This window comes from Streptomyces sp. NPDC051180 (assembly GCF_040689545.1).
Taxonomy (GTDB): domain Bacteria; phylum Actinomycetota; class Actinomycetes; order Streptomycetales; family Streptomycetaceae; genus Streptomyces.
Map to the genome: position 1 here is coordinate 1 of NZ_JBFBBC010000003.1, position 111,621 is coordinate 111,621.

Genomic DNA, 111,621 nt, shown 5'->3' on the forward strand with positions numbered 1-111,621 from the left:
TACGAGCACTTCCACCCGGCACACCGAGAGCACGCACCAGACGCCGCAGGGCCGCCCTTCGGGCAACGAGGGGATTGTGACGACAGGCCCTAGGGGACTTCTCCGGGGCGGGCAGCTGATTGGGCACGGCCGCCAGTGGTTAGGCTCGACAGCGTGAGCAGGCTCCAGGTCGTCAGCGGCAAGGGCGGTACCGGTAAGACGACGGTGGCCGCCGCCCTCGCGCTCGCCCTCGCGACGGAGGGGAAGCGGACCCTCCTCGTCGAGGTCGAAGGCAGGCAGGGCATCGCACAGCTCTTCGAGACGGAGGCCCTTCCGTACGAGGAGCGCAAGATCGCCGTCGCGCCGGGCGGCGGCGAGGTGTACGCGCTGGCGATCGACGCCGAGCGCGCGCTCCTCGACTACCTCCAGATGTTCTACAAACTGGGCAGCGCGGGGCGGGCGCTGAAGAAACTCGGCGCGATCGACTTCGCGACGACAATAGCCCCGGGCGTCCGGGACGTCCTGCTGACCGGCAAGGCGTGCGAGGCGGTCCGGCGGCGCGAGAAGCACGGCGGCCACACCTATGACCACGTGGTCATGGACGCCCCGCCCACCGGCCGCATCACCCGCTTCCTCAACGTCAACGACGAGGTAGCCGGGCTGGCGAGGATCGGCCCGATACACAACCAGGCGCAGGCCGTCATGCGGGTCCTCAAGTCGCCCGAGACGGCGGTCCACCTGGTGACGCTCCTGGAGGAGATGCCGGTCCAGGAGACCGCGGACGGCGTGGCGGAGCTGCGCGCCGCCGAACTCCCGGTGGGCCGGGTCGTGGTGAACATGATCCGTCCGCACGTCCTGGACGGCGCGGCGGTACGGGCAGCCTCCGGCGACCACCGGGAGGCGATCGCGCGCACCCTGGCCTCCGTCGGCGTGGCCGGCGGCACGCGGCTGGTCGACCCGCTGCTCGACGAGGCGGTCGAGCACGCCCGCCGGGTGGAGCTGGAGCGGGAGCAGCGCGCCGTCCTCGACGGCATCGGCGTCCCCGCGTACGAGCTCCCCTTCCTCGGCGACGGGGCGGACATCGCGGGGCTGTACCGGCTGGCGAAGGAACTGCGGAAGCAAGGAGTGGGCGCGTGACGGAGCAGGCTGCCGGCGGTCTCGACACCGCGTCCGCCGCGACGGGGCCCGACCCGGCCACCGCCGCCCAGGGGCTCGACTCCGTCCCCGTCCTGGAGCTCGACCCGCTGATCGACGACCCGGGCACCCGCATCATCGTCTGCTGCGGCGCGGGCGGTGTCGGCAAGACGACCACGGCGGCGGCCCTGGGCGTCCGGGCTGCGGAGCGGGGCCGGCGGGTCGTCGTCCTCACCATCGACCCGGCCCGGCGCCTGGCGCAGTCGATGGGCATCGACTCCCTCGACAACACGCCCCGCGAGGTCGACGGGATCAAGGGCTCCGACGGCGGCCGCCTGCACGCGATGATGCTCGACATGAAGCGGACCTTCGACGAGATCGTCGAGGCCCACGCCGACCCCGACCGGGCGCGGGCGATCCTGGAGAACCCCTTCTACCAGTCCCTGTCGGCCGGGTTCGCCGGTACGCAGGAGTACATGGCGATGGAGAAGCTGGGCCAGCTGCGGGCCCGCGACGAGTGGGACCTGATCGTCGTCGACACCCCGCCGTCCCGGTCCGCCCTGGACTTCCTGGACGCGCCGAAGCGGCTCGGGTCCTTCCTGGACGGGAAGTTCATCAAGCTGCTCATGGCCCCGGCGAAGGTGGGCGGCCGGGCCGGGATGAAGTTCCTCAACGTCGGCATGTCGATGATGACGGGCACCCTCGGGAAGCTGCTGGGGGGTCAGTTCCTCAAGGACGTGCAGACGTTCGTGGCGGCGATGGACACGATGTTCGGCGGGTTCCGGACCCGCGCGGACGCCACGTACAAGCTGCTCCAGGCGCCGGGCACGGCCTTCCTCGTGGTCGCCACGCCGGAGCGGGACGCGCTGCGCGAGGCGGCGTACTTCGTGGAGCGGCTGGCGGCCGAGGACATGCCGCTGGCGGGCCTCGTCCTCAACCGCGTCCACGGCAGCGGGGCCGCCCGGCTGTCGGCCGAGCGGGCGCGGGCCGCCGCGGAAAATCTTGACGAGCGGCGCATTGTGGATCAGGGGGGCGGGAAAGCTGAACTGCGTGGCTCCCCGGCCACCGAGCCCGAGCCGTCCGATCTCGCCACCGCCGCCGCAACGCCCGTATCCGAGGCTGCCCCCACAGCCGAACCGGCCGCACAGCACGACGACGAAGACGCACCCCTGGACGCACCGTCGGAAGCCGACACACGGTCGGCCGTGGAAGCACGGCCGGTCGTGGAGACGCGCCCGGACGGGGACGCGGAGACCGACGTACGCCGGCTCACCGCGGGACTGCTGCGCCTGCATGCCGAGCGCATGCGGGTGCTCGCGCGCGAGCAGCGCACGCGCGACCGCTTCACCGCGCTCCACCCCGAGGTGGCGGTGGCCGAAGTGGCGGCCCTGCCCGGCGATGTGCACGACCTCGCCGGGCTGCGGGCCATCGGTGACCGGCTCACGGCCGGGCGGATGCCCTCGGCCTGAGCGGTGTCCCCGCCTCCGTACCGCTGTCGCGTACGGGCCGGGGTCTAGCCGACCGCCGCGTACGCCTCGTACGTCGCGTCGTCCTCCATCGCGACGGGCAGCAGGCCCGCGCCACGCTCGTACTCCGTCCGCGCGGTCTCCAGGAGCCGGCGCCACGAGGTGACGGTCGGCCTCCTGCGCAGCAGGGCACGGCGCTCGCGCTCCGTCATGCCGCCCCACACGCCGAACTCCACGCGGTTGTCGAGGGCGTCGGCGAGGCACTCGGTCCGCACCGGGCATCCGGTGCACACCGCTTTGGCCCTGTTCTGCGCCGCTCCCTGCACGAATAGTTCATCCGGATCGGTAGTGCGGCAGGCCGCCTGCGCACTCCAGTCAGCTACCCAGCCCATACCGGCGCCGTCCTCTCCCGAATCGAGGCTCCCCCACGGCGACAGCGGCATATTCACCGCTGCCAGTTGGGACGTTACGGAAGGCGGGGACAGCGCAACACCCCCTTCGGGCCCAATCTTGGATGGCCCGAACGGACTATGCGTGCGCGTCAGATCACCCAGGGGAGTGATCGAAGGACATGCGTGTCATAGAGGACATATCGCGCAGATACGCCCTTCCTCGACGGGGCCACTTCGGGCACCGTGTGACGCATGAGCCTGAATCGGACACGAGCTTCCCGTGTTTCGGGGTCACGGGAATTCATACCGATGTCACGCAGGGGTCTTGATGCGAAACCCCACTGCTGTGACAGTTGTGAGCAGCTTAGGCCAAGGCATATACGCGTGTCCGGCGAATGAGAACGTAGGCGCCGGACACCGCCGTGCCACCGAGCCCGGGGCCCGGGACGCCCGCTCGCGGCGCGGCGGCGCCGCCTCGTCGAGCACCGTGATCGCGCGCCGATCCGCCTGTGGCCTCCGGGCCCCGCCCCGTTCGGATGTCACGGTCTGGTACTCGAACGCTCCGAGAGGCCCCCGCTCCTGCGGAACGCTCATCACGACGGATTAGGCTGCCCCCATGGCAAAGAAGCGCTCGGGCGGTGGTCTGACCGGGACCCAGCAGGCCGCCAAGTTCCTCGGTGTCAGTGTGCTCTCCGGAGCCGTGCTGGCGGGCATCGCCCTGCCCGCGGCCGGGGCACTCGGACTCGCCGCGAAGGGCACGGTCGAGGGGTTCGACGAGATCCCGTCCAACCTGAAGACCCCGCCGCTGAGTCAGCGCACCACGATCCTCGACGCCGACGGCGGAGTCATCGCCACGGTGTACTCCCGGGACCGGAAGGTCGTGCCGCTGGACAAGATCTCCCCGTACATGCAGAAGGCGATCGTCGCGATCGAGGACGGCCGCTTCTACGAGCACGGGGCGATCGACCTCAAGGGCGTGCTGCGCGCGATCAACCGCAACGCGCAGTCGGGCGGTGTCGCGCAGGGCGCGTCCACCCTCACGCAGCAGTACGTGAAGAACGTCTTCGTCGAGGAGGCCGGTGACGACCCCGAGAAGGTCGCCCAGGCCACCCAGCAGACCATCGGCCGCAAGGTCCGCGAGCTGAAGTTCGCGATCCAGGTCGAGGAGGAGCTGGGCAAGAAGAAGATCCTGGAGAACTACCTCAACATCACGTTCTTCGGGCAGCAGGCGTACGGCATCGAGGCCGCCTCCCAGCGGTACTTCTCCAAGCCGGCCGCCAAGCTGAGCCTGGGCGAGGCGGCGATGATGGCCGGACTCGTCCAGTCGCCGAGCCGCTACGACCCGATCAACGACATCCAGGAAGCCACCAAGCGCCGCAACGTGGTCCTCCAGCGGATGGCCGACGTGAAGGACATCAGCCAGGCCGAGGCGGACGAGGCGAAGGCCGCTCCGCTCAAGCTGAAGGTGAAGACGCCGAAGAACGGCTGCATCACCGCCGTCAGCGGCGCCGGCTTCTTCTGCGACTACGTCCGCAAGACGATCCTCACCGACCCGGTCTTCGGCAAGACGACCGAGGAGCGGCAGAAGCTGTGGAACCTGGGTGGTCTCACCATCAGGACCACGCTCGACCCGCGCGCCCAGGCCGCCGCCAACGAGGCCGCCATCGCGAAGATCAACAAGGACGACCCGGTCGCCGCCTCGGTGGTGCAGGTGCAGCCCAAGACCGGCCGCATCCTGTCGATGGGCCAGTCCCGCCCGTACGGCCTGGACCAGAAGCAGCACCAGACCACGCTCAACCTCGCCGTCGGCAGCAAGATGGGCGGCACGACGTACGGCTTCCAGGTCGGCTCGACCTTCAAGCCGATCACCGCAGCGGCGGCGCTGGAGAAGGGCCTGAGCCCGGCGCAGAGCTTCGACACGCCCGCGCAGATCAACCTCTCGGAGAGCGACTTCACCCGCTGCGACGGCAAGCCCGCGGGGTACGCGAACTGGGAGGTGAACAACGAGGTCGAGTCGGAGAAGGGCATGTACGACATGACCAGCGCGCTCGGCAAGTCCATCAACACCTACTTCGCCAAGCTGGAGCAGATGGCCGGCCTCTGCGAGACGCTGACCATGGCGAAGAACGTCGGCTACGAGCGCGAGCTGGGCAAGCCGGTCAAGCAGAGCCCCTCCATCACCCTCGGCAGCATCGAGAGCACCCCGCTCGACATGGCGGCCGTCTACGCGACCTTCGCCAACCGGGGCATGTACTGCACCCCGGTCGCCATCGAGTCGATCAAGGCCGCCAACGGCGACAAGCTGAACGTGCCGCAGACCAAGTGCTCGCGCGCCATGAGCGACCGGACCGCCGACACGATCAACCAGATGCTGAAGGGCGTCGTCGAGGACGGCACCGGTACGAAGGCCGGCCTCAGCGACCGCGACAACGCGGGCAAGACCGGTACGACCAACGACCGCAAGGACGCCTGGTTCGTCGGCTACACGCCGAACCTGTCCACCGCCGTCTGGGTCGGTGACGACGTCGGCGAGAAGCAGTCGATGTACCGCATCACCATCGGCGGCGAGTACTACGACAAGGTCTGCGGCGGCTGCCTCCCCGGCCCGATCTGGAAGATCGCGATGACCGGCGCCCTGAACGCCGGCGAGACGCCGGGCTTCACCCCCGTCGCCGTCCCGCGCGCCCAGGCGCCGAAGGACCCGGAGAAGGGCGACGAGGGCCCGAACAAGCCGCGCAAGCCCCGCGACGGCAAGCCGGGCGACGGCGACCCGGCCAACCCGTTCCCCGGCATCACGATCCCGCCGGAGATGCTGGGTCAGGGACGCGGCGCGGGCCGCGGAACCCACTGACACACCGACACGCGTGAGGGCGCCCCACCTGGTGGGGCGCCCTCACGCGTTCTCGGGTCGGCGGCCGGCGGACGCCGGCGCATCGCGGATCAGCCCGCGAGCAGCTTCTTCACGGAGGCGGCGACACGGCCGCCGTCGGCCTGGCCGGCCACCTTCGGGTTCACGATCTTCATGACGGCGCCCATGGCCCGCGGCCCCTCGGCACCCGCCGCACGCGCCTCCTCGACGGCCTCGGCGACGATGCCGTCGAGCTCCTCGTCGCTGAGCTGGCTGGGCAGGTACGCGTCCAGGAGGACGCCTTCCGCCCGCTCCCGCTCGGCGGACTCGGGGCGGCCGCCCTGCGCGAAGGCGTCCGCGGCCTCACGGCGCTTCTTCGCCTCCTTGGCGATCACCTTCTGCACCTCGTCGTCGGAGAGTTCGCGCTTCGTCTTGCCCGCGACCTCCTCCTTCGTGATGGCGGTGATGGTCAGCCGCAGGGTCGAGGAACGCAGTTCGTCGCGCTCCCTGATCGCGGCGTTGAGGTCGGCCTTGAGCTTCTCCTTGAGCGTGGTCATGGGGACAAGTGTGGCAGGTGCGGCGCCCCACCCGCCCGCGCATTTCCACCGCGCGGGTCTGCGACGATGGGGGGATGCGCGCACGGTACGGGATGCCCCTGAAGGTCACGGCCGGACTCGCGGCGACGGCCGCGGCCGGAATCGTCTACGCGGCCGGGATCGAGGCACGCTCGTTCCGGCTGCGCCGTGTGACGGTCCCGGTCCTCCCACCCGGCATGCGCGACCTGCGGGTCCTCCAGGTCTCCGACATCCACATGGTCCGCGGGCAGAACAAGAAGCGGGCCTGGCTCCAGTCGCTCGCGGGCCTCCGCCCCGACTTCGTCGTCAACACCGGCGACAACCTCTCCGACACCGAGGCCGTGCCGGATGTCCTCGACGCGCTCGGCCCGCTGATGGAGTTCCCCGGCGTCTACGTCTTCGGCTCCAACGACTACTACGGGCCCCGGCTGCGCAACCCCGCCCTGTACCTCATGGAGAAGGTCCAGGGCCGCCACGGGCTCAACGGCAACGCGCCCGTCGTCGGCGCCGTCCACAACCCGTGGCAGCCCATGCGCGACGCCTTCGACGACGCGGGCTGGGTCAACCTCACCAACACCCGCGGCCGGCTGAAGCTCCCCGGCGTCGAGCTCGCCTTCACCGGCCTCGACGACCCGCACATCAAGCGCGACCGCTACGAGCGGGTGGCCGGCGGCCCCGACACCTCGGCCGACTTCTCGGTGGGCGTGGTCCACGCCCCGTACCTGCGCTCGCTCGACGCCTTCACGGCCGACGGGTACGAGCTGATCCTCGCCGGACACACCCACGGCGGGCAGCTCTGCATCCCCTTCTACGGGGCGCTCGTCACCAACTGCGACCTCGACACGGACCGGGTGAAGGGGCTCTCCACCCACACGGTCGCCGACCGCACCTCCTACCTCCACGTCTCCGCCGGATGCGGCACCAACCGGTTCACTCCGGTCCGCTTCGCCTGCCCGCCCGAGGTCACCCTGCTCACCCTGACCGCGCGCGCCTGACCGCCTACGGTGGGGCCATGCTCACGCCCCGCCCCGCGGCCGTGCCGGCCTCCGCCGTCCTGCCCCCCCGCCCCGCGCCGGCCGTACGCCGCGGCCTTCCGGGGGCTGATCGCCCTCGCCGCCGCGACGGGCGTGGTCATCGAGTGCGTCGTCGGCGACGTGCTCGTCGTCCTGAGCTTCTTCACCGTCTGGACCAACATGCTGGTCGCCCTGGCCCTGAGCTGGGGCGCCGTCCGGGCCTGGACCCGCCGCCCGCCGCTGCCCGCGCTGTGGACCGGCGGGGTCCTGCTCTGCATCACGGTGGTCGGCCTCGTCTTCCACCTCGTGCTCGACAACCCGGCGAGCTCCTTCGACCAGGCCGCCGAGATCGCCCGCCTCACCGGCGCGCGGGCCGTCGCCAACCAGCTCCTCCACACCGTGACCCCGCTCGGCACGGCCCTGGACTTCCTCCTGCTCACCGCGCCCGGCGCCCTCCGGTGGCGGCACGCCGCCCAGTGGCTCGCGGTCCCCGCGCTCTACCTCGCCTTCGCCCTGGTCCGCGGCGCGCTGCTCTCCCCCGGGGCCCCCGCCCGCTACCCCTACCCCTTCGTCGACGTCGCCGTCCACGGCTACGCCGGCGTCCTCGTCAACGTCCTCGTCCTCGGCACGGCCTTCTTCCTGCTCGGCCTCGCCATCGTCGGCCTGGACCGCATCCGACCTGCGCCGCCGTCCCCCGAATACCGGATTTCGCCTGAGCGCGCGCGTGGGCTAAAGTAATCGATGTCGCCGCGACGTGAAGAACAGAGCAGCGACATCGGGGTGTAGCGCAGCTTGGCAGCGCGCTTCGTTCGGGACGAAGAGGTCGTGGGTTCAAATCCCGCCACCCCGACAGCCGTAACACCAGGTGAGGCCGGTACTGATTCCAGTACCGGCCTCACCTGTTTGCGTGGGCCTCGGGGGGCTTCACGGGAAGCCCACCCCCGAGGGGACCCGGGCTAGATGATCGGGGGGCGGCCGAGGCGGGTCATGCGGCGGACGGTGCTCCAGCGCATGGGGCGGCGGGGCCCGCAGGGGCGGCGGACTCCCTCGGCGAAGCCGCCGAACCAGGCCGCGAGGCCGGGCAGGGAGCGGGTGCGGGCCAGCGTGAGCAGGGTCCAGACGCCGAGGTAGACGGGGACGAGGAGCGCCGGGAGGTTGCGCTTGGCGAGCCAGACGCGGTTGCGGGCGGTCATCCGGTGGTAGACGGCGTGCCGGGCCGGGCTGGTCCTGGGGTGCTGGAGCAGGAGCTCGGGGGCGTAGACGACCTTCCAGCCCGCGTCGAGGGCGCGCCAGGCGAGGTCGGTCTCCTCGTGGGTGAAGAAGAAGTCCTCGGGCCAGCCGCCGATGCCGTCGAGCATCCGCATCGACAGGCCGTGGCCGCCGCCGAGGAAGGTCGTCACCTCGCCGCCGCGCATCGGGTCCTTCGCGCCGAGGCGGGGGACGTGCCGGCGCTGCGTCTCGCCGGTCTCGTCGGCGATGCGGAAGGAGACGACGCCCAGGTCGGGGTCGGCCTCGTACAGGTCGGCGAGGCGGCTGAGGACGTCGGTGTCGACGAGGAGGCCGTCGTCGTCGAGGTCGACCACCACGTCCACGTCGCCGAAGGCCCGCAGCGTCTCGATCGCCACGTTCCGGCCGCCCGACACGCCCCGGTTCTCGGGGAGTTCCACCCCGGTCACGCCCTCGGGGAGCTCCGGCAGGGAGCCGGTGCCGTTGCCGACCACGACGACGCGGGCAGCGGGCTCGTCCTGCCCGGCCACGGCGTCGAGCAGCGCCCGCAGCTCGGCGGGGCGCGTGCCCATCGTCAGTACCGCCACACCCGTACGCGGTCGCGCCACGACCCACTCCGTCCCACACAGCCGAACACTCAGGGGCGCGATGCTAGCCGCCCGGCACCACCCGCCGTTCACCCGGTGTGCACCGTGAAGCGGGCCGTTCGTCACGGGGTCCGGGCCCCGGGGAGGGGAGCGCGGCGAGAGCGGGCGGCGGGCGGCTCTACGCTGGTTCCCTTCCGTCGAATTGATCGATTGTCGAAAGGGTGGGCTCCAGGTGCTGGTCGCGGACCGATATCGGCTTCACGTGTGTATCGGCCGGGGCGGCATGGGCGAGGTGTGGCAGGCGACCGACGAGGTGCTGGGCCGGGCCGTGGCCGTGAAGCTGATGCTGGCGCAGGGGACCGACCCCTCCGCCGCCGACCGGTTCCGGCTGGAGGCGCAGACCGCCGCCCGGCTGAGCCATCCGCACGTGGTGGGCGTCTTCGACTTCGGCACGTGGGACGGAAAACTGTTCCTCGTCATGGAGTTGGTCGAGGGGGACAGCCTGGCGGGGAGCCCCTCCGACACGTCGGCGCTGCCGGCCGAGCGGGTCGCGGTGGTCGCCGCGCACGCCGCCGCCGGCCTCGCGGCCGCGCACCGGCAGGGCGTGGTGCACCGGGACATCAAGCCGGGGAACCTGCTGGTCGACGCCGAGGGCACGGTGAAGCTGGCCGACTTCGGCATCGCGCGCTTCGTCGACGACCCGTCGGCGGCGCTCACGACGACGGGTCAGATCGTGGGCACGGGGCTCTACCTGGCGCCCGAGCGGGCGCTGGGACAGCCCGCGTCGCCCGCGTCCGACGTGTACTCGCTGGGCTGCGTGCTCTACCAACTGCTCACCGGCCGGACGCCGTTCCGGGCGGACACGGCAACGGCCCTGCTGTACCAGCACATCGACACCCCGCCGGTGCCGCCGACCCGTCTGGGGGTGGCGCTGCCCCCCGAGTTCGAGTCGTACCTGCTGAGCCTGCTGGCCAAGCAGCCGGAGCAGCGGCCGTCGGCGCAGGCGATCGCCGACTGGTTCTCCTCGGGTGCCTGGCGCTCGTCCCCGCGGCCCGCCCGGGTCCAGGCCCGCCCGCCGCACTCCCGGCACCACGGCGGTGGCCCCGCGGTCGCCGCGGGGCCCGCGCCGACGCACGGGTCGGCGCCCCTGCCGAGTGCCGCGCCGATGCCGGTGCCGGGCACCGGCCCGATGGCGGGCACCGGGTCCCGGCGCGCGGGGTCGTCCCGGCCCTCGACCGGTCCCGTCGCCGCGCGCGTCCCCGCGCCCGCGTCGCGGCGGCGCGAGCGGTCCGGCACGGGGAGCGGGCTCGCGGAGCTGTCCAGACGCAGACCGCGCAAGACGGCGGCGGTCGCCGGGGCCATCGCCTTCGTGGTCTTCCTGATCATCGGCATGGCCTGGCTCTCCTGAGCCGGGCCGGTCACGGGGGGGGGCCGGGGCGTCCCGCGGTGCGGCCGTCGCCCGCGGTGCGGGCGGCGCGCTCGGTGCGGTCGGCGCGCTCGGTGCGGCAGGCGCCCTCAGTACAGCCGGGGCGCCATCACCTGTCCTTCGCCGTCCGTCCCGACGAGCAGCAGGCAGCGGGGGACGCCGGGGCCCGGTGTCGCGCGGATCGACACGGCGGTCGGCGGGTCGGTGGGCAGCTCGACCGGGATGGTGACGGGCCGGTCGTGGTCGGCCTGGGCGTGGCCGGTCTCCTTGCCGTCGACGAGGACCTCGACGACGGGGCTGTGACCGGTCTGGACGGTCGCGGAGACCGAGTGCCCGAGATAGTCGATGTGGAAGTGGTGGCGTGCCCTCATGGGCCACCTCCGTGCCGCCGGAGTGGGACGCGTACCTCCAGAGTAAGCAGACCGCGTGCGGTCCGCCGCCCGCCGCCGGGCCCCGCCGCGCTCCCCGGGCTCCGCGTGCGGCCGAGGGGCGCCGGTGGTCAGATGGACCGGTACGCCGACCGGCGCCCGCGCGGAACGGAGCTCCCGCAGATGAGCGAATCCCTGCCCTCCTTCGAGGACGAGACCGACTTCGAGAACGCGGACCGGGGCTTCCTCGGCGCCCTCGTCCCCGGTGTGGTGACGGCCGGCGACGGCAGCGTGGTCTGGGACAACGACGGCTACGCCTTCCTCGACGCGGAGTGCCCCGACACCGCGCACCCGAGCCTGTGGCGCCAGGGCCGGCTGAACGCCCGCCAGGGGCTGTACGAGGTCACCGAGGGCATCTACCAGGTCCGGGGGCTCGACCTCTCGAACATGACGCTCGTCGAGGGCGAGCGGGGGGTCGTGGTGATCGACCCGCTGATCTCCGTGGAGACGGCGGAGGCCGCCCTCGCGCTCTACCGGGAGCACCGCGGCGCCCGGCCGGTCACCGCGGTGATCTACACGCACTCGCACGGCGACCACTTCGGCGGGGTCCGGGGCGTCCTGCCGCACGGCGCCGAGGAGGGCGTGCCGATCCTGGCGCCCGCCGGGTTCCTGGAGCACGCGGTCAGCGAGAACGTGTACGCGGGCACCGCGATGACCCGGCGGGCGAGCTACATGTACGGCGTCGGACTGCCGAAGTCGCCGGCCGGCCAGATCGGCGTCGGCCTCGGCCAGGCCACCTCGACCGGCACGATCAGCCTGATCCCGCCGACGGTGGACATCACGGAGACCGGGCAGGAGGAGACGGTCGACGGCGTGCGGATCGTCTTCCAGCTGACGCCGGGCACCGAGGCGCCGGCCGAGATGAACTTCCTCTTCCCCGACCACCGCGCGCTGTGCCTGGCGGAGAACGCCACGCACACCCTGCACAACGTGCTGACCCTGCGCGGCGCGGTCGTCCGCGACGCCCGGATCTGGGCCCACTACCTGGACGAGGCGATCGAGTTCTTCCACGGGCGCTACGACGTCGCCTTCGCCTCGCACCACTGGCCCACCTGGGGCCACGACGCGGTGGTGGAGTTCCTCGCCGGGCAGCGCGACCTCTACGCGTACCTGCACGACCAGACGCTCCGCCTGCTGAACGAGGGGCACACCGGCGTCGAGATCGCCGAGCTGATCGAGCTGCCGCCGGCGCTGGCGAGGGCCTGGCACGGCCGCGGCTACTACGGCTCGCTCAGCCACAACACGAAGGCGATCTACCAGCGCTACCTCGGCTGGTACGACGGGAACCCCGCCCACCTGTGGGAGCACCCGCCGGTGGAACTCGCCCGGCGGTACGTGGAGGTGGCCGGCGGCGCCGCCGAGGCCCTGGCCAAGGCACGGAGGTACCTCGAGGACGGCGATCTGCGCTTCGCCGCGACCCTCCTCGACCACGTGGTCTTCGCCGACCCGGGCGACGAGGAGGCGAAGGCGGCGCTGGCCGGGGTGTACGAGCGCCTCGGGTACGGCGCCGAGAACGCGACCTGGCGGAACTTCTACCTGCGCGGCGCCCAGGAGCTCCGCGAGGGCGTCACGGGCGAGATGGTCGACACGACCAACCCCGAGATGGCGATGGCCCTCACCGTCCCCATGCTGCTCGACTCGGTCGCCATCTCGATCGACGGCCCGCGCGCCTGGGACGACGACCTGACGATCGACCTGGTCCTGACGGACGGCCCCACCGGCGCGGGTGAGCGGCGGCGCCTGACCCTGCACAACGGCGCCCTCACCCACCGGGTGGTCGCCGAGCCCCGGACGCCCGCGGGGCTCGCCCTGACCCTGGGCAAGGTCCAGCTGCTCGGCCTCCTGGCCGGGCGGGACCTCCAGGAGCTCGGGGTCGGCGTGGAGGGCGATCCGGCGCTGCTCGGCCGCCTCTTCTCGTACGTGACGAGGTCCGAGCCCCGCTTCCCGATCGTGACCCCGTGAGGAGACCCCGATGAACCGGACGGGCCGCTCTCAGCGCACCGCCCACGCCAGGATCCCGAACAGGACCAGCGTCAGGCAGATCCCGATGTTCACCACCTTGTACTGGAGGAAGACCGCGACGAACTCGCGGAGGGTGGCCGACGGCCAGAAGTAGGCGGCGGTCGGCGAGCCGACGACCTGGCCGTCGACACCGGCCCGGCGGGCCGACAGGGCGGCCCGGAAGGCGTGGAAGTTGTTGGTGACGATCACGCACGAGGAGCCCGGCCGGTCCCGCTCCATCAGCTCCTTGCTGAAGAGCATGTTCTCCTCGGTCGTCCGCGAGCGGTCCTCGCGCACGACCGCCCCGGCCGGGAAGCCGCGCTCGACCAGGTAGTCGGCCATCGCGTGGGACTCGGGCAGCTCCTCGTCGGGGCCCTGCCCGCCCGAGGCGATGAGGACGGGCGTGTCCCCGCCGCGGGCGGCCAGCGTCTCGTACACCTCCCTGCCCCGCTCCAGGCGGCTCGCCAGGAGCGGCGGCACGCTCCGGCCGCCGATCAGTCCGGAGCCGAGGACCACGACGTAGTCGGCGTCGGGGCGGAGCCGCATCCGGCCGTAGAGGTAGGCGTAGCCCACGAAGCAGAGGAAGAGGAACGAGACGTAGGCCAGCACGAGCAGGGTGGTGCCCACGAGGACGCCGAGGACCGGTGAGCGGGTGAGGGCCGCCGCGATCGCGAGGCCCATCACGGCGAACATGCCGAGGCCGGCGAGGAGCGTGAGCAGGTTGGCGGGGCTCCGGCCCTCCCTGCGGACCATCTTCACGCCGTTCGCGCAGAGCAGCCCGGCCAGGACCACCGGACCGATGCCGAGCGCGAGGAGCAGGACGATCATCACGGTCTCGGCGACGCCGGGCGGGGCGTCGTCGATCCCCGCCAGGAGCCCGATGCCGAAGGAGGTGACGGCGAGGCCGAGGTACACGGCGTTGCCGAAGCGGCGGCGGTCGCGCAGCACGCCGACCCCGAAGAGCAGCAGGAAGACGGCGGCCGGGACGAAGGCGAACATCCCGACATCGTAGACATGCTCGGCGACGACGCCCGGTGTCCCGCCGGCCGGGACGGGCAGGGGCGTCACGCCTCGCCCGCCAGCCCGAACAGACCGCGTCGCGCGCCCTCTTCGTACGCGCTCCTCAGCTCCGGATCGTCCAGCAGGGACCGGAGGGACGGCTCGCCCCGCCGGCGGGTCGCCGCACAGTGCTCCGCCGGCCGGTACGCGGAGTCGAAGACCGAGGCGCGCAGCAGGTCCACCGCGCCGAGGAGATGGGCTGCCGCGGTACGGCGGCCGCTCATCGCCCGCAGCTGCGCGAGGATTTCCGCCGCGCAGGCCGCGCCCACCGAGGAGCCGAGCCGCAGGTGCTCCCGCAGGGCCCGCCGGGCGTACTCCGCGCCGCGCTCCTGCTCCCCCTCCCAGGCGGCCAGTTCGGCCTGCACCTGGAACGCCCAGGCGTCGGCGAACAGATCGCGGCCCGCCCAGGCCCGCCGGCTCTCCCGGTCCAGATCGCTCTGGTCGAGCGCCTCCTGCGCGGCCTCCGGGTCGGTACGGCACAGGGCGAGCGCCAGGCCCACCCAGCAGGCCCGCCGGGTCGGCCCGAACTCCGGGTGCTCCTCCGTCAGGGCCAGCGCGTCGCGGAACTCGGCCGCCGCCGCGCGCGTGCGCCCCTGGTGGAGGGCGGTCGCGCCGCGCAGATGGGCGAGGAGCGCCAGGCACCGCTCGTCCCCGTCGCGTACGGCCGCCGCCCACGCCTGGGCCAGGAGCGGATCGGCGTCCTCGGGCCGGCCCGACTCCAGCTCCAGGAAGGCGGCGAGCCACAGACCGCGGGCGGGCGCCGGGCCCGAGTGCAGGCTGAGGGCGTGCCGCAGCCGGGTGCGGCCCTCGGCGGTCCGCCCGCAGGCCACCCACAGGAACCACAGGGAGACCGCGATCTCGACGGAGGTGTCGGCCTCGGCGCTCGGCGACAGCGGCGCGGTCGTCGGGTCCATCGCGGCGGCCAGATCGGGGAGTTCCCGCAGCGCGAGGTCCCGTGCGTCGAGCTGCCTGCCCCGCTGCCACCACTCGGCGGCCCGCCGCGCGAGCTTCACGCACCACCGGCGGTGGTGCAGCACGACGGCCCAGCGGTCGCCGCGGGCGGTGAGCCGGCGGGCGCCGACCGCCCGCATCGGGTGCGGCATCCAGTAGCGCGGCAGGCCGTCCTCGCCGTCGAAGAGGTCGTCGACGGGCAGGAGCGCGAGCGGGGCCAGCCGGTCGAGGACGGCCTGGATCTCGCCGGCGGGCAGGGTGCCGGAGGCGCAGACCTCACGGACGGCGTCCCGGCCGAAGGCGCCCTCGAAGACGGACAGCCGCTCCCACAGGAGCTGTTCGGCCGGGTCGCAGCTCGCGTAGCCGCGCTCGGCGGCGGCGAGCTGGTCGAGGCCGACGGGCTCGCCCCACAGCACCTCGGTCTCCGGTGATTCTCCAGCCCACATGTGCCCAGCCCCCCGTGCCCTCCTCCGTCCCTCCTCTGCGGCCGAGGACGGATGCCCCGGAAATCGTCGACCGGGGAGGTACATGCATACCGGGGAATCCGTCCGGGGAGAAGCCGGTCCGTCACCGATCCACGCACGGCGCCCGCCGGCAGGCCGGGGCAGCCGGCGGCATCCGGGGCGGGCGTCCTGTCTCAGGCGGGGCGGGACGCCTTGACCGAGTACATGAGCGGGATGCGGGGACGGTCCGCGGGGAAGCGGTAGTAGCCGTCGTCGTGGCGCTGGAGGGCGCCGTAGCGCGGGAACAGCGACGCGTCGTGCTCGTGCAGGAACTCGATCCGCAGCCCCGCCCTCGCGAGCGCCGTGACGACCTCGCCCACCGGGTGCACCCACTCCACGCTGCGGTTGTGGACGGTCGCGGCGTCGAGCTCGGCGTAGGTCCCCGGCGTGGTGTCCACCCACGGCTCGCGGACGAAGTAGTCGTGCACGACCCGGCTGCCCGTCTCGTCGTCGAGCGAGTCGGTCAGCGGGTGGAACTCGGCCACGTAGAGGAAGCCGCCCGGAGCGACGAGCGAGGCGGCGGTCTCCGCCCAGCGGTCGATGTCCGGGAGCCAGCACAGCGCCCCGCTGCCGGTGTAGACGATGTCGTAGGCGCGGTCCGGGACGGCCTCCGCGGCGTCGTACGCGTCGGCGGCGACGAAGGCGGCCCGGTCCTGCGACAGGCCCAGGTCGGCGGCGAGCGAGCGGGCCGTCTCCACGGCGGGCTCGGAGAAGTCCAGGCCCACGACGCGGGAGGCGCCGTGGCGGGCCCAGGAGAGCGTGTCGAGGCCGATGTGGCACTGGAGGTGCAGCAGGGAGCGTCCGGTGACGTCGCCGACCTCCGCGAGCTCGAAGTCGCGCAGGGCGTCCTTGCCCGCGCGGAAGGCGTCGAGGTCGTAGAACGCGCTGGCCGCGTGGATCGGGACGCGCTCGTCCCAGCGCGCGCGGTTGGCCTCGAGCCAGTCGTCGGGGGTCGGAGAGTACATGTCGGCGAGGTTATCCACAGGCCGCGGAGGACGCGACCCGAATTGTCGCCGGCCCGGAGCATCATGGGTGCCATGACTGAGAGCAAGAACGACGGGCCCACCGACCGGACCCCCGCCTGGGAGCAGCGCTTCCGCGCCCCGCGCGTCTCCCTGCCCGAGTGGGCCGAGGAGGCGCCGGACCGCTGCCTCTTCGTCTCCAACGCGACGGGGACGTACGAGCTGTACGCCTGGGACCGGGCGACCGGCACGCAGCGCCAGGTCACCGACCGGCCGAACGGCACGACGGACGGCACGCTGTCCCCGGACGGCGCGTGGATCTGGTGGTTCGCGGACACCGACGGCGACGAGTTCGGCGTGTGGATGCGTCAGCCCTTCGCCGGCGGTCCGGACGAGCCCGCCGTGCCCGCCCTCGCCGCGTCCTACCCGGCCGGCCTGGCGATCGGCCGGGACGGCACGCTCGTGGTGGGCCGCTCCACCGACGAGGACGGCTCGACGCTCCACCTCCTGCGCCCCGGGGCCGACGCCCCGGTCGAGATCTACCGGCACCGGGAGTCCGCCGGGGTCGGCGACCTCTCGTACGACGGCTCGCTGGTCGTCGTCGAGCACACCGAGCACGGCGACGCGATGCACTCGGCGCTGCGGGTGCTGCGCGCCTCGGACGCGGGCGTGCTGGCCGAGCTCGACGACACCAAGGGCGGCACGGAGGAGCTGGGGCTCACCGTCCTGGGCTTCGCCCCGGTGGCCGGGGACACCCGGCTGCTCGTCGGCCACCAGCGCCGCGGCCGCTGGGAGCCGATGCTCTGGGACGTGGCGGCGGGCACCGAGACCGACCTCCGTCTCGACCTGCCGGGCGACGTGTCGGCCGAGTGGTACCCGGACGGCTCCGGCCTGCTGATCGTGCACAGCTACGAGGCCCGCAGCGAGCTCTGGCGGTACGAGATCGCCACCGGCGCCCTGGTCCGGGTGGAGACCCCGGCCGGCTCGGTGTCGAGCGCGACGGCCCGGCCCGACGGCAGCGTCGAGTACCTGTGGTCCTCGGCCGCCCGGCCGCCGGTGGTGCGCTCCACGGCCGGCGGCGTCGTCCTCGACCCGCCCGGCCCCGAGGCACCCGCGTCGGTCCCGGTGGAGGACGTGTGGGTGGACGGCCCCGGCGGCCGGGTCCACGCGCTCGTGCAGCGCCCGGCCGAGGGCGAGGGCCCCTTCCCGACGGTCTTCGAGGTGCACGGCGGTCCGACCTGGCACGACAGCGACGCCTTCGCGTCGGGCCCGGCCGCCTGGGTGGACCACGGATACGCGGTGGTCCGGGTCAACTACCGGGGCTCGACCGGATACGGCCGGGAGTGGACCGACGCGCTCAAGCACCGCGTCGGCCTGATCGAGCTGGAGGACATCGCGGCGGTCCGCGCGTGGGCGGTGGAGAGCGGTCTCGCCGACCCGTCGCGCCTGGTCCTCTCGGGCGGTTCGTGGGGCGGCTACCTCACCCTCCTCGGCCTGGGCACCCAGCCCGACGACTGGGCGGTCGGCCTGGCGGCGGTCCCGGTCGCGGACTACGTCACGGCGTACGAGGACGAGATGGAAGCCCTCAAGGCGCTCGACCGGACCCTGCTCGGCGGCTCGCCGGAGGAGGTGCCCGAGCGGTACGCGGCCTCGTCGCCGCTGACCTACGTCGACGCGGTCAAGGCCCCGGTGCACGTGTCGGCCGGTGTCAACGACCCGCGCTGCCCGATCCGCCAGATCGACAACTACGTGGACCGCCTCGCGGCCCGGGGCGCGGTCCACGAGGTCTACCGGTACGACGCGGGGCACGGCTCGCTGGTGGTCGAGGAGCGCATCAAGCAGGTCGCCCTGGACCTGGCCTTCGCCGCGAAGCACCTGGGGGTGCCGGGCCCGGCCTGACCGGACGGCCCGTCGGCCGGTTCCTCGGGGACCCGGCCGACGGGGGACCGGGCCCGCTTGCGTACCGTGGGGGCGTGTACCGGTTCCTGAGAACGCCCCGCTGGTGGGGGATCAACGCCTTCGTCCTGCTCGCGATCCCGTTCTGCGTCTTCATGGGCACCTGGCAGCTCGGGAAGTTCGAGGACCGCGTCGACTCCCATCAGGAGGCCGAGCAGCGGCCCGCCCCGAGCACGCGGAAGGCGGAGCCGCTGGCCGCCCTGCTCCCGGTGGACACCGAGACCTCGGGCCGCACCGCGGAGGCGCGCGGCCGGTTCGGCGAGCAGTTCCTGGTCCCCGACCGCGAGCTGGACGGCCGCTCCGGCGCGTACGTCCTGACGCTGCTGCGGACGGACGGCGGCCGGGCCCTGCCGGTGGTCCGGGGCTGGCTGCCCACGGGCGCGGAGGCCCCCGCCCCGCCGTCCGGCGAGGTCACGGTGGTGGGCGCGCTCCAGGCGTCGGAGACGGCGGGCACGAAGGGCGTCCACACGGCGGGCGGCCTGCCCGAGGGGCAGCTCGGCATGATCAGCGCGGCGTCCCTGGTGAACGTGGTGCAGGACGACGTCTACGACGCCTGGATCACCCTCGTCGACTCCCCCGCCGGCCTGACGCCGGTCCCGGCCGCCGCCGCGGCGGGCACCGGCCTGGACGCGAAGGCGTTCCAGAACCTCGGCTACACGGCGGAGTGGTTCGTCTTCGCGGGCTTCGTCGTCTTCATGTGGTTCCGCCTGGTGCGCCGCGAGGCCGAGGCGTCCCGGGACGAGGCACTGGGCCTGTAGGACCGCCCTGGGGCTGTGGGGCCGCCCTGGTCCTGTGGGGCCGCCCGTTCCGCGGTCCGGGGCCGCGCGGCCCCGGGAGGACCCGGCGGCCCGAGCGGCTTCCCGGGCCCGAAGGGTCCCACGGGGCCGCGACGGCGCTCAGGAGCCGCTCAGGATCCCGGTCCGGTAGATGGTGCCGGCGCAGGCGTTCGCGACGACCGCGGAGGCCGTGGGGCCGCCCGGCTCAGCGGTGTGGCTGACGACGACGCTGCCGTCCGCCGGCCCGTCCTCGCGGAGCAGCTGGGCCGCGACTCCGGCGCCCGCCTCCGAGCCCGCGCCCGCCTCGGCGCCGGTGCCCGGCCCCGTACCGGTGCCGCCTGCTCCCCCGCCCGAGGTGGGCGTGGGGTTGGCGGTGGTGGGGGGCGGCTCCGTCGGCGGCGGCGTGGTCGGCTGCTCGGTCGGGGTGGTCGGCGTCGGCGTCGGGGTGGTCCCGGTCGTCGGGCAGGTCTCGCTGGGCACCCAGACGAACCGCACCTCGTAGGAGCCGTTCGGCTTCAGCAGGAGCGAGGACGACTCCTGCGAGGGGTCCGGCAGGCCGCTGCCGCCGTCGCCCGAGGTGTGCCGGACCACCGAGATCCGCCCCGGGTCGGCCGCTCCCCTGGCCTCGAATCCGACGACCCCGCTGCCGTCGACGACGCAGCTCGCGGCCGAGACGTTGGCGATGCGGAAGGTGCCGTGGACCCGGCCCTCGCCATTCGGGCCGTCGGCGCCCTCGCCGGTGACGCCGAGCTGGTCGGCGGTGCAGGGCGGGGCTGAGCCGTTCGCGTCCTGGGTCTGGCGGGGCCCTCCGTCGGCGCCCGCGGCGGCGGCCCTGCCGGCGGTGCCTTCGTCGGCGCCCTGGCTCGGCGAGACGCTGCCCGCCGGGGGCTTGGATCCCTGGCCGCCCGCGCCGCCGCTCTCGGCGGCGGTGCCGCCCTGGGCGTCCTCGCCGTGGCCGGCGTTCACGGGGTTCGCGGCGGACAGCCCGCCCGAGGAGGCGACGTGCACGAAGGCGGGGACGGCGGTGCCGATGAGGACCGCGGCGGCGCAGGCGCCGACGAACGCCTGGCGCTTGCGGGCGCGGCGCGCGGGCACGGCGCGCCGCAGGTGCTCCAGGGAGCCCGCGGACGGCTCCAGGCCGGAGACCGCGCCCTGGAAGAGCCGCCGCAGCGCGAGTTCGTCGTCGCCGTCGCCCTCGCCGGGCCCGGGCTCGATGTTCACCATGCGCTGTCCACTCACGTTGTCGCGTTCGTCCGGGGCGGCGTGCTCCTCGGGAGCGTCACCGCCGTCCTCACCGGGCGTCCTGCCGGGGGTCTCGGTCATGCCGTCGCTCCCATCGCGACGCGCAGCGCGGCGATGCCCCGCGAGCCGTACGCCTTCACCGAGCCCAGGGAGATCCCCAGCGTCTCGGCGACCTGAGCCTCGGTCATGTCGGAGAAGTAGCGCAGGGCGAGCACCTCGCGCTGGCGGCGCTGGAGTCCGCGCATCGCCTTGATGAGGTCCTCGCGCTCCAGCTGCTCGTACGCCCCTTCCTCCGCGCTGGCCATGTCCGGCATGGGCTTGGACAGCAGCTTGAGGCCGAGGATGCGGCGGCGCAGCGCGGACCGGGAGAGGTTCACGACGGTCTGGCGGAGGTACGCCAGGGTCTTCTCGGGCTCGCGGACGCGCTTGCGGGCCGAGTGGACGCGGATGAACGCCTCCTGGACGACGTCCTCGCAGGATGCGGTGTCGTCGAGGAGGAGCGCGGCGAGTCCGAGCAGCGACCGGTAGTGGGCGCGGTAGGTCTCGGTGAGGTGGTCGACGGTGGTGCCGGCGGCCGCTTCGGTGCTCGTGCGGGGCGACGGGATGGCGTCGATCCCCGTGGCGCGGGGTGCTGTGGGCACGGGGGCGATCACCGGCATCCCGCCGAGCGCGCGCGGCCGCCTGAACGGGCGGGCCGCGGGGCCGCGTACGGGTCCGATGGCGCTGCCCCGGACGGGCAGCACGGCGGTGCTCCGCACGGGGAGCACGGCTGTGCCCGCGCCGCGGAGCGGAGCGATGGTCGCGATGTCGAGTACCTCTGCCACGCATGTTGGACACGCGTCCCCCCGACAGGGTTGTACGCGTACGCCACCCTTTTTGACGGCGAGTCGTTTGTCCTCATGCCTAACCGTTCTCCCCCTGTGCCCCGCTTTCACAGCGTGCTCCGCGCCACACAGCTGTGGGTGCACGCGAAGACGCCTCCACCCCGGCCGTTGGTTGCGACAGGGGGGAAAAGCATCCTCGTCCACGGCATCACCGCAGTTCAAGAGGGATCTGACGGCTATTTGCTCACAGGACGTTCACAGATCCTACAAAGCCGTGACAACCGATTCCGCGATCTGAAGGGCGTTCAGGGCGGCCCCCTTGCGCAGGTTGTCGGCGCAGACGAAGAAGTCGAGCGCGCGCTCGTCGTCCATGGAGCGCCGGACCCGTCCGACCCAGGCGGGGTCGGTGCCGACGACGTCGGCGGGGGTGGGGAAGTCGCCGGCCGCGGGGTCGTCGTACAGCACGACGCCGGGCGAGGTCGCGAGGACCTCGTGCGCCCGTCCGACCGGCACGGGGTGCTCGAAGCGGGCGTGCACGGAGACCGAGTGTCCGGTCACGACGGGCACGCGGACGCAGGTGGCGGCGACCCGCAGTCCGGGCAGGCCGAGGATCCTGCGGGTCTCGTCCCGGACGTGCTCCTCCTCCGAGGAGGCCCCGTCGGCGCCGGCCGTGCCCGACCAGGGCAGGACGTTGAGCGCGAGGGGGCCGGGGAAGGGGCCGTTGTTGTCCTCGCCGACGGCCCGGCGTACGTCGCCGGGGTGGGTGCCCAGGTCTCCGGCGTCGGCCACCAGGCCGAGCTGGGCGCGGAGCACCTCGATGCCGGCCTGTCCCGCGCCGGCGCCGGACGCGGCCTGCTGGGCGGTGACGACCAGTTCGGTGAGCCCGAACTCGGCGTGCAGGGTGCCCACGGCGACGATCAGCGCGAGGGTGGTCGAGCCGGGGCTCGCGACGATGCCCCGGGGGCGTACGCGCGCGGCGTGCGGGTTGGTCTCGGGGACCACCAGGGGGACGTCGGGATCGGCCCGGAAGGCCGCGGAGGTGTCCACGACGACGACGCCCTTGGCGGCGGCGATGGGCGCCCACTGCGCCGCGACCGCCTCGGGCGCGAGGAAGAGCGCCAGGTCGACGCCGTCGAGGGACTCCTCGTCGAGCGCGAGGATCTCGCACTCCTCCCCGCGCACGGCGGCCTTGCGGCCGGCCGAGCGCGGGGAGGCGAGGAGGCGTATCTCGCCCCAGACGTCCGCGTGGTGCGTGAGCATCTGGAGCATCACCGAGCCGACGGCTCCGGTCGCACCGACGACCGCGAGCGTCGGCTTCGGGGTCATCGGCCGGTGCCTCCGTAGACCACGGCCTCGTCCGAGTCGCTGTCCAGACCGAAGGCGGTGTGGACGGCGCGCACGGCCTCGTTGACGTCGTCGGCGCGGGTGACGACCGAGATGCGGATCTCGGAGGTCGAGATGAGCTCGATGTTCACGCCCGCGTCGGACAGCGCGCGGAAGAAGTCCGCGGTGACGCCCGGGTTGGTCTTCATGCCGGCGCCGACCAGGGAGATCTTGCCGATCTGGTCGTCGTAGCGCAGGGAGTCGAAGCCGATCGCGCTCTTCGCCTTCTCCAGGGCGTCGATGGCCTTGCGGCCCTCGGCCTTGGGGAGGGTGAAGGAGATGTCCGTGAGGCCGGTGGAGGCGGCGGACACGTTCTGCACGATCATGTCGATGTTGATCTCGGCGTCCGCGACGGCGCGGAAGATGGCCGCGGCCTCGCCCGGCTTGTCCGGCACGCCGACGACGGTGATCTTCGCCTCCGAGGTGTCGTGGGCGACACCCGAGATGATGGCCTGCTCCACCTTCTGGTCCTTTGCGTCGGAGAGCGGTTCGTTGCTGACCCACGTGCCCTGCAGCCCCGAGAAGGACGAGCGGACGTGGATCGGGATGTTGTAGCGGCGCGCGTACTCGACGCAGCGGTGCAGCAGCACCTTGGAGCCGGAGGCGGCGAGCTCCAGCATGTCCTCGAAGGAGATCCAGTCGATCTTCTTCGCCTTCTTCACCACGCGCGGGTCGGCGGTGAAGACGCCGTCGACGTCGGTGTAGATCTCGCAGACCTCGGCGTCGAGCGCGGCGGCGAGCGCCACGGCCGTGGTGTCCGAGCCGCCGCGGCCGAGGGTGGTGATGTCCTTCTTGTCCTGGGACACGCCCTGGAAGCCGGCGACGATGGCGATGTTGCCCTCGTCGAGGGCGGTGCGGATCCGGCCCGGCGTGACATCGATGATGCGCGCCTTGTTGTGGACCGAGTCGGTGATGACACCGGCCTGGCTGCCCGTGAACGACTGGGCCTCGTGGCCCAGGTTTTTGATCGCCATGGCCAGCAGGGCCATGGAGATCCGCTCCCCGGCGGTCAGCAGCATGTCGAACTCTCGCCCGGCAGGGATCGGGGATACCTGCTCGGCGAGATCGATCAGCTCGTCCGTCGTGTCGCCCATCGCGGAAACCACGACGACCACCTGGTGGCCGTTCTTCTTGGCGTCCACGATCCGCTTGGCGACGCGCTTGATGCCTTCGGCATCGGCAACGGAGGAGCCTCCGTACTTCTGCACGACAAGGCCCACGTGCGCTCCTCGCTCAGTGTGTGCCGCAGCCGGCGCTGCGATCGGCTCAGTCTAACGAGCGACCCGGAAACACCGGCTTGATATCACATCCTGAGATGTGCTGCTCGGAGAGTGATCAGCTCTTCAGCGTGCGCAGGCCGAGCGGGGTGGCGATCTCCTCCAGCATCACGCGGCCCGCCTCCTCGGCGAGGTCGTCCTCGGTGAGGTCCTCGTCGGTGTCCAGCCCGTCGAGGGCGGCCAGCGGCTGGTCGAGGCGGACGTGGGCGACGAGGGACTGGAGGGCGCGGAGGGTGGCCGAGGCCGTCGGGCCCCAGTTGGAGAAGTACGAGAACTGCCACCACCAGAGCGCCTCGCTGGTGCGGCCGGCCCGGTAGTGGGCCAGGCCGTGCCGGAGGTCGGTGACGATGTCCGCCAGGTTGTCCGAGATGCGGGCCGGGACCGGGGCCTTGCGCGGCTCGTACGGGTCGAAGACCTCCGAGAAGACGTCGACCGGGTCCAGCATCACCGCGAACCGCTCGCGCAGCTCGTCGACGTCCGGCTCGGGACCCGTGTCCGGCTCGTAGCGCTCGTCCGGGACGATGTCCTCGTGCGCGCCCAGCCGGCCGCCCGCCAGGAGCAGCTGGGAGATCTCCAGGAGCAGGAAGGGCACCGCGCTGTCCGGCTCGTCGCCCTTGGCGACCTCGGTCGTCGCGACGATGAAGCTCTCGATCGAGTCGGAGATCTGGACCGCGAAGTCGTCGGGGTCCTGCGTGACGGAGTGCAGTGTGGCGTCAGACATCGAGCTGCCTTCCTCGAAGCACAAGTCGGAGCACACGGGCCCGGGCCCGGTCGTCGTCATACATCTAGCAGCCTCCGTCCCTCGAAGGCACGGCCGAGGGTGACCTCGTCGGCGTACTCCAGGTCGCCGCCGACGGGCAGACCGCTCGCGAGCCGGGTCACCTTCAGCCCCATGGGCTTGATCATCCGCGCCAGGTACGTCGCGGTGGCCTCGCCCTCCAGGTTCGGGTCGGTCGCGAGGATCAGCTCGGTGACGGCCCCGTCCGCGAGCCGCGCCAGGAGTTCGCGGATCCGCAGGTCGTCGGGCCCGACGCCCTCGATCGGGCTGATCGCGCCGCCCAGGACGTGGTACCGGCCCCGGAACTCGCGCGTCCGCTCGATCGCCACGACGTCCTTCGGCTCCTCGACCACGCAGATGACGGTGAGGTCGCGCCGCGGGTCCCGGCAGATGTTGCACTGCTCCTGCTGCGCCACGTTGCCGCAGACCTCGCAGAACCGGACCTTCTCCTTGACCTCCAGGAGCGCGTGCGCGAGCCGGCGGACGTCCGTCGGCTCGGCCTGGAGGATGTGGAAGGCGATCCGCTGCGCGCTCTTGGGACCGACCCCGGGCAGCCTGCCCAGTTCGTCGATGAGCTCCTGAACCACGCCTTCGTACACGGAACGCCCTTCCAGGGGGAGTGCTTGTTTCTTACGGTAGTGGCTGAAAGCGAGCCTTAGAAGCCCGTCGCGGCCACCGGGAAGACGGGCCTCAGAAGCCCAGGCCCGGCATGCCGCCCATGCCCTGCGCCAGCGGGCCCAGCTTGGCCTGCTGGAGCTGCTGCGCGTTGTCGTTGGCGGCCTGCACCGCGGCGACGATCAGGTCGGCCAGCGTCTCGGTGTCCTCCGGGTCGACCGCCTTCGGGTCGATCACCAGGCCGCGCAGCTCGCCGGAGCCCGTGACGGTCGCCTTCACGAGGCCGCCGCCCGCCTGGCCGTCGACCTCGGTCGCCGCCAGCTCCTGCTGCGCCCGGGCGAGGTCCTGCTGCATCTTCTGGGCCTGCTGGAGAAGCTGCTGCATGTTGGGCTGGCCACCACCGGGGATCACGGTCACTCCTGAGGGTCGGTACGTCCGTATGTGTCGGTACGCCGAGCCTACGTGCTCGCCGCCCGCCCTGCCTCCATCACTCTTTCGGGTGAGAAACTGCGGCCTCCTCTACCTGATCAACACCCTCTTGCGGACGGAAATCCCGGGATTCCGGGCCCACCGCCCACCATTCGGCGGTAGGAAGGGCAGGCACCACGTGCACCGCACGTCACAGAAGGACATGAGCGCTGAGCTGAACAGAGGAGTCCCCCGGTGAGCCAGCAGCCGGAGATGCAGCCACCGGGACCCCCGGGCGGCGACGTCCACCGCGATCTGACCGCTACGCCCTTCCCCCTGGGCGACTGGGGTGAGCCGGCCGAACGGCTCGACGAGCTGTACCGCTGGGTGGAGTCCAACGCCCTGCGCACCGCCGAGTGGTACCTGTCGGACCGCGTGTGGAAGCGCCGCTGCGCCCGGGCGCTGCGCCTCGGGACGGCGGCCGGGGTGATCGCGGGCGCCGCGCTGCCGCTGCTCGACCTGACCGGGGTGGCCGCGGGCACCGCGGGCTGGGGCTATCTGTCGCTGCTGCTCGGCGCCGCCTGCCTGGCGTGCGACCGGTACTTCGGTCTCACCTCGGGGTGGATAAGGGACGTCGCCACCGCGCAGGCCGTGCAGCGCCGTCTCCAGGCGCTCCAGTTCGACTGGGCGTCGGAGAGCGTCCGGGAGGTCCTGGGGCCCACGGAGGGCACCGCGAGCGAGGCCGCCGAGCGGTGTCTCGGCGTCCTGCGCCGCTTCTCGGAGGACGTGACGGAGCTCGTCCGGGCGGAGACCGCGGACTGGATGGTCGAGTTCCGTTCGGGCCCGGCGCCGCTGGCCCTCCAGTCGGTGGGCGTCGTGCCCGCGCGGGCCGAGAGCCACCACCCCTCGGGCCGGTTCCCCCTCCCGCCGGGCACCCGCCCGAACATGCCGCGCCAGCGCCCCCCGGAGACCCGCTAGGGAGTGTCCGGAGGGGGCCGGGGCGGCCGGGGCCGCCAGGGGGCAGTCCCGGGGGCCCGCCGGGGCCCGGTCCCCGAGGGCTTCGGGTTCCCGAGGGCTTCCGGGCCCCGGGGCGCGGCCCCGGACTCAGCTCAGGATGATCATCGAGCCCTGGGCCAGGCTCCGCGTCGCCGCCGCGTGCAGCCCCAGCCACACGTGGCGCTCCCGGGCGAAGGGACTGCCGTCGTGCGGGACGGGGGCGGCCGGCTCCTCCAGGGCGGTGGGCCGCTCCGGCGGCACCGGGGCGGCCGGCGGGTTCGCCGGGTCGATGCCGATCGAGGGCGCCACGAACTCCAGCTCCCGCAGCAGCCCGTACGAGGAGCCGAGCGGGCCGCCGCCCTCCAGGAGCTCGTCGGTGGTGAGCGGGGCCGGGAAGTCGACCGGCACGTACGCGCCCGCGTGGTCGTAGTGCCAGACCAGGTGGGACTGCTGGGCGGTCGCCTCGAACATCTCCAGGAGCTGCTCGTAGTCCCCGCCGAGCTCGCCGACCGGCTCGACCGGCAGCCCGCACATCTGCAGCAGGTACGCGCGCCGCAGGAAGTGCAGGGCCTCGTAGTCGAAGCCCGCGACCGGGGCGACGTCCCCGGTGAGCCCCGGCATGTACGCGTAGACGGGCACGGTCGGCAGACCGGACGCGCTGAGTACGGCGTCGAAGACGGCTATCTCTTCGGCGAAGGGGTTGTCGGGGCTGTGGCACAGCACGTCGACGAGGGGGACCAGCCACAGGTCACAGGCCAAGGGAGGCTCGCTCTCCGTCAGTTGCAGGGACGGCCAGGGTAGTCGGCGCAGCCGGCCACGCCCACCCGCTGAGGAACTGCCCCCGGAGGCCCGGCCTCAACCCGCCCCGGCGCGCTTCGGTCCGGCGCGCCCCTCCGCCGGGCGCCGTCACCGCGCCCGTGATTCCAGGCGGTCCGCCCACTCCAGCGCGTGCGCGTTGTAGGCCCGGACGACCTCGACGGCCGCCGCGGCGTCGCCGCGCGTGATCGCGTCCACGAGCTCCACGTGCCCGCCCCACAGCCAGCCGAGGAGGTCCCGCTCGGAGCGCAGGTAGGGCACGGAGAAGACCCATGCCTGGACGCGCAGCCGGTGCAGGAAGTCGGCGATGTAGGCGTTGGCGGCGACGAGCCGGCCCAGCTCGCGCCAGTACCGGATGTCGTAGCCGATGAGGATGTCGAGGTCGCCGGCGCGGGCCGCGCGGGCCGCCGCCTCGCCCCGGCGCCGTACGGAGACGAGCGCGACCCCGACGCCGAGGTCCGGCTCCGTCGCGGAGGACGGCGGGAGGGGGGTGAGGACGGGTTTGTTGCGGCGGAAGATGCCGTCGACGACGAGCATCCGGGCCTCGACCATGCCCCGGTAGTCGTCGACCGAGTACTGGTGGACGCGGAAGCCGCGGTGCTGGTCGGAGTCGAGGAGCCCCTGCGCGCAGAGGTCGACGAGGGCCTCGCGGACGGGCGTCGCCGACACCCCGTACTGCTCCGCGATCTGCTTGACGGTGAATTCCTCGCCGGGCTGGAGACGGCCCGCGAGCACCTCGTCACGCAGCGCGTCCGCGATCTGCTGTCGCAAGGTGTTGCGGGTGACAGCTCCGCTCGCGGGCATCGTGGTCGGCCCCCTCCGTCAGGTTTCGGGACACCCTAGTCCAGACGGAGGAAACCTCCTCGTCCTGCGGTTACGCGGTGTGCTCGTCGGCCACCGAGAGCGCCGCGTCCAGCGCCGCCAGGCCCTCCTTGGCCTCCGCCTCGGAGACGTTGCAGGCGGGAACGGCGTGCGTGCGGTTCATGTTCACGAAGGGCCACAGGCCCTGCTTCTTCGCCGCGGCGCCGAAGGCGGCCATCGGCGCGTTGGCCTCGCCGGCGGCGTTGTACGGGACGAGCGGCTCGCGCGTCTCGCGGTTCTTGACCAGGTCGAGTGCCCAGAAGACGCCCATGCCGCGGACCTCGCCGACCGAGGGGTGGCGCTCGGCGAGCTCGCGCAGGCCGGGGCCGAGGACGGTCTCGCCGATGTGGGCGGCGTTCTCGACGACCTTCTCGTCCTCCATCACCTGGATGGTGGCGACGGCCGCGGCGCAGGCGAGCGGGTGGCCGGAGTAGGTGAGTCCGCCCGGGTACGGCCGCTTGTCGAAGGTGGCGGCGATCTCGGCGTTGATGGCGACGCCGCCGAGGGGCACGTAGCCGGAGTTCACGCCCTTGGCGAAGGTCATCAGGTCGGGCACGACGTCGAAGTGCTCGGCGGCGAACCACTTGCCGGTGCGGCCGAAGCCGGCCATGACCTCGTCGAGGACGAAGACGATGCCGTACGTGTCGCAGATCTCGCGGACGCCGGCGAGGTAGCCGGGCGGCGGGGTCATGATGCCGGCGGTGCCGGGGACGGTCTCCAGGATGATCGCGGCGATGGTCGCCGGACCCTCGAAGGCGATCGTGTCCTCGAGGTGCTGGAGGGCGCGGGCGCACTCCTCGGCCTCGGTCGTGGCGTAGAAGGGCGAGCGGTAGAGGAAGGGCGCCCAGAAGCGCACGACGCCGGCGGAGCCGTTGTCGGAGGCCCAGCGGCGCGGGTCGCCGGTCAGGTTGATCGCGGTGGAGGTGGCGCCGTGGTACGAGCGGTAGGCGGAGAGCACCTTCGTGCGGCCGGTGTGCAGCCGGGCCATGCGGACGGCGTTCTCGACGGCCTCGGCGCCGCCGTTGGTGAAGAAGATCTTGTCCAGGTCGCCCGGGGTGCGCTCGGCGATGAGGCGTGCGGCCTCGGAGCGGACGTCGACGGCGAAGGCGGGCGCGAAGGTCGCGAGCTTCCCGGCCTGCTCCTGGATGGCGGCGACCACCTTGGGGTGCTGGTAGCCGATGTTCGTGTAGACGAGGCCGCTGGTGAAGTCGAGGTAGCGGTTGCCGTCGTAGTCCCAGAAGTACGAACCCTCGGCGCCGGCGACGGCGAGCGGGTCGATCAGGCCCTGGGCGGACCAGGAGTGGAACACGTGCGCGCGGTCGGCGGCCTTGACGGCCGCGCCGGCCTGGGGATCGGGTTCGATGACATGAGGGGTCATGGGGTCGAGGGTAAGGAACCGCAGGTGGGGCGGGCCATGGCCATCTTGTCCACCGAGACCGGGGCGGACGCGACACGTTGTTTTCCCGCGGGCGTCCACCCCGACATTGTTGACAGCATGCTGTCGACATGACAGTCTTCTGTCATGGAAGCCAAGGGATCCACGACCGTCCACCTCGCCGTCTACGACACCCTCGCCGACTGGGAGACCGGCCACGCCACGGCCTGGCTCGCCCGCGCCGGATACACGATCAGGACCGTCGGCCCGGCCGCCGGAGAACCCGTCACCACGATCGCCGGCGTCCGGATCGTCCCCGACCTCGCACTCGCCGACCTCACCCCGGACGACAGCGCCCTGCTGATCCTCCCGGGCGCCGAGAAGTACGACGAGGGCGACGAGCTCACCCCCTTCACCGCCAAGGCCCGCGCCTTCCTCGACGCCGGGGTCCCGGTCGCCGCGATCTGCGGCGCCACGGCCGGTCTGGCGAAGGAGGGCCTCCTCGACGACCGCTCCCACACCGGCGCGGTCTCCTTCTACCTCGCCGCCACCGGCTACAAGGGCGGCGAGCACTACGTCGACGCGGACGCCGTGCGCGACGGCGACCTCATCACCGCGGGCCCGACGGAGCCGGTCGCCTTCGCCCGCGAGATCTTCGCCCGCCTCGGCGCGTACGAGGGCAAGCGGGACGCCTGGTACCGGCTCTTCCAGCACTCCGACCCGGCCGCCTTCGCCGAACTGAACGGCTGAGGAGCGCACATGAGCCGTGAACAGCAGGACGCCCTCTCCCGTACGGCCCTGGGCGTCTTCCGCCTCAACGGCCAGTTCCTCGCCGTGTCCGAGAAACTGGCCGAGCCGGCGGGGCTCACCGCCGCCTGGTGGCAGGTCCTCGGGGCCGTGCTCCCCGAGCCCCTCCCGGTCGCCGGGATCGCCCGGGTCATGGGCATCACCCGCCAGAGCGTCCAGCGGATCGCCGACCTGCTCGTCCGCGACGGACTCGCCGCCTACGAGCCGAACCCCGCCCACCGCCGCGCCAAGCTGCTGGCCCCCACGGAGGCCGGCCGGGCGGCCGTCCACCGCATCGACCCGGGCCACGCCGAGCTCGCCGCCCAGCTCGTCCGGGAACTGGGCGGCCAGGACGCCTTCGACGAGACGGTACGGGTCCTGGAGCGGCTGTCGGCGGCCCTGGAGGCGGTCGGGGAGGGCGACCGGGCGTCTGCCGCGCCCCAGGGGTGAAGCGGGAATCCGGGCCGCCGCCCCGGCCCTGACCCGGGTGGCCGAGAAAGCACGAACGCGCCGTCCGCCGTCGCACGGAGGCGAGGGCGGACGGCGCTTCGGGGCGATCCCTAGCAGTACAGGTTCGCGCCCGTGGGGACGCCGAGGATCTGGGTGAACTGCTGGTACTTGGTGACGCGGCTCTGGACCTGGGCCGGGTTGCGGCCGTCGCACTCCAGGGAGCCGTTGATGGAGCGGATGGTCTGGCCGAAGCCGGCGCCGTTGACCATGGCGTTGTGGCCGGTCATGGTGCCGGGGCCGCTCTGGGTGTTCCAGTACCAGAGGCCGGTCATCATGGCGACGGCCGGCTCGCGCTCGACCCGCCAGGGGTTGTTGAGCAGGTCGATGCCGAGGGAGTCGCCGGCGGCCTTGTAGTTGAAGTTCCAGGAGAGCTGGATGGGGCCGCGGCCGTAGTAGGCGGCCTGGCCGGCGGGGCAGCCGTAGGGCTGGCTCGTGTCGCAGTAGTGGGGGTAGTTGGCGGTGTTCTGCTCGACGATGTAGTAGAGGCCGCCGGTCTCGTGGGAGACGTTGGCGAGGAAGGCCGCGGCCTCCTGCTTCTTCACCGTGTCGCTGCCGGTGTTGGCGAACGCCGGGTAGGACTTGAGGGCCGCGGTGAGGCCGGCGTACGTGTAGAAGGGGTTCCGGTTCGGGAACATCTGGTTGAACTGGGCCTCGGAGACGACGAATCCGGAGGGGTTCGGGTCCGTGCCGCCACCGCCGCCGCAGCCGCCCTCGTCACGCCAGACGTCGGAGGAGCCGGGGCGCTCGTTCTGGGTCCACCACTTCGCGTACCAGTTGTGGCCGTTGTACGAGGCGGTCATGCCGCCGGTGTAGACGCTGCCCGAGTTCCAGGCGGCGACGCAGGCGGGGGCCGCGCCGGCCGGGGCGTTGGGGAGGAGTACGGCGAGTCCGACCGCCGTACAGAGGGCGGCGAACAGGGTGACGAGTCTGCGCTTCATGCGCGGGTCCTTCCGGGTGGGGGTCCGGGCGGCCCTAGCGAAGCGCGATTGGTCTGGACCTGTCAAGGTCTGGACCAGACATTGTGACAGTTGGGGTTCCACTTGCCTCAGCGGTCGAGGAGTCGCTCCAACAGCGCGGCGAGGAGGGCCCGTTCGGCGACGGTGAGCGGTCCCATCAGCTCGTCCTGGGCGTCGACGAGGACCTTGTCGAGCCGTTCGAGATGGCTGCGGCCGCGCGCGGTCAGGGTGATGACGTTGCGTCGGCGGTCGGCCGGGTCGGGAGTCCGCTCCACGTGCCCCTGGTCGACGAGTTCGTTGATGACGGAGACCAGGTCACTGCGGTGGATGCCGGTGCGGCGGCTGAGGTCGGCCTGACTGGCGGACCCGTGCTCGTCGAGCGAGACCAGGGCCGCGTAGTGCCACTTGCGGGCGTCCTCGGCGGCGAGGCCGGCGCTGACGAGGCGGTCGGCCCGGGCGGCGGTGAGGGCGAGGAGGCGGCTGGGGAGGGCGCGGAGGCGCTCCGGGGTCTCCGGGGTCTCCGGCGAGTGCTCGGTCATGCCGCGCAGATTACCCGTTGCGTTAGTGGCACGAACGATATAACTTCATTCGTGGCACGAACGTTAGTGCCGCGAACATTAGTAATGTGAACGTTAGAGGAGCGAACGCCATGCCCGTGATCGACGTCCTCGATTCGACGATGTACTACGAGTCCCGCGAAGGAACCGGCACTCCCTTCGTCCTCCTGCACGGCAACCCGACCTCCTCCCACCTCTGGCGGCACGTCCTGCCGGCCGTCGGCGGCGGGCGGCGGCTGCTCGCACCGGACCTGATCGGGATGGGGCGCTCGGGGAAGCCGGACGTCGCCTACGACTACGCCGACCAGGCGCGGTACCTGGGGGCGTGGATCGAGGCGATGGGGCTCGACGAGGTGGTGTTCGTCGGCATCGACTGGGGCGGATCGCTCGCCTTCGACTGGGCCGCCCGGCACCCGGAGCGGGTGCGGGGAGTGGCGTTCATGGAGACGATCCTGCGCCCGATGGGCTGGGAGGAGTTCCCCGAGAAGGCTCGGGGTCGCTGGGAGGCGTTCCGCACCCCGGGGGTCGGCGAGCGCATGGTCCTGGAGGAGAACCTCTTCATCGAGGACTCGTTCGCCCACACCGTGGTGACGGGGCTCGGCACGGCCGACCACGACGTCTACCGGGCGCCGTACCCGACACCGGAGTCCCGGCGGCCGATGCTGGAGTGGGCGCGCGCGATGCCGCTGGGACGGGAGCCGGCCGAGGTGGTCGCCCGCATCGAGGCGTACGGCACGTGGCTGGGGGCCTCCACCGAGGTCCCGAAGCTGCTGCTGACCTTCTCGGACTCGCCGACGCTGATGATCGACGCCCCGGCGGCGGCCTGGTGCGCCGAGAACATAGCCGCGCTCACGACGACCGCCTGCGGCCCCGCCGGGCATCAGGCCCCGGAGGACCGGCCGCGGGAGATCGCGGCCGCGCTCACCGCGTGGGCGGACGGGGAGGGGCTGGGCGGGCAGGGTCGGACCGGGGAAGGTCGGGGTGGAGAGGGGCGGGCCGGAGAGGGTCGGGGCGGACGGGCGTAGACGGCCCTGCCCGCCGGCCCGTCCGAGGACGCCCGGCGAGCAGGGTGGCGGACCGGGAAGGCGGCTTCCCGTCCGCTCGGCGGCGGCTCAGATCATCAGGATGATGCGGCCGGGCCGGTGACCCGCCTCCGCCCTGCGGTGGGCCTCGGCGGCCTCCTCCAGGGGCATGACGTCGGCCACGCGGGTGGTCAGCTCACGGTCCGCGACCTTCTGCAGGCTCTCCTTGAGCCGGACGACGTCCGGCTGGGCCCGGACGGTCTCGACGCGGATGTCCCGCTCGGGGACCGGGACCCGGTCGGGGGCGAGGGCGAGGAAGACGCCGTCGTCCCTCAGCACCGGGAGGAGCGCCTCGCCGACCAGGGCGCCGTCGAAGATCGCGTGGACCCGGTCCGGGTCGCCTTCGAGCACCTTGGCGACGACCTCCTCCGGGGTGCCGCGGGTGATGACGTGGTCGGCGCCGAGGACCCTCAGTTCGCTCTCGTCGCCCTCGTGGACGACGGCCACCACCCGCAGGCCGGCGGCCGAGGCGTACTGGACGGCCAGGCGGCCCACCACCGCGCTGGCGCCGGTCACGAGCAGGGTCGCGCCCGGCGCGAGCGTGAGGCGGTCGAGCCCCTGCTGCGCCGTGGCGGAGGCCAGGGGGAGGGAGGCGGCGACCGTGAACTCCACGTCGTCCGGGACCGGGGCCAGCCACTCCGGGGCGACCCGCACGATCTCCGCGTAGGTGCCCTCGCCCGTCAGCTCCGTGTACCAGGGCACGAAACCGGCCACTCGGGCCCCGGGCTCCAGGCCCGGCACGGGATCGAGCAGCTTGCCCGCGAAGTCCGTCCCCAGCACGAAGGGAGGAGTGAGAGCGCCGACGGCGTCGGCGTAGTGACCGGCGCGGATGCGCAGGTCGGCCTGGTTCACGCCCGCCGCTTTGAGACGGACCCGCACCCGGCCGGGGACGTCCCCGGCCTCCGGTTCGGGCCGGCGGGCCATTCTGAGGACCTCGGGTCCGCCGTAGGCGGTCACTTCGACGACACGCATGGGGTACTCCTCAGACGGAAGGCCCCCTCGTCGCCATTACACCCACGCTCCACACCCCCGGCAACTCTGGTGACCCACCCGCGCACGACGGGCCGGGGTTCCACTGACGGAAGGGAGAACTCCAGGTGGCGGGCCGCGACGTGTCCCACGCGACCGCACACACGTCCGTACCGTCGCGACGGTGGACTGGCTCACCGCTGAGAACCTCATCGCCGTGGTCACCGCGCTGCTCGGCGTCCTCGTCTCGGCCGGCGCCGTCTGGTACGAGCGCCGGGTGCCGCACCAGCGGCGGATCGGCTACCGCGTCCAGCTCGACACGGCCATCGGCGACGGCGCGGCGAACCGGGCCGTCGCCGGGGCCTCGGGGGCCGGCGCGGCGGTCCGGCGCGGGTACTTCAACGCCAGCCCGGACCTGGCGGACGCCACCCTCGTCCTGCTCCGGATCGAGAACGACGGGGCGCTCGCCCTGACCCGCGAGCACTACACGGACGGCGACGACCACGGGCTGACGGTGGAGTTCGACGGGCGGCGGGTGAAGGCGGTCGTGGTGACCGCGCCGGAGCACCCCCGGCTGCTGAGCCACTTCCCCGCCGACTGGCAGGGCCCGGCGGAGGGCTCCACCACCATCCTGCTGCCCAAGGTCCCGCTCAACCGGGGCGCCCACTACAAACTGCTCGTCCTGCTGACCGGCGGACCCATCGGCGGTCCGGTCTCCGTCGACGGGAACATCGCCGAGGGCCACGTCCACGTCAACCACAGCACCACCCCGGACGACAAGGCACCCGTCTTCAGCCGGGCCGCGCGGACCGTCACGATCATCCTCACCGCCTGCGTCGTGGCCCTCGCCGCGATCATCGTCCGGGAGCGGACGCCGCCGCCGATCGGCTGCGCCCGGGGCACCCTCACCGTCACGGGCTCGACGGCCTTCGCGCCGGCCGTGCGGGAGGCCGCGGAGAAGTACCAGCGGGACTGCGAGGGCTCGACGGTGATCGTGGACGCGCACGGTTCGACCGCCGGGATACGGGCGCTGGCCGAGGCCGGGGCCAGGTCCCCCGGGGGGGGGTCGCCCGCCGTCGTCGCCCTGTCGGACGGGCGCAAGCCGGGCGGCTACCCGGAGCTGCGGGAGAGCATGGTCGCCGTCTCCCTCTTCACCCTCGTCCTGAACGACGGGATACCCGTCGACGATCTCACCCGGGACCAGATCCGGCGGCTGTACCGGGGCGAGATCGCCGACTGGGGCGAGATCGTCCCCGGGCTCGACCGGCCGGTGCTGCTGGTGAGCCGGGACGCCGGCTCCGGGACCCGGCAGGTGTTCCAGCGCCGGGTGCTGGGCCGCAACGAGCCGGCGAACTCCTCCCAGGACTGCGTGACGCGCGACGACCCGGAGGCGAAGGTGGTCCGCTGCGAACTCGACTCCACCGAACAGGTCCTGTCCGCCGTGGCCAGGCTCCCCGGCGCCATCGGCTACGTCGAGCTCCGCGCGAGCGAGGGCCGCAAGGGCCTGCACCGGGTGGCCGTCGACGGGCGGCGGCCGGTGGTGGACGAGATCGGGACGTCCGGCTACCCGTACCGGGAGATCGAGTACGCCTACACCTGGGGGCGGCCGTCGGCCGACTCCCTGACCACCAGCTTCCTCACCTACCTCGGCCGGGGCGGCGGACAGGACGTCGTCCTGGCCCACGGCCACCTGCCCTGCGCCACCCCGAAGGGGCTGCGGATCTGCGGAGACGGCTGAGGTCCCGTCTGGCATGCTCTGACGACGTGGAGCCATTGAACGCGGAAGACCCGGTCGGCATCGGCCCGTTCCGACTGATCGGCCGCCTCGGGGTCGGGGGTATGGGCCGGGTGTTCCTGGCGCGTTCGGCGGGCGGGCGGACGGTCGCGGTGAAGGTGGTGCACGCGGAGCTGGCCGCCCAGGACGAGTTCCGGCGCCGGTTCGCCCGCGAGGTCGCCGCGCTGGAGCGGGTCGGGGGCACGGGCACCGCCCCCGTCCTGGGCTCGGACACGGCCGCCGAGTCGCCGTGGGTGGCGATCGGATACGTCCCGGGGCCGTCGCTGCGGACCGTCGTGGGCGACGAGTTCGGACCGCTCCCGCCGACGACCGTGCGGTCGCTGGCCTCGGGTCTCGCCCGCGCCCTCGTCCACATCCACGCCGCCGGGCTCGTCCACCGCGACCTCAAGCCCTCCAACGTGCTGCTGACCGTCGACGGCCCCCGGGTCATCGACTTCGGCATCGCCCGCGCCGTCGACACGGTCGCCGAAGGCGGCGGCCTGACCAGCACCGGGGCCGTCGTCGGCTCGCCCGGCTTCATGTCACCCGAGCAGGTGCGCGGCGAGCACCTCACGCCGGCGTCGGACGTCTTCTGCCTCGGCTCGGTGCTCGTCTACGCGGCGACCGGCCGGGCCCCGTTCGGGACGGCGGACAGCGGCGTGCACGCGACCATGTTCCGCATCGCCCACGACGAACCCGACCTGAAGGACCTCCCGCCCGAGCTCTCCGGACTGATCCGCGCCTGCCTCGCCAAGGATCCGGAGGCCCGTCCGTCGGCGGCGGAGATCGCCGAGACCCTCCCGATCGCCGACCCCTGGCTCCCCGCGGACGTCCTCGCCCCCATCGGCCGCCACGCGGCCCGGCTCCTGGAGGCCGAGGGCAGCGCCCCGGCGTCCGAGACTCCCCCGCCCACCGCCCCGGCCGGTGCGGGCACGTCCGCGACCACCCCCGCGGCCGCCGCGCCCCGGCGGCGGGGCCGCACCGCCCTGCTCGCCGCCGTCACGGCCCTCGCGGTCGCCGCGGCGGCGGGCGTCGCCTTCACGTACTGGCCCCGCGGCGACTCCCCCGGCGCCACGGGCACCTCGGGCGGCCAGAAGAACGGCGGCGGCACCGGAGGCACCGCGCCCGGGATCGTCCCGGCCACCTTCCTCGGCGCCTGGGAGGGCGTCCTCAAGGGCTCCGCCGACGTCCCGTACGAGACCCGCAGGATCGAGGTCACCCAGGGCCCCGCCGGGGCCAGGGCCGCCGTCTACACCCACGTCACCGGGGAACAGCTGTGCATCGGCCGGGCCACCCTGGTCTCCGCCACCGACGGCGAACTCGTCCTCGGCGAGGCGGAGATCACCGCGAGCGTCCCCGCCCAGCGCTGCACCCCGGCGGCCCGCCAGACCCTCACGCTGCGCTCGACCGACGTCGTCGAGTGGGGATCCGGCGTCGCGAAGGGCACCTTCCGCCGGGTCGAGGCCGGCACGGACGTGGTCCCCGCCGCCTATGTCGGCACCTGGAAGCAGGCCCCCGACACGCTGACCCAGCCCCAACCCGACCGCTGGTCCTACCGGCTCATCGTCACCCAGGGCCCGGTCGGCGCACCGCTCGTCCGCTTCGAGCAGTCGTACCCGCGCATGGACGACCAGGGGAACCTCCTCGCCGACGACGTCGACTGCGCCTCCACGGCCATCGTCGGCGGCGCGGGCTCCCTCCTCGTCATCGGCCCGGAGACCCGGGACCCCGACACCTGGGACTCGGACTGCGCCGAGAACGGCTCCAGCAACCTCCGCATCGTCCGGTACCAGGGCAAGGAACGGCTCCAGGTCTACGGAATGAGCGCGGACGGCGAACCGGCCGAGTTCGTCCGCGACTAGGTCGTCCCTTTCGGACCGTGCCGGCCGAGCCGGCTACGGACGACCCTCAGGGCGCAGTCGAACCCCTTTCCCACGAGGCGAGTTCAGGACGCCTGCGAGACGACGTCGGAGGCGGCGCGGGCGTACGCGCGGATCAGGGGGCGGGTGTCGTCGGCGCGCCAGGCGAGGGCGAAGCGGCTGGGCGAGACGCCGTGGACGGGGCGGGTGACGACGCCGTCGCGCGTGAGCAGGGGAGCGTTGCCGGCGGCGACCAGGCAGATGCCGAGGCCGCCGACGAGGGCTTCGTAGGTCTCGTCGGCGCTGGCGATCTCGGCGCCGACGACCGGCGGCCGCCCGCCTCGGGCGTCCACGGCCAGCCAGTGGTCGCGGAGTTCGGGGCCGCTGGCCGGCAGGGCGAGGAAGGGCTCGTCGAGGAGGTCGTCGAAGCCCAGTGCGGCGCGGGCGGCCAGCGGATGGGACTCCGGGAGGGCGACCAGCCGGGGCTCGGTGGCCACCACGACCCAGCGGAAGCGGTCGGCGCCGGCCAGCGGGAGCCAGACGAACGCCACGTCGCTGCTCCCGTCGGCGAGACCGGCCGTCGGGTCCTCCCAGCCGACCTGGCGGAGCTTCAGCCGGGCCTCCGGGTGGCTCCCGGTGAAGCGGGAGCGGATCGCGGGAAGCAGCCCGCCGCGGCCGGGGCTGGTGCTCATCCCGACGACGACGGTGCTCTCCGACGCCTCCCGGGCGCGGCGTACGGCCTCGTGGCCCTCCTGCCAGGCGGCGATCGTGGCGCGGGCGTGCGGCACCAGGGCCGTACCGACGGAGGTGAGGGTCACGCCCTGTCGGTCGCGGTCGAAGAGGGCGGCGCCCAGCTGCCGCTCCAGCGCCCGGATCTGTTTGCTGAGCGCGGGCTGCGAGACGTAGAGCCGCTCGGCCGCGCGGGTGAAGTGGAGCTCCTCGGCCACCGCGAGGAAGTAGCGCAGATCCCGCCCGTGCACATCCATAGCCATGGGTTATCACGGGAGATCTTGGACGGGCAAAGCCCTTGCGGCGCAAGCTTGTTGTGTCACCGGGCAGCATCCACGAGGGGGAGTACGCACATGAGCAAGGTCTGGCTGGTCACGGGCGCCAACAGCGGTTTCGGGCGCGCCTTCGCCGAGGTCGCGGTCGCGGCCGGCGACGTCGTGGTCGCCGCCGCCCGCCGCACCGAGACGCTGGACGACCTGGTCGCGGCCCATCCGGACCAGGTGGACGCGGTCGCCCTGGACGTGACGGACGCGGCGGCGGTCGACCGGGTCGTGGCGGCGGCGGTCGAGCGCCACGGACGCATCGACGTCCTCGTCAACAACGCGGGCCGCACCCACGTCGGTTCGGTCGAGGAGACGGACGACGCCGAGCTGCGGTCCCTCTTCGACGTCCACGTCTTCGGCCCGGCCGCCCTCACCCGGGCCGTCCTGCCGCACATGCGGGCCCGCCGTTCCGGCGCGATCGTGCAGCTCAGCAGTGTCGGTGGGCAGATGTCGATGGCCGGGTTCGGCGCCTACAGCGCCACCAAGTTCGCCCTGGAGGGCATGTCGGAGGCGCTGGCGGCCGAGGTCGGCCCGCTCGGCGTGAAGGTGCTGATCGTCGAGCCCGGCGCCTTCCGCACGGGCCTCTTCGGCAACCACAGCCTCAGCGGTGACGGCATCGCCGACTACGCCGACACCGTCGGCGCGACCCGCGCGTTCGTCGAGACCGGCGGCGGCACCCAGGCCGGCGACCCGGCGAAGGCCGTGGCGGCGGTCGTCCGGGCGCTCGAAGCGGACGAGACCCCGCTCCGGCTCGCGCTGGGCGACGACTCCATCGACACGATCCTCGCCCACCTCGACCAGGTCCGCGCCGACGTCACCGCCTGGGAGAAGGTCGGCCGCGACACCAGGCTGTCCTGACGCGGCCGGGCCCCGGGCCCGGACGCGACCGTGCCCCTCCCCCGGATCGGTCCGGGGGAGGGGCACGGTGCCGTGCGCGGTGCGTGCCGCGCGTGGGCGTCCTAGAGGAACGAGTTGATCTCGATCGTCTCGGTACGGCCGGGGCCGACGCCGATCGCGGAGATCGGGGCGCCCGACATCTCCTCCAGGGCCTTCACGTACGCCTGCGCGTTCTTCGGCAGGTCGGCGAAGGTCTTGGCCTTGGTGATGTCCTCGGACCAGCCCGGCAGCATCTCGTAGATCGGCTTCGCGTGGTGGAAGTCGGTCTGCGAGTAGGGCAGCTCCTCGACGCGCTTGCCGTCGATCTCGTACGCGACGCAGACCGGGATCTGCTCCCAGCCGGTCAGCACGTCCAGCTTGGTGAGGAAGAAGTCGGTCAGGCCGTTGACGCGGGTGGCGTAGCGGGCGATGACCGCGTCGAACCAGCCGCAGCGGCGGTCACGGCCGGTGGTGACGCCCCGCTCGCCGCCGATGCGGCGCAGCGCCTCGCCGTCCGCGTCGAACAGCTCCGTCGGGAACGGGCCGGCGCCGACACGGGTCGTGTACGCCTTGAGGATGCCGATGACCCGGCTGATCTTCGTCGGGCCCACGCCGGCGCCGGTGCAGGCGCCGCCCGCGGTCGGGTTCGAGGAGGTGACGAAGGGGTACGTGCCGTGGTCGACGTCGAGCAGGGTGCCCTGGCCGCCCTCGAAGAGCACGACCTTGTCGTCGTCGAGCGCCTTGTTGAGGATCAGCGTCGTGTCGGCGACGAAGGGCTTGATCTGCTCCGCGTACTGGAGCATCTCCTCGACGATCTGCTCGGCCTGGATCGCGCGCCGGTTGTAGAGCTTGGCCAGGAGCTGGTTCTTGCCCTCCAGCGCCGCCTCGACCTTCTGCTCGAGGATCGACTCGTCGTAGAGGTCCTGGACCCGGATGCCGACGCGGTTGATCTTGTCGGCGTAGGTCGGGCCGATGCCGCGCCCGGTGGTGCCGATCTTGCGCTTGCCGAGGAACCGTTCCGTCACCTTGTCGAGGGTGACGTTGTACGGGGTGATCAGGTGGGCGTTGCCGCTGATCAGGAGCTTCGACGTGTCGACGCCGCGCTCGTTCAGTCCGCTCAGCTCGGAGAGCAGGACCGCCGGGTCGACGACGACTCCGTTTCCGATCACCGGGGTACACCCCGGCGAGAGGATTCCGGAAGGGAGAAGATGCAGCGCGTACTTCTGGTCGCCGACGACGACGGTGTGGCCGGCGTTGTTGCCGCCCTGGTAACGCACTACATAGTCAACGGATCCACCGAGGAGGTCGGTGGCCTTTCCCTTGCCCTCGTCACCCCACTGAGCACCGAGCAGCACAAGTGCGGGCACAGGCGTACACCCCTTCCGGGTGGGGCATGTCCAAGGTCAGGGGGCATACGCCGCCTCACCGGTGTGCCCCGGAATAGACGAAGCCCCTGGCGCAATAGCGCAAGGGGCTCTTGCACAAAGATGCTACCCGAGGAAGGACCGAGGTGTCGGATCACGACCAGCTGCTGGTCATCGTCGACCCGGTCGCCCGCCGATGTGACGGCGAGTCCGTGCGGATCGCGAAAGATGTCCTGTCCGCGGGCGCGGAGGCGAAGATCTGCCTGCCGGACGGCCCGGAGGAATTCTCCCGCGCCCTGGCCAGGCGCGGTTCCCGGCGCCCCGTGGTGCTCGGCGACGACCGGGCGCTGCTGCGCACGGTGGCGCTCCTGCACCGGGAGCGGGAGCTCTCCGGGGCCGCCCTCGCCCTCGTCCCGATCGGACCGCCGGACGCCCGCGAAGTGGCCCACGCGCTCGGCGTGCCGCGCTCCACGCCGGCGGCGGCCCGGGCGGTCCTGGACGGTTCGGTCCGCCGTCTGGACCTGCTGGTCGACGACAGCGACGGCGTCGTCCTCGGCGACCTGCTGGTGCCGGCCGTCCCCGCGCTGTCCTCGGCGGCCCCGTCCGTCTGGGGCACCTGCCGCTCCCTCGTCCGCACCCTGGTCCGCCCCGCGCCCACCGCCCTCGCGGTCCGCACCCACCGGCTGCGCGTGGAGGCGGACGGGATCCTGCTCGCCGACGTGGACGACCCGGTGGAGGGCCTGACGGTCCGCTCCGCCGCCGGCACCGCCCGGGTGACCGTCCATCCCGCGGCCGCCCCGGCGCGCCACGTCTCCGCCCGCACGCTCACCGTCTCCGGCCCCGACTTCCGCTACCGCGCCGACGGCCGCCTCTCCGGCCCCGTCCGCCGCCGCACCTGGACCGTCCGCCCCGCCGCCTGGGGGCTGACCCTCCCCCGCGACCCGGCCCGCGACCCGGCCCGGGAGCAGCGCACGGCCACCTGACGCCGGCATCGGTACGGGGGCCGCGCTAGCGTCGGCAGCCGGACACCTGGTGGGGGGACGTGCGATGACGTGTGCGCTGGCCGTCGAGGCGACGGCGAGGGAGCTGGAGCGGTACCGGCGAAGAGCCGCCGGACTGGTCGTCACGGGGCTGGCGGTCCTCGGGGCGGCCGTCGGCCTCGGGGTGCTCGTGCCCGAGGCCGCGTGGGGCGACGACGCGGCCGGCCTGTCGGCCGTGGTCGGGATCCTCTGCCTGGGCGGCGGGACCGGATCGCTGGTCCTCGCGCGACGGATGCGCCGGGCGCTCGGCGCGGCCGTGTGGTCCGCGCACCCCGCGGTGACGGTCGGGCGCACCGGGCACGCGACGACCGTCGTGCTGCGCGCCGCGGACGGGTCCGAGACCTGGCCGCTGGCCGTGGTCGCGGCCCGGCACCGGTACGAGGCGGTGCGGCCGGGGCCGGACGGCGTGCTCTGGTGGTGCGGCGACCCGCGCGTGGGCGGGGTCCTCGCGCCGCCCGGCGGCGAGCCGCTGATCTGGGCGAAGCCGCTCCGGGGCACGCGGGTGCGGCGCATCGTCGTCGGTCAGGCGGAGGCCCGGGGGCTGCTGGAGCGCCCTGTCCCGCGCCGGCCGCAGGCGGCGCCGGCCGCGCCGGAGCGTGGGGGGCCGGATCGGACGGCGCCGGACCGGGTGCGGTCCGTGGCCGGGCCGACGTACGCGGTGCTCGCCGAGCACGCCCGGCGGCAGGCCCTGCCGCAGGACCGGGCGCCGCGGCCGGAGGCGGACGTGCGCGGGGTGCCGTGGTGGCGGGTGCGGAGCCTGCGGCGGGTCGCCGGGCTGCCGTCGGTGCTGGTCGCGCTGGCGTTCTGCGCGGCCGTGGGCGCCGTCGCGCTGACCGGGCCTCCGGCGGAGGACGCCCCGAAGCTGTGGGCGGCGGGCGCGGTGTCCCTGGCCGGCCTCCTGTACTCCGCCTACCGGGCGCTGGTCGGCGGCCTTCCCGCGGCGCGGCTGATGGCCCGGGCCGCGGTCTCCGCCGTGTCCGTCTCGCGGCGGTACGTCCTGCTGTACGACCCGCACGGCGGCGTCCCCGTCCTGCTGCTCTTCCCGGCGCGCGGCGGACCGGACGACCGGCCCGAGGCGGCGGTCCCGCTCCTTCTGCCCGGATCCCGGAAGCGGCCGCGCCGGGGCCTGCCGGCCGTGCCCGCCGGCATCGTCGAGCTGCACGGCCGGTGGGGCTTCGACCCGGCCGGCGAGCGGCTCGTCCCCTGGGTCGAGGGGCGCCCGCTGTGGCCGGGCGGGCCGTACCGGGAGGCGGACGCGGAGGGGTTCGCGGCGCTCGTGGACCGGCTCGCCCCGCCCGTGGAGGAGAGGCTCTCCCCCTGACCGGGCGGCCGGGGCCCGGGCGGGCGGTGGACGGTCGGGCGGTGGACGGTCGGGCGGTGCCCCGTCGGGCAGGGTTCGGTCGGCCGGGGCTCCGTCGGGCCGGGCTCCGCCCGGCGGGTCAGACCTCCACGAGCAGCTCGTCGAAACCGCGGATGACGTAGCCGGGCTTCCAGGCCGGTTCGGCGGCCAGCCGGAGGCCGGGGGCCTGCCGCAGGAGTTCGCCGAAGACGGCGGTGAGTTCGAGGCGGGCGAGCGGGGCGCCGAGGCAGTAGTGGATGCCGGCGCCGAAGGTGACGTGGGGGTTGTCGGCCCGTTCGAGGTCGAGGACGTCGGCGGTGGGGCCGAAGCGGGCCGGGTCGCGGTTGGCGGAGCCGAAGAGCAGGGCGACCTCGGAGCCGCGCGGGAGGACCTGCCCGCCGAGGTCGATGTCGTCGAGGACCCAGCGCTCGAACATCTGGAGCGGGGTGTCGTACCGCAGAAGTTCTTCCACAGCTGTGGACAACTTTTCGGGATGCGGACGGACACCCTGCTCCAGGAGCGTCCGCCAGCCGTTGACCGTGGTGTTCACGGTGGCCTCGTGACCGGCGTTCAGGAGGAGTACGCAGGTGGAGACCATCTCCTGCTCCGTCAGCCCCTCGACCGCGATCAGCGACGAGACGAGGTCCGTGCCCGGCTCCCCGCGCCGCCGTGCGATCAGCTCCCGCAGGTAGCCGGAGAACTCGATCGACGCCTCGACCGCCCGCCGGGCCGTCTCCTGCGAGGGGTTCAGCTCGAACATCCCGCAGATCGCCGCCGACCAGGGCCGCAGCCTGCCGCGCTCCTCGTCGTCCTCCGGGATGCCCAGCATCTCCGCGATCACCGCGACCGGAAGGGGTTCGGCGACGGCGGACAGGAGGTCCCCGCCGCCCGCGGCCACCAGATCGCCGACGAGTCCGGCGGCGAGCCGCCGTACCGTCGGGGCCAGGTCCTCCACCGTCCGAGGCGTGAACGCCTTCGAGACCAGCCGCCGGATCCGGCCGTGGTCGGCCCCCTCCAGATCGAGCAGCCCGTGGTCGTTGAGCGTGTGGAACGGCTCGTGCGCGGCGTCCGGGGCCTCCCGCCCGAACTCCTCGTGCGTGAAGCGGTGGGTGTACGTCCGGCCCAGCCTCCGGTCCCGCAGGAGCGCCGAGACGTCCTCGTGGTGCGGGATCAGCCACTGCCGCGTCGGCGCGTACCAGTGGGCGCGGCCGGCGGCGCGCAGCTCCGCGTAGGCGGGGTAGGGATCGGCGACGAACTCGGGCGACCAGGGGTCGAAGGCAGCGTCCATGGACGGACGCTACCCGCGCCGGCCGCCGGCACCGCTCCCGTCGGCGCCCCGCGGCGGGCCCGCGGGCCGGTCAGCCTCCGACGCGGACCAGACCCGCCTCGTACGCGAAGACCGCCGCCTGCGTGCGGTCGCGCAGGCCCAGCTTCACCAGGATCCGGCTGACGTGGGTCTTGATCGTGGACTCTGCGACGACGAGGTGCTCGGCGATCTCGGCGTTCGACAGGCCCTGGGCGATGAGGACGAGGACCTCCGTCTCCCGCTCGGTCAGCTCGCCGATCTGCGCCATCGCGGGCGGGCGGGGCGCGTTTCCGGGCGCCTTCGCGAACTCGGTGATGAGCCGCCTGGTGACGGTCGGCGCGAGGAGCGCCTCGCCGGCCGCGACGACCCGCACCCCGTCGGCGAGCTGCCGGGCCGAGGCGTCCTTGAGCAGGAAGCCGGAGGCCCCGGCGCGCAGCGCCTGGTAGACGTACTCGTCGAGGTCGAAGGTGGTCAGGACGAGCACCTTGGCGTCCGCGTCGGCGGCGACGATCTCCCGGGTGGCGTCGATGCCGTTCAGCTCGGGCATCCGGATGTCCATCAGGACCACGTCGGGGCGGAGGGCGGCGACCTGGGCGATCGCCTCCCGGCCGTTGACCGCCTCGCCGACGACCTCGATGTCCGGCATCGCGCCGAGCAGCACCGAGAAGCCCTCGCGGACCATCATCTGGTCGTCGACGATCAGGACCTTGATGCTCATTCCGCGTTCTCCCCACGGCTCACGGGGACGAAGGCCGTCACCTCGTAGCCACCGTCCCCGGTCGCCTCGGCCGTCATCTCCCCGCCGAGCATCGTCACACGCTCCCGCATGCCGGTGATGCCGTGACCCGCGCCCGGCGACGGCTTGACGATTCCGCGTGCGGGACCGTTGGCGATGCGCAGGCCGAGCCCGCCGAGGACGTAGCTGACCTCGACCTTCGCCGCCGCGCCGGGCGCGTGCCGCAGCACGTTCGACAGGGCCTCCTGGACGATCCGGTACGCGGAGAGCTCCACACCCTGCGGGAGCTCCCGCACGGCGCCGGTGACCGTCTTCTCGACGTCGAGCCCGGCATCGGCGACGTTGCGGATCAGCGCGTCCAGGTCGCCGAGGGTCGGCTGCGGGGCGTCGGGCGCCTCGTAGTCCTCGGCCCGGACGACGCCGAGGATGCGGCGCAGCTCGGTGAGGGCGGCGACGGCGTTCTCGCGGATGGTGAGGAACGCCTGCTCCAGCTCCGGCGGCGGGTTCTCGACCCGGTAGGGCGCGGCCTCGGCCTGGATGGCGACCACCGACATGTGGTGGGCGACGACGTCGTGGAGCTCGCGGGCGATGGTGGTGCGCTCCTCCAGGACGGTCCGCTTGGAGATCTCCTGGGCGGTGACGGTCTGCTGCGCGGTGACGTCGCGGTCGGCCTGGCGGCGGACCTGGAAGACGGTGACGGTGAGCAGGACCATGGCCGACACGAACACCATGGGGAGGGCGTCGCTGCCGCCGCCCGACCCGAGGAACATCTCGGCGAAGAGGGCGTAGCAGGCCGTGGCGATCCACATCCACGCGGCGGTACGGGGCCGGGTGCGGGCGGCGACCACGCCGAGGACCACCAGGTGCGCGGCGAAGGAGGCCGCCGACCAGGGGAAGCCGGTACCGAAGCCGCCGACGGCCCCGATGAACGGCGCCGACGCGAGCGAGGCCCAGAAGGCGAGGACCGGGCGGACCAGGGTGAGCAGCACGATCGCGGGCGGCGCGCAGGTCGCGACGAACGTGATCGGACCGAGGGAGCCGTAGGTGCGCTCGTAGCCGACGAAGAAGACGATCATCGCCAGGAAGCCGACGACGGCGTGCGGGAAGAGGCCGGCGGACTCCCGTATCCGCGACGGCAGGAAGCGGGCGGGGCCGCCGGTCACGTCCGCGCGGGGCAGCGGCCGGTAGGCGAAGGCGTCGTGGACGAGTTCCTGGCGCAGCCCCCCGAGCGCCACCTGCACCAGGCGGAACTCGGGGCTGCGGCTCGTCTCGGAGAGCGGTGTCTGGGTCACGGGAACAACGGTACGGGCGGAGCCGGACGGGGTCGTCCGGCTCCGTACGGATCCTCCCGGGTCCCCCTTGAGGAGGAGGAGGGCGCCGGGGCGCCCCCTCCGGTGCTCAGGCGAGGTGGTTGAACTTCGTGCCCTCGCCGGCGTAGACCGTGGTCGACTGCCGGGTCAGCGGGGTGGTGGGGTTGCCGGTGGCGGGGTAGACCGTGGCGCCGGCGGGGCCGTAGGCGACCAGGTCGGGGCGGCCGTCGGCGGTGACGTCGCCGGCGCCGACGAGGTGGGTGAACCCGCCCCAGCCGGCGCTGATGCGGACGCGGGCGGAGAAGGTGCCCGCGCCGTTGCCGGGGTAGAGCCAGAGGACGCCGGCGGTGTCACGGGCGAGGAGATCGCCCGCCGGGGTGCCGGCGACGTCGCCGACGGCGGTGATCTGGTCGAAGCCGTTCCAGCCGGCGCCGAGCCGGGTGCGGCCCGAGTAGGGGGCGGACCAGCTTCCGGTGGCCTTGTAGAGCCACATGACGCCGGCGGTGTCGGTGGCCACGAGGTCGGGGCGGCCGTCGCCGGTGAGGTCGCTGCCGGCGGCGAACTTGTTGTAGCCCTGCCAGCCCGCGCTGATCTTCGTGCGGGTGGCGAAGGTGCCGTCGCCCTTGCCGAGGTAGCTCCACAGGACGCCGGCGGTGTCGCGGGCGATGAGGTCGCCGGCGGGCGCCCCGGCGAGGTTCCCGGCGGCCTCGATCGTGTTGTAGACCTGCCAGCCGGCGCCCAGCCGGGTCCGCCGGGCGGGGACGATCTGTCCGTCGACGGGCCGGTCGCGCAGGTCGTCGCGCCACAGGACACCGGCGGCGTCGCGGGCGAGGAGGTCGGTGGCGCCGTTGTCGTCGTAGTCGTGCGGGTTGGCCGTGCGGGTGACGTTCATGAGCCAGCCCTGGTAGGCGGGCTCGCCGGCGCCGCCCGCGAGCGTCGCCTCGGCCTCCACGCCGTACCTGCCGTTCGGCGCGTCCACGCCGTCGATCACGCCGTCCCAGTCGAAGGAGAACAGGGTGCCGGACGCCGGCGCGGTCAGGCGCTTGGTGAACTCCTTGCCCGTGGCGGTGTGCGTGAGCGTGACGTCCAGGGAGGCGTCGGCGCGCGACAGCGTCCAGCCCAGCGTCACCTTGCCGCCGGTCTTGTCGAGGTCGACCGTGTCGGGGACGTGGACCTGCTCGATCGCCAGCGGCTTCTCCGCCGAGGGCGGGCCCGTCTCCGCGACCTTGGTGACCGTCGGGGTGCCGTCCGCACCGGCCACGACCCGGAACAGGCCGGCGCCGTCGGCGGCCCGGCTGCCGAGCAGCACGGCGCTGCCGTCGGACGAGGCCGTCGCGCGCGGGGCCGAGACGCCGAGGTCGACGGTCTGGCCGCCGGTCAGGGAGACGGCCTTGGCGGGGTGGTCGGCGTTGCCGTAGACCAGCCACTCGCCGACCAGCGTGCTGTGCCACTCGTCGCCGTGGGAGCCGAGGACGGTGTCCTTCCGCTCGCCCGTCTCGCGGTCGACGGAGGTGATGTAGTCGCCGACACCGGCCTTGTAGTTGAACCAGGCCACGTGGGAGGCGGAGAATTCCAGGCCGCCGTATTCGAACCCCGACTCGGGCGAGGCGTAGGTCGAGGTCGCCGTCCCGGCCGCCACGTCGATCAGGGCCCGGCCACCGGTCCGCCCGTCCTGCGGCCCCGTCTCGTACCCGACGAGGACGGAGCCGTCGTGGGCCTGCGAGCCGAAGAAGTCGGTGGCGTCCGCCGGCAGGCCGGTGATCTTGCGGCTGGTCGTCGTGGCGCCGTCCTTGGTGACGACGTGCAGTTCGGCCTGGCCGACCTCGTTCGTCACCTGCGCGAGCACGCTCGTCGGGCTCAGCACGGCCACGTAGGTGCCGTTCAGCGCGCCGAGGTCGATGGCCACGGCGGGGGCGGCGGGGGCGGCCATGTTCCGCAGGGTGATCGAGCGGAAGTTGACGGTCCAGGAGGCGTCGCCGAGGACGACCACGTCACCGGCGCCGATGGACCATCCCTTGGGCTCCTGGAGCGGGGTCGCGGTGCCGCCGTCGTACGGCGTCCACAGCAGCTTGCGGCTGCCGTCCCGGTCGAACGAGTAGGTGAGGAAGCCGGACGGGCCCACGCCCCCGAAGTCGGAGCCTTCGGGGAAGACGGGCAGCCCGGAGGCGGACTGCGCGGCCGAGGAGGAGGTGGCCGCGAACGCGGTCGGCGCGGTGGCCAGCGTGCCGGCACCGAGGGCGGTGACGGCGAGGGCGGCGGTGACGGCCAGGGCGAGCCGGGTGCCGGCGGAACGGTGCTGCAAGGTGAAAACCCCCACGAGGACGGTCGGACACGGGACTGCCGTGTCTGATGTGACACGCGACCGCCTCGAAGAGTTGTACGAGAGATGCGATTTCCCCGGTCACCAGGCCAGCTGGGCGATCTCCTCCGCGACCACCGCGCAGGCGTCGGCCGCCGGGTCGATGAGGGGGAAGTGGCCGACCTCCTCCAGGAAGGTGAGGCCGGTCTCCTCGCCCGCCTTGCCGGCCGCCTCCGCGTACGCCTCGGCCACGACGCACGGGACCACGAGGTCCTCGCGGCCGTGGACGACGGTGGTCGCGATGCCGGTCGGCAGGAGGACGGAGGGGTCGGCGAGGGCGGCGCGGGCCTCGAACTCGGCCGGTTCGCCGAGCAGTTCGCCGACGGCTCCGCCGCACACCCCGAGCTCCACGGCACGGGCGAAGTGGGCGATCGGGGCGAGGGCGACGACCCCGCGGAAGGCCGGCGGGGCGGGGAGGTGCCACGGGGCGTCGGCGGGCAGGCCGTGCCGGGCGGCGGCCCACAGCGCGAGGTGGCCGCCCGCCGAGTGGCCGGTGAGGACGACGCGGCCGACGTCGGCCTGCGGCAGGTGCGCGGCGGCCAGTTCGGGTACGGCGTCGAGCGCGGCGGCGACGTCGTCGAAGGTCTCGGGCCAGCGGCCGGCGACCGGGGCCGTGCCGCCCTGGCGGGGGATGTCGCTGCCGCGCCGGTACTCGACGTTCGCCACGGCGAACCCCCGGCGGGCCAGGAAGTCGACGAAGGGGGTCAGGTGCTGCCGGTCGTACGGGGCGCGCCAGGCGCCGCCGTGCAGGGCGACCACGAGCGGCGCCCGGGTGCTCCCGTCGCGCGGGGCGTAGAAGTCGATCACCTGGTCCGGGTGGTCGCCGTACGCGGCGGAGGCGTCCGGGGGGACGGCCGGGTGCGAGAACGCCGACGCCTCTTCGGCGGCATCACGCGCGGCGGGGTCCGGCATGCTGTTCCAACCTCTCGGATACGCGGCCGAATCGGCCTGATCTGCGGGGACGGTACCAGCACCGGAGTCCCCGCGGACCAGGCGATCCTCGGACGGTCGCGCCGCTAGGCGGGGAGGTCGGCCAGGACCTCCGCGAGGACCCGCGCGGCCCTCTCCGCGTCGGCGAAACCGACGTACAGCGGCGTGAATCCGAACCGCAGCACGTCCGGGCGGCGGAGGTCGCCGACCACCCCGCGCCGGATGAGCTCGGCCATGACGGCCGGGGCCTCGGCGCACCGCAGGGCGACCTGGCTGCCCCGCTCGCCGTGCGCCTCGGGCGTCGCGGACTCGACCCGGCCCTCGGGGGCGTACGCCCGCACGCACTCCAGGAAGAAGTCCGTCAGCGCGAGGGACTTGGCCCGCACGTCCTCGACGTCGACGCCGTCCCAGACGTCCAGCGCCGATTCCAGGGCCAGCATCGACAGGATGTCCGGGGTGCCGACCCGGCCCCGCACGGCGCCCTCGGCCGCCGTGTACCCGGGGGTCATGGCGAACGGGTCGGCATGCGAGTTCCAGCCGGGCAGCGGCGAGTCGAAGGCGGCCTGGTGGCGCTCGGCGACGTACAGGTACGCGGGCGAACCGGGTCCGCCGTTCAGGTACTTGTAGGTGCAGCCGACGGCCAGGTCGACGCCGTGGGCGTCCAGCCCGACGGGCAGGGCGCCCGCGCTGTGGCACAGGTCCCAGACGGCGAGCGCGCCCGCCGCGTGGAGCGCGGCGGTGATGCCGGGCAGGTCCTGGAGCCGGCCGCTGCGGTAGTCGACGTGGTTGACGAGTGCGGCGGCCGTGCGCGGTCCGGCCGCGCCGGGGATCGCGGCGGGGTCGACGGGCACGATCCGGTGCCCGGTCATCCGCGCCGCCGACTCCGCGATGTACCCGTCCGTGGGGAAGGTCGTCGCGTCGACGAGGATCTCGTCGCGGCCGTCCCCGGCGAGCCGGGCCGCGGCGACGACGGCCTTGAAGACGTTCACGCTGGTCGAGTCGCCGACGACGATCCGGCCCGGGGCGGCGCCGACGATCGGCGCGATCCGGTCGCCGATCCGCTCGGGCGCGGTCCACCAGCCGGACTCGTCCCAGGAGCGGATGCGCAGCTCGCCCCACTCGCGGGTGATGACGTCGGCCATGCGGGCCGGGACGTGGGCGGGCAGCGCGCCGAGCGAGTTGCCGTCGAGGTAGACGGTCCCGGCGTCGAGGGCGAACTTCTCGCGGTGCTTGCCCAGCTCGTCGGCGGCGTCGAGCTCCAGCGCCCTGTTCAGGAGGCGGTCAGACATGGCTGCGGGCCGTCCAGAGCTCGGGGAACACGTTCTTCTGGGCGCGCTTCTCCAGCCAGGCCACGCCGGCCGAGCCGCCGGTGCCGGTCTTGGCCCCCATCGCGCGCCGGGTCGCGACCAGGTGGTCGTTGCGCCAGCGCCAGACGAGTTCGGCGACGTCGCTGAGGGCCTCGCCCAGGCGGACGAGCTCGCCGCTCTGGTCGGGGTCGGCGTAGATCCCGGCCCAGACCGCCTCGATCTCGGGGGACGGCTCGTAGCGCTGCGACAGGTCGCGGCCGAGGACGCCGGCCGGCACGGGCAGGCCGCGGCGGGCCAGGAACGCGAGGACCTCGTCGTACAGGCTCGGCTCGTGCAGCGCCTTCTCCAGCTCGGCGTGGACGCGGGGCGCGCCCCGGTGCGGCACGAGCATGGAGGCGGCCTTGTCGCCGAGCAGGAACTCCATCCGCCGGTACATCGCCGACTGGAAGCCGGAGCCCTCGCCGAGCGCGGCGCGGTAGGCGTTGAACTGGGCGGGGGTGAGCTGGGCCAGCGGCCGCCAGGAGTGGTTGAGCGCCTCCAGCTCGCGCACGGAGCGCTTGAGCGCGTCCATCGCGACGGGGACGCGGTCCTCGCGCAGGGCGCGGCTCGCGGTCTCCCACTCGTGGACGATCACCGTGAACCACAGCTCCATGACCTGGGTGGTGACCAGGAAGACCATCTCGCCCGGGTCGTCCGAGCGGAGGTGCTGGAGGTGGGTGAGGACGTCCGCCTGGACGTAGTCCTCGTACGGCGTGGTACCCGCGAAGTCGAGGTTCGGGTCGTCTGCGACCGAACCGGCTCCGGCATCGGGGAAGGTGGACATTGCTGTCTCCTCGATACGTACTACCGGGTAGCGGTCTGCTCCTCCGTGCGGCACGTCGTCCGGCACGGGAGCCCCGGTCCCCTCGGGAGGCGTGCTTCGTCGCGCGCCGTCCCAAGCGCATCATGACACGATCGGACCAGTGATGTAGCTCCCGTCTTCGTCATACGGAAACGCGTTCGAGCGACATCCGTGGAGTCCCTTGATCTGCTGCATCATCGCCGGGGCGGGCCTGCCCGGCCCCGGGCAGCCCAGGTGCGCGCGGAGCCCGATCTCGTGGCCGACCTCGTGGTTGATGATCAGATGCCGGTACTCCTCCGGCGGCCCCGCGAAGGTCGGCGAGCCCAGCATCCACCGCTTGAGGTTCACCACGACACCGTCGGCGGTCTCGCAGTTCAGCTCGCCGTGGGTCCGCAGCCCCTGGCGGAGGCAGAGCGCGTCCGCCGTGTCCGGGGTGGCGATCCGGATGACGAAGTCGGCGTTCTCCGACACCAGCTGGAACCGGCCGCGGCCGTGCGCGGCCCAGCCGCGGGGATGGGCCAGGATCCGCTGGATCTCGGCGGCCGTCTCCTGCGCCGACAGGGCGATGCCGTTCTCCACCTGGACCCGGTAGCGGCGCAGGGTGCCGCCGGCACCGGTCGGCGCCCCGGTGGACCTCGCGGTGGTGAAGGTCCCGGCACCGGACCGCGGCACCACGGGCTTCTTCGAGGCGGTGCGCTGCGGCGTGCCGGTCGGCCGCGGCGTCGGTGCCGGCATCGGCGGGGGCGTGGAGCTGGGGGGCGCGGGCTTCGCCGTCGGCGCCGGCTGCTCCGAACGGGTCGCCGGCGAGGCGGTGGCACGGGGGCTTTCGGCGTCCGCCGTCCGCCCGGCCGCCGGCGGCGCCGCGGCCTTCCCGTCCGTCGTGTCGTCGAAGTCCGCGAGGGCTGCCCCCGCCCCGAGCACGACGGTCATCAGGACCATGGCGGGCAGCCCCAGGCGGGTGCCCGACCGGTGTGTCCCACTCCTGCGCCGCCGTCCGGCGGGTGCGGCTCGTCTCCCCACGACAGACTTCCCCCTCGTCCTGCGGTTCCGGGGATCGTACCGGGGACGTCGAACGCCCTTTCCCCACACGGGGAAAGGGCGTGCGAGCCGGGCGGGGGAACCGTCAGCCGAGCGTCTCGGCCGCCGTCTCGGAGGAGTCCCGCAGGAAGGTGGAGCAGCGCTCGTACTCGTCCTTCTCGCCGATGTCGCCGGCCGCGCGGGCCAGGGCGTGCAGGGCGCGCAGGAAGCCGCGGTTCGGCTCGTGCTCCCACGGCACCGGGCCGTGGCCCTTCCAGCCGTTGCGGCGCAGGGCGTCCAGGCCGCGGTGGTAGCCGGTCCGGGCGTAGGCGTACGACTCGACGACCGAGCCGCGCTCGTAGGCGTCGTCGGCGAGCCGGGCCCAGGCGAGCGAGGAGGTCGGGTACTTCGCGGCGACGTCCGCCGGCGCCGTGCCGTTCGCGAGCAGCTCGCGCGGCCCCGGGTCGTCGGGCAGGTGGGTGGGGGCCGGTCCCCCCAGGAGGTTCTCGTGGATGGCCATGGGCCCAGTCTGCCTCAGGCCGCGGGCCCCGGGCCGCCCCGCTCCCCCGTCTCCCCGGTGCGCCCCCGCTCCCCCGGGTCCAGGGGTGGCGACGTCACGCCGCAGTGCACCCGGCACTCGGGGTGGCAGCCGGCCCGCGGGGCCGGCACCCGCAGGGTCGTCCAGGCGATGACCGCGCCCGCCACCAGGAGCGCCGCGCACATCGGCATCGCCCGCCGGAAGGTCGCGCCGAACTCCTCCGCCGAGCGGTACGCCTCCGGGCCCATCCCGGCGAGCAGCGGCAGCGCGGCCACCGCGAGGAGGCCGGCCGCCCGGGCCGCCGCGTTGTTGATCCCGCTGGCGAGCCCCGCCCGGCCCACGTCCACCGAGGCGAGGACGGTCGCCGTCAGCGGCGCGACCAGGGCCGTCATGCCGAGCCCGAGCACCAGGAGGGCCGGCAGCACGTCCTGCACGTAGTCGGCGTCCTCGCCCACCCGCAGCATCAGCAGCATCCCGGCGGCGCACAGCAGCGGCCCGACCGTGAGCGGGATGCGGGGGCCGATCCGCTCGCCCAGCTCGCCGGACTTGGCCGACAGCAGCAGCATCAGCACGGTCGTCGGCAGCAGGGCCGTGCCGGCGGCGAGCGCCGAGTAGCCGGAGACGACCTGGAGCTGGAGCGCGGCGAGGAAGAAGAACCCGCCGAAGGCCGCGTAGACGCAGAGGGTGACCACGTTGACGGCCGTGAAGAGCCGCGAGCGGAAGATCGACGGCGGCGTCATCGCCGACTCGCCGCGGCGCCGCTCCACCCCCACGAACGCGGCGCCCACCAGGACGCCGGCCGCCCCGGCCCACCACGCCTCGCCGATCAGCGCGTAGGTGACGAGGGCGAGCGCCGCGGCGCCGAGCACGGCGCCGAGCACGTCGAAGCGGCCGTGCGCCGCCTCGTCCCGGGACTCGGGGACGTGCAGGAGGGCGACCGGCACGCAGACGGCGGCGAGCGGCACGTTCAGCAGGAACACCCACCGCCAGCCCGGTCCGTCCACCAGCCATCCCCCGACGAACGGCCCGATCGCCGCCCCGACCCCGCCGAAGCCCGACCACAGCCCGACCGCCCTGGCCCGGTCGTCCTCGTGGAAGCTGGCCTGGATCAGCGCGAGCGAGCCGGGGGTGAGCAGCGCGCCGCCCACCCCCTGGAGGGCGCGGGCCGCGATCAGCACGCCGGTGTTCGGGGCGAGCCCGCACAGCAGCGAGGCGATCGCGAACCACACCACGCCGATCACGAAGACCCGCCGCCGGCCGTAGCGGTCGCCGAGCGCCCCGCCGAGCAGGATCAGCCCGGCGAGGGTCAGCATGTAGGCGTTGACGGTCCACTGGAGCGCGCCGAGGTCGGCGTCCAGGTCCTCGCCGATGTGGGGCAGGGCGACGTTGACGACGGTGGAGTCGAGCAGCGCCATGCCGGACCCGAGCACGGTCGTGAACACGATCCACCGGCCCGTGCCCGAGGCCATCCTCACGTCCCGCACACCCATGTCTGCATGGTCCCGCGAACGCCGGAGCCCCGCCCATCGGACGCCGCCGGGGCAGCGCGGCCGTCGAAGGGCGCCGTCAGGCCGTGCGCAGGCGGTTCGCCGCGCGGACGAGCGCGTCCACGCCGCGCTCGGCCTTGTCGCGGGGGCAGCCCACGTTGAGCCGGACGTGCCCGGGAGTGCCGTAGACGCTTCCGGGCATGATGGCGACCTTCTCCACCGCCACCAGCTCCTCCTGGAGCCGGGCCTCCTCGATCCCCAGCGGCCGCAGGTCGATCCAGGCGAGGTAGCCGGCCTGCGGGGGCGTCCAGTCGACCTCGGGAAGGCCCTCCGCGAGCCGCTCCCGGACCGTGGACATGGTGCCCGCGACGTACGCGCGCAGGGCGTCCAGCCAGGGGGCGCCCTGCCGGTACGCGGCGATGTGGGCGGTCAGGGAGAGCACGGCGGGCGAGGCCAGCCCCTCACCCGTCTCCATCCGCCGGATGAAGGCCGTGCGCTCGTCGGGGTCGCCGATCAGCCCGTACGAGCCGGAGAGCGCGGGGAAGTTGAACGCCTTGGTGCCCGAGGTGACCAGGGCCCAGCGGTGGCCCCGGCCCGGCTCGGCGACCCGGGTCCAGGGGATGTGGCGGTGGCCGTCGGTCGTCAGGTCCGCGTGGATCTCGTCGCTGACGACGGCCGCTCCGTGGCGCTCGGCCAGCCGGGCGAACGCGGCCAGCTCCTCCTCGGTCCACACCCGTCCGGTCGGGTTGTGCGGGGAGCAGAGCAGCAGCATCCGGCTGTCCGGACGGGCCAGCTCCCGTTCGAGGGCGTCGGGGTCCCCGAGGGGGACGCCGCGCAGCTCGCGCCCGAGCCCGGTGACGGCCTTGCGGAAGCCGTCGTAGGTGGGGGTGTGCACGACGACGCCGTCGCCGGGCTCCGTCCACATCTGCAGCAGCTGGGAGAGCTGGCTGAGCACCGACGGCGCGTAGACCAGGGTCTCGGTGTCGATGTCGGTGGCGAACCGGCTCGCGTACCAGTGGCGGATCGCCTCGCGGAAGCCGCCGAGACGCCAGTCGGTGTAGCCGAAGACGCCGTGGTCGACCCGCTCGCGGAGAGCGTCGAGCACCTCCGGCGGGGAGGCGAAGTCCATGTCGGAGATGGTGAAGGGAAGCAGGTCGGAGACGCCGAAGCGGTCCGCGATGCCGTCCCACTGGACCGACGAGGTACCGCGCCGGTCTATCTCTCGGTCGAAGTCGTACATCAGGCCCTTCCCGTCGGTCGACGCACGAGAGCCCGGCACCTGAGGAGGTACCGGGCCCTGTGTGCTCACACCTTGACTGCGTTACTTCAGCTTGGTGCCGGTCGAGCGCAGCGCGGCGCACGCCTCGGTCACGCGGACGGCCATGCCGGCCTCGGCCAGCTTGCCCCAGGTGCGCGGGTCGTAGGTCGACTTCACGCCGACCTCGCCGTCGACCTTCAGGACGCCGTCGTAGTTCTTGAACATGTGGTTCGCCACCGGACGCGTGAAGGCGTACTGCGTGTCGGTGTCGAGGTTCATCTTCACGACGCCGTTCTCCAGCGCGGTGGCGATCTCCTCGGCCGTGGAGCCCGAGCCGCCGTGGAAGACGAAGTCGAACGGGGACGCCTTGCCGAACTTCTCGGAGACGCCCGCCTGGAGGTCCTTGAGGAGCTCGGGGCGGAGCACGACGTTGCCCGGCTTGTAGACGCCGTGCACGTTGCCGAAGGACGCGGCGAGCAGGTAGCGGCCCTTCTCGCCCAGGCCGAGGGCCTCGGCGGTGCGGATCGCGTCGTCGACGGTGGTGTACAGCTCGTCGTTGATCTCGTGGCTGACGCCGTCCTCCTCGCCACCGGTCGGGGTGATCTCGACCTCAAGGATGATCTTGGCGGCGGCGGCCTTCGCGAGCAGCTCCTGGCCGATGGCCAGGTTGTCCGCGAGGGTCTCGGCGGAGCCGTCCCACATGTGCGACTGGAACAGCGGGTTCTCGCCGCGGGCGACGCGCTCGGCGGAGACGTCGAGCAGCGGACGGACGTAGCCGTCCAGCTTGTCCTTCGGGCAGTGGTCGGTGTGGAGGGCGACCGTGATGTCGTACTTCGCGGCGACGATGTGCGCGAACTCGGCCAGGGCAACGGCGCCCGTGACCATGTCCTTGTTGTACTGACCGCCCAGGAACTCGGCTCCGCCGGTCGAGATCTGGATGATGCCGTCGCTCTCGGCCTCAGCGAAGCCGCGCAGAGCGGCGTGCAGGGTCTGGGACGAGGTCACATTGATGGCCGGGTAGGCGAACTTGCCTGCCTTCGCCCGGTCGAGCATCTCGTTGTAGACCTCGGGGGTTGCGATGGGCATTCGTCCGCTCCTTGTGATGTGCGGGGTGTGTGCGTTTCTGTCCCTGACCTGGGGGCGACGTCATCGTCGCCCCCATCCTTTCAGACTCTCGTCCGGGCTCCCATGGGCACGGCACGGCAAGGGGCGGGGTGTTTCACGTGAAACACCCCGCCCCTGAGTAAAAGTGCAGGTCAGAACCGTTTACGTCCCGGTCCAGGACCTAAGTCACGACTTCGCGGCGGTTACGCCAGGTCGAGATCGGCCAGCTGGTACCCCGTGAGGTACGTCAGGCCGGCCCCGGCGATCGCCTCCGAGGCGCCCCGGTCCACGATCGTGGCGACGGCGACGACCTCGCCGCCCGCCTCGCGGACGGCCTCGACGGCCGTCAGCGGCGAGCCGCCGGTGGTCGAGGTGTCCTCGACCACGAGGCAGCGACGGCCCTTGACGTCCGTGCCCTCGATCCGGCGCTGCATGCCGTGCGCCTTCTGCGCCTTGCGCACGACGAAGGCGTCGAGGCGCTCGCCACGGGCGGCGGAGGCGTGCAGCATCGAGGTGGCGACCGGGTCGGCGCCCAGCGTCAGCCCGCCGACGCAGTCGAAGTCCAGGTCGGCGGTCAGGTCGAGCATGACCTGACCGACCAGCGGCGCGGCCTCGCCGTCCAGCGTGATCCGGCGCAGGTCGATGTAGTAGTCGGCTTCCAGACCCGACGAGAGGGTCACCTTGCCGTGCACCACGGCCTTGTCCTTGATCTGCTGGAGCAGCTCAGCGCGTACGTCAGTCATGGTCAGCAGCTTAGAGCCGCCGCCAGCTCCAGACGCTCTCGACCTCCAGGGGGTCGATCGGGGTGACGAGACGCGGGTGGGTGTTGAGGCCGTTCGGCGGGCCGGACTGCGGCTCGACGCAGACCGCCTCGGCCGGCTCGTCGTAGATCACGACCCACTCGGCGCGGCTGGTGACCTTCAGCTCCAGCTCGTCCGGCCAGGTCAGGGTCACGTCGACGCCGTCGGGCATGCCGAAGCAGTCGTCCCACGGCCCGGGAAGGGGGTCGATCCGACGGCCGGTGGGAAGGTGGTCGGCACCGCGCTCCTCCTGCCAGGCGGGGGCGAAGCCCAGCTCCACGTCCTGGCCGCCCCGGCCGAGGTTGCGCAGGAACCAGGGGTGCCAGCCGGCCTGGGCGGGGAACGAGTCGTCATAGGTCTCGACGCCGAAGCGGAGGGTGAGCGAGTCCTCGGCCAGCTCGAAGACCTGGGTCACCCGGCCCTGGTAGGGCCACGGGTCGCCGAGGTCGCAGGTGAACACGGCCTCGGTCGCGGAGGTCCGGGCGGTCTTCCAGGCCACGTCGCGGACGGTGCCGTGAATGGCGTGCGGGGCCGCGTTGACGGGCAGGCGGTGGGTGGTCGCGCCGTTGCGGAAGACGCCGTTCCCGGTCCGGCCGCACCAGGGCACCATCGGGAAGCTTCCGTACCGGTCGCCCTGCCGCAGCAGCTCGGTGCCGCCGATGCTCAGGCTCTCGATCCGGCACCCGTGCTCGGGGTTGATGGTCAACTCGGCGTCGCCCGCCGTCAGTCGCGTCTGCATCGTCACGTCCCGACCCTAGCCCCGATGGGACCCTTTCAACGACGGCGGCGCAGGGCCCGCCCGACGACGACGGCGGAGGCGAGGGCGAGCGCCGCGGCAGGTGCGATCCAGCGCAGGGTGGCGCCCGCGCTCGTCGCCTCGGGCGCGGGCACGGGGGCGTAACGGCCGCGCGGTGGTGCGTGGTCGACCTCCTCGGCGCTCCGCCCGATCATCGTGCGGCGGGCGTGGGCGGCCTCGGCGGCGGGCTGCGGGGCGGGGAACTCGATCGGAGTCTCCCCGAAGTCCTCGTCGAGGAGCGGGTCGAGGGCCGGCGGCGGCACCGGGGTGTCGAACACGGCGGCGTGGCCGGGCTCCTCGACACCGTCGTCGACGCCGTCGTCGTCGGCCGCGCTCCCGGTGCCGGCCTCGGCGGGAGCGTCGACGTCGGCCTCGGCACGGGCGTCGGTGCCGGAGTCGGTGCCGGCGTCGCCCTCGGCGGGAACGTCGGTACCGGAGTCGGTACCGGAGTCGGCCTCGGTGGCGTCCGTGGCCGCGGCGGGAGCGTCGCCGGCGGACTCGTCCGTGCCGGCCGGTTCCTCCGTCAGGGCGGCCAGCGCCTCGACGAACCTGTCGAGGAGTCGGGCGCCGGCCAGGGAGCGTGCCCCGTCCGACGCCTCGGCGAGCCGGCCCTCGGCCGTGAGGGCGCCCGTGAAGCTCAGGCTGGTGCCCTCGGCCACCGGAGTGAGGACGACGGTGAGCGACAGCTCGGCCGCGCCCTTGCCGCGTACCTCGGTGCCCTGGCCCTCGTAGGTGATGGCGCCGTCGCGCTCGACGACCTTCAGGGCGCCGCGGTAGGTGATGGTGTTGCCGCCGACCCGGACCTTGAGCCGTCCCGTGAGGGGGCCCGCCGCCGCGTCGGCGTCGCGCTGGAGGCCGGGCACGCAGCGCACCACCCGGGCCGGGTCCGTGAGCGTCGCACGCAGGGCCTCGGCCGGGACGGGAACGAACACCTCATGCTCCATGGAAGCCGAGCCTACTCAGGCCGGGGCGCGGCGTCGCCTGTTTCACCCCGGGCGCGCGCCCCCGCCCGCCGTCTCAGGAGCCGTACCGGGGGTGGACGAGCGTGGAGGGCGGGAGTGCGGAGCCCCGGGTCCGTTCGGCTCGGCGGGCCGCGGCCGCCAGGGTGTCCGGGGCCAGGGAGCGCAGCCGGGGCGCGTCGGGGGCGAGCCCGAGGACGGGCGGCCGGTCGCCGGGCCGCGCGAGCAGGAAGCCCCAGTCCCCCGGCCCCCGTCCGGTGCCGCTGGTGCGGTCGGCTCGGTCGGGCCCGGCGGCGAAGCCGGGGGTGCGGCCGCTCGCGCTGTAGGGGCGGGTCGCGAAGCCCGCGGCGCGCAGGGTGGCGTCCACGGTCCAGTAGGTGCGGGGCCTGTCGGCGGCCGATCCGGCGTGGACGGCGAACCGCCCGGTGTCGGTGAGGACGCGGGCCACCAGACCGTAGAACTCCTCGGAGTACAGCTTGGTGCTGGGGGTGATACCGGGGTCGGGCAGGTCGGAGATCACCACGTCGTACCGTTCCTGCAGACGATCGGCGGCGTCCCGCAGCCAGCCGAACGCGTCCGCGTGGACCACCCGGACGCGCGGGTCGCGGAACGCCTGGGCGTTGAGCGCGGCGAGGGCCGGGTCCGTGCGGGCGAGGCGCACGACGCCGGGGTCGAGTTCGACCACGGTGACGGCGCGGACCCCCGGGTAGCGCAGGGCCTCGCGGGCGGCGAGGCCGTCCCCGCCGCCGACGATCAGCACGCGCCGGTGGCGGCCCTTCATCGCCGGGTGGACGAGGGCCTCGTGGTAGCGGTACTCGTCCCGGCCGGCGACCCTCAGCCGGCCGTCGAGGAAGAGGTCCGGCGGCCCCTCCCGGCCGCCCGTCACCACGATCTCCTGAAGGTCGGTGTGGACGGCGACCCGCACCCGGTCCCCGTACACGGCGCGGCGCGCGGCCTGCTCGAAGTCGTCGACGAGGACGGTCGCGGTGGCGAGGACGGCGAGGACGCAGACGTTCACCGTCAGGAGCAGGGCGCGGGAGCGGCGGGTCAGGTCGTGGCGGAACACCCACAGGACGAGGCCGCCGCCGGCCACCGCGTTGACCGCGCCGGTGACGAGCGCGCCGGTGAGCTGGCCGAGCCAGGGCAGCAGCAGGAACGGGAAGGCGAGGCCGCCGACCAGCGCGCCCACGTAGTCGGCGGCGAAGAGGTCGGCGACCGTCCCGGCCGCGTCGTCCGGGTCCCCGGCCGCGGCCTTGCGTCCCGGGCGCCGGGGACGGTCACCGGGGTCGGAAGAACGATCCGCCTGCCCGGACCGGCCGGCCCGCTGTATCAGCGACATCAGGAGCGGGATCTCCGCGCCGATGAGCACCCCGATGGCGAGCGAGAACGCCACCAGGACGTACCGCGACTCGCCCAGCCAGGCGAAGGACGCGTACAGCACCATCGCCGAGCAGCCGCCGACCAGCGCGAGCCCGGCCTCGACCAGGCCGAAGCCGACGGCGGCACGGCAGCGCAGCCGCTTGGCGAGCAGGGAGCCGACGCCCATCGCGAAGACCATGACGGAGAGCACGACGGACGCCTGGGTGACCGAGTCGCCGATCAAGTACGAGGCGAGCGCGACCAGTTCCAGTTCGTAGACCAGTCCGCAGGCCGCGCAGACGAACACCACCGCGAGGACCGGGAACCGGACCGTCTCGCGCGGCCGCACCGGCCGCCGCTCGGGCGGCCGACGCGCCCTCGTGGGTGGCATGGTCACGGTCGGCTCGATCATGACCGTAACGCTACGTCACGACTGACGGACCCCTTGTCACCCACACGAGTGCATCTGGGGCGCCAGGAGGGCGTATCAGAGCGTGGCGGGCATACGTGCGCCGATCCGGGTCCTGGTCACCACCAACTGCCCCTCCTGGGGGTAGGCGTGCCAGGTGCGCCACCGCATCTGGCCCTCGTGACGCTGCGCCAGCATCGCCGTGAAGGCGTGCGGGGAGCCGGGGAACGTCCCCGCCAGTCCGTGGGGATGGTCGGCGACCAGCGCGAGCAGCTCCTGGGCGCGGCCCGCGAAGGAGCCCTGCGAGAGCGTCTCGACGCGCGCGGCGAATTCGTACTCCCATTCACCGACGCGCTTGGAGACGCCCAGCGGCAGCGGGGTGCTGCTGCCGGGCATGCAGGCCACGGTCTCGGAACAGCTGCGGCCGTCCTCCTCCAGGAGGATCTGGTGGGAGGCGCCGAGCAGCCGCAACTGGACTGTGGCGCCGGAGAGTTCGAGGTCGAGCACGGCGAGGGCGGGCAGCGGCTCGCGGCCGAGGGCCCAGGCCAGGTCGGATGCACGCGTGTCGGTGTAGGTGGTCTTCAGGGTGGTGAGCATGGGTCGGCTCCGCAAACACGGTTTGACGGGTGGGCCGGGGGCGCCCCGGAGAGGGTCCAACGGGAGTGGGGGTCGCCGGCTCGGTTCCACACACGGTCCGAGGGCTGTCTCTGTCAGGAGCGAGAGAACCACGGACGCCGGGCGACACGCAGCGTTTTTACCCAACTTGCTGTGTTTTCCAACCCCTTCGGGGAACCCACAGTTCACTTGTTCAATCAGAATTGATCGAGTTGTCGGCACGTAATGCCAATGTCACGTGCCTCCGGGGCCGTCGGGCGCGGCCGCCGCACCGGTCGCGCGCCCCCTTCACGGTGCCGGGCGGTCAGCTGCCGCCGCCGCAGCCGCCTCCCCCGCAGCCCGATCCGCAGGAGCTGCCGCCCCCGCCGCAGCCGCCGCCCCCGCCGCTGCCGCCGCCGTCGGCCCACCCGCCCCGCTTCCGGCCGCCGCGCCGCTTGGCGCGCCCCCGGTCCCGGACGGTGGAGATCAGGCCGATGACGACCAGAGCCCCCAGAACCACGATGAAGATCTCCATCAGTACTACCCCCGTTCTTCTGTGCGAGGGGGATGCCCTCTACGGGCCCCCGTCAAAGCGGACTTGAGCGAATCGAGAGCTTCAGCTGCAGGACGACGACGAGCACGAGGACGACGAGCACGACGAGCTCGAACACGAGGAGGACGAGCACGAGAACGAGGACGTCGAGCAGGACGAGGACGAAGACGAGGAAGAGGACGACGAGGAGGACGTGGAGGAGGCCGAGCCGGCCCACCAGCTCTCACTGCCGCCGGACCGCGTCGTGCCGCTCAGCGACCGCGCGACGACCCACACCACGATCGCGATCACGACCGCGATCCCGAGGATGAAGAGTGCGATGTTCATGCCAGGGCGATCCCCTCGTCGGAACACCGTCAAAGCGCACTTGAGCAACTCCAGAGCTTCCCCCCAGGATGGCCGTCATGACACGACCGCTGCTCAATCGCCGGCTCGCCGAGTTCGAGACGACGATCTTCGCCGAGATGTCCGCGCTCGCCGCCAGGACCGGGTCGATCAACCTGGGCCAGGGCTTCCCCGACACCGACGGCCCCGAGGAGATCCGGGAGGCCGCCGTCCGGGCGCTGCGGGACGGCCGCGGCAACCAGTACCCGCCCGGTCCCGGTGTCCCCGAGCTGCGGTCCGCGATCGCCGACCACCAGCGGGAGCGGTACGGCCTGGAGTACGACCCCGAGACGGAGGTGCTGGTCACCGCGGGCGCCACGGAGGCCATCGCGGCGGCGCTGCTCGCCCTGGTGGAGCCGGGCGACGAGGTGATCGCCCTGGAGCCGTACTACGACTCGTACGCGGCGTGCGTCGCGATGGCCGGCGGCACCCGCGTCCCGGTCACCCTCCGCCCCCACGAGGGCGCCTACGTGCTCGACCTGGACGAGCTGCGGGCCGCCGTCACCGACCGGACCCGGCTGATCCTGCTCAACACCCCGCACAACCCCACCGGCACCGTGCTCACCCGGGCCGAGCTGACCGCGATCGCCGAGCTGGCGGTCGAGCGGGACCTGCTCGTCGTCACGGACGAGGTGTACGAGCACCTGGTGTTCGACGACGCCGCGCACGTGCCGATCGCGACCCTGCCCGGCATGCGCGAGCGGACGGTCACCATCGGTTCGAGCGGCAAGACGTTCTCGTTCACCGGCTGGAAGGTCGGCTGGGTCACCGCGAGCCCCGCCCTGACCAGTGCCGTCCGCTCGGCCAAGCAGTTCCTGACGTACGTGTCGGCCGGCCCCTTCCAGTACGCGATCGCCGAGGCGCTCCGGCTCCCGGCCGCCTACTTCGACGACCTGCGCGCCGACCTCCAGGCCAAGCGGGACCTGCTGAGCGAGGGCCTCGCCCGGGCCGGCTTCGCGGTCTACCGGCCCGCCGGCACCTACTTCGTCACCACCGACATCCGCCCGCTCGGCGCCGAGGACGGCTTCGCGTTCTGCCGCTCCCTCCCCGAGCGCGCCGGCGTCGTCGCCATCCCCAACGCCGTCTTCTACGACCACCGAAAGGCCGGCGCCCCCTTCGTCCGCTTCGCCTTCTGCAAGAAGACCGAGGTCCTGGAGGAGGCGGTCTCGCGTCTCGGGCGGCTGGCCCGCTGAGAGCGAGGCGGGTGGACGTGCGGGAGCCCGGTCCCCCTCGGGAGGGGGGCCGGGCTCCGGCGGTGGGGCGGGGAGGCTCAGGACTCCTCGTCGCCCGCCTTGTCCTCGGGGGACTCCAGGCCGAACTGCTCGACGATCCACTTGTCGAACTCGATGGAGGCGCGGACCCAGCTGACCGTGGAGGACACGAAGTGCTCCAGGGCGACGCCGGTGCCGATCAGCATCTGGGCCTCGCCGATGAGGCGGAGGGTGGCGGAGCCGTCCTCCTCCTCGTGCAGGTGCGTGTAGACCTTGGGCCACAGGGTGCGGCGGTTCCAGTCGTCGATCGCGTCGAGGATCTTCGCGCGGTCGTCGGCGGAGTGCGGGCGGTCGTAGAACGTCCGGACCGAGAAGACCTGCTGCTCGTCCTCGCCGCGGAACATGAAGTAGGTGCGGAACTCCTCCCACGGCGCCGCGAGGTCACCCTCGTCGTCGACGACGTACTTCAGCTCCATCTGCTCGAGGAGCTGCTTGACGAGGTCCTGGTCGGGGACGACGGGGCCCGCCGGTCCTGCTGCCTGAGGCTGGGGCTGGCCCCCGAAATTCGGAATCGAGGACGGGTCGATGCTCACCGTGTATTTCCCTTCGTACGGATGTCGCCATCCTCTCCCATGCCAGGCGGTACGTGGCAAGCCCCGCCGGTCCGGAAGCGGCGAGATCCGCTGCCAGCTGACAGGATCACGCGCTCCCGGACCGGGGAGGAAGGCGCCGTCTAGCGCACCGGGCCGACGATCAGCCCGTCCTCGAAGCGGTCCACCCGGACCGTGTCGCCGTCGACGACCTCGCCGGCGAGGATCTCCCGGGCGAGCCGGTCGCCGATCGCCGTCTGGATGAGCCGGCGCAGCGGCCGCGCGCCGTACGCGGGGTCGTTGCCCTCCTCGGCGAGCCACTCCAGGGCCTCCGGGGTGACGTCCAGGGTGAGCCGGCGCTCGGCGAGCCGCCGTCCGAGCCGGTCGATCTGGAGGTGGGCGATCCGCCCCAGCTCGGCCCGGTCGAGGGCGGAGAAGACCACCAGGTCGTCCAGGCGGTTGAGGAACTCCGGCTTGAAACTGGCCCTGACGACGTCCAGGACCTGCTGCTTCTTCACGTCCTCCGAGGTCACCGGGTCGACCAGGTACTGGCTGCCGAGGTTCGACGTCAGGATCAGGATGGTGTTGCGGAAGTCCACCGTCCGGCCCTGGCCGTCGGTGAGCCGTCCGTCGTCCAGGACCTGGAGCAGGACGTCGAAGACCTCCGGGTGCGCCTTCTCCACCTCGTCGAGCAGGACCACGCTGTACGGGCGGCGGCGGACCGCCTCCGTGAGCTGGCCGCCCTCCTCGTAGCCGACGTAGCCGGGGGGCGCGCCGACGAGCCGGGCGACGGAGTGCTTCTCGCCGTACTCCGACATGTCGATGCGGATCATGGCCCGCTCGTCGTCGAAGAGGAAGTCGGCGAGCGCCTTCGCCAGCTCGGTCTTGCCGACGCCGGTCGGGCCGAGGAAGAGGAAGGAGCCGGTGGGCCGGTCGGGGTCGGCGATCCCGGCGCGGGTGCGGCGCACGGCGTCGGAGACGGCCCGGACGGCCTCGGACTGGCCGATCAGCCGCCTGCCGAGCTCGTCCTCCATGCGCAGCAGCTTCTGCGTCTCGCCCTCCAGGAGGCGGCCGGCGGGGATGCCGGTCCAGGCGCCCACGACGTCCGCGATGTCGTCGGGACCGACCTCCTCCTTGACCATGGTGTCCTTGGAGGACTCCTGCTGGGCCTCGGCCTCGCTCGCCTCCGCCAGCTCCCGCTCCAGGCCGGGGATCTCCCCGTACAGCAGCTGGGAGGCCGTGTCGAAGTCGCCGTCGCGCTGGGCGCGCTCGGCGCGGCCGCGGGTCTCGTCGAGGCGCTCCTTCAGCTCTCCGACCCGGTTGAGGGACTGCTTCTCCTTCTCCCAGCGGGCGGTGAGGCCGCGCAGCTCCTCCTCGCGGTCGGCGAGGTCGCGCCGCAGCTTCTCCAGGCGCTGCTTGCTGGCCGCGTCCGTCTCGTTCCTCAGGGCCAGCTCCTCCATGCGGAGCCGGTCGACGGAGCGCTGGAGCTCGTCGATCTCGACGGGCGAGGAGTCGATCTCCATGCGCAGCCGGGAGGCGGCCTCGTCGACGAGGTCGATGGCCTTGTCGGGGAGGAAGCGGGAGGTGATGTACCGGTCGGAGAGGGTCGCGGCGGCCACCAGCGCGGAGTCGTTGATCTGCACCTTGTGGTGGGCCTCGTACCGGCCCTTGAGGCCGCGGAGGATGGCGACGGTGTCCTCGACGGTCGGCTCGGCGACCAGGACCTGCTGGAAGCGCCGCTCCAGGGCGGGGTCCTTCTCGATCCGCTCGCGGTACTCGTCGAGGGTGGTCGCGCCGACCATGCGGAGCTCGCCGCGGGCCAGCATGGGCTTGAGCATGTTGCCGGCGTCCATGGCGGAGTCGCCGCCGGCGCCCGCGCCGACGACGGTGTGCAGCTCGTCGATGAAGGTGATGACCTGGCCGTCGCTCTCCTTGATCTCGGAGAGGACGGTCTTCAGGCGCTCCTCGAACTCGCCGCGGTACTTGGCGCCGGCGACCATCGCGCCGAGGTCGAGCGAGACCAGCCGCTTGTTCTTGAGCGACTCGGGCACGTCGCCCTTCACGATCCGCTGTGCGAGGCCCTCGACGACGGCGGTCTTGCCGACGCCGGGCTCGCCGATGAGGACGGGGTTGTTCTTGGTGCGGCGGGACAGCACCTGCACGACGCGGCGGATCTCGTGGTCGCGGCCGATGACCGGGTCCAGCTTGCCCTCGCGCGCGGCGGCCGTGAAGTCCGTGCCGAACTTCTCCAGCGCCTTGTACTGCCCTTCCGGGTCGGGTGTGGTCACCCGGCGTCCTCCCCTGCTCTTCTCGAACGCGTCGAGCAGCCTGGAAGCGCTCGCGCCCTGCCGGTCGAGGATCTCACCGGCCTGCCCGCCCTTGTCGGCGATGCCGACGAGGAGGTGCTCGGTGGAGAGGTAGTCGTCGCCGAGCTCCTTGGCCCGCTTGTCGGCGTCGGCGATGACGGCGAGGAACTCGCGGTTCGGCTGCGGGGGCGCGACCGTGGACCCCGTGATGCTGGGCAGACCGGCGAGGAGCCGCTCCGCGCCGGCGCGCACGACCGCCTGGTCGGCCTCGGCGGCGGCGAGCAGGTCGGTGATGTTCTCGTTGTCCTGACCGGTCAGCAGCGCGAGCAGCAGGTGCGCGGGGGTCAGGTCGGCGTGTCCCGCGGACACGGCGCGGCTGCTCGCGGCGTTGATCGCGTCCCGGCTCCGGTTGGTCAGTTCGGCGTCCACGTGCGGTGCTCCTCCTGGGTTCTCGTGGGTCCTCTCCTCTATGACTTCTCCAGGGTACACAAAGTTGAGTCGAATGCGCTCAAGTTGTCGGAGGGAGCTCCGCCCCGGGTAGTTTCCGGGCATGGCCACAGACCCGAGGAACCCCTCCGACGCGTACTTCGCCTTCTGGCGCGAGTACCACATGAGCACCCTCACCACCCCGCGCCCGGACGGCACCCCGCACGTGGTGGCGGTCGGCGTCACGTACGACCCCGAAGCCGGGTACGCGCGCGTGATCACCAACAGGCACAGCAGGAAGGTCGCCAACGTCCTCGCGGCGGGCGAGGAGGGCGCGCGGGTCGCGGTCTGCCAGGTCGACAAGGGGCGGTGGGCCACCCTGGAGGGCGTCGCCCGCATCCGCACCGAGGCGGAGGCCGTCGCGGACGCCGTCGCCCGCTACGCCGAGCGGTACGGCCGCACGCCGGCCCCGAACCCGGACCGGGTCGTCATCGAGATCGCCCTCACCCGGGCGATGGGGCGCGCCTGAGGAGACGCGGACGCCCGCGCCCCGGAAGGGCGCGGGCAGCACAGCGGCGCCATCGCGTTTCAGGTCCGCGATGGCGCCGCTGTGTGGGGGAAGTGCCTGAGCGATCTACAACGACGGGGGAATCGCTCAGGCACTGCGGGGGGTGGCGGTGATGGTCTCGGGCTCGATCAGCTGGTGGTCCCGCTGGTCGAGGTTGACGAAGATCATGCCGTACCGGATGGCACAGCGGATCGGCTGCGGTGCGCCTCGGGGGCGGCGCAGACAGCGGTAGGCACGGACGTCCTCGTCCTGCTCCCGTGCCACGACGATGGGCTCTCCGAAGAGGGTGACCTTCAGCGCGTCGCCACGGTGGGGGATGGCCGTGGCGAGGTCGACGAAGTGCCATCCGGACCGGTAGGCCGAAGCCATCTCCCGGCGGAACCTGGGGTCGTCCGGCGGGACGCTCATGCTTCAGCGTCCGCCGGGGCGGAGTCCCACACCGGGTCGGTGACCTTCGCCGAGGCGACGTCCCACACCGGGTCGACGGAACGCGCCGGGGCGACGTCCCACACCGGGTCGGGGCGACCCGCCGGCGCGATGTCCCACACCGGGTCGATCGGGGCTGCGACGACCTGGGCGGGCGCGCTGTCCCACACCGGGTCGCTGACGGCCAGCGCTCCTACTGCCGCCGCCCCAATGAAGACGGAAGCAAGTATCGAGCGAAGCATTTTCCTGGACATGAGCGGCTTCGACCTCACTTGATGGTTTCCTCTCCCCCGCGTACTAGACGATGGCTCACTCTTTGCGCGCACACCACCAGGGCAATGCATCATGTTCCTGAAAAGCAGGATCCTGGGGGGTGTGCAAATGGCGCAAAATCACATAGATGGGCCACATCCTCACGGGCATGTCGACCTCTGTGCAGCCGGATCGGACTTGTACGCACGTGCGTTGCGCATCGGGCGAATCACACGGAGTGAGGCAGAAGCCACACCGTGCCTCATGGACCTCGACCTGCTCCATCCGGACCCCGACGACCCGGCGTGGCTCCGGCCGGTTCCGCCGTCCGCGGCCCTCGCACGGCTCGTCCACCCTCTGGAACGCGAGATCCAGGAGCGGCGTTCCCTGGCCATGGGGCTGTCCAGCACGTTCGAGCAGTTCATGGCGATCAGTGCGCAGGACCCCTCGACGACCCACGCCATCACCGTCCTCGAAGGCATCCACCGCATCGACGCGGTCCTGAGCCGGGCCACGGCCGAGTGCTCGAAGGAGCTGCTCACCGTCCAGCCCGGCGGCGCGCGCAGCGAGCACACCCTGAACACCGCGCTCAACCGGATCCAGCCACTGCTCGACCGCGGCGTCCACGTCCGCACGCTCTACCAGCACACCGCCCGGCACAGCCCCGGCATGCAGGTCTACCTCGAACAGGCGGGCATGGACCGGCTCCAGGTCCGCACCCTGGAGGAGAGCATCGAGCGGCTCATCATCATCGACCGCTCGGTGGCCCTGATCCCCGCGCGCCAGGACCGGCAGGTCGCCCTGGAGCTGCGGCACCCCGGCCTCGTCGAGTACCTGGCCTCGGTCTTCGAGCAGTCCTGGGCGCGGGCCACCCCGTTCGGCGAGCAGCTGCCCAACGCCCAGCCCCGGGACGGGATCAGCGGCGTGCAGCACTCCATCGCCAAGCTCCTGGTCGAGGGCCACGTCGACGAGGCCATCGCCCGCCGGCTCGGCATGAACGTGCGGACCTGCCGCGCCCACATCGCCAAGCTCGCCACCGCGCTCGGCAGCGGCAGCCGGGCACAGCTCGGCTACCTCATCGCCCAGTCCGGCATCCTCGAACGGGACGACTGACCACCGTGTACGTACAGATCGACCTCGACGGCCCCGCGGGGACCCTGCGGGTCTCCGGCCACGGCCTGCCGGTCGTGGAGCTCGTCCGGGCCCCGGGCAGCCCCCCGGACGCCCACACGCCCATCGGGAGCCGCCGGAGGGCCCTCCTGGCGCTCAGCGTGGACGGGGTGCCCGCGAGCATCGGGCCGGCCCGGGGACGGCTGCTCCGGCGCTCCTACCGGGTCGACGCACGCGTCGGCGGCGTCCGGTACCGGCTGATGCCCTGCGGCTACGAGCACAGCGCCCTCTCCCGCGACGGCCGCCGGATCGGCACCCTGCAGTCGTCCGGGGACGGCCGGGTCGTCGACGAGTGGGAGGGCGCGCCGGACCCCCTCGACCTCGTCCTCGGCACCGCCCTCGCCGCCGCCTTCGGGACCGGGGCGGCGCCCTGGTGGGAGACGGTCGGCGACATCGTGGGCGAACTGATCCCGTGACGCGCGCGAGGCCCCGTCCACGGCTGTGGACGGGGCCTCGACGGGGAACGCGGAGGACTACTCGCCGCGCTTGGGACGCCACACCACCAGGGCGCTGGCCTGCTGCACGTCCTGGTACGGCACGAGGTCGCGCCGGTAGGAGGCGTGCACCTGGGCCTCGCGCTGGCGCATCGCCGCCGCCGCGCCGTCGACCGCCGCCGCAAGCTCGGCGATCCGGCTCTGCAGCGCCGCGACCTGGTTCTCCAGTTCGATGATGCGCTTGATTCCGGCCAGATTGATGCCCTCGTCCTGCGACAGCTGCTGCACCTGGCGGAGCAGCTCGATGTCACGGGCCGAGTAGCGCCGGCCCCGCCCGGCCGTGCGGTCCGGGGAGACCAGGCCGAGCCGGTCGTACTGCCGCAGGGTCTGCGGGTGCAGACCGGAGAGCTGGGCCGCCACCGAGATGACGTACACCGGCGACTCGTCGGTCAGTTCGTACGGATTGCGTCGGCGTCCGTCCATCGGGTCACGCTCCCTTCGCAGCCTGGAACAGCTCCGCCCGGGGGTCCTCGGAGGCGGTCGCCTCGCGGTAGGTCTCCAGGGCCTCGCGTGCCTTGTCGTCCAGCTCCTTGGGCACCGCGACCTCGACCGTCACGAGGAGGTCGCCGCGGGTGCCGTCCTTGCGGACCGCGCCCTTGCCCCGGGCGCGCATGGTCAGACCGTTCGCCGAGCCCGCGGGCAGCTTGAGGGTGACCGCGGGGCCGCCGAGGGTCGGGACCCTGACCTCGCCGCCGAGCGCCGCCTCCGTGAAGGAGACCGGCACCGTGACCGTGAGGTTGTCGTCCTTGCGGCCGAAGACCGGGTGGGCGTCGACGTGCACGACGACGTACAGGTCGCCGTTCTGCCCGCCGCGCTCGCCCGGTGCGCCCTTGCCGCGCAGCCGGATCTTCTGCCCGTCGGAGACGCCCGCCGGGATGCGGACCTGCATGGTGCGGGAGGACTTGGCCCGCCCGCTGCCCTTGCAGACCTCGCAGGGGTTCTCGGCGATGAGGCCGCGGCCCTTGCAGTCCACGCAGGGGTCGGTGAGCGAGAAGCCGCCGCCGCTGCCGCGCGAGACCTGACCGGTGCCGACGCAGGTCGGGCACACCCGGGGCGTGCCGTTCTTGTCGCCGGTGCCCGAACAGGCGGTGCACGGCTGCTGGCTGGACATCCGCAGCGGTACGGTCGCGCCCTCGATGGCCTCGGTGAAGCTGAGGGTCACCTCGGACTCGACGTCCTGGCCGCGCCGCGGCTGGGTGCGCGCGCCCCCGGCCGCCCCGCGGTTGAACAGGCCGCCGAAGACGTCCCCGATGCCGCCACCGCCGCCGGCGCCGCCGAAGCCGCCGCCCGACCCGCCCTGGGCGCCCCCGAAGAGGTCGCCCAGGTCGAAGTTGAACGAGCCGCCGCCGGGTCCGCCGGCGCGGAAGCCGCCGTTGCCGAAGAGGGCGCGGGCCTCGTCGTACTCCTTGCGCTTCTTGGGGTCACCGAGGATGTCGTTGGCCTCGGAGATCTCCTTGAAGCGCTCCTCGGCCCTGGTGTCGCCCTTGTTGGCGTCCGGGTGGTTCTCGCGGGCGAGCTTCCGGTACGCCTTCTTGATCTCGGCCTCGGTGGCGTCCTTGGGGACGCCGAGAACCTTGTAGTAGTCCTTCTCGACGAAGTCCTTCGTGCTCATCGACGTCCCTCCTTCCGGACGATCGTTGCGTCACCCCTCGTCGGGGGCACCGCTCTCCTCGTCGGCCGACTTCTTCTCGTCCTTGGCCGGTGCCGCGCCCGGCTGGGGCTCGGCGACGGCCACGCGGGCGGGCCGGATGGTCCGCTCGCCGATCCGGTACCCCGGCTGCAGGATCGCCACGCAGGTCGTCTCGGTGACGTCCGGCGCGTACGAGTGCATCAGGGCCTCGTGGATCGTCGGGTCGAAGGGCTCGCCCTCCTTGCCGAACTGCTGCAGACCCATCTTGGCGACGACGGTCTCCAGCGATTCGGCCACCGACTTGAACCCGCCCACGAGCTCGCCGTGGTCCCGGGCCCGGCCGACGTCGTCGAGCACCGGGAGCAGCTCGCTCAGGAGGCTCGCGACGGCGATCTCCTTCACGGTGACCCGGTCCCGCTCCACGCGGCGGCGGTAGTTCTGGTACTCGGCCTGGAGCCGCTGGAGGTCCGCGGTGCGCTCGTCGAGCGCGGAACGGACCTGGTCCAGCTGGGCGGTGAGGCCCGCGGCGGCGGCCGGCTTCTGGTTGCTTGCGTCCCCGGCCGGGGCCGTCGAGTCCTCCTTGGCGGAGTTCTCGACGGCCTCGGCGGCGTCGTCAGGGGTGGCGCCGGAGGGGACGTCGGACTTCTCCTCGAAGCCCGGGGTCTCCTCGGTCACGCCTGACCGCCCTTCTTGGGCTCGTCGTCGATGATCTCGGCGTCGACGACGTCGTCGTCGGCCTGGGCCTGGCCGGCACCGGCGTCGCCGGCGGCCTGGGCGCCCTGGGCGTCGGCGTACAGCGCCTGGCCGAGCTTCTGGGAGACGGCCGCGACCTTCTCGGTGGCGGTGCGGATCTCCGCGGTGTCCTCGCCCTTGAGCTTCTCCTTCAGCTCGCCGAGCGCGGCCTCGACCTCGGCCTTGACGTCGCCGGGGACCTTGTCCTCGTTGTCCTTGAGGAACTTCTCCGTCTGGTAGACGAGCTGCTCGCCCTGGTTGCGGGACTCGGCGGCCTCGCGGCGACGGTGGTCCTCGTCCGCGTACTGCTCGGCCTCCTGGCGCATCCGGTCGACCTCGTCCTTCGGCAGCGAGGAGCCGCCGGTGACGGTCATCTTCTGCTCCTTGCCCGTGCCCAGGTCCTTCGCGGTCACGTGCATGATGCCGTTGGCGTCGATGTCGAAGGCGACCTCGATCTGCGGGACGCCGCGGGGCGCCGGCGGCAGACCGGTCAGCTCGAACATCCCGAGCTTCTTGTTGTACGCCGCGATCTCGCGCTCGCCCTGGTAGACCTGGATCTGCACGGACGGCTGGTTGTCCTCGGCCGTCGTGAAGATCTCGGACCGCTTGGTCGGGATCGTGGTGTTGCGCTCGATGAGCTTGGTCATGATGCCGCCCTTGGTCTCGATGCCGAGGGACAGCGGGGTCACGTCGAGGAGCAGGACGTCCTTGACCTCACCCTTGAGGACACCGGCCTGGAGGGCGGCGCCGATGGCGACGACCTCGTCCGGGTTGACGCCCTTGTTGGCGTCCTGACCGCCGGTCAGCTCCTTGACGAGCTCGGCGACGGCCGGCATGCGGGTCGAGCCGCCGACGAGGACGACGTGGTCGATCTCGCGCAGCGCGATGCCCGCGTCCTTGATGACGTTGTGGAACGGCACCTTGCAGCGCTCGAGCAGGTCCGAGGTCAGCTGCTGGAACTGGGCGCGCGTGAGCTTCTCGTCCAGGTGCAGCGGGCCCTCGGCGGACGCCGTGATGTAGGGCAGGTTGATCGTGGTCTCGGTCGAGGACGAGAGCTCGATCTTCGCCTTCTCCGCGGCCTCGCGGAGACGCTGGAGAGCCATCTTGTCCTTGGCCAGGTCCACGCCGTGGCCGTTCTGGAACTGCGTCACCAGGTAGTCGACGACGCGCTGGTCCCAGTCGTCGCCACCGAGGTGGTTGTCACCGTTGGTGGCCTTCACCTCGACGACGCCGTCACCGATCTCCAGGAGGGACACGTCGAAGGTGCCGCCACCGAGGTCGAAGACGAGGATCGTCTGGTCGTCCTTGTCGAGGCCGTACGCCAGGGCGGCGGCGGTCGGCTCGTTGACGATGCGCAGGACGTTGAGGCCCGCGATCTCGCCGGCCTCCTTCGTGGCCTGGCGCTCGGAGTCGTTGAAGTACGCCGGGACGGTGATGACCGCGTCGACGACCTTCTCGCCCAGGTACGCCTCGGCGTCGCGCTTCAGCTTCTGCAGGATGAAGGCGCTCATCTGCTGCGGGTTGAAGTTCTTGCCGTCGATCTCGATCTTCCAGTCGGTGCCCATGTGGCGCTTGACCGACCGGATGGTCCTGTCGACGTTGGTGACGGCCTGGCGCTTGGCCACCTCGCCGACGAGCACCTCGCCGTTCTTCGCGAAGGCGACGACGGACGGCGTGGTCCTGGCGCCCTCGGCGTTGGTGATGACGGTGGGCTCGCCGCCTTCCAGAACGCTGACGACGGAGTTTGTCGTGCCCAGGTCGATGCCGACCGCACGTGCCATTTCGATTCCTCCAGCTGACTGACTTGAGTGGAACTGACTCAAGGATGCACGACGACGCCGATCGCGTCAACAGACCTGAGTGGAGGCGACTCAACTCTTCGCCTGCAATCTCACTCAAAGGGCGGTCGGGAGCGCGTCGATGCCGGACCGGACCGGGTGCGGCGTGAGAGAGTCCGGATGCCCGCGGCCGGGCAAAGCAGGCATATCCCACGAATATCCCATGATTCCTTTCGGATCCCGTCGGAGCACGGAGGCAGGGCGCATGACGGCGAAGCGGACGCTCGACCTGACGGGCGGAGTCACCCTCCTCGCCCTCCTCTCACCCCTGGTCCTCGCCGTCGCCCTCTCGGTCGCACTCGGCTCGGCCACCCCGGGCCGCGGGGTGCTGCGCCGGCGGACGGTGGCGGGTCTCGACGGCCGCCCCTTCACGATGCTGACCTTCCGCACGAGGAGCCCGCTGGCCGCGCTGCCGCTGCTGCTGCACGTGGTCACCGGCCGGATGTCGCTGGTCGGGCCGTGCCCCCTGACCCCCGCCCACCGCGAGTGCGCGGGCGAGGGCCGCCGCCGGCTCTCGGTGCGCCCCGGACTCACCGGCCCGTGGCAGATCAGCGGCCGCTCGGAACTACCGTGGGAGGAGCGCGAGCTGCTGGACCTCCACTACGTGGACCACCACTGGCTCGGAATGGACCTGGCGATCCTGGCGCGTACGCTTCCGGCAGTACGCAGACGTCGCGCGGCAAGGTTTGCCTGAGCGACACATATCACCGCGAGCGCCGCTACAGCGCGGGGCCGTGACCGGGTAATCTCAGCAGGAACTCAATAAGTTACCGCTTAGTAGGCCCGCCCGAGGAGCCCTTCATGCAACTCGCCGCGATCATCGTGTCGATCGCCATCACGGTGGTGGCCGTCGCGCTGTTCGGCCGCGCCACCGTGCAGATCTACCGCTTCGTGCGGCTCGGTCAGCCGGTGCCCGCCGGCACGCGCACCGGTGACCCGAAGCAGCGCACCATCACCCTGGTCAAGGAGTTCCTCGGCCACACCAGGATGAACCGCTGGGGCATCGTCGGCTTCGCGCACTGGTTCGTGGCGGTGGGCTTCTTCTCGCTGCTCCTCACGATCGTGAACGCCTTCGGCCAGCTCTTCCAGGCCGACTGGCTTATCCCGATCATCGGCGACTGGCTGCCGTACGAGATCTTCACCGAGTTCCTCGGCCTGATGACGGTCCTCGGCATCGTCACCCTGATCGTGATCCGCCAGCTCAGCAAGCCGACCAAGGCGGGCCGCAAGTCCCGCTTCGCCGGCTCCAAGACCGGCCAGGCGTACTTCGTCGAGGCCGTCATCCTGATCGTCGGCGTCTGCATCATGACGCTGCGCGCCCTGGAGGGCGTCCAGCACCACGTGACGAGCTGGGAGCCCGGCTTCTTCGCCTCGTACCCGCTGATCGCGCTGCTCGACGGCCTGGACCTGAGCACGATCCAGTACCTCACCTACTTCTTCGCGTGCCTCAAGATCGTCACGTCCTTCACCTGGATGATCACGGTCTCGCTCAACACCAACATGGGCGTCGCCTGGCACCGCTTCCTCGGCTTCCCGAACATCTGGTTCAAGCGCAACGCCGACGGCTCCACCGCCCTCGGCGCGCTCCAGCCGATGACGACGGCCGGCAAGGAGATCGACTGGGAGGACCCGGCCGAGGACGCCGTCTTCGGCGTCTCCCAGGTCGAGCAGTTCTCCTGGAAGGGCATCCTCGACTTCTCCACCTGCACCGAGTGCGGACGCTGCCAGTCGCAGTGCCCCGCCTGGAACACCGGCAAGCCGCTCTCCCCCAAGCTCCTCATCATGTCGCTGCGCGACCACGCGCACGCCAAGGCGCCGTACCTGCTCGCCGGCGGCGGCAAGGACATGGAGGGCAACGAGAAGGCGACCGAGGAGCAGCTGAAGGACGTCCCCGCCTCCGCGATCGCCGAGGCCGAGCGCCCGCTCATCGGCACCGCCGAGGAGAACGGCGTCATCGACCCCGACGTCCTGTGGTCCTGCACCACCTGCGGCGCCTGCGTCGAGCAGTGCCCGGTCGACATCGAGCACATCGACCACATCGTCGACATGCGCCGCTACCAGGTGATGATCGAGTCCGCGTTCCCGTCCGAGGCGGGCACGATGCTCAAGAACCTGGAGAAGAAGGGCAACCCCTGGGGTCTGGCCAAGAAGCAGCGCGTCGAGTGGACGAAGGAGGTCGACTTCGAGGTCCCGATCATCGGGAAGGACGCGGAGGACCTCTCCGAGTTCGACTACCTCTACTGGGTCGGCTGCGCCGGCGCCCTGGAGGACCGGGCCAAGAAGACCACCAAGGCGTTCGCGGAGCTGCTGCACATGGCGGGCGTCAAGTTCGCCATCATGGGCGGCGACGAGAAGTGCACCGGTGACTCCCCCCGCCGCCTGGGCAACGAGCCGCTCTTCCAGCAGCTCGCCCAGGAGAACGTCGCCATGCTGAACATGGCGTTCGGCGAGGACGACGAGGACGAGTCGACGAAGAAGCCGAAGTCGGCCAAGCGGATCGTCTCGACCTGCCCGCACTGCTTCAACACCATCGCCAACGAGTACCCGCAGCTCGGCGGCGAGTACGAGGTCATCCACCACACCCAGCTGCTCCAGCACCTCATCGACGAGGGCAAGCTGGTCCCGGTGACCCCGGTCGAGGGCCTCATCACCTACCACGACCCCTGCTACCTGGGCCGGCACAACAAGGTCTACACGCCGCCGCGCGAGATCATGTCCGCCGTCCCCGGCCTGCGCCAGCAGGAGATGCACCGCCACAAGGAGCGCGGCTTCTGCTGCGGCGCCGGTGGCGCGCGGATGTGGATGGAGGAGCGGATCGGCAAGCGCATCAACAACGAGCGCGTCGACGAGGCCCTGTCCCTCAACCCGGACATCGTCTCCACCGCCTGCCCGTTCTGCCTCGTCATGCTGACCGACTCGGTCAACGGCAAGAAGAACGACGGCAAGGCCAAGGAGTCCGTCACGGTCGTGGACGTGGCCCAGCTGCTCCTGGAGTCGGTGAAGGCCCCCGTCGAGCCGGAGGAGCCGGCCGTCGAGCCGGAACCGGAGCCCGCCTCGTAAGGTCCCGCACCTCGGAAGGGCCGCCCCGCGTCGATCGCGGGGCGGCCCTTCGCGTGGGCCTGGGCCGTGCAGGACATCCCCTAGGGGATGTCACAGCTCAGTGGCAAGGAGCGGCCTGATGAGCGTCCGCACGGCTTGAGCGGGTACGTTCGACGACGTGGCTGGATTCAGGAACGGACGCGGCCGGGACAACCGCCCCCCGCAACAACAACCGCAGCAGGCGCCGTACGGGTACAACGCGGCCCCGCCGCCGTACCCGCAGCAGCAGTGGCAGCAGCCCCCGCAGGGGCAGCCGTACGGGCAGCAGGGACAGCACGGGCAGCAGGGACAGCAGCCCTACGGCGAGCCGGAGTACTTCGGCGAGCCGTACGGCCGTCAGCAGCACCCGCAGGACGCCGCGGCGAACAACCCGGGCCACACGCAGATGTTCAGCGTCGACGACCCGTACGCCCAGGGCGGACCGGCGCCCGCGCCCGTCCCGGTGGGCCCGCGCCTGCCCTGGAAGCAGCTCCTGAGCGGCATCGTGCTGCGCCCGGCGGACACCTTCCTGCGCATGCGGGACCACGCCGTCTGGGGCCCGGCGCTGATCGTCACCTTCCTCTACGGCCTGCTCGCGATCTTCGGCTTCGACGCCGGCGACGAGACGCTCGACCCGACCGTCTCGGCCGCGCTGATCACCGGCGCCGCCTTCGTGATCGGCGGCCTGATCCTGGGCGCCGTCACCCACACCCTCGCGCGCCAGCTGGGCGGCGACGGTGCCTGGCAGCCGACGATCGGCCTCTCGATGCTGATCATGTCGATCACGGACGCCCCGCGCCTGGTCTTCGCCGCCTTCCTGGGCGGCGACAACGGCCTGGTGCAGGTCCTCGGCTGGGTCACCTGGCTCGCCGCCGGTGCCCTCTTCACCTCGATGGTGAGCCGCTCCCACGACCTCCCCTGGCCCAAGGCCCTCGGCGCCTCCGCCATCCAGCTGGTCGCGCTCCTGAGCCTCATCAAGCTGGGCACGCTGTAACGACGCACGTCCACGGAGAAGGCCCCCACCGCGTGCGGTGGGGGCCTTCTCTCGTGAACGGGGGCTCAGGCGTCGAGGACCTGGCCCTCGCGCTTGACGACGGGCGGTTCGACCGACCAGGGGAAGTTGATCCACTCGTCGGTCTTCTTCCACACGTACTCGCACTTCACGAGGGAGTGGGACTTCTCGTAGATGACGGCGGAACGGACCTCGGCGACGTGGTCGACGCAGAAGTCGTGGACGAGCTTGAGCGTCTTGCCGGTGTCGGCGACGTCGTCGGTGATCAGGACCTTCTTGTCGGAGAAGTCGATCGCGCTGGGCACGGGCGCCAGCATGACCGGCATCTCCAGCGTCGTCCCGACGCCGGTGTAGAACTCCACGTTCACCAGGTGGATGTTCTTGCAGTCGAGGGCGTAGGCCAGGCCGCCGGCGACGAAGACGCCGCCGCGGGCGATGGAGAGCACGATGTCCGGCTCGTACCCGTCGTCGGCGATCGTCTGCGCCAGCTGGCGCACGGCGTTGCCGAAGCCCTCGTACGTCAGGTTCTCGCGTACCTCACTCATGCCTGCGTCCGCCTCACACCTGGGTCCGATGGAAGTTCATGAACGACCGGGAGGCCGTCGGCCCCCGCTGCCCCTGGTACCGGGAGCCGTACCGCTCGCTCCCGTACGGGAACTCGGCGGGCGAGCTCAGCCGGAACATGCACAGCTGTCCGATCTTCATACCCGGCCAGAGCTTGATCGGCAGGGTGGCGAGGTTCGACAGCTCCAGGGTCACGTGACCCGAGAAACCGGGGTCGATGAACCCGGCGGTCGAGTGCGTGACGAGACCGAGCCTCCCCAGGGAGCTCTTCCCCTCCAGCCGCGACGCGATGTCGTCCGGCAGGGTGATGACCTCGTAGGTCGAGGCGAGCACGAACTCGCCCGGGTGCAGGATGAACGCCTCGTCGCCCTCCGGCTCGACCTCGCGCGTCAGGTCGAACTGCTCGACCGCGGGGTCGATGTGCGGGTAGCGGTGGTTCTCGAACACCCGGAAGAAGCGGTCAAGCCTCACGTCGATGCTCGAGGGCTGCACCATGGATTCGTCGTACGGGTCGATGCGCACGCGTCCGGCATCGATCTCGGCCCGGATGTCCTTGTCTGAGAGAAGCACGCCCCCACGATACGCAGAGGGCGCGGACCTGCCCCAATCGGCGGCCGCCCGCGCCCCGGCACCCCCGGCTCAGCGCCGGCCGGTCTCCACCGGCACCGCGTGCCGCAGCCGCGCGCACCGCGGACACCGGATCAGCCGACCGGGCCCGATCCGAGCGGCCCCCAGCTGCTGCAGCGGGAACGACGCGGTGGTGAACTCGTGCCCCTCGGCACAGCGGACGACGGTGCGCTCCATGGAACCCATCAAGTCCCTTCCCCTACACATGTGGTGAACGAGACAGCCACATTAGGGGATCAACAGGACACCCTCCACGCGCCGCTCCGCACACGCCGACGAGCGAACTTCGCGCTGCGTGACCCATGGGGTAGAGTGTGCGACGATGCGGCATTGATCAACCAGGCCGCTGCGCGGATGTAGTTTAATGGTAGAACATGAGCTTCCCAAGCTTATAGCGCGGGTTCGATTCCCGTCATCCGCTCTTGAACGAAGGTCCAGGTCACAGACCTGGGCCTTCGTCGTTGTCTAAATCTTTCGGGGGCTGTCGTGCCATCCGCGTGCCCCATCTCGCACGAACGCCCTGTTCGGAGGGCACGCGGCGCACCACCTCGCACCGCCTGCGCCGGAGTGCCTTCCGAGAGGATCGCCGCCTATCTTGAGAATCGCCCCATACGCGGCCGACGGCGTGGCTAGCGTGTGCCTCATGACCGACGCCGCACCCTCCGGGGCGGACCTCCTGACGTATCTGAACCGTCTGGAGTTACGTTTCGACTCGTCCGCTTCCCTGGGCGCATCCGATGCCCACGACAATCCCGCAACACTGGAATGGCACTGCCGTGCAGTCCTGCCCCTGCGGGAGCCGGACGACGAGGAGGCCGTGGCCGACAACGCGCGGCTCCTGGCCCCTGGCGTATCGCTGGCCCAGTCGTCCCGGGGCGAGCGCGAGGAGTTGACGATCCTCGCCATGTCCGGCCTCACTCTGGACCTGTGGCGCATCGGGAACGTCTACGAGTCGCTGGACTCGCGCGACGCCGACTACGAGCACTTCGCACCGCTCTTCGACAAGTCGGGGGATCTCGGTCTGCACTCCGATCTGGAGGAGTGCCTGGTGAGCGGTGACCAGGTCGTCATCATCGACCGGGTGCGGATCGCGCCGGCTTGGCGCGGGCTGGGCAGGGTCGGCCGGCTTCTGATCAGCCACCTGCTCCGCTGGGTAGCGGGCAAGGCGGCGCTCGTGGCGACACATCCGTACCCGATCGACATCCCGGTCGGCGAGCGGGAGGACATGGCGCGGGAGACACGGGAAAAGGCCGTAGTCCAACGCACGTGGCGGTCCTTGGGGTTCGAGCCCTTCCATGAGGACGTGTGGGTGATGCAACCGCATAGGCGCGACCACGACGACGCCGTCGAACGCCTGGAAACCGCGTTCGCCGAGCACCTCTGAGACCACGCCCACCCGACAGTGCCATGCGAGGGGACAAACCGGCCGCGATGCGCGAGTTCACCAACCACAAAGCGCAGCTGACGCTCGGCATGCTGCGTTCCTTCCAGCTTGAGACCCTGAACTTCTCAGGGACGCATCCCGAAGCAACCTTGGCCGACTTCGAGCGTCATCTGCGTGACCGGGTGGACGCCCTGGAAGCGGAGCTTGAGGCGAACGAAAGCGCGGCCGAAGCCGCCGTCTTCACCAAGCCCCTGTCGGGCCCGCTCGCCGAACCCGAACGCCAGCGCGCGTTCAAGCACCAGGAGTCACTGCGCCCTTCGGGCACCGAGAGGGAGGCGTGGTGGAAGCGCCGCACAGCGGTGCTGGACGAGATCAAGGCGCAGGGGCTCGCGGAGGCCCTGCACTGGGAGTGCCGCGATTGCGGAGCCCCGGTCGGAGTCGCCTGCCAGACAGCTGGCGGCAGGCCCAAGAAGGAGCCCCACTTCCTACGGGCCACCGATGCTGAACTGCCCTACCTCCACGCTTACGGCCTTCGCTGAAAAACGCCCGGCGCCGCCACCGTCACCGACCCCACCAGGCCCGCACCCCGGACAACAAGCCAGCACTCCCCGCCGCCTACGCGGTGCTCGGTGTCACGCACTGACTGACACGAGGCGAAGAAGACCCGTCCAGCTGCAGCTGGATTGGCATACGGCTGGTGGAGCAAGACGATCAGTTTCTCCATGGAGTCACCAGCAGTAAGACGGGCAGCACGAAGCCCCTGGTCAGCGGTCCTGTCACATCATCCATGCCTTACCACCCGCCATGTCCGTTGGTCCCAGTTGCGCCATCACTCCGTAGACCCAGATTGGAATAAACTGGACCAAAGGGGGTCACTGACCGGGGAGGTCGGATGGCTACGAGCCTGGTGACCGAATACGGACCGAAGCAGTGGAAGGACATAGTCCATCGCGGGCAGCGGCTCGTCGGTACCGAGAGCGCGGTCCAGTTTCAGCTGGGCGACATCGGCCTTGAGATGGTCCCTCTCCCGCCGAAGGGCAAGCGGCTGCCCATGAAGGCGTACAACATGCTGGCGGACTACGCCGACGAGGTCGGACTGACACGAGAGACGTTCGAGGGGTACCGGCTCGTCGCCGGCGCGTGGCCCAAGAAGCAGCGACAGAAGGACGTGTGCTGGACGGTCCACTCCATCCTCTCCCACCGGCACGACCGCTTCGAACTGATTCTCGATCCGCCGGTCCACCGCAAGACCGGCCGTCGCGAGTGGACCTGCGCTGGGGCCGAGCGCGTCGTGGGCTGGAAGACCGACGTCCCGGAAACCGAAGAGGAGCGCCTCCGGATAGTCGAGGATCTACTTGCTGACGAGCAGGTGGCGGCGGCAGCCGTCGAGCGCGTCATGCGCCGGGAAAAGGTGGCACGCCAGGTGGTCGAGAAGCCCGCTGTTCGCGAATCCTTCAACCGGGCTCAGACGGAGCGGATCGTCGAGGCACGAGCCCAGACGAGGAAACGCCCCCAGATCCAGCGCATCAACGAGCAAGCGGAGGTCCTCTCCGTCCTGCGGCTCTGCTCGGACTTCACCCACGGCATCGGTCGCGCCCTGCCTACCCTTCACGTCGCCGAGCTTTCCGAGGACGCGTCGGAGTCGATCCGGGAAGGACTGCAGCGGGTGACTGCGGCCGTGTCGTGGACAGAGCATGCGCTGGACACCGGGAGCACCGACATGGATGCAGCCCTGGAGCGGCTGTTGGCAGAGTAGAGATTGGAGCAAGATCGATACTGACTCAGATAGGGGAGGGGTGTCTGGCCCTCGAGCGCTCGAGGATCCCGGACAACAGATGATCAAGAGGATCGCTGGGCGAGGCCGGGAAGAGCGCTGAGGAGGCCCATCCAGCTCTTGAGGGATGAATAGCGATGACCGCGCACCTGCGTGCTGAAGTAACGGCACAGATGGTGAAGGACGCCTTGGACGAGGCTGGCACCCGGGGCCTTACCTTCGACGAACTCGTCGAAGAAACCGGACTCACAACCCACCAGATCAGGTACGGGATGGCGTGCCTACGAGAGAGCCTCGCGGGCCTGAAGGGCTCAGAAGCGGTATACACGTACGACCCTCGGGAGAACGTGTACCGCACCCAGTACATCCCAGAGGTCGCGGACCTTTACGAGATCTTGAGACTGCAGGGAGAGGCAACGCGGACCCTCAGGATGCTCGCAGGCACCGTGATCCCCCACTCCAAGTTGGCACGCACAAAGGCAGTGCGGCTCATGCGCCGGCATCTGGAGGTCGCAGTCGAGGACGCCAAGGATCTCCTCACGCCAGTCTGATCAAGAAGCAGCCGCCGTAACCCGCCGCGACGATTCCGTTTGACGTGGAGGCCCGCCGGTGACCAGCCCTGGGAGGCGCAGCGCCGTCACCGCCCCGGCGGAGGCGCAAGAGTTCATCCCACGGGGACGTGCCCTGGCGGATGAGGAGCGCGACGCCGTGGTTCTCCTCGGTGACCTTGTCAACCACGACTTCCCACGCCGCGAATGCCCATGATCCCGCGTTCAGGGAGTTCGCCGCCGCGATCGGCATGATCCGCCGTGCTTTCGAGATACGCCGCGGTTGCCGCATTCTTCCCGGCCAAGAGCTGTCGCCCAAAGATGTCGTTCTCCTGGCACGAGAAGCAGAGGGTCTTGCTGAAGCAGGCAGGAGAGCGCCCCCTTATCGCCGCTACGTCACTCCGGGGGCCATACGCACGGGTCCCTCGATTCTCCTGCGCGGTCGGCGGCCTCAACCCGATTTCAGCCGAGGATCGAGCCGCTCTGTCGTTCCTCGATAGGGAGTCCGCGCGTGGGAACGAAACAGCAGTGCAGATACTTGAGCGGTCATCCATGCTAGGTGAGTGAACGACATCGACAACCGCCTACGAGACACGGGGCCAGCGTTCCTGGCTGCAGCATGGATCCGACTCCAAGAGGAGCGGGTGGTTCCGCCGCCGGCCTTTCACCCGTACTTGGAAGTCGGGCGGGACTACTTCGGGGACTCTGTCATGCCTCTGGCCGAGTACCGAGCGCTTGAGGATGCGATTGCCGCTTCCCATCCACGGTTCCATGCTGCCCGACCACTGCATGAGCGTGCATTCCCTGGAGGGTTGATCTTCAGCTTCCTGGAGACGTTCATCGCCCGGCTGACTCGTGCGCGGGAGGAGTTTTCCGCTGACGGACCAGCTGCCGAGCAGTCGCTGAGTGACCTGATCCAGGCAGTTCACGCAGACACCTTCGAGATAGCGTGCTGCCGAGTGGTCTCGCACCTGACCACCCAAGACGGCGAGCCAGTCGACTTCACCAATGTCCGCGTCGAGCCGGTCATCTCGCAAGCGGCCGATCACGATTACGAGATGCGGCGGATCGTTTCGACGGCGATCCCGGGGGCGGCGAGTGCCTACGGCCGGGACCGAACGCACGGCTTCGCGCCACCGGAGAGCGTGATCATCTCGCGAGACAGCGGCCCAAAGGCATTCGACCTGGCCGAACCGCTCTCGCAGCGCATCGAGCGGTTCATGTTGCTAGTAAGGCTGTTGAAGCCGGGCACCAGTGAGTCGATGACAGAGGTCCAGGGGGCAACTCACACGGTCCGCGAGTTCAAGCCAACCGTCCTTCGCTTCCGAGGTGCGGGGCCTGGGTTCGGATCTCCAACGCAACAGGTCGCCCGGGTGATCACTCTCAGCACGGATGACGTCGGTCGTGTCGACGGCCTCGGACTGCTGCTCGCCGATGCGGAGAAGCCGCGAGCAGGCATGGCATTCACTTCGTTTGGAATGGCACTCCAGAAGTTCCTACTGTCCTTCCACGCGTACGGCTGGTCCGAGCAGATCGTTGACCTGGCAACCGCGTTCGAAGCGGCGCTGTCCGGAAAGGAGAAGGACGACGTCACGCTGCGGTTGAAGATCCGTGCATCGACGCTGCTCTCCAGCAACCGTGATCCGGCCGACCAGATCTTCAAAGATGTGGGCGTGATCTACGGGCTTCGGTCCGCACTCGTCCATGGCGGTGCCATGACGGAGAAGACCCTCCTCAAGGAGGTCCGAAAGATCTCGACCGTTCCCGATGGCCTACCCGACGGAACGGCGATCGCACACGCCGTTGAACGGTTGCGCGACCTCGTTCGCCGCAGCCTGCTTGCCCGAGTCTGCCTCGCAGTCGGCGCAAACCCTTTGTGGTCCTTGGACGCGGATACGGGCGTCGACGCAGCCATGGTTGATGATCTCAAGCGGAAGGTGTGGCGCGAAGCCTGGCGGGACGCTCTCATCAAGATCGATGCCATCGCCAGTGCCGAGCCTCCCCACTAGCCAATCCTGCACCCTCGTCGACGCTGGGCTGCCCGGCAACAGCGGCTCCGGCCCACGGGGCGAGGCGGCAGCGATGGTGGCCGGGGTTGCGAGGAGCGCGGAGAGACGGCCGTAGCGCGCCGTCCCCCAGCGGTCGGTCACGGCAGTGGCGTGGAGAAGCGTGAGCCCCCGCCGACACCTGCCGGGCCTCTCGGTGGATGCGTACGGCCACGGCCCTCTTTCGGGGTGCGGCCGTCTTTCACCCGATGCGCGGCGGGACGCGCAGCAGGACCGGTTCGTCCTGTCCCTCCCAGACCACACGAAGAACAGAGGGAATCGATTCCTGCATGGACCCGGCCATCATGAACGGGTACACGTCCCCCGCTGCCACAGAGAGGCCGGCCGGCCATTCGTCCCGCGCGCCGGGCGCGTCGAGGCATCGAATGTTTTCGGCCGCGGCGGTGCCGTAGTTGATGAGCTCCCAGACGGCCTTGTTGCGATGCTCGATGCGGAAATCCGCCCGCGGACGGTTGGCTTCTTGCTCTTGCCTGCGCCGCTCGGCCGCCTCGCGCCGCTGGTCGGCAAGAGTTTCTTCGGCGACTGTCGCGGAGCGTTCCGCCGCATCGCTCGAACGACGTGTCTCGACCACCGACTGCTCCGCAGCGGTAGCCGAACCTTCGGCAGCGTCCGCCGCACGTTTGCTTTGCTTCACCGATCGCAGGCTGACGACGAACGCCGCCAGGCCCAGACCCGCTCCCACCCACCCCGGGGCGTCTCCCATGTCCATGCCGCGAACGTACGCCTTCGGTCTGACATCGACACGCCTCACGAACGCCGCAATGCCGCTCGGAGTCCCAAATCAGCGGAGCAGGTCAGCCACAATCGTCCACCGCCGCTCCAGCCTGCGTGCTTCGAGGGCCGTGCCGAAGGCACCTGCCACGCTCTGGCACCGTGCCCCAGCCGTGCCCTTCGGAGCGGTGAACAGCGGTCAACGCGGGTACCGCCGAGCCATCCAGAAGCGCCGCCTCAGAGAGAGTTTTCGCAGGTCAGGCCACCAGACGATCAGGACCAGCGGCGGTGATTCCCAAGCTTATAGCGCGGGTTCGATTCCCGTCATCCGCTCTCGCATGAAGCCCCAGGTCGGCGACCTGGGGCTTTTTCGTTGTCCGGCGAGGGACCGGCCGGCGTTTTCCGGTCGGGAGTCGGAAGGCGGGCGGTGGCGGTCTATCGGGCGGGGATGCCGGGCCTTCATAATGTGTGGCTCTGGTTTCCGGGTGGGGGAGGCTTGGGTGTCGTCGGAGCGTAGTGGGGCACGGGTACCGGACGTGTTACGCGTCACCGCGCAGGAGCACGGGCTGGGGGCCCGCAGGGGGCTGGTGAGGAACGAACCGGGGGACTTCCCGTGGAGTGCGGTGCTCCCCGTGGGGGCGCTCGGGGCCTTCCTGGGGTGGCTGGCCCTGTCGTACGCGATCGAGGACCAGCGGGAGCAGGGCGCCTGGTACCACTCGCTGCCGCTGCTCGTGCTCGCGGCGCTCCCGGTGGGGTTCGTCGGGTACGTCCTCTTCTCCTGGCTGTTCCGTGCCCGGCCGCCCCAGGTCTGGGTGGCCTGGTACGAGCACGGCGCGCTCCGGCACGTCGACGGCGGGGAGACGCGGGCGTACGCGTGGGACGAGATCGCCTCCGTCACCCGGCAGGACGTCAAGGTGACCAACGGGGTCACCAGCGCCACCACGCACCGGCTGACCATCAGGCCCGAGCACGGTGCCGAGATCGTGCTGGGGGACGAGTTCGACGGGATGGTCCCGTTCGCCGAGGGCCTCGGCAACGCGTTCAGCCGCGCACGGGTGCCGCGGGACGCCGCCCGGCTGGACGCCGGCGAACGGATCGGCTTCGGCCTGGTAGACATCGACGTCTCCGGCGTCGGCCAGGGCGACCGCCGCATCGGCTGGCGGGAGGTGGAACGGATCGACGTGAGGCTGGGGCGCGTGGAGATCCGCCGTCGCGGCGACCGCAAGCCGTGGATGACGCTCCCGGCTCCCGGCTTCCCCAACCTGTCCGTCTTCCTGACCCTCGCCGACGCGCTGCGGCGGCATCACGAGTCCTGAGGAACCTTTCGGCACCACCGCCCCGGGGCTCCGCGCGTCAGGACCTCGGCGGCCCGGGGCGAATATCTGTGCCGGCGGGAAGAGAATGTGACGAGCGGCGCGGCCAGGCTTTTTGGTGCAGTGAAATAGCGGGTTCATCGAACCCGACGGCGGCCGAGTGCGCATGCTAGTCTCGATTTCAGTTGCAGTTGTGGTTCCCGAAAGTCAAATTCTCCGGCAGTGCCCATCGGGCCGCTGGGAGTATTTATTCTTCTCCGCCTTTCCGGCAGGGCGATCATCGCAGCGACACGGTCTCCGCGCAGTGCGGACGCCGATGAATCCCCAGAAGGAGAAAAGGCATGAGCAGCGGCACCGTGAAGTGGTTCAACGCGGAAAAGGGCTTCGGCTTCATCGAGCAGGACGGCGGCGGCCCCGACGTGTTCGCCCACTACTCGAACATCGCCGCCCAGGGCTTCCGCGAGCTCCAGGAAGGCCAGAAGGTCAACTTCGACATCGCGCAGGGCCAGAAGGGCCCGACGGCCGAGAACATCGTTCCCGCCTGATTTCGACGCGCGACGCAGTCGTGGCTGGGGCCCGCATCCCTCGGGGTGCGGGCCCCAGCCGCATGCTCTCCCACACGGCCTCCGAACCGGCGCCCAGCGCCTTTTCGGCACCGCCTCGAATTCCTTCCCGCGCTTCGTCGCGGGGAATTCCCGAGTGTTCCGCCGCCGTTCCGGTCGATCCCGCCCCTTCTCCTGTGAGGTCCCATGCGCTGCGTCATCGCCCGCTTCCCGTTCGATCTGACGAAGAACGGCGTCCTGGAAACCATGGCGGGGGTCGTGCCCGAACCCGTCACCGGCGAGTCCGTGATCATCGGACGCCGTAGCTATCCCGCCATGCAGGTCGGCGCCGTCATCACCCGCCAGGACCGCCGCGACTTCAGCGCCGGCGAGGTCCTCCGGGCCATGACCAAGCTCGGATTCACCTGCCGCACCCACCCCGCGGCCCCCGCGGGCCCGGACCGTGAGGCGTCGACCCCGCCCGGCGCGTCCACGGCGGTCTGATCCGCGGGCGCGCGTCCCGCACGTGTGAGGGGAAGGGCCCGGCCGGTACGCACCGGCCGGGCCCTTCGTCTGTCCTGTCCGTGGCCGCGGCACGGCCCCGTGGTCCCGCGGGTGCGGAGCGGAGCACTACCCTCGGTGAGAGCGCCGGACCTCCGGCGCACCCCGGAAGGTCGGGCGGAGGGCGTGCGCGCCCGCGCCAGAGCACAGGTCTCCTCGACCCCTCCCCCAGAGAGGTGAGAATGACAGCGGACGATGCGCTCGGCCGTCTCGACGACGACGACTACCCCGCCTACACCATGGGCCGGGCCGCCGACATGATCGGCACGACGCCCGGGTTCCTCCGCGCCCTCGGGGAAGCCCGTCTGATCAAGCCGCTGCGTTCCGAGGGCGGCCACCGGCGCTACTCCCGCTACCAGCTGCGCATCGCCGCCCGCGCCAGGGAGCTCGTCGACCAGGGCACTCCCATCGAGGCCGCCTGCCGCATCATCATCCTGGAGGACCAGCTGGAGGAGGCCCAGCGCATCAACGCCGAGTACCGCCGTGCGGCGGCCGAGGGGCAACCCCCCGCCGCGGAGTGACCGCAGGCGCGGCCTTCGGCGCCGCGGGCCGGCGGCCCGGGGCGCCGTCGTGGGCGGGGCTCAGGGCTTGATGTTCTGGTTGAGGTGGAAGAGGTTGTCGGGGTCGTAGACGCGTTTGACGTCGACGAGGCGGTCGTAGTGGCTGCGGTAGTTGGCGCGGATGCGGTCCTGGTCGTCGTCGGCCATGAAGTTGATGTAGCCGCCCTCCTCGGAGTGGGGGGCGGTGGCGGCGTAGTAGTCGCGGACCCAGGCGATGTTGGCGTCGTTGGCGGAGGGGTCGGGCCACATGCCGGCGATGACGGTGGCGAACGAGGCGTCGCGGTAGGCGAAGGCCGTGGCATCCGGGGCGACGCGGTGGCAGGCGCCGTTGATCGGGTAGATGTGGACGGTCGAGTTCACGGCCGGGAGCCGCGGCCCGTACTCCAGATGGGCCGTGATCGCCTCGTCGCCGAGGTCGGTGACGAAGTTGGCCTTCCAGTAGTGCTGGAGGCCGGGCGGCACGAGCGCGTCGAAGGCGCTGTTGAGCGCGGGGTAGGGCATGGGCCCGACGTGTTCGGCGACCACCGGCGCGAAGTCGTGGAAGGGCTGGAGGGCGCGCGGGCCCTCCTCCAGGAGGCCCGCCCAGCAGGCCACGATCAGGACGAAGGGGTCGCCGTGGCGGTCCTCGGGGATGAAGGGGAGCGGCGGGGCCAGCTGGAAGGCCGGGAAGCCGCCGAGCTGCTCGGGGGCGTCGGCGATGTACTCGGCGAAGGAGCGCAGGACGGTGGGGGCGTCCCGGGTCTCGAAGAGCATCGGCCCGCCGTAGACGTCCTTCACGGGGCTGAGCCGGAACTCGAACGAGGTCACGGCGCCGAAGTTGCCGCCGCCGCCGCGCAGGGCCCAGAAGAGGTCGGCGTTCTCGTCCTCGCTCGCGACGAGGAACCGGCCGTCGGCGGTGACGACGTCGGCGGAGACCAGGTTGTCGCAGCTCAGGCCGAGGCCGCGGGCGAGGTAGCCGATGCCGCCGCCGAGGGTGAGCCCGCCGACGCCGGTGGTCGAGATGATGCCGCCGGTCGTGGCCAGCCCGAAGGCGTGCGTCGCCGCGTTGAAGTCGCCCCAGGTCGCGCCGCCTTCGGCGCGGGCGGTCCGGTGCGCGGGGTCGACCCGTACGCCGCGCATGCCGGACAGGTCGGCCACGACGCCGCCGTCGCAGGTGCCGAAGCCGGGGACGCTGTGTCCGCCGCCGCGGACCGCGAGGTCGACGCCGTTCTCCCGGGCGAAGGCGACCGTGGCCATGACGTCGCCCGCGTTGGCGCAGCGCACGACGGCGGCCGGCCTTCGGTCGATCATGGCGTTGTTGACGGCGCGGGACTCGTCGTAGCCGGCGTCGTCGGGTGTGGTGACCGTCCCGCGGACCCCGTCGCGCAACTGCTCGATCGAGAGCTTGCCCATAGCGAATCGCTCCTCGTGCGTACCCCGCCACGCGGTCTGTCGGCTCGGCTCCTCCCCACGCTACGCCGGTGACACGAGGGCTCAACTCGATCTCCGGGTGCGCGCGAAGCCCCAGGTCGGCGGCCTGGGGCGGGGCGGCGGCGGAGCGTCGGCCGGGTCAGGCGGACCGGGCCCGCTGGGTGACGACGATGCAGGCGAGGACGATCGCGGCGGTGAGCGGAACGGCCGCGCCGACGTGCTCGCCGAGCAGGAGGACGGCCCAGAGGAGGGTCAGCAGCGGCTGGGCGAGCTGGAGTTGGCTGGCCCGGGCCACGCCGATGAGGCCCATGCCCTTGTACCACACGACGAACCCGCCGAACTGGGAGACGCCCGCGATGTACGCCATGCCGAGGAGGGCCTTCGCCGTGAGGTGGACCGGCTCGTGCGGGAGGGCCCAGGCGGCGACGGCGAGGTTGACGGGCGCGGCGAGCACCACGCCCCAGGCGATGACCCGCCACCCCGGCATGCGCGCGGAGAGCCGCCCGCCGAACGCGTACCCGGCGGCGCAGACCAGCAGGGCGCCGAAGAGGTAGAGGTCGGCGACGGTCGGCCGGCCGTGGTTGCGGGTGAGCGTGAACGCGATGACGGTCGCCGCGCCGGTCCCGGCCGCCGCCCAGAACACCTTCGAGGGGCGTCGGCGGGTGAGGAGCGCGGAGCAGACGGCCGTGGCCATGGGCAGGGCGCCGATGACGATCGCGGAGTGCGCCGTCGAGGAGGTCTGCAGGGCCAGCGTCGTGAGGAGCGGGAAGCCGATGGCACAGCCGCCCGCGACGACGGCGAGGGCGGGCCAGTCGGCCCGGGCCGGCAGCGGGGCCCGGGTCACGAGCAGCGCGACGAGGGCGAGGGCGGCGGCGAGGACGCCGCGGACGCCGGTGGCGCTCCACGGCCCGAAGCCGTCCAGGGCCCAGACGGTGCCGGGGAAGCTGAAGGAGAAGCTCAGCACGCCCAGGGCGGCGAAGAGGGTGCCGCTCGACGCCGTCGGCGCCTTGGTGCCGGTGGGGGCGTCCGGTGTGGTGGGAGGGGTCTGTGCGGTGGCCCGGGGGCTCTGCGTGGTCGTCACGCCGTCACGTCCTGTCGCTGGGGGGAGGTCGGGGCGGGGGCCGCCAGCCGTGCGGCGATGGCGGAGGCGAAGCGTTCGGCGGAGGAGGCCGAGAAGGGCATGCTCAGCGAGGGTTCGCAGAGTTCGAGTTCCAGCACGACGGGTGCGCCGTCGGCGCCGCGGACGAGGTCGACGCGGCCGTAGAGCAGCGGTCCGCTCAGGTCGAGCAGGTCGGCCGCGGCGGCGAGCGCGGCCGAGGCGACGGCCCGCTCGTCCTCGGTGGCGTGCCGTGCCGAGCGGGCGTCGAAGGCGGGGACGTCGACGGTGCCGTCCGCTCCGAGCAGGGCCCGCTTGCGGATGGCGTGGCTGTAGGCGCCGTCGAAGTAGATCAGGTCGGTCTCGCCGTCGCGGTCCACCGACTCCAGGTAGGGCTGGAGGATGACGTGGTGGCCCTGGCCGAGCAGCTCGGCGATCGCGCCGGCCGCCTCGGTCTCCCGGGTGCGGGGGAAGCGCCGGACGTGGCGGGAGTACGCGCCGACGGTGGGTTTCACCACGATCTCCGCGGCCAGGGGGTGCGCGGCGAGGAAGTACCGCAGGGCGGGCAGCGGGTCGGCGTCCGGTGCGACGAAGGCGCTGGGCACGACGGGGACGCCGGCGGCGGTCAGATCCGCGAGGTAGTGCTTGTCGAGGTTCCAGCGGACGACGCGGAGCGGGTTCAGCAGGCGGGTGGCCTCGGCGACGCCGGTGCACCAGGAGAGGAAGCGGGGGAGGTCGTCGACGTAGCTCCAGGGGGAGCGCAGGAGGACGGCGTCGAAGCGGCTCCAGTCGACGTCCGGGTCGTCCCAGGAGCAGGTCTCGGCCGCGATGCCGGCGGCCCGGCACGCCTCCAGGAGCAGCGGCATGTCGTAGTCGATCGGGAGGCTGCTCCGGTCGGTGACCAGGGCCAGTGTGGTGCCCAACATCTCACTCCGTGTTCGAGGGGGGTGGCGTCTGTGCGGGGGTGCGTGCGGGAGGTGGGGACCGTCGGGTCCCGGGGCTGCTACCAGGGCACGGCGGCTCCCCGGTGCGTGTACGTGCCCGTGGGGCCGTCGTCGCCGAGGAGGGCCATCCGGACGCTCGACGCCGCGCCGTCCGACACGTCGAGGTCGCCGGCGCCGTCGTTGAGGCCGGTCCGGGTGTAGCCGGGGTGTACGGCGTTCACCTTGACCGGGGTGCCGCGCAGTTCGTAGGCGAGGTGGACGGTCCAGGAGTTCACCGCGCTCTTCGCGGCGCTGTAGGCCGGGAGGGACTTGAACATCGGGGTGGAGGCGTACGAGTCCGGGTCGCTGTGGGTCGCGAGCGAGCCGAGGAGGCTGGAGACGTTGACGATCCGTCCGGCGGGCGATCTGCGCAGCAGCGGCAGGAAGGCCCGGGTGGTCTCGACGACGCCGAACAGGTTGGTGTCGAAGGTCTCGCGCCACCGGGCCGCGGGCTGTTCGGAGGGCGGCAGGCCGTACTCCTCGGTCCTGATGCCGGCGTTGTTGACGAGGACGTCGAGGCGGCCGTGCAGGCGCTCGACCTCGTCGGCGGCGGCCCGGACGCTCCGCGGGTCCGTCACGTCGAGGAGGAGGGGATCGGCGGCGAGGCCGGTGTCCCGCAGTTCGCGCGCCGCCGCGGTGACGGCCGCGCGGTCGCGGCCGGCGAGCAGGACGTGGAGACCGGCCTCGGCGAGGCGGCGGGCGGTCTCCCGTCCGATGCCCCGGTTGGCACCGGTGACGAGGGCGAGTCCGGGCGTGCGGTCGGACACGGGGGTGCTCCGTTCGGTCGTGGGGAGGGGGATGAGGGGGCGGGGGGCGGTCGTGAACCTGCCGGCAGGACATCCCCTAGAGCGACGTCAGGAACTTGGCCACCGGTACGCCGAACCGGTCGGTGTCCGTGAGGAAGGCGTCGTGGCCCTGCTGCGAGTCCAGGGCGAGGAACTCGACGTCCGTGCCGCCGGCGGCGAGCCCGTCGGCGATCTGGCGCTGCTGGTGCAGCGGGAAGAGGAGGTCGGTCTCGACTCCGATCACGAGGGCCCGCTCCAGGCGTATGCGGCCGAGGGCGTCCTCGGCGGTGCCGTCGCAGGAGTCGCCGAGGTCGAACTGGTCCATGCAGCGGCTCAGGTAGAGGTAGCTGTTGGGGTCGAACCGGCGCGAGAAGCGCTGGGCGTGGCACTCCAGGTAGCCCTCCACCGCGAACGCCGGGGCGAAGGGGTCGGTGTCCCCGCGGTGTTCGGCGGCGATGCGCGTCCGGCCGAAGCGGCTGTCCCACTCGCGGGGCGAGCGGTAGGTCATCATGCCGAGCTTGCGCGCGGTCAGCATGCCCCGCTGCGGATAGCTCTCCGGGTCGTACCGTCCGCGGTTCCACCGGGGATCGAAGCGGATGGCCTCGCGCTGCAGCGAGCGGACCGCGATCGAGAACGGCAGCGACCTTGCGGCTCCGCAGACGTTGATGTGGCCGCGGGCCAGTCCGGGGTGGCGGGCCAGCAGGGACAGGGCGCTCATCCCGCCCATGGAGGTGCCGATGACGCAGGCCAGCCGCTCGATGCCGAGGGCCCGCACGGCGTGGGCCGCCGCGTCGGCGATGTCCTCCATCGCCAGTTCGGGGAAGTCGGGGCCGTACGGGGCGCCCGAGGCGGGGTCGGTGGAGGCGGGTCCGGTCGAACCCTTGCAGCTGCCGAGCGAGTTGACGCAGACGACGTACCAGCGGTCGGTGTCGACCGGCTTGCCCGGTCCGACCATCGCCTCCCACCAGCCCGGGGCGGTGTCGGCCGGGTGCGAGGCGGCGTGGGCGTCGGGCGAGAGCCCCGTGAGGATCAGGATCGCGTTGTCGCGTTCCTCGCTGAGCCGTCCGACGGTCTCGTACGCGATGCGCGCGCCGGTCAGCCGGCCACCGCGGTGCAGGGGGAAGCCGTCGGGGAGGGCGACGAAGCGGGCCGCCGGGGGGATGAACTCCCTCATGTGCCGGCCCCCGCCGCGGCAGCCGGGATCCCGGCGAGGACCGGGACGTCGTCGGCGCCCGGGACGTCGTCGGTGTCCGGGGAGTCTTCGGCACCCAGGGAGTCGGCGGCGTCCGGGGAGTCGGCGGCATCCCGGAAGTCGGCGGCGTCCCGGGAGTCGGGGGCGTCGAGGGAGGCCAGCCACGCGGTGTCCGAGCCTTCGTTGACGCCGTCGAAGAGGAAGGTGGACAGATAGCGCTCGCCGGTGTCCGGGAGCATGGCGAGGAGCACCGATCCCTCCGGCGCCCGCTCGGCGACGCGCAGGGCGGTGGCCAGCGTGGCGCCGGCGGAGATGCCGGTGAAGATGCCCTCCTCCGTGGCGAGCCGGCGTGCGGTGTCGCGTCCCTCCACCTCGTCCACGGTGAGCAGTTCGTCGATGACGCTCTCGTCGAGCACGCCGGGGACGAAGTTCGGCGACCAGCCCTGGATGCGGTGGACGTTCCAGTCCTGCCCGGAGAGCAGGGCCGCGTTGTCCGGTTCGGCGGCGACGATCCGGACGTCGGGCCGGGCGAGCTTGAGCATCTGCCCGACGCCCGTGAGCGTTCCGCTGGTGCCGAACCCGGTGACGAAGTAGTCGAGGCGGCGGCCGGCGAAGTCGCCGAGGATCTCCGCCGCGGTGGTCTCGCGGTGGTAGGCGGGATTGGCCGGGTTGTCGAACTGGTTGGCGCGGAACCAGCCGTGCCGGGCGGCGAGTTCGTCGGCGATGCGGTTGCCGCCCAGGCTGCCGAGCGCGCTGGGGAAGAGGATGACCTTCCCGCCGTAGGCGCGGATCAGCTTGCGGCGCTCCGCCGAGTAGGTGTCGCCCATGACGGCCACGAACTTGTAGCCGCGGGCCGCGGCGACCATCGCGAGGGCGATCCCGACGTTGCCGGACGTGCACTCGACGATCGTGTCGCCGGGCTTCAACCGCCCTTTTCGTTCCGCGTCCTTGACGACGGAGAGCGCGAGGCGGTCCTTCACCGAGCCACCGGGGTTGAAGGACTCGACCTTCACGTAGACGGTGGCGTGCGGGGGGCTCATCCGGTGGAGCCGGACGATCGGGGTGCGGCCGACCGTGTCGAGGATGCTGTCGTACAGGGGCATGGCGGTGGACCTCCCGGTCAGTTCTCGAAGGCGGGGGCGACGACGTCGAGGATCACGGCGACGGCCTCGTCGCAGAGCGCTCGGTCGAGCGGGGCGTTGAACTCGGCCAGCTCGACGCCGAGGAGCCGGTCCGGCGGGAGGGCGTCGAGGATCGCGCGGATCTGTCCGGGGAGCAGGCCGTCGGGGACGGTGTAGTCGGCCGGTACGTGGCCGGGTTCGAGGACGTCCCAGTCGACGTGCACCCAGACGGGGGCGTCGCCGACGGCGTCGAGGACGCGGGCGGGTGTCGCGTCGGCGGGCGGGATGATCCGGACTCCGGCCTTCGCCAGCAGGTCGCCCTCGGCGTCGTCGATGTCGCGGGCGCCGACGAGGACGGCCCGCCGGGGGTCGAGGCCGGCCCCGTGGCCGCTGTCCCAGAGCCCGCAGGCGGCGGCGAGCACCATGCCGCCCAGGTAGCCGGTGGCCGTCGTCTCCGGGGTGTTGAAGTCTCCGTGGGCGTCGACGTAGAGGACGACGAGGTCCGGGTGTTCCCGCACGGCGGCCGGCAGCGTGGCCAGGCTCGCCCCGCAGGTGTTGGAGACCAGGACCGTGCGGCTTGCGCTGCGCACGCTCTCGGCGACCGCCCGTCCGAGGCCGGTCAGGGTCGCCTCGGCCTGCGGGAGGCTGACGCTCCAGTCGTCGTCGGCGGCCGGCGCGGGCTCGCCGACGCGGCGGCCGGTCAGACCGTACTTCCGCTCCAGCGCCCGTGCGATGCGGGCGGCTCCCTCGATCAGCCGGGGTTCGCGGTCGGCCACCCGGCCCTGGGAGACGATGAGGTCGATCATCGGTCGGGACTTCCTGTTCTTTGCGGGAGGTTCGGGAAATCGAATGATTCGGGAAGGTGATTCAGGAATTCGAGAAACGGAAGGGGCAGGTGCCCGCGCTTTCGGAATTCCCCTCGGAAAGCCCGTACTGCGACCATTCGAGTGCGCCGACACCGTAGGAGCCCAGTTGCGGGGAATGCGGGACGCCGTCGTAGCGGTGGATCCGGTCGCGGATGTTCGCGCGCACCTTCCGTCCGCTCGGCGTGTCGCCGGCGAAGACGTCGAACCGTTCGCGCGGATTGACGACGAGGGCGAAGTGGGTGCCGAGGTTCCTGCTGCGCCGGACCTCGTGCGCGGGGCTGCTCATGTTGCAGAAGAGCGGCATTCCGGCGAAGCACATGGACCAGGAGGCGGAGCCCGGGTCCCGGCCGACGTCCTCCGGCCAGGGCGCGGGGTCGCGGTGGTGCAGTGCCTGGAGGACCCGCCAGCCGAACGCCTGGTACTCCGCCACGGCGCCGCCGCGCACAGTGTCCGGCGCGAAGAGCACGATCAGCGGGTACGCGGTGTCCAGCCGGCCGTCCCACCCGGCGGACAGGGCGACGTACTCCGCGAGGGCCTCCGCCAGGCGGTCGAGGCCGTCGGCGTCGGCGTCCTCCACGAACACGAGCCTGAGGAGTCCCTTCCGGAAGGCGTTCCGGGAGAACACGCACGGGAAGTCCGGGTCGGAGAGGCGCGAGGCGACCTCGGCGAACGCGGCGCGGTGCCAGGGTTCGGCGATCTCGTCCATGTCCGACTGGGAAATGAGTTTCGTGGCCTGGAGCAGCCTGTCCACTTCGGAATCCGTTCCTGAGAGGGCCGGCGGAATGGAGGGGAATTCCCTTCGAGAGAGGACTCTGCCAAGGCGGGGAAGGGGTGTCGAGGCTTTCCGGGTTCAGCTAGGTGACAGTGGCCCGGGGCTGCCAGCACGCCGCAGTGTGGCCGGTTCGGGCCATGGACGGAAAAGGCCGCCGGGAATTCCCGGCGGCCTTTTCCGTACGGGACGGGGGACGCTCAGAGCCAGCCCAGCTCCACCGCGCGCATGCCGGCCTGGAAGCGGCTCCGGGCGCCCAGCCGGTCCATCAGCTTGGCCGTGACGCGGCGCGTGGTCCGCAGGGAGACGCCGAGGCGCACCGCGACCGCCTCGTCGGTGAGGCCCTGGGCGAGCAGCCGGAGCACCTCGCGCTCCTGCCGGCCGAGGTCGGTGCCCGCGCCGGGCAGCGCCTCGATGAGGGGGGTGCCGGTGATCCAGAGGTGGTCGAAGAGCGCGCAGAGGGCGGCGACCGTTCCCGGACCGCGCATCAGCACGGCGCCTTCGGCGCTGCACTCCGGGTTGACCGGCACCAGTGCCAGCTCGCGGTCCGCGATGATCATGCGCAGGGGCAGCGCGGCGACCGTCCGGGTCTGCCCGCCCCGGGCGTTCAGCCACGTCGCGTACGCCACGCTCGGCGCGTGGTGGCGGACGCTGTCCACGTACAGCGTGCGGATCCGCACCCCCCGTTCGAGGAGGGCCGCGTCCAGGGGCTTGGACGCCTCCAGGTTGTCCTCGGTCTGGGCGCCGCCGGGGCAGAAGGCGAGGAGTTCGTGGCCGACCTTCGCGGTGACCTCGGCGAGCCGGGCGCGGACCGCCTCCAGGTCGCCGAGGTGCTCCACGTCGGGATGGGTGCGGGGCACGTGCAGATGGGCGAACTTCGCGATGAGGGCCGTCGCGGCCGCGCGGTTGCGCTCGATCCGGTGCTGGTGCTCCAGGAGTTCGGCCTGCTGGCCGGCGAGCAGCGCCTCCAGCCCGTACTCGGGGTCGACGACCAGGGTCGGGTCGCCGCCGTCGGCCGGGGCCCGGAGCAGCGAGAGCGCGGCGAGCCGGTCCATCGCCGCCCGGATCTCGGCGGGGTCGGCGCCGGTCCGGACCGCGACCTGGTCCACGGTGATCTCGGGCTCGCCGAGCATCAGTCGATAGGTGTGCTCGGCGAGCCTGTCCAGGCCGAGTCCCAGCTCTTCCACCACGGCCTCCCCGTCAGACACCGATGTCGATCATGCTCGAACCGGCGGCCGGGGGGGATCTGCCGTGCCGTCGAAACTCCGTACACGGACGCTCCGTTGTGGCTATTCCGCGCCACGGGGAGGGCCGACTCACTCACGGGTCCTCCGGCGCGACCAGCTTCTCGTAGTAGGCGTCGACGAGGCCGGGCCAGACGGCCGACACCCGCCACGGGGACCGCGCGAGCGCCCCGCAGACGGCGCCCGCCCGGGCTTCGGCCTCGCCGACGGTGGCCGCCCGGACGAAAAGGGTCACGGCCGCGGTCCCGGACCGCCAGCCGTCGTGCTCGGTCACGTGCTCCACGGCCGCGGCGGCGAACGCCTCGGCGCGCTCCGGGGGCGGGGGCAGCGGCGGGCCGCAGGGCTGCTCGGGGAAGGCGCGGAACAGTGCGTGGATCAGGTGCACCGCGGTCACACTCCAGGGGCGCCCGGGCACGCCGGGCGGGACGAAGGGGATCGGGCCGTCCGCCGGGGACGCCGGGGCCCGCCCGCACCACCCTGCCCCCCGCCCGCCGCGCTGTCGACGGCCCGGCGGTTCAGCTAGGTGACAGTGGCCACTGCCTGCCAGGAACGGCCTCCTTGGCAGGCTCGGGCCCCGTCACCACCCTGCCAGCCGGAACGCTGGCCCCCTCGGTCGCCGCCTCGCCACGATGGAGCCATCCGGTCGCCGCGATCCCGGCGGCCTTCCCCGACTCCCGTCTGGAGCTCCCCATGAGGCGCATCGCCCTGCTCACCTGCACCGCCGTCGCCGCCGTCGTCGCCGGCTGCGCCGCGCCGCAGTTCGCCGCGTCCCACCGGGACACCGCGGTGACGGCCGGGGACACCGTGGCCGTGACGGCCCCCGTGACGGCCACGGCCACGGGCTCCGTGACGGACTCCGCCGGCTGGCAGTAGTCCGCGGACGCGCCGGTACGGGTCAGTGGTCGATGTAGCTCACGTCGCCGACGGTCCAGGCGCTGACGTCGGCGATCGCGACGCGGTACATGCCGCCGGTCTCCGGGATGCCGACCGTGCCCTGGAGGATGCGGGCGAGGTGGAAGTGGAGATGGGTGGGCGGCTCGTCCCTGCGGGCGACGGGGCCGAAGACCCCGGAGAACTCGCCCAGCCGGGCGGAATCGGTGAGGACCTCCGACACGCGCTCTCTCCAGAGCGCTTCCGGGGCGAGCCGGCCGGTGAGGACCGCACCCCCCGTGACCACGGTGAGGGACATCTGATTGCTGCGCCCGGACTCCACCGTGGCGGCGATGTCAACGAGCAGCTCGTCAGGCTTCGACATGGAAGCCGATTCTAGGGGGTGTCCTGTCGATCGGGCCGGGTCGGACGGCGGCGTCCGGCGCCCGGGCCGGAGGGGGCGGGACGTTCAGAGCGGGGCGTTGTCGTCGGCCGGGAAGGCCGGTCCGTGGCCGGGGACGATGACGTCGGCGGTGGCGAGGACGCGCAGGCGCGAGGTGCGCTGGACGGCGTGGTCCGGGGCGACCGGGTCCTCCACGGGGCCGTTGGGCCGCCACCAGAGGTCGCCGACGAAGGCGACCACGCCGGACTCGGTGCCGGCGAGGAGCGTGATGTCCTCGGGGCTGTGGCCGGGGGTGCGGATGAGGCGCAGCGAGGGGGTCAGCTCGTGGCCCTCGGCGTCGCGGTCGGTCCACTGGTCGTTCTCGTAGATCGCCTTGTGGTCGTGGACGCGGGCGTGGCCGAAGAGGCCGACGTTCATGGTGTTGTCGGGGTGGTGGTGGCTGAGCACCACGTCGGTGATGTCCTCGGGTCCGAGGCCGAGTTCGGCGAGCGGGCCGAGGATGCGGTCGCGGCCGGCCACCATGCCGGGGTCGACGATCACGTGCCGGTCGCCGTCGTGGACGTACGACACGGTGGCGGCGACCCCGGGGCCGGTGGAGAGGGTGTAGCCGGTGGTCAGGACGGTGTGGGTGGCGGTGCGTCCGCGGGGGGCGTCGGTGCTGTTCTTCGTCGTCGTCATGCCCCCGAGTCTTCTGTCCCGCGGGCCTCTTCACGAGTGGCCGTGCTGCCACTGATCGCGGGAATCGTGCCACCCGTGGCCGACGGCCCGTCGCGCCGCCGTGCCAGACTCCCCGCATGCCGCCCTTCACGACCGTCGCCGCGTACGCCCCGACCGGTGTCGGCATGCTCGGCGCGGGCATCGTCTCGGAGGTGTTCGACTGGCGCGGCCAGGGCCTGCCCCGCTTCGACTTCGCGCTGTGCACGGACCGGCCGGGCACGGTCCGTACGGACGTGGGGCTGCCGCTGGTGGTCGAGCACGGTCTCGACCGGCTGGCCGCGGCCGACCTGGTGATCGCCCTGCCCTGGGCCGGCTTCCGGACGCCTCCGGGGCCCGCCGTGCGGGAGGCGCTGACCGCCGCGCACGCGCGCGGGGCGCTGGTCGCGGCGCACTGCGTCGGCGCCTTCGCGCTGGCCGCGGCCGGGCTGCTCGACGGGCGGCGGGCGACCACGCACTGGCGGTTCGCCGGGCTGCTGGCCGAGCGGCACCCGGACGTCGTCGTCGAGCCGGACGCGCTCTACGTCGACCAGGGCCCGATCGTCACGGGCGCGGGCGCCGCCGCGGGGTTCGACCTGTGCCTGCACCTGCTGCGGCGGGAGTACGGGGCGACCACCGCCAACGCCATCGCCCGGGACCTGGTGCTCCCCTCGCACCGCGACGGCGGCCAGGCCCAGTACCTGGCGACCCCGGTGCCGGAGGACAGCCGGGACGAGCGGCTCACCGAGGTCCTCGCCTGGGCCAGGGAGCACCTCGACGAGCCGCTGCCCGTCGCGGAGCTGGCCCGCAGGGCGCTGATGAGCCGGCGGTCCTTCGCCCGCCGGTTCGCCGCCTCGACCGGCACCACCCCGCACGCCTGGCTGCTCGGGCTGCGCCTCAGCCGTGCCGAGGAGCTCCTGGAGACCACCGACCTCCCGGTCGAGGAGATAGCCCGCGCGGTGGGGTTCGGCAGCGCGGCCGTGCTCCGCGCCCAGTTCGTGCGCCGCCGGGGCGTGCCCCCGCGCGCGTACCGGCGCTCCTTCACGCGCACCCCCTGACGGGTCCCCGCCGGTCGGCGCGTGAAGCGTCCGCGCCCGGTGGTCGCCCGGTCGTCCCCCGTGGGCCGCCGCGGATCGCCAGGCCCTCACCCGTACGTCACCGGGATCGCCCGGCCCTCACCTACGCCGCCGCGGATCGCCAGGCCCTCACCCATGCGCCCGCGAGGGTCGCCCGGCCCTCACCCTTACGGCCTTCTCCGGTTGCCCGGTGGGGTGGGCCCGCCGAGCGTGGGGGAATCGCGCGACCCCAGGGAGGGCCCATGAGCAGCATCGATACTCCGGCCGACGTGCCCAGACCGCGGGCGGCGGCGCAAGCGTCCGCTCCCAACACGATGACGTGGGTGACGCTGGCCCTGATGACGACGGCGTCGGTGGCGAGCCTGCGGGCCGCTCCCACGATGGCCGTCTACGGCCTGGCGTGCGTCTTCCTCTACCTCGTCCCGGCGATCGTGTTCCTGCTGCCGACCGCGCTGGTCTCGGCCGAGCTCGCCTCCGGCTGGAACGGCGGCGTGTACCGCTGGGTCGCCGAGGGGCTGTCGAAACCGCTGGGGTTCCTCGCGGTCTGGTGCCAGTTCGCGATGACGATCTTCTACTACCCGAGCCTGCTGGCCTTCGTGGCTTCGACCATCGCGTACGTCATCGATCCCTCGCTCGCCTCCAACGGCGTGTACACGGCGATCGTGATCATGGTGCTGTACTGGACGGGCGTCTGGGTTTCCTCGCGCGGCACCAAGGCGCTGGCGGGCCTGTCCAGTTGGGGTCTGATCATCGGGACGCTCGTGCCGGGCACGATCCTCGTCGTCCTCGGCATGGTCTTCCTCGGCCAGGGCAACGCGTCGGCCGCGCCGATGAACAGCAGCCACCTGCTGCCGCAGTGGACGGGCCTGGCGAGCCTGGTGCTGATCGTCAACAACTTCCTGTCGTACTCCGGCATGGAGATGAACGCCGTGCACGTCTCCTCGCTGAAGGACCCGGCGAAGGAGTACCCGAAGTCGATGTTCCTGGCGATGGGTCTCGTCCTGCTGATCTTCATCCTGCCCGCCCTGGCCATCAGCTGGGTCGTGCCGGCCGACCAGCTCAGCCTCACCGCCGGCGTCATGCAGGCGTTCGACGCCTTCTTCGCCTACTTCGACGTCCAGTGGATGACCCCGATCGCCGCCGTGATGCTGATCTCCGCGTCCCTGGCCGGCATGCTGACCTGGCTCGCCGGCCCGTCCAAGGGCCTCCTGGAGATCTCGCGCGCCGAGGGCTACCTGCCGCCGTTCCTGCAGAAGCTGAACCGGTTCGGCGTCCAGCAGAACATCCTGGTCACCCAGGGCGTGGTGACCTCGGTCATCGCCCTGATGTACGCGCTCATCCCGAACGTGTCGAGCGTCTACTGGATCTTCTCCACGATCACCACCCAGGTGTACCTGATCGTGTACCTGCTGATGTTCGCGGCCGCGATGCGGCTGCGGAAGACCCATCCCGACCATCCCCGCGGCTACCGGGTCCCCGCCCTGGGGCTGGTGTGCACGACGGGCCTGCTCGCCTCGCTCGCGGCGCTGGCGATCGGCTTCGTGCCGCCCTCCCAGTTCGGCGGCGGCAGCGTCCTCGGGTACGTCCTCTTCATCGCCTGCGGTCTGGGTGTCCTGGGCCTGCTGATCCCGTGGCTCTTCCTGAAGTTCCGCAAGCCGAACTGGCGCGCCGCCGGCGCCAGCCTGTCGAGCGAGGGAGACCGGACATGAGTCCCACCCGCTTCGCCTCGGAGCACAAGGTCATCTACTGGGGCACGATCGTCATCCTCGTCGGCCTCGTCGTCACCGGACTCATCCGCTACGAGAGCGTGAAGACCAGCAACCAGACGCTCTCCAAGGCGAATCAGCTCCAGGAGGAGCTGGTGAAGGCCGGCTACCCCTCCCCCGACACCGACACGATCGAGCGGCTCCTCGGCACCGACGGCGGTCAGGTCTGCGAGCAGCCGGGCAACGCGCTCAAGACGGCGCTGTGGAAGATCCAGCAGGCGAACGGGGCGACCGGCCCCGGCATGCGGCCCGTCATCTCCGACACCAAGGCCGTCGAGGCCGAGCGGATCGTCCTCCAGGTCTACTGCCCCGACCAGGTCGACGAGTTCGACGAGGCGGTGGAGGAGCTGGACACCGACAGCACCGTGCGCCGGTGAGGAGGGCGTGACCGCTCCCCCCACCGAAGCCGATCCCGACGCCCTCCACGCCTTCCTCCGCGAACTCACCCGGTTCATGCTGGAGTCCAGCGGGGAGGGCGCCGAGGGCGTCGACCGGGTCGTCCGGGGACTGGCCCGGACGTACGGCGGCCGGGCGGAGACCGTGCTCGTCGCGGACGGCGCCGTGCTCTCCGTCACCGCCGGGGGCCGCACCCTCACCTCGACCGTCCGCGCCTTCCCCGACCTCGCCCGGCTCGACCGGGTGGTGGCCCTCAAGGAGTTCGTCGAGCGCGTACGGGAGACCGGGCCGCCGCTGTCCGAGGCGGCGGCCGGCCTGCGCCGCGTGGAGGACCTGCCCTCGTCGGTGCCGCGCTGGGCGCGCGCCGCCGGGATCGTGCTGTTCTCCGTCGGCTTCGCGCCCGCCGTCCAGCCGACCTGGTACGAGGTCGGCACCACCGCTCTCCTGGCGACGCCGGTGGCGGTGCTGACCGTGCTGGCGGAGCGGCGGCCGCGGCTGTCCCGGGTGCTGCCGCTGCTCGCCGCCGTGCTGGTCTCCCTGGTGACCCTGGGGCTGCTCCGGCCGGGCGACGGCCACGGCGGTCCGGTCCTGATCATGCTGCCGGCGCTGTTCTTCTTCGTGCCCGGCGACCTCCTCAGCGCGGCCACCGCCGAACTCGTCGGCGGGTTCCTGTCGACGGGCGCCGTCCGGCTCGTCTACGCCGTCGTCCTGCTCCTCCAGCTGTACGTGGGCGTCCTGGTCGGCGTGGCCGTCACCGGCACCCCGACGGACGCGCTGTTCGACACCGCGCAGGACACCGACCTGTCCCGGTGGGTGATCGTCGGCAGCTGGGCGGTGTTCACGGTGGGGCTGATGGCGGCCTTCGAGGTGCCGTGGCGGATCGCCGGCTGGGTGGCGGGGCTCGTCTACCTCTCGCTCGGCGTCCAGGCCGCGGGCACGGCGCTGGTCGGCGAGGTCGCCGGCACCTTCGTCGCCGCCATGGCCCTCGCGGTCGCCGCGGACCTGCTCGCCCGGCCGGCCGGGCGCCCGCCCCGGCTCGTCCTCTTCCTGGGCGGCTTCTTCACCCTCACCGTCGGCTCCCTCGGCCTGCGGGCGCTCACCTCCCTGGAGGGCGGGCACGTCCTGCACGGCTTCCGCGACCTGATGGACTTCGTCACGATCGTCACGACCATCGCGGTCGGGCTCCTCGCGGGCGCGGCGCTCGTCCCGGCCCACGGGGAGAAGGAGTTCCCGCCCGACTAGGAGGCCGTGAGCGCCATGAGGGCCATGAGCGCCATGACGCGGGAGGGGCGGCCGGCTCTGGTGGGCCGGCCGCCCCTTGCGCGTCGCTAGACCTGCGGGGTGGGGGCGCCGCCTCCGGCGGGCGGGGGCGGGCCTCCGGCGGGCGGGGGCGGGCCGTCGGGGGGCGGGGGCGGGCCCTTGGGGGAGCGCCCCGCCGGGGGCGGGCCCGCGGGGGCCCGGTCGGCGGGCTCCTCCGCCAGGAAGGCCACCACCGCCAGGACGAAGAGCAGGGTGAGGGCGATGCCCACGACGACGGCGCCGGTGGGGTAGGACCAGAAGACGAGGGCGGCGGCCGCCCCGGCGACGAGGATCCAGGTGATCCAGGTGCGGTGGCGGCGGACGAACGGGCCCACCGGGCCGAGGCGCATGCCCGCGTGGTCGGCGGTGGCCCGGGTCGCGGTGATGCCGGAGTGCCAGAGCCCCCGGACGAGGACGGCGGGGCGGCTCGGGCCGGAGAGCCAGGCGGCGAGGGCGATGAGGATGCCCAGGGTCGCGAACACCCGGACCGAGGTGCGCAGGAAGCGGACGAGCGTGTCGTAGACGGAGCCCGCCGCGGCCGGGGAGACCGTGGACGGCAGGGCGTTCAGGTAGACCGTGCGGAAGACCGTCAGGGCGACGCCGAGGACGATCGCCGCGAAGGCGACGCCGAGGGCGGCGGCGACCAGCGTGCGGCGGCGCTTCACCGCGAGGAGCACACCGCCGACGACCAGCAGGACGGCGATCACGGGCAGCCACACGCCCATCGCCTGGAGCAGCGCGAACGCCGTCTTCACCTTGCCGATGTCGTCCGACTTGACCACCGTGAAGTCGGTGTGGATCTCGGGGATCTTGGCCGCGACCTCCATGCCGGAATCGACGAGCCGCTGCTTCACGCGCTCGATGACCGGCGCCAGGTCGATGGTGACCGTGTCCGTCTCGATCTTCACCGCACCCTCGTCGCTGCCGGTCAGGGCCCGGTCGACGGAGGTGTGGATGGCCCGGTTGGCGTCGCTCCAGATGGTCTCGAACGCCGGCGAGGCCACGATGTCCTGCGCCCGGTCGTGGACGAAGCTGCTGACCGCGCTCTCCAGGGAGCCGCCCAGCTTGCCGAGGGCCTTCTCGGCCAGGGGCCGGTCCGCGGGCGCGACGCCCTCCAGGAGGGCGGGCAGGTCGATGTGCTCCATGAGGGCGTTCGTCACCCGGTTGGCGACGGCGGCCTGGACGTCGGGGTCGGAGGCGAGGGGTTCGACCGTCTGCACGTAGCGGTCGGTGTCGCCGACGATGTCCGCCGTCCAGGAGGCGACGATGCCCAGCGGGACGAGCACGCAGCCGACGACGATGAGCAGGGCGGAGAAGAAGGAGCGGACGCGGTGGTGGGGCGGCCGGGCGGCCGCCTTGTCGGCCTCCAGCGCGGCCACCCTGGCCCGGAGTACGGCAAGTTCGTCGGCGCTGTCACCCGCAGCCATGGCACCCACTCCTCTTTTCGTGACAATGCAGGGCAATTCTGCGAGCCATGGCGGCGTCTGTCGCCCTGGGCGGGGCAGAGGGGTGTACGCGATCATGCGGTCATGAAGCTGCGCTGTGCCGTACTCGACGACTACCAGGGCGTCGCCCTCTCCTCCGCCGACTGGAGCCCGCTCGCCGACCGCGTCGACGTCCGGGTCCTGCGGGAGCACCTCGACGACCGGGACGCGCTCGTCGCCGCCGTCGAGGACTGCGAGATCCTCGTGATCATGCGGGAGCGGACGCCCTTCGACGCCGGTCTGCTGGACCGGCTCCCGCGGCTGCGGCTCCTCGTCACGTCCGGGCTGCGCAACGCCTCCGTGGACGTCGCCGCCGCCCGCGCGCGGGGGATCGCCGTCTGCGGCACCGCCAGCAGCTCGACGCCGCCCACCGAGCTGACCTGGGCGCTCCTGCTCGGCCTGGCCCGCCATGTGCGCGCCGAGGCGCAGGCCCTGCGCGAGGGCGGCCCCTGGCAGTCCACCGTCGGCACCGACCTGGCCGGCCGCACCCTGGGCCTGGTCGGCCTCGGCAAGATCGGCTCGCGGGTGGCCGCGATCGGCCGCGCCTTCGGCATGGACGTCGTCGCGTGGAGCCCGCACCTGACGGAGGAGCGGGCCGCCGAGCACGGAGCGAGGTTCGCGAAGGACCGGCACGAGCTGCTCGCGGCGGCCGACTTCGTCTCGCTCCACCTGGTCCTGTCCGACCGCACCCGTGGCCTGATCGGGGAGGCCGAGCTGCGGTCGATGCGTCCGTCCGCGTACCTCGTGAACACCTCGCGGGCGGGTCTCGTGGACGGCGGGACGCTGGTCCGGGCGCTGCGCGAGGGCTGGATCGCGGGCGCCGGACTCGACGTGTACGAGACCGAGCCGCTGCCGGCCGGCGACCCGCTGCGCACCCTCCCGAACGTCCTGGCCCTGCCCCATCTCGGCTATGTGACGGAGGGCAACTACGCCCGCTACTTCGGCGAGGCGGTCGAGGACATCGCGGCCTTCCTCGCGGGGGCGCCGGTGCGGGAGCTGTCCTGACGGCCTAGCCGAGGCTGGTGCGGGCCAGGTCCAGGAACTCGTCCTCGCTCAGGCCCAGTTCACGGGCGTCGGCCGCCGCCTCCCGGAGCCGGGAGACGAGGCGGGCGCGGTCGGGGGCGGTGGCGCCGGGGACGATGAGGGCGCCCCGGCCGCGGCGGAGTTCGATGAGGCCCTCCTCGCGCAGCCGTTGGTAGCCGCGGAGGACGGTGTGGACGTTGACGCCGAGGGAGTCGGCGAGTTCGCGGGCGGCCGGGAGCCGCTCGCCGGGGACGGCGGAGCCGTCGGCGAGCGCGCCGCGGACGCAGGCGGCGATCTGGTCGCCGAGGGGTACGGGGGAGGCCGGGTCGACACGGAAGAGCACGGTCAGACCTTCCCATGCCGTTCGGCGAGCGTGTTGAGGAGTGCGGCGGCGGTGGCCGCGTCCGGGACGGTGACCGCGAACTCCCGTCCGCTGTCGCGCCGTACGACGAGGGCCTCGCCGGAGCGCAGCACCACGCCCGTGCGGTGGGCCCGGACCCGGTAGCCCCAGCCGCCGAAGTCTCCCAGGGCGTCGACGTCCCGGACGTCCGCGCCGGCGATCTCGTCGAGCGCGATCCGGACGCGGGGCCGGGGCAGGACCCCTGATCGGACGGTGAGGCCGTGCCGGTCGACGGTGACCCGGACCCGGGCGAGGGCGAGTCCCGGCACGCCGACGACCAGGCCGAGCAGGCCGAGGAGGGCGTCCGGCCAGGCGACGACGAGCAGGACGACCGGGGTGGCGGCGAGGGCGAGGAACGCGAGGACGGTCAGCGGCCGGGAGCCGGTGGAGCGCGACCAGCCGGCGACCTCGCCCGCGCCGAGCGCGAGTCGCGGGCCGTCGGGCGGCCCGGCCCGGCCGACCGGCTCGTCCTCGGGGACGACCGAGGTCAGGGCCAGGCCGGCGAGGCCGGCGGCGACGGCGGCCGTCCCGGCCACGGCGAGGTCGACGGCGGGCGCGGAGACCTGGGTCTCGAACGCGTCGACCAGGTTGGTGCGGAGGAGCTGGACGAACAGCCCGCCGATGAAGCCGGCGGTGGCCCAGGCACCCCAGAGCGACCGTCGCCGGACGAACGCGCACCATACGGCGGCGAGTCCGGCGATCAGCGCCGTGCTGATGACGAGATAGCCCGCACGACTCGTCCATCCGTCGGCCTGGCCGCCGTCGCCGAGAGAGTAGTGGGTGGCGAGTTCGGCGGGCAGCGCGTCCCGCCAGCGGGTGAAGAGCAGCAGGTGGGCGGCGAGGGCGAGGACGAAGGGGAGCGCGGCGAGCGCGCGGAGTCGAGGCGTGGAATGGTTCATGAAAACCTCCCTTGTTTGCACTCTACTAGAACAATTAGGGGGGTTGTCGAGAGGTACGCCGGGGCCGGGAGGCTCAGATGCCCCCGGCTTCCCCCGACCCGGCGCCCGCCTCCCCCGACCCCGCGCCCGCCTCCGCCGCCCATCGCCGGCTCCAGGCGTCCAGCGGACCGAGGGCCCCGACCAGGTCCTCGCCGAGCGGGGTGAGCCGGTAGCCGTCGCCGTCCGGGGCGACGAGCCGGGAGTCGGTCAGCTCGCCGAGGCGGGTGCTGAGCACGCTGGAGGACATGCGCGCGCAGCGGCGCTGCAACTCCCGGAAGCCCGCGGGCTCCTGGCTCAGCTCCCACAGGACGCGCAGCGTCCAGCGCCGTCCGAGCAGATCGAGCGCGGCCATGATCGGGCGCCCCGAATCGGACCCCCGCACCGGCCCGCCCGGCTTCGGCGCGCGGGCCGCCGCGCGGTCGGGCCGTCCCTCGCCCGTGGTGCCGCCCGCCGCCATGTCCGCCTCCTTGCGCTTCGATTTTCGAAGCAGCATAGTGCTGCGTGCCACCGCGCCGTGAAGGACGCAGCAGAGGAGGGCGCATGCCGCGCATCGACCCGCTCGAACCGCCGTACCCCGCACCCGTGGACCGGTCGCTCCGCCGCTGGATGCCGCCGGGGGTGCCGCACGAGCCCCTGGCCCTGTTCCGGGTGCTGCACCATCACCCCGACCTGGCCTCCCGGATGTTCGCCGTCGGCGCCGGACTGCTGGGCCACGGACTCCTCCCCGCCCTGGACCGCGAGATCGTCGTCGCCCGGGTGACCGCCCGCGCGGGGTGCGCGTACGAATGGGGCGTGCACGCCGCGGCCTTCGCCGGGGCCGTCGGCCTGGACCCCGTACGCCTCCGGGCGACCGCCGCCGCCGACCCGACCGCCGCCGCCGTCTGGGAGCCCCGCCACGCGGCCCTGCTGCGCGCCGTCGACGAACTGCACGACACCGACCGCCTCTCCCCCGCGGCCTGGGACGCCCTGCGCGCGCACTACGACGCGCCCCGACTCCTGGAGCTCCTCGTCCTCGCCGGCTGGTACCGGACCGTCGCCTACCTGGCGAACGGGCTCCTGCTGGACGCGGAGCCCTGGGCCGACCCGTTCCCGGCCGCGGGGTGAGCACCGCACCGGCGCACGGGGCCGACGGGGCCGAGGTGAGCGGCGGGAGGGAGGTCGGACCACCCGTGACCATCGTGCGCGCGTGCGTGCGCGACCGGGACGAAGAGGCGTACGGGAACGGGCAGGCGTACGGGAACGGGCAGGCGTACGGGTACGGGGAGAGACGCGGGAACGGCGGGACCACGGCCGGCGGCAGCCCCACCGCCGTGCTCGCCGAACCCCCGCCCGGCGGGGCGTGGTGGGGCGACGCG

General features: G+C 72.4%; 111 protein-coding genes, 2 tRNA genes and 1 pseudogene (1 of these 114 only partly in view). 44 read left to right on the forward strand and 70 right to left on the reverse strand.

Features of this window, described 5'->3' with window-relative positions:
- Positions 1-153: 153 nt before the first annotated feature.
- Positions 154-1,116 (forward strand): ArsA-related P-loop ATPase, encoded by a 963-nt coding sequence (locus AB0424_RS06660; RefSeq protein WP_366302688.1) that lies wholly within the window; start codon positions 154-156, stop codon positions 1,114-1,116.
- 92 nt (positions 1,117-1,208) lie between these two features.
- Entirely contained in the window at positions 1,209-2,582 is a 1,374-nt protein-coding gene (locus AB0424_RS06665) for an ArsA family ATPase (protein WP_366303357.1), read from the forward strand.
- Between the two features lie 44 nt (positions 2,583-2,626).
- Here AB0424_RS06665 and AB0424_RS06670 read toward each other — a convergent pair whose 3' ends face one another.
- Entirely contained in the window at positions 2,627-2,971 is a 345-nt protein-coding gene (locus tag AB0424_RS06670) for a WhiB family transcriptional regulator (protein WP_026058363.1), read from the reverse strand.
- Between the two features lie 616 nt (positions 2,972-3,587).
- Between AB0424_RS06670 and AB0424_RS06675 the strand changes: the two genes are divergently transcribed.
- On the forward strand, positions 3,588-5,822 hold the full coding sequence (locus AB0424_RS06675; RefSeq protein ID WP_366302689.1) for a transglycosylase domain-containing protein: 2,235 nt from the start codon (positions 3,588-3,590) through the stop codon (positions 5,820-5,822).
- A gap of 89 nt (positions 5,823-5,911) precedes the next feature.
- Here the strand turns inward: AB0424_RS06675 and AB0424_RS06680 are convergent, their stop codons facing one another.
- Positions 5,912-6,376 (reverse strand): GatB/YqeY domain-containing protein, encoded by a 465-nt coding sequence (locus tag AB0424_RS06680; RefSeq protein WP_366302690.1) that lies wholly within the window; start codon positions 6,374-6,376, stop codon positions 5,912-5,914.
- A gap of 74 nt (positions 6,377-6,450) precedes the next feature.
- Between AB0424_RS06680 and AB0424_RS06685 the strand changes: the two genes are divergently transcribed.
- From AB0424_RS06685 to AB0424_RS06695, 3 genes are all read left to right on the forward strand, one after another.
- A complete protein-coding gene (locus tag AB0424_RS06685) occupies positions 6,451-7,389 on the forward strand; it encodes a metallophosphoesterase (RefSeq protein WP_366302691.1) in 939 nt (312 codons plus the stop codon).
- Positions 7,390-7,521: 132 nt separating this feature from the next.
- On the forward strand, positions 7,522-8,145 hold the full coding sequence (locus tag AB0424_RS06690; protein ID WP_366302692.1) for a Pr6Pr family membrane protein: 624 nt from the start codon (positions 7,522-7,524) through the stop codon (positions 8,143-8,145).
- Positions 8,146-8,183: 38 nt separating this feature from the next.
- Positions 8,184-8,257, forward strand: a tRNA-Pro gene (locus tag AB0424_RS06695).
- A gap of 106 nt (positions 8,258-8,363) precedes the next feature.
- On the opposite strand, the gene AB0424_RS06700 is transcribed toward AB0424_RS06695, so the two are convergent.
- Positions 8,364-9,242, reverse strand: a complete 879-nt coding sequence (locus AB0424_RS06700) for a glycosyltransferase family 2 protein (protein WP_366302693.1) — start codon at positions 9,240-9,242, stop codon at positions 8,364-8,366.
- 211 nt (positions 9,243-9,453) lie between these two features.
- Here AB0424_RS06700 and AB0424_RS06705 point away from each other — a divergent pair, with 211 nt between their 5' ends.
- Positions 9,454-10,629: a protein kinase gene (locus AB0424_RS06705; protein ID WP_366302694.1), complete on the forward strand. Its 1,176-nt coding sequence runs from the start codon at positions 9,454-9,456 to the stop codon at positions 10,627-10,629.
- Between the two features lie 107 nt (positions 10,630-10,736).
- Here AB0424_RS06705 and AB0424_RS06710 read toward each other — a convergent pair whose 3' ends face one another.
- Positions 10,737-11,018, reverse strand: coding sequence for a hypothetical protein (locus tag AB0424_RS06710; protein WP_366302695.1), 282 nt, complete (start codon positions 11,016-11,018; stop codon positions 10,737-10,739).
- Positions 11,019-11,198: 180 nt separating this feature from the next.
- On the opposite strand from AB0424_RS06710, the gene AB0424_RS06715 reads away from it, so the two are divergent.
- On the forward strand, positions 11,199-13,037 hold the full coding sequence (locus AB0424_RS06715; RefSeq protein ID WP_366302696.1) for an alkyl sulfatase dimerization domain-containing protein: 1,839 nt from the start codon (positions 11,199-11,201) through the stop codon (positions 13,035-13,037).
- A 30-nt stretch (positions 13,038-13,067) separates the two neighbouring features.
- On the opposite strand, the gene AB0424_RS06720 is transcribed toward AB0424_RS06715, so the two are convergent.
- From AB0424_RS06720 to AB0424_RS06730, 3 genes are all read right to left on the reverse strand, one after another.
- On the reverse strand, positions 13,068-14,075 hold the full coding sequence (locus AB0424_RS06720; protein ID WP_366302697.1) for a YdcF family protein: 1,008 nt from the start codon (positions 14,073-14,075) through the stop codon (positions 13,068-13,070).
- Positions 14,076-14,140: 65 nt separating this feature from the next.
- A complete protein-coding gene (locus AB0424_RS06725; RefSeq protein ID WP_366302698.1) occupies positions 14,141-15,532 on the reverse strand; it encodes a tetratricopeptide repeat protein in 1,392 nt (463 codons plus the stop codon).
- A 191-nt stretch (positions 15,533-15,723) separates the two neighbouring features.
- Positions 15,724-16,554 (reverse strand): class I SAM-dependent methyltransferase, encoded by an 831-nt coding sequence (locus AB0424_RS06730; RefSeq protein WP_366302699.1) that lies wholly within the window; start codon positions 16,552-16,554, stop codon positions 15,724-15,726.
- Between the two features lie 72 nt (positions 16,555-16,626).
- Between AB0424_RS06730 and AB0424_RS06735 the strand changes: the two genes are divergently transcribed.
- Both AB0424_RS06735 and AB0424_RS06740 read left to right on the forward strand, forming a co-directional pair.
- Entirely contained in the window at positions 16,627-18,450 is a 1,824-nt protein-coding gene (locus tag AB0424_RS06735) for a prolyl oligopeptidase family serine peptidase (RefSeq protein WP_366302700.1), read from the forward strand.
- A 74-nt stretch (positions 18,451-18,524) separates the two neighbouring features.
- A complete protein-coding gene (locus tag AB0424_RS06740) occupies positions 18,525-19,265 on the forward strand; it encodes an SURF1 family protein (RefSeq protein ID WP_366302701.1) in 741 nt (246 codons plus the stop codon).
- Positions 19,266-19,403: 138 nt separating this feature from the next.
- Here the strand turns inward: AB0424_RS06740 and AB0424_RS06745 are convergent, their stop codons facing one another.
- From AB0424_RS06745 to AB0424_RS06775, 7 genes are all read right to left on the reverse strand, one after another.
- On the reverse strand, positions 19,404-20,606 hold the full coding sequence (locus AB0424_RS06745) for a hypothetical protein (RefSeq protein ID WP_366302702.1): 1,203 nt from the start codon (positions 20,604-20,606) through the stop codon (positions 19,404-19,406).
- Positions 20,603-21,349: a SigE family RNA polymerase sigma factor gene (locus AB0424_RS06750; protein ID WP_366302703.1), complete on the reverse strand. Its 747-nt coding sequence runs from the start codon at positions 21,347-21,349 to the stop codon at positions 20,603-20,605. The genes AB0424_RS06745 and AB0424_RS06750 overlap by 4 nt, the downstream gene beginning before the upstream one ends.
- Before the next feature lie 264 nt (positions 21,350-21,613).
- Complete coding sequence (locus AB0424_RS06755; RefSeq protein WP_366302704.1) at positions 21,614-22,675, reverse strand: aspartate-semialdehyde dehydrogenase; 1,062 nt, start codon at positions 22,673-22,675, stop codon at positions 21,614-21,616.
- A complete protein-coding gene (locus tag AB0424_RS06760) occupies positions 22,672-23,952 on the reverse strand; it encodes an aspartate kinase (RefSeq protein WP_366302705.1) in 1,281 nt (426 codons plus the stop codon). Before AB0424_RS06760 ends, AB0424_RS06755 begins: the two co-directional genes overlap by 4 nt.
- Positions 23,953-24,067: 115 nt before the next feature.
- Positions 24,068-24,730 carry a DUF5063 domain-containing protein gene (locus tag AB0424_RS06765; RefSeq protein ID WP_366302706.1) on the reverse strand — a complete coding sequence of 221 codons (663 nt, stop codon included), beginning with the start codon at positions 24,728-24,730 and terminating at the stop codon, positions 24,068-24,070.
- A 56-nt stretch (positions 24,731-24,786) separates the two neighbouring features.
- On the reverse strand, positions 24,787-25,386 hold the full coding sequence (gene recR, locus AB0424_RS06770; protein WP_366302707.1) for a recombination mediator RecR: 600 nt from the start codon (positions 25,384-25,386) through the stop codon (positions 24,787-24,789).
- A gap of 91 nt (positions 25,387-25,477) precedes the next feature.
- Positions 25,478-25,813: a YbaB/EbfC family nucleoid-associated protein gene (locus tag AB0424_RS06775; protein WP_015034576.1), complete on the reverse strand. Its 336-nt coding sequence runs from the start codon at positions 25,811-25,813 to the stop codon at positions 25,478-25,480.
- Between the two features lie 270 nt (positions 25,814-26,083).
- Here AB0424_RS06775 and AB0424_RS06780 point away from each other — a divergent pair, with 270 nt between their 5' ends.
- Entirely contained in the window at positions 26,084-26,788 is a 705-nt protein-coding gene (locus AB0424_RS06780) for an SLATT domain-containing protein (RefSeq protein ID WP_366303359.1), read from the forward strand.
- Between the two features lie 126 nt (positions 26,789-26,914).
- On the opposite strand, the gene AB0424_RS06785 is transcribed toward AB0424_RS06780, so the two are convergent.
- The 3 genes from AB0424_RS06785 to AB0424_RS06795 all read right to left on the reverse strand — a co-directional run bounded on the left by AB0424_RS06785 (position 26,915) and on the right by AB0424_RS06795 (position 29,861).
- Entirely contained in the window at positions 26,915-27,565 is a 651-nt protein-coding gene (locus AB0424_RS06785) for a hypothetical protein (protein ID WP_366302708.1), read from the reverse strand.
- 147 nt (positions 27,566-27,712) lie between these two features.
- Positions 27,713-28,426, reverse strand: coding sequence for a GntR family transcriptional regulator (locus tag AB0424_RS06790; protein ID WP_366302709.1), 714 nt, complete (start codon positions 28,424-28,426; stop codon positions 27,713-27,715).
- A 70-nt stretch (positions 28,427-28,496) separates the two neighbouring features.
- On the reverse strand, positions 28,497-29,861 hold the full coding sequence (locus AB0424_RS06795; protein ID WP_366302710.1) for an aspartate aminotransferase family protein: 1,365 nt from the start codon (positions 29,859-29,861) through the stop codon (positions 28,497-28,499).
- A 144-nt stretch (positions 29,862-30,005) separates the two neighbouring features.
- Between AB0424_RS06795 and AB0424_RS06800 the strand changes: the two genes are divergently transcribed.
- The gene (locus tag AB0424_RS06800; RefSeq protein ID WP_366302711.1) at positions 30,006-30,608 is read left to right on the forward strand and encodes a DJ-1/PfpI family protein; all 603 of its coding nucleotides are present in this window, start codon (positions 30,006-30,008) and stop codon (positions 30,606-30,608) included.
- Positions 30,609-30,617: 9 nt separating this feature from the next.
- Positions 30,618-31,094, forward strand: a complete 477-nt coding sequence (locus tag AB0424_RS06805; protein ID WP_366302712.1) for a MarR family transcriptional regulator — start codon at positions 30,618-30,620, stop codon at positions 31,092-31,094.
- 110 nt (positions 31,095-31,204) lie between these two features.
- Here the strand turns inward: AB0424_RS06805 and AB0424_RS06810 are convergent, their stop codons facing one another.
- Both AB0424_RS06810 and AB0424_RS06815 read right to left on the reverse strand, forming a co-directional pair.
- A complete protein-coding gene (locus tag AB0424_RS06810; RefSeq protein WP_366302713.1) occupies positions 31,205-32,092 on the reverse strand; it encodes a glycoside hydrolase family 19 protein in 888 nt (295 codons plus the stop codon).
- Positions 32,093-32,199: 107 nt separating this feature from the next.
- Positions 32,200-32,649, reverse strand: a complete 450-nt coding sequence (locus AB0424_RS06815) for a MarR family transcriptional regulator (protein ID WP_366302714.1) — start codon at positions 32,647-32,649, stop codon at positions 32,200-32,202.
- A 110-nt stretch (positions 32,650-32,759) separates the two neighbouring features.
- On the opposite strand from AB0424_RS06815, the gene AB0424_RS06820 reads away from it, so the two are divergent.
- A complete protein-coding gene (locus AB0424_RS06820) occupies positions 32,760-33,692 on the forward strand; it encodes a haloalkane dehalogenase (RefSeq protein ID WP_366302715.1) in 933 nt (310 codons plus the stop codon).
- An 87-nt stretch (positions 33,693-33,779) separates the two neighbouring features.
- Here AB0424_RS06820 and AB0424_RS06825 read toward each other — a convergent pair whose 3' ends face one another.
- Complete coding sequence (locus AB0424_RS06825; protein ID WP_366302716.1) at positions 33,780-34,721, reverse strand: NADP-dependent oxidoreductase; 942 nt, start codon at positions 34,719-34,721, stop codon at positions 33,780-33,782.
- 181 nt (positions 34,722-34,902) lie between these two features.
- On the opposite strand from AB0424_RS06825, the gene AB0424_RS06830 reads away from it, so the two are divergent.
- Positions 34,903-36,456: a substrate-binding domain-containing protein gene (locus tag AB0424_RS06830; protein WP_366302717.1), complete on the forward strand. Its 1,554-nt coding sequence runs from the start codon at positions 34,903-34,905 to the stop codon at positions 36,454-36,456.
- Between the two features lie 26 nt (positions 36,457-36,482).
- The gene (locus AB0424_RS06835) at positions 36,483-38,354 is read left to right on the forward strand and encodes a serine/threonine-protein kinase (protein ID WP_366302718.1); all 1,872 of its coding nucleotides are present in this window, start codon (positions 36,483-36,485) and stop codon (positions 38,352-38,354) included.
- An 83-nt stretch (positions 38,355-38,437) separates the two neighbouring features.
- On the opposite strand, the gene AB0424_RS06840 is transcribed toward AB0424_RS06835, so the two are convergent.
- The gene (locus tag AB0424_RS06840; protein WP_366302719.1) at positions 38,438-39,343 is read right to left on the reverse strand and encodes a LysR substrate-binding domain-containing protein; all 906 of its coding nucleotides are present in this window, start codon (positions 39,341-39,343) and stop codon (positions 38,438-38,440) included.
- A gap of 90 nt (positions 39,344-39,433) precedes the next feature.
- Between AB0424_RS06840 and AB0424_RS06845 the strand changes: the two genes are divergently transcribed.
- On the forward strand, positions 39,434-40,261 hold the full coding sequence (locus AB0424_RS06845; RefSeq protein WP_366302720.1) for an oxidoreductase: 828 nt from the start codon (positions 39,434-39,436) through the stop codon (positions 40,259-40,261).
- A 101-nt stretch (positions 40,262-40,362) separates the two neighbouring features.
- Here the strand turns inward: AB0424_RS06845 and AB0424_RS06850 are convergent, their stop codons facing one another.
- Positions 40,363-41,646 (reverse strand): adenylosuccinate synthase, encoded by a 1,284-nt coding sequence (locus tag AB0424_RS06850; protein WP_366302721.1) that lies wholly within the window; start codon positions 41,644-41,646, stop codon positions 40,363-40,365.
- A gap of 143 nt (positions 41,647-41,789) precedes the next feature.
- Between AB0424_RS06850 and AB0424_RS06855 the strand changes: the two genes are divergently transcribed.
- Together AB0424_RS06855 and AB0424_RS06860 are read left to right on the forward strand one after the other, a co-directional pair.
- Entirely contained in the window at positions 41,790-42,626 is an 837-nt protein-coding gene (locus AB0424_RS06855) for a diacylglycerol kinase (RefSeq protein ID WP_366302722.1), read from the forward strand.
- 64 nt (positions 42,627-42,690) lie between these two features.
- Positions 42,691-44,004, forward strand: a complete 1,314-nt coding sequence (locus tag AB0424_RS06860) for a hypothetical protein (protein WP_366302723.1) — start codon at positions 42,691-42,693, stop codon at positions 44,002-44,004.
- A gap of 118 nt (positions 44,005-44,122) precedes the next feature.
- Here the strand turns inward: AB0424_RS06860 and AB0424_RS06865 are convergent, their stop codons facing one another.
- From AB0424_RS06865 to AB0424_RS06955, 19 genes are all read right to left on the reverse strand, one after another.
- A complete protein-coding gene (locus AB0424_RS06865; protein ID WP_366302724.1) occupies positions 44,123-45,310 on the reverse strand; it encodes a cytochrome P450 in 1,188 nt (395 codons plus the stop codon).
- A 70-nt stretch (positions 45,311-45,380) separates the two neighbouring features.
- Positions 45,381-46,046, reverse strand: a complete 666-nt coding sequence (locus tag AB0424_RS06870) for a response regulator transcription factor (protein WP_366302725.1) — start codon at positions 46,044-46,046, stop codon at positions 45,381-45,383.
- The gene (locus AB0424_RS06875; RefSeq protein ID WP_366302726.1) at positions 46,043-47,356 is read right to left on the reverse strand and encodes a histidine kinase; all 1,314 of its coding nucleotides are present in this window, start codon (positions 47,354-47,356) and stop codon (positions 46,043-46,045) included. Before AB0424_RS06875 ends, AB0424_RS06870 begins: the two co-directional genes overlap by 4 nt.
- Positions 47,357-47,462: 106 nt before the next feature.
- A complete protein-coding gene (locus tag AB0424_RS06880) occupies positions 47,463-49,676 on the reverse strand; it encodes a VCBS repeat-containing protein (RefSeq protein ID WP_366302727.1) in 2,214 nt (737 codons plus the stop codon).
- 99 nt (positions 49,677-49,775) lie between these two features.
- Positions 49,776-50,645: an alpha/beta hydrolase gene (locus AB0424_RS06885; protein ID WP_366302728.1), complete on the reverse strand. Its 870-nt coding sequence runs from the start codon at positions 50,643-50,645 to the stop codon at positions 49,776-49,778.
- A 104-nt stretch (positions 50,646-50,749) separates the two neighbouring features.
- Positions 50,750-51,952, reverse strand: coding sequence for a kynureninase (gene kynU, locus AB0424_RS06890; RefSeq protein WP_366302729.1), 1,203 nt, complete (start codon positions 51,950-51,952; stop codon positions 50,750-50,752).
- Positions 51,945-52,793, reverse strand: coding sequence for a tryptophan 2,3-dioxygenase (locus tag AB0424_RS06895; RefSeq protein WP_366302730.1), 849 nt, complete (start codon positions 52,791-52,793; stop codon positions 51,945-51,947). Before AB0424_RS06895 ends, kynU begins: the two co-directional genes overlap by 8 nt.
- Positions 52,794-52,913: 120 nt before the next feature.
- A complete protein-coding gene (locus tag AB0424_RS06900; RefSeq protein WP_366302731.1) occupies positions 52,914-53,741 on the reverse strand; it encodes a DUF3152 domain-containing protein in 828 nt (275 codons plus the stop codon).
- A gap of 193 nt (positions 53,742-53,934) precedes the next feature.
- Complete coding sequence (locus tag AB0424_RS06905; RefSeq protein ID WP_017240197.1) at positions 53,935-54,348, reverse strand: DUF3151 domain-containing protein; 414 nt, start codon at positions 54,346-54,348, stop codon at positions 53,935-53,937.
- A gap of 14 nt (positions 54,349-54,362) precedes the next feature.
- On the reverse strand, positions 54,363-55,856 hold the full coding sequence (locus AB0424_RS06910; RefSeq protein ID WP_366302732.1) for an MFS transporter: 1,494 nt from the start codon (positions 55,854-55,856) through the stop codon (positions 54,363-54,365).
- 76 nt (positions 55,857-55,932) lie between these two features.
- Positions 55,933-57,093 (reverse strand): MalY/PatB family protein, encoded by a 1,161-nt coding sequence (locus AB0424_RS06915; RefSeq protein WP_366302733.1) that lies wholly within the window; start codon positions 57,091-57,093, stop codon positions 55,933-55,935.
- An 81-nt stretch (positions 57,094-57,174) separates the two neighbouring features.
- Positions 57,175-58,197: a class II fructose-bisphosphate aldolase gene (gene fbaA, locus AB0424_RS06920; RefSeq protein WP_366302734.1), complete on the reverse strand. Its 1,023-nt coding sequence runs from the start codon at positions 58,195-58,197 to the stop codon at positions 57,175-57,177.
- Between the two features lie 221 nt (positions 58,198-58,418).
- Positions 58,419-58,958 (reverse strand): orotate phosphoribosyltransferase, encoded by a 540-nt coding sequence (pyrE, locus tag AB0424_RS06925; RefSeq protein ID WP_366302735.1) that lies wholly within the window; start codon positions 58,956-58,958, stop codon positions 58,419-58,421.
- Positions 58,959-58,968: 10 nt separating this feature from the next.
- A complete protein-coding gene (locus tag AB0424_RS06930; RefSeq protein ID WP_366303360.1) occupies positions 58,969-59,754 on the reverse strand; it encodes an aldose 1-epimerase in 786 nt (261 codons plus the stop codon).
- Between the two features lie 35 nt (positions 59,755-59,789).
- Entirely contained in the window at positions 59,790-60,755 is a 966-nt protein-coding gene (locus AB0424_RS06935; protein ID WP_366302736.1) for an SRPBCC family protein, read from the reverse strand.
- Positions 60,756-60,828: 73 nt separating this feature from the next.
- Complete coding sequence (locus tag AB0424_RS06940) at positions 60,829-62,520, reverse strand: polyamine aminopropyltransferase (protein WP_366303362.1); 1,692 nt, start codon at positions 62,518-62,520, stop codon at positions 60,829-60,831.
- A gap of 96 nt (positions 62,521-62,616) precedes the next feature.
- The gene (locus AB0424_RS06945) at positions 62,617-63,135 is read right to left on the reverse strand and encodes a DUF2617 family protein (RefSeq protein ID WP_366302737.1); all 519 of its coding nucleotides are present in this window, start codon (positions 63,133-63,135) and stop codon (positions 62,617-62,619) included.
- A 322-nt stretch (positions 63,136-63,457) separates the two neighbouring features.
- Positions 63,458-63,667, reverse strand: a complete 210-nt coding sequence (locus AB0424_RS06950) for a hypothetical protein (protein WP_366302738.1) — start codon at positions 63,665-63,667, stop codon at positions 63,458-63,460.
- A 52-nt stretch (positions 63,668-63,719) separates the two neighbouring features.
- Positions 63,720-63,902 carry a hypothetical protein gene (locus tag AB0424_RS06955; RefSeq protein WP_366302739.1) on the reverse strand — a complete coding sequence of 61 codons (183 nt, stop codon included), beginning with the start codon at positions 63,900-63,902 and terminating at the stop codon, positions 63,720-63,722.
- 178 nt (positions 63,903-64,080) lie between these two features.
- On the opposite strand from AB0424_RS06955, the gene AB0424_RS06960 reads away from it, so the two are divergent.
- Positions 64,081-65,262 (forward strand): pyridoxal phosphate-dependent aminotransferase, encoded by a 1,182-nt coding sequence (locus AB0424_RS06960; RefSeq protein ID WP_366302740.1) that lies wholly within the window; start codon positions 64,081-64,083, stop codon positions 65,260-65,262.
- A 77-nt stretch (positions 65,263-65,339) separates the two neighbouring features.
- On the opposite strand, the gene AB0424_RS06965 is transcribed toward AB0424_RS06960, so the two are convergent.
- Together AB0424_RS06965 and clpB are read right to left on the reverse strand one after the other, a co-directional pair.
- Positions 65,340-65,873, reverse strand: coding sequence for a YbjN domain-containing protein (locus tag AB0424_RS06965; protein ID WP_366302741.1), 534 nt, complete (start codon positions 65,871-65,873; stop codon positions 65,340-65,342).
- Positions 65,874-66,013: 140 nt separating this feature from the next.
- Positions 66,014-68,605: an ATP-dependent chaperone ClpB gene (gene clpB, locus AB0424_RS06970; RefSeq protein WP_366302742.1), complete on the reverse strand. Its 2,592-nt coding sequence runs from the start codon at positions 68,603-68,605 to the stop codon at positions 66,014-66,016.
- A gap of 121 nt (positions 68,606-68,726) precedes the next feature.
- Between clpB and AB0424_RS06975 the strand changes: the two genes are divergently transcribed.
- Positions 68,727-69,131, forward strand: coding sequence for a TIGR03618 family F420-dependent PPOX class oxidoreductase (locus AB0424_RS06975; protein WP_366302743.1), 405 nt, complete (start codon positions 68,727-68,729; stop codon positions 69,129-69,131).
- Positions 69,132-69,257: 126 nt separating this feature from the next.
- Here AB0424_RS06975 and AB0424_RS06980 read toward each other — a convergent pair whose 3' ends face one another.
- Positions 69,258-69,578: a (2Fe-2S)-binding protein gene (locus tag AB0424_RS06980; RefSeq protein ID WP_366302744.1), complete on the reverse strand. Its 321-nt coding sequence runs from the start codon at positions 69,576-69,578 to the stop codon at positions 69,258-69,260.
- The gene (locus AB0424_RS06985) at positions 69,575-69,838 is read right to left on the reverse strand and encodes a 5'-nucleotidase (RefSeq protein WP_366302745.1); all 264 of its coding nucleotides are present in this window, start codon (positions 69,836-69,838) and stop codon (positions 69,575-69,577) included. Before AB0424_RS06985 ends, AB0424_RS06980 begins: the two co-directional genes overlap by 4 nt.
- Positions 69,839-69,977: 139 nt before the next feature.
- Here AB0424_RS06985 and AB0424_RS06990 point away from each other — a divergent pair, with 139 nt between their 5' ends.
- Both AB0424_RS06990 and AB0424_RS06995 read left to right on the forward strand, forming a co-directional pair.
- A complete protein-coding gene (locus AB0424_RS06990; protein WP_366302746.1) occupies positions 69,978-70,961 on the forward strand; it encodes a helix-turn-helix transcriptional regulator in 984 nt (327 codons plus the stop codon).
- Between the two features lie 5 nt (positions 70,962-70,966).
- Positions 70,967-71,434 (forward strand): hypothetical protein, encoded by a 468-nt coding sequence (locus AB0424_RS06995; protein ID WP_366302747.1) that lies wholly within the window; start codon positions 70,967-70,969, stop codon positions 71,432-71,434.
- A gap of 57 nt (positions 71,435-71,491) precedes the next feature.
- On the opposite strand, the gene AB0424_RS07000 is transcribed toward AB0424_RS06995, so the two are convergent.
- The 4 genes from AB0424_RS07000 to dnaK are packed head-to-tail and all read right to left on the reverse strand — an operon-like array spanning position 71,492 to position 75,655.
- A complete protein-coding gene (locus AB0424_RS07000) occupies positions 71,492-71,935 on the reverse strand; it encodes a helix-turn-helix domain-containing protein (protein ID WP_366302748.1) in 444 nt (147 codons plus the stop codon).
- Positions 71,936-71,939: 4 nt separating this feature from the next.
- Positions 71,940-73,124, reverse strand: a complete 1,185-nt coding sequence (dnaJ, locus tag AB0424_RS07005; RefSeq protein WP_366302749.1) for a molecular chaperone DnaJ — start codon at positions 73,122-73,124, stop codon at positions 71,940-71,942.
- Positions 73,125-73,154: 30 nt separating this feature from the next.
- Complete coding sequence (gene grpE, locus AB0424_RS07010) at positions 73,155-73,817, reverse strand: nucleotide exchange factor GrpE (protein ID WP_366302750.1); 663 nt, start codon at positions 73,815-73,817, stop codon at positions 73,155-73,157.
- Positions 73,814-75,655 (reverse strand): molecular chaperone DnaK, encoded by a 1,842-nt coding sequence (gene dnaK / locus AB0424_RS07015; RefSeq protein ID WP_366302751.1) that lies wholly within the window; start codon positions 75,653-75,655, stop codon positions 73,814-73,816. Before dnaK ends, grpE begins: the two co-directional genes overlap by 4 nt.
- Before the next feature lie 262 nt (positions 75,656-75,917).
- Between dnaK and AB0424_RS07020 the strand changes: the two genes are divergently transcribed.
- From AB0424_RS07020 to AB0424_RS07030, 3 genes are all read left to right on the forward strand, one after another.
- Positions 75,918-76,406 (forward strand): sugar transferase, encoded by a 489-nt coding sequence (locus AB0424_RS07020; RefSeq protein WP_366302752.1) that lies wholly within the window; start codon positions 75,918-75,920, stop codon positions 76,404-76,406.
- A gap of 107 nt (positions 76,407-76,513) precedes the next feature.
- On the forward strand, positions 76,514-78,772 hold the full coding sequence (locus tag AB0424_RS07025; RefSeq protein WP_366302753.1) for a (Fe-S)-binding protein: 2,259 nt from the start codon (positions 76,514-76,516) through the stop codon (positions 78,770-78,772).
- Positions 78,773-78,929: 157 nt separating this feature from the next.
- Positions 78,930-79,784 (forward strand): Yip1 family protein, encoded by an 855-nt coding sequence (locus AB0424_RS07030; protein ID WP_366302754.1) that lies wholly within the window; start codon positions 78,930-78,932, stop codon positions 79,782-79,784.
- A gap of 65 nt (positions 79,785-79,849) precedes the next feature.
- Here AB0424_RS07030 and AB0424_RS07035 read toward each other — a convergent pair whose 3' ends face one another.
- The 3 genes from AB0424_RS07035 to AB0424_RS07045 form a co-directional block, all read right to left on the reverse strand.
- Positions 79,850-80,347, reverse strand: a complete 498-nt coding sequence (locus AB0424_RS07035) for a phosphoribosyltransferase (protein WP_366302755.1) — start codon at positions 80,345-80,347, stop codon at positions 79,850-79,852.
- Positions 80,348-80,360: 13 nt separating this feature from the next.
- A complete protein-coding gene (dcd, locus tag AB0424_RS07040; protein WP_266966911.1) occupies positions 80,361-80,936 on the reverse strand; it encodes a dCTP deaminase in 576 nt (191 codons plus the stop codon).
- A 69-nt stretch (positions 80,937-81,005) separates the two neighbouring features.
- Positions 81,006-81,179 (reverse strand): hypothetical protein, encoded by a 174-nt coding sequence (locus AB0424_RS07045; RefSeq protein ID WP_366302756.1) that lies wholly within the window; start codon positions 81,177-81,179, stop codon positions 81,006-81,008.
- Between the two features lie 164 nt (positions 81,180-81,343).
- Here AB0424_RS07045 and AB0424_RS07050 point away from each other — a divergent pair.
- From AB0424_RS07050 to AB0424_RS07075, 6 genes are all read left to right on the forward strand, one after another.
- A tRNA-Gly gene (locus AB0424_RS07050) sits at positions 81,344-81,414 on the forward strand.
- 222 nt (positions 81,415-81,636) lie between these two features.
- A complete protein-coding gene (locus AB0424_RS07055) occupies positions 81,637-82,377 on the forward strand; it encodes a hypothetical protein (RefSeq protein ID WP_366302757.1) in 741 nt (246 codons plus the stop codon).
- A gap of 47 nt (positions 82,378-82,424) precedes the next feature.
- Positions 82,425-82,916: a hypothetical protein gene (locus AB0424_RS07060; protein WP_366302758.1), complete on the forward strand. Its 492-nt coding sequence runs from the start codon at positions 82,425-82,427 to the stop codon at positions 82,914-82,916.
- A gap of 353 nt (positions 82,917-83,269) precedes the next feature.
- Positions 83,270-84,133, forward strand: coding sequence for a DUF6192 family protein (locus AB0424_RS07065; RefSeq protein ID WP_366302759.1), 864 nt, complete (start codon positions 83,270-83,272; stop codon positions 84,131-84,133).
- Positions 84,134-84,288: 155 nt separating this feature from the next.
- Positions 84,289-84,702 (forward strand): hypothetical protein, encoded by a 414-nt coding sequence (locus tag AB0424_RS07070; RefSeq protein WP_366302760.1) that lies wholly within the window; start codon positions 84,289-84,291, stop codon positions 84,700-84,702.
- Positions 84,703-85,262: 560 nt separating this feature from the next.
- Positions 85,263-86,708 carry a hypothetical protein gene (locus AB0424_RS07075; RefSeq protein ID WP_366302761.1) on the forward strand — a complete coding sequence of 482 codons (1,446 nt, stop codon included), beginning with the start codon at positions 85,263-85,265 and terminating at the stop codon, positions 86,706-86,708.
- A gap of 43 nt (positions 86,709-86,751) precedes the next feature.
- Here AB0424_RS07075 and AB0424_RS07080 read toward each other — a convergent pair.
- A pseudogene (locus tag AB0424_RS07080) lies at positions 86,752-86,873 on the reverse strand (MFS transporter); the annotation flags it as partial.
- Positions 86,874-86,946: 73 nt separating this feature from the next.
- A complete protein-coding gene (locus tag AB0424_RS07085) occupies positions 86,947-87,474 on the reverse strand; it encodes a hypothetical protein (RefSeq protein WP_366302762.1) in 528 nt (175 codons plus the stop codon).
- A 538-nt stretch (positions 87,475-88,012) separates the two neighbouring features.
- Here AB0424_RS07085 and AB0424_RS07090 point away from each other — a divergent pair.
- The 4 genes from AB0424_RS07090 (at position 88,013) to AB0424_RS07105 (ending at position 90,413) form a co-directional block, all read left to right on the forward strand.
- Positions 88,013-88,792 carry a DUF6585 family protein gene (locus AB0424_RS07090; RefSeq protein WP_366302763.1) on the forward strand — a complete coding sequence of 260 codons (780 nt, stop codon included), beginning with the start codon at positions 88,013-88,015 and terminating at the stop codon, positions 88,790-88,792.
- A 338-nt stretch (positions 88,793-89,130) separates the two neighbouring features.
- A complete protein-coding gene (locus AB0424_RS07095; protein ID WP_366302764.1) occupies positions 89,131-89,334 on the forward strand; it encodes a cold-shock protein in 204 nt (67 codons plus the stop codon).
- Between the two features lie 204 nt (positions 89,335-89,538).
- Positions 89,539-89,835: an SCO5918 family protein gene (locus AB0424_RS07100; protein WP_366302765.1), complete on the forward strand. Its 297-nt coding sequence runs from the start codon at positions 89,539-89,541 to the stop codon at positions 89,833-89,835.
- A 239-nt stretch (positions 89,836-90,074) separates the two neighbouring features.
- Positions 90,075-90,413 (forward strand): MerR family transcriptional regulator, encoded by a 339-nt coding sequence (locus AB0424_RS07105; RefSeq protein WP_366302766.1) that lies wholly within the window; start codon positions 90,075-90,077, stop codon positions 90,411-90,413.
- Between the two features lie 60 nt (positions 90,414-90,473).
- Here the strand turns inward: AB0424_RS07105 and AB0424_RS07110 are convergent, their stop codons facing one another.
- The 10 genes from AB0424_RS07110 to AB0424_RS07155 all read right to left on the reverse strand — a co-directional run bounded on the left by AB0424_RS07110 (position 90,474) and on the right by AB0424_RS07155 (position 100,303).
- The gene (locus tag AB0424_RS07110; protein WP_366302767.1) at positions 90,474-91,844 is read right to left on the reverse strand and encodes an FAD-binding oxidoreductase; all 1,371 of its coding nucleotides are present in this window, start codon (positions 91,842-91,844) and stop codon (positions 90,474-90,476) included.
- A 157-nt stretch (positions 91,845-92,001) separates the two neighbouring features.
- Positions 92,002-92,943 carry a DMT family transporter gene (locus tag AB0424_RS07115; protein ID WP_366302768.1) on the reverse strand — a complete coding sequence of 314 codons (942 nt, stop codon included), beginning with the start codon at positions 92,941-92,943 and terminating at the stop codon, positions 92,002-92,004.
- Positions 92,940-93,884, reverse strand: coding sequence for a hypothetical protein (locus tag AB0424_RS07120; protein ID WP_366302769.1), 945 nt, complete (start codon positions 93,882-93,884; stop codon positions 92,940-92,942). Before AB0424_RS07120 ends, AB0424_RS07115 begins: the two co-directional genes overlap by 4 nt.
- A 77-nt stretch (positions 93,885-93,961) precedes the next feature.
- Positions 93,962-94,708 (reverse strand): SDR family oxidoreductase, encoded by a 747-nt coding sequence (locus AB0424_RS07125; protein ID WP_366302770.1) that lies wholly within the window; start codon positions 94,706-94,708, stop codon positions 93,962-93,964.
- Positions 94,709-94,784: 76 nt separating this feature from the next.
- On the reverse strand, positions 94,785-95,900 hold the full coding sequence (locus AB0424_RS07130) for a homoserine O-acetyltransferase (RefSeq protein ID WP_366302771.1): 1,116 nt from the start codon (positions 95,898-95,900) through the stop codon (positions 94,785-94,787).
- Complete coding sequence (cysK, locus tag AB0424_RS07135; RefSeq protein ID WP_366302772.1) at positions 95,897-97,021, reverse strand: cysteine synthase A; 1,125 nt, start codon at positions 97,019-97,021, stop codon at positions 95,897-95,899. Before cysK ends, AB0424_RS07130 begins: the two co-directional genes overlap by 4 nt.
- A 17-nt stretch (positions 97,022-97,038) precedes the next feature.
- Positions 97,039-97,845: an arginase family protein gene (locus AB0424_RS07140; protein WP_366302773.1), complete on the reverse strand. Its 807-nt coding sequence runs from the start codon at positions 97,843-97,845 to the stop codon at positions 97,039-97,041.
- 61 nt (positions 97,846-97,906) lie between these two features.
- The gene (locus AB0424_RS07145) at positions 97,907-98,656 is read right to left on the reverse strand and encodes a YqcI/YcgG family protein (protein WP_366302774.1); all 750 of its coding nucleotides are present in this window, start codon (positions 98,654-98,656) and stop codon (positions 97,907-97,909) included.
- A 218-nt stretch (positions 98,657-98,874) separates the two neighbouring features.
- Positions 98,875-99,882 carry a helix-turn-helix transcriptional regulator gene (locus tag AB0424_RS07150; protein WP_366302775.1) on the reverse strand — a complete coding sequence of 336 codons (1,008 nt, stop codon included), beginning with the start codon at positions 99,880-99,882 and terminating at the stop codon, positions 98,875-98,877.
- Between the two features lie 112 nt (positions 99,883-99,994).
- Complete coding sequence (locus AB0424_RS07155) at positions 99,995-100,303, reverse strand: hypothetical protein (RefSeq protein WP_366302776.1); 309 nt, start codon at positions 100,301-100,303, stop codon at positions 99,995-99,997.
- Between the two features lie 173 nt (positions 100,304-100,476).
- On the opposite strand from AB0424_RS07155, the gene AB0424_RS07160 reads away from it, so the two are divergent.
- On the forward strand, positions 100,477-100,791 hold the full coding sequence (locus AB0424_RS07160) for a hypothetical protein (protein ID WP_366302777.1): 315 nt from the start codon (positions 100,477-100,479) through the stop codon (positions 100,789-100,791).
- Positions 100,792-100,813: 22 nt separating this feature from the next.
- Here AB0424_RS07160 and AB0424_RS07165 read toward each other — a convergent pair whose 3' ends face one another.
- Together AB0424_RS07165 and AB0424_RS07170 are read right to left on the reverse strand one after the other, a co-directional pair.
- Positions 100,814-101,173 (reverse strand): hypothetical protein, encoded by a 360-nt coding sequence (locus AB0424_RS07165; RefSeq protein WP_366302778.1) that lies wholly within the window; start codon positions 101,171-101,173, stop codon positions 100,814-100,816.
- A gap of 84 nt (positions 101,174-101,257) precedes the next feature.
- Positions 101,258-101,869 (reverse strand): MBL fold metallo-hydrolase, encoded by a 612-nt coding sequence (locus tag AB0424_RS07170; RefSeq protein WP_366302779.1) that lies wholly within the window; start codon positions 101,867-101,869, stop codon positions 101,258-101,260.
- Positions 101,870-101,985: 116 nt separating this feature from the next.
- Between AB0424_RS07170 and AB0424_RS07175 the strand changes: the two genes are divergently transcribed.
- From AB0424_RS07175 to AB0424_RS07190, 4 genes are all read left to right on the forward strand, one after another.
- The gene (locus AB0424_RS07175) at positions 101,986-102,942 is read left to right on the forward strand and encodes a helix-turn-helix domain-containing protein (RefSeq protein WP_366302780.1); all 957 of its coding nucleotides are present in this window, start codon (positions 101,986-101,988) and stop codon (positions 102,940-102,942) included.
- Positions 102,943-103,202: 260 nt separating this feature from the next.
- Positions 103,203-104,669, forward strand: a complete 1,467-nt coding sequence (locus tag AB0424_RS07180) for an APC family permease (protein ID WP_366302781.1) — start codon at positions 103,203-103,205, stop codon at positions 104,667-104,669.
- Positions 104,666-105,103, forward strand: a complete 438-nt coding sequence (locus AB0424_RS07185; protein ID WP_366302782.1) for a hypothetical protein — start codon at positions 104,666-104,668, stop codon at positions 105,101-105,103. The genes AB0424_RS07180 and AB0424_RS07185 overlap by 4 nt, the downstream gene beginning before the upstream one ends.
- Before the next feature lie 7 nt (positions 105,104-105,110).
- Positions 105,111-106,364, forward strand: a complete 1,254-nt coding sequence (locus tag AB0424_RS07190; protein WP_366302783.1) for a threonine/serine exporter family protein — start codon at positions 105,111-105,113, stop codon at positions 106,362-106,364.
- Positions 106,365-106,450: 86 nt separating this feature from the next.
- Here the strand turns inward: AB0424_RS07190 and AB0424_RS07195 are convergent, their stop codons facing one another.
- Positions 106,451-107,848, reverse strand: a complete 1,398-nt coding sequence (locus tag AB0424_RS07195; RefSeq protein ID WP_366302784.1) for a hypothetical protein — start codon at positions 107,846-107,848, stop codon at positions 106,451-106,453.
- A gap of 102 nt (positions 107,849-107,950) precedes the next feature.
- Between AB0424_RS07195 and AB0424_RS07200 the strand changes: the two genes are divergently transcribed.
- Positions 107,951-108,910, forward strand: a complete 960-nt coding sequence (locus tag AB0424_RS07200; protein WP_366302785.1) for a D-2-hydroxyacid dehydrogenase family protein — start codon at positions 107,951-107,953, stop codon at positions 108,908-108,910.
- A 4-nt stretch (positions 108,911-108,914) separates the two neighbouring features.
- Here AB0424_RS07200 and AB0424_RS07205 read toward each other — a convergent pair whose 3' ends face one another.
- From AB0424_RS07205 to AB0424_RS07215, 3 genes are all read right to left on the reverse strand, one after another.
- Complete coding sequence (locus AB0424_RS07205; protein ID WP_366302786.1) at positions 108,915-109,271, reverse strand: GntR family transcriptional regulator; 357 nt, start codon at positions 109,269-109,271, stop codon at positions 108,915-108,917.
- 2 nt (positions 109,272-109,273) lie between these two features.
- Positions 109,274-110,227: a hypothetical protein gene (locus AB0424_RS07210; RefSeq protein ID WP_366302787.1), complete on the reverse strand. Its 954-nt coding sequence runs from the start codon at positions 110,225-110,227 to the stop codon at positions 109,274-109,276.
- 73 nt (positions 110,228-110,300) lie between these two features.
- Positions 110,301-110,618: a helix-turn-helix domain-containing protein gene (locus tag AB0424_RS07215; RefSeq protein ID WP_366303364.1), complete on the reverse strand. Its 318-nt coding sequence runs from the start codon at positions 110,616-110,618 to the stop codon at positions 110,301-110,303.
- 188 nt (positions 110,619-110,806) lie between these two features.
- Here AB0424_RS07215 and AB0424_RS07220 point away from each other — a divergent pair, with 188 nt between their 5' ends.
- Both AB0424_RS07220 and AB0424_RS07225 read left to right on the forward strand, forming a co-directional pair.
- Positions 110,807-111,370 carry a carboxymuconolactone decarboxylase family protein gene (locus AB0424_RS07220; protein WP_366302788.1) on the forward strand — a complete coding sequence of 188 codons (564 nt, stop codon included), beginning with the start codon at positions 110,807-110,809 and terminating at the stop codon, positions 111,368-111,370.
- A 65-nt stretch (positions 111,371-111,435) separates the two neighbouring features.
- On the forward strand, positions 111,436-111,621 hold the 5' portion of the coding sequence (locus tag AB0424_RS07225; RefSeq protein WP_366302790.1) for a PhzF family phenazine biosynthesis protein. It continues 816 nt past the right edge of the window; only the first 186 of its 1,002 coding nucleotides appear in the window; the start codon lies at positions 111,436-111,438; the stop codon falls past the right edge of the window.

Bases quoted from the DNA above. Each gene is read 5' to 3' on its own strand.
- AB0424_RS06670 (WP_026058363.1), bottom strand. From the start codon at position 2,971: ATGGGCTGGGTAGCTGACTGGAGTGCGCAGGCGGCCTGCCGCACTACC.
- AB0424_RS06675 (WP_366302689.1), top strand. From the start codon at position 3,588: ATGGCAAAGAAGCGCTCGGGCGGTGGTCTGACCGGGACCCAGCAGGCC.
- AB0424_RS06680 (WP_366302690.1), bottom strand. From the start codon at position 6,376: ATGACCACGCTCAAGGAGAAGCTCAAGGCCGACCTCAACGCCGCGATC.
- AB0424_RS06685 (WP_366302691.1), top strand. From the start codon at position 6,451: ATGCGCGCACGGTACGGGATGCCCCTGAAGGTCACGGCCGGACTCGCG.
- AB0424_RS06710 (WP_366302695.1), bottom strand. From the start codon at position 11,018: ATGAGGGCACGCCACCACTTCCACATCGACTATCTCGGGCACTCGGTC.
- AB0424_RS06715 (WP_366302696.1), top strand. From the start codon at position 11,199: ATGAGCGAATCCCTGCCCTCCTTCGAGGACGAGACCGACTTCGAGAAC.
- AB0424_RS06720 (WP_366302697.1), bottom strand. From the start codon at position 14,075: ATGTTCGCCTTCGTCCCGGCCGCCGTCTTCCTGCTGCTCTTCGGGGTC.
- AB0424_RS06725 (WP_366302698.1), bottom strand. From the start codon at position 15,532: ATGTGGGCTGGAGAATCACCGGAGACCGAGGTGCTGTGGGGCGAGCCC.
- AB0424_RS06730 (WP_366302699.1), bottom strand. From the start codon at position 16,554: ATGTACTCTCCGACCCCCGACGACTGGCTCGAGGCCAACCGCGCGCGC.
- AB0424_RS06735 (WP_366302700.1), top strand. From the start codon at position 16,627: ATGACTGAGAGCAAGAACGACGGGCCCACCGACCGGACCCCCGCCTGG.
- AB0424_RS06745 (WP_366302702.1), bottom strand. From the start codon at position 20,606: ATGACCGAGACCCCCGGCAGGACGCCCGGTGAGGACGGCGGTGACGCT.
- AB0424_RS06755 (WP_366302704.1), bottom strand. From the start codon at position 22,675: ATGACCCCGAAGCCGACGCTCGCGGTCGTCGGTGCGACCGGAGCCGTC.
- AB0424_RS06765 (WP_366302706.1), bottom strand. From the start codon at position 24,730: ATGTCTGACGCCACACTGCACTCCGTCACGCAGGACCCCGACGACTTC.
- AB0424_RS06780 (WP_366303359.1), top strand. From the start codon at position 26,084: ATGCAGCCACCGGGACCCCCGGGCGGCGACGTCCACCGCGATCTGACC.
- AB0424_RS06790 (WP_366302709.1), bottom strand. From the start codon at position 28,426: ATGCCCGCGAGCGGAGCTGTCACCCGCAACACCTTGCGACAGCAGATC.
- AB0424_RS06795 (WP_366302710.1), bottom strand. From the start codon at position 29,861: ATGACCCCTCATGTCATCGAACCCGATCCCCAGGCCGGCGCGGCCGTC.
- AB0424_RS06800 (WP_366302711.1), top strand. From the start codon at position 30,006: ATGGAAGCCAAGGGATCCACGACCGTCCACCTCGCCGTCTACGACACC.
- AB0424_RS06805 (WP_366302712.1), top strand. From the start codon at position 30,618: ATGAGCCGTGAACAGCAGGACGCCCTCTCCCGTACGGCCCTGGGCGTC.
- AB0424_RS06810 (WP_366302713.1), bottom strand. From the start codon at position 32,092: ATGAAGCGCAGACTCGTCACCCTGTTCGCCGCCCTCTGTACGGCGGTC.
- AB0424_RS06815 (WP_366302714.1), bottom strand. From the start codon at position 32,649: ATGACCGAGCACTCGCCGGAGACCCCGGAGACCCCGGAGCGCCTCCGC.
- AB0424_RS06820 (WP_366302715.1), top strand. From the start codon at position 32,760: ATGCCCGTGATCGACGTCCTCGATTCGACGATGTACTACGAGTCCCGC.
- AB0424_RS06825 (WP_366302716.1), bottom strand. From the start codon at position 34,721: ATGCGTGTCGTCGAAGTGACCGCCTACGGCGGACCCGAGGTCCTCAGA.
- AB0424_RS06840 (WP_366302719.1), bottom strand. From the start codon at position 39,343: ATGGCTATGGATGTGCACGGGCGGGATCTGCGCTACTTCCTCGCGGTG.
- AB0424_RS06845 (WP_366302720.1), top strand. From the start codon at position 39,434: ATGAGCAAGGTCTGGCTGGTCACGGGCGCCAACAGCGGTTTCGGGCGC.
- AB0424_RS06860 (WP_366302723.1), top strand. From the start codon at position 42,691: ATGACGTGTGCGCTGGCCGTCGAGGCGACGGCGAGGGAGCTGGAGCGG.
- AB0424_RS06865 (WP_366302724.1), bottom strand. From the start codon at position 45,310: ATGGACGCTGCCTTCGACCCCTGGTCGCCCGAGTTCGTCGCCGATCCC.
- AB0424_RS06870 (WP_366302725.1), bottom strand. From the start codon at position 46,046: ATGAGCATCAAGGTCCTGATCGTCGACGACCAGATGATGGTCCGCGAG.
- AB0424_RS06885 (WP_366302728.1), bottom strand. From the start codon at position 50,645: ATGCCGGACCCCGCCGCGCGTGATGCCGCCGAAGAGGCGTCGGCGTTC.
- kynU (WP_366302729.1), bottom strand. From the start codon at position 51,952: ATGTCTGACCGCCTCCTGAACAGGGCGCTGGAGCTCGACGCCGCCGAC.
- AB0424_RS06895 (WP_366302730.1), bottom strand. From the start codon at position 52,793: ATGTCCACCTTCCCCGATGCCGGAGCCGGTTCGGTCGCAGACGACCCG.
- AB0424_RS06900 (WP_366302731.1), bottom strand. From the start codon at position 53,741: ATGACCGTCGTGCTCGGGGCGGGGGCAGCCCTCGCGGACTTCGACGAC.
- AB0424_RS06905 (WP_017240197.1), bottom strand. From the start codon at position 54,348: ATGGCCATCCACGAGAACCTCCTGGGGGGACCGGCCCCCACCCACCTG.
- AB0424_RS06910 (WP_366302732.1), bottom strand. From the start codon at position 55,856: ATGGGTGTGCGGGACGTGAGGATGGCCTCGGGCACGGGCCGGTGGATC.
- AB0424_RS06915 (WP_366302733.1), bottom strand. From the start codon at position 57,093: ATGTACGACTTCGACCGAGAGATAGACCGGCGCGGTACCTCGTCGGTC.
- fbaA (WP_366302734.1), bottom strand. From the start codon at position 58,197: ATGCCCATCGCAACCCCCGAGGTCTACAACGAGATGCTCGACCGGGCG.
- pyrE (WP_366302735.1), bottom strand. From the start codon at position 58,958: ATGACTGACGTACGCGCTGAGCTGCTCCAGCAGATCAAGGACAAGGCC.
- AB0424_RS06930 (WP_366303360.1), bottom strand. From the start codon at position 59,754: ATGCAGACGCGACTGACGGCGGGCGACGCCGAGTTGACCATCAACCCC.
- AB0424_RS06935 (WP_366302736.1), bottom strand. From the start codon at position 60,755: ATGGAGCATGAGGTGTTCGTTCCCGTCCCGGCCGAGGCCCTGCGTGCG.
- AB0424_RS06940 (WP_366303362.1), bottom strand. From the start codon at position 62,520: ATGCCACCCACGAGGGCGCGTCGGCCGCCCGAGCGGCGGCCGGTGCGG.
- AB0424_RS06945 (WP_366302737.1), bottom strand. From the start codon at position 63,135: ATGCTCACCACCCTGAAGACCACCTACACCGACACGCGTGCATCCGAC.
- AB0424_RS06950 (WP_366302738.1), bottom strand. From the start codon at position 63,667: ATGGAGATCTTCATCGTGGTTCTGGGGGCTCTGGTCGTCATCGGCCTG.
- AB0424_RS06960 (WP_366302740.1), top strand. From the start codon at position 64,081: ATGGCCGTCATGACACGACCGCTGCTCAATCGCCGGCTCGCCGAGTTC.
- AB0424_RS06975 (WP_366302743.1), top strand. From the start codon at position 68,727: ATGGCCACAGACCCGAGGAACCCCTCCGACGCGTACTTCGCCTTCTGG.
- AB0424_RS06980 (WP_366302744.1), bottom strand. From the start codon at position 69,578: ATGAGCGTCCCGCCGGACGACCCCAGGTTCCGCCGGGAGATGGCTTCG.
- AB0424_RS06985 (WP_366302745.1), bottom strand. From the start codon at position 69,838: ATGCTTCGCTCGATACTTGCTTCCGTCTTCATTGGGGCGGCGGCAGTA.
- AB0424_RS06990 (WP_366302746.1), top strand. From the start codon at position 69,978: ATGGCGCAAAATCACATAGATGGGCCACATCCTCACGGGCATGTCGAC.
- AB0424_RS07000 (WP_366302748.1), bottom strand. From the start codon at position 71,935: ATGGACGGACGCCGACGCAATCCGTACGAACTGACCGACGAGTCGCCG.
- dnaJ (WP_366302749.1), bottom strand. From the start codon at position 73,124: ATGAGCACGAAGGACTTCGTCGAGAAGGACTACTACAAGGTTCTCGGC.
- dnaK (WP_366302751.1), bottom strand. From the start codon at position 75,655: ATGGCACGTGCGGTCGGCATCGACCTGGGCACGACAAACTCCGTCGTC.
- AB0424_RS07020 (WP_366302752.1), top strand. From the start codon at position 75,918: ATGACGGCGAAGCGGACGCTCGACCTGACGGGCGGAGTCACCCTCCTC.
- AB0424_RS07025 (WP_366302753.1), top strand. From the start codon at position 76,514: ATGCAACTCGCCGCGATCATCGTGTCGATCGCCATCACGGTGGTGGCC.
- AB0424_RS07035 (WP_366302755.1), bottom strand. From the start codon at position 80,347: ATGAGTGAGGTACGCGAGAACCTGACGTACGAGGGCTTCGGCAACGCC.
- AB0424_RS07045 (WP_366302756.1), bottom strand. From the start codon at position 81,179: ATGGGTTCCATGGAGCGCACCGTCGTCCGCTGTGCCGAGGGGCACGAG.
- AB0424_RS07055 (WP_366302757.1), top strand. From the start codon at position 81,637: ATGACCGACGCCGCACCCTCCGGGGCGGACCTCCTGACGTATCTGAAC.
- AB0424_RS07060 (WP_366302758.1), top strand. From the start codon at position 82,425: ATGCGCGAGTTCACCAACCACAAAGCGCAGCTGACGCTCGGCATGCTG.
- AB0424_RS07065 (WP_366302759.1), top strand. From the start codon at position 83,270: ATGGCTACGAGCCTGGTGACCGAATACGGACCGAAGCAGTGGAAGGAC.
- AB0424_RS07070 (WP_366302760.1), top strand. From the start codon at position 84,289: ATGACCGCGCACCTGCGTGCTGAAGTAACGGCACAGATGGTGAAGGAC.
- AB0424_RS07085 (WP_366302762.1), bottom strand. From the start codon at position 87,474: ATGGACATGGGAGACGCCCCGGGGTGGGTGGGAGCGGGTCTGGGCCTG.
- AB0424_RS07095 (WP_366302764.1), top strand. From the start codon at position 89,131: ATGAGCAGCGGCACCGTGAAGTGGTTCAACGCGGAAAAGGGCTTCGGC.
- AB0424_RS07100 (WP_366302765.1), top strand. From the start codon at position 89,539: ATGCGCTGCGTCATCGCCCGCTTCCCGTTCGATCTGACGAAGAACGGC.
- AB0424_RS07105 (WP_366302766.1), top strand. From the start codon at position 90,075: ATGACAGCGGACGATGCGCTCGGCCGTCTCGACGACGACGACTACCCC.
- AB0424_RS07110 (WP_366302767.1), bottom strand. From the start codon at position 91,844: ATGGGCAAGCTCTCGATCGAGCAGTTGCGCGACGGGGTCCGCGGGACG.
- AB0424_RS07120 (WP_366302769.1), bottom strand. From the start codon at position 93,884: ATGTTGGGCACCACACTGGCCCTGGTCACCGACCGGAGCAGCCTCCCG.
- AB0424_RS07130 (WP_366302771.1), bottom strand. From the start codon at position 95,900: ATGAGGGAGTTCATCCCCCCGGCGGCCCGCTTCGTCGCCCTCCCCGAC.
- cysK (WP_366302772.1), bottom strand. From the start codon at position 97,021: ATGCCCCTGTACGACAGCATCCTCGACACGGTCGGCCGCACCCCGATC.
- AB0424_RS07140 (WP_366302773.1), bottom strand. From the start codon at position 97,845: ATGATCGACCTCATCGTCTCCCAGGGCCGGGTGGCCGACCGCGAACCC.
- AB0424_RS07165 (WP_366302778.1), bottom strand. From the start codon at position 101,173: ATGTCGAAGCCTGACGAGCTGCTCGTTGACATCGCCGCCACGGTGGAG.
- AB0424_RS07170 (WP_366302779.1), bottom strand. From the start codon at position 101,869: ATGACGACGACGAAGAACAGCACCGACGCCCCCCGCGGACGCACCGCC.
- AB0424_RS07175 (WP_366302780.1), top strand. From the start codon at position 101,986: ATGCCGCCCTTCACGACCGTCGCCGCGTACGCCCCGACCGGTGTCGGC.
- AB0424_RS07180 (WP_366302781.1), top strand. From the start codon at position 103,203: ATGAGCAGCATCGATACTCCGGCCGACGTGCCCAGACCGCGGGCGGCG.
- AB0424_RS07185 (WP_366302782.1), top strand. From the start codon at position 104,666: ATGAGTCCCACCCGCTTCGCCTCGGAGCACAAGGTCATCTACTGGGGC.
- AB0424_RS07195 (WP_366302784.1), bottom strand. From the start codon at position 107,848: ATGGCTGCGGGTGACAGCGCCGACGAACTTGCCGTACTCCGGGCCAGG.
- AB0424_RS07200 (WP_366302785.1), top strand. From the start codon at position 107,951: ATGAAGCTGCGCTGTGCCGTACTCGACGACTACCAGGGCGTCGCCCTC.
- AB0424_RS07210 (WP_366302787.1), bottom strand. From the start codon at position 110,227: ATGAACCATTCCACGCCTCGACTCCGCGCGCTCGCCGCGCTCCCCTTC.
- AB0424_RS07215 (WP_366303364.1), bottom strand. From the start codon at position 110,618: ATGGCCGCGCTCGATCTGCTCGGACGGCGCTGGACGCTGCGCGTCCTG.
- AB0424_RS07220 (WP_366302788.1), top strand. From the start codon at position 110,807: ATGCCGCGCATCGACCCGCTCGAACCGCCGTACCCCGCACCCGTGGAC.